Annotated in this window: 117 protein-coding genes, 10 tRNA genes and 1 other RNA gene (2 of these 128 running past the window's edge); 35 read left to right on the forward strand and 93 right to left on the reverse strand. The window is 70.3% G+C overall.

Annotation, left to right across the window (positions count from 1 at the left end; genetic code table 11):
• Both AB0I54_RS31205 and AB0I54_RS31210 read left to right on the forward strand, forming a co-directional pair.
• Positions 1-1,801, forward strand: the 3' portion of a protein-coding gene (locus tag AB0I54_RS31205; RefSeq protein ID WP_363299554.1) for a glycosyltransferase family 39 protein. The gene continues 449 nt to the left of window position 1, outside the view; only the last 1,801 of its 2,250 coding nucleotides appear in the window; the start codon falls outside the window, past its left edge; the stop codon is at positions 1,799-1,801.
• A gap of 186 nt (positions 1,802-1,987) precedes the next feature.
• Positions 1,988-2,746, forward strand: coding sequence for a TetR/AcrR family transcriptional regulator (locus AB0I54_RS31210; RefSeq protein ID WP_363299555.1), 759 nt, complete (start codon positions 1,988-1,990; stop codon positions 2,744-2,746).
• A gap of 793 nt (positions 2,747-3,539) precedes the next feature.
• On the opposite strand, the gene AB0I54_RS31215 is transcribed toward AB0I54_RS31210, so the two are convergent.
• The 4 genes from AB0I54_RS31215 to AB0I54_RS31230 form a co-directional block, all read right to left on the reverse strand.
• The gene (locus AB0I54_RS31215; RefSeq protein ID WP_363299557.1) at positions 3,540-4,010 is read right to left on the reverse strand and encodes a PPOX class F420-dependent oxidoreductase; all 471 of its coding nucleotides are present in this window, start codon (positions 4,008-4,010) and stop codon (positions 3,540-3,542) included.
• 49 nt (positions 4,011-4,059) lie between these two features.
• Positions 4,060-4,881 (reverse strand): YceI family protein, encoded by an 822-nt coding sequence (locus tag AB0I54_RS31220; RefSeq protein WP_363299558.1) that lies wholly within the window; start codon positions 4,879-4,881, stop codon positions 4,060-4,062.
• Between the two features lie 100 nt (positions 4,882-4,981).
• Positions 4,982-7,537, reverse strand: coding sequence for a DHA2 family efflux MFS transporter permease subunit (locus tag AB0I54_RS31225; RefSeq protein ID WP_363299559.1), 2,556 nt, complete (start codon positions 7,535-7,537; stop codon positions 4,982-4,984).
• A gap of 21 nt (positions 7,538-7,558) precedes the next feature.
• Entirely contained in the window at positions 7,559-8,053 is a 495-nt protein-coding gene (locus tag AB0I54_RS31230; RefSeq protein WP_363299560.1) for a MarR family transcriptional regulator, read from the reverse strand.
• A 206-nt stretch (positions 8,054-8,259) separates the two neighbouring features.
• On the opposite strand from AB0I54_RS31230, the gene AB0I54_RS31235 reads away from it, so the two are divergent.
• Complete coding sequence (locus AB0I54_RS31235) at positions 8,260-8,457, forward strand: hypothetical protein (RefSeq protein ID WP_363299561.1); 198 nt, start codon at positions 8,260-8,262, stop codon at positions 8,455-8,457.
• Between the two features lie 3 nt (positions 8,458-8,460).
• Here AB0I54_RS31235 and AB0I54_RS31240 read toward each other — a convergent pair whose 3' ends face one another.
• From AB0I54_RS31240 to AB0I54_RS31280, 9 genes are all read right to left on the reverse strand, one after another.
• The gene (locus tag AB0I54_RS31240) at positions 8,461-9,201 is read right to left on the reverse strand and encodes a hypothetical protein (RefSeq protein WP_363299562.1); all 741 of its coding nucleotides are present in this window, start codon (positions 9,199-9,201) and stop codon (positions 8,461-8,463) included.
• A gap of 60 nt (positions 9,202-9,261) precedes the next feature.
• On the reverse strand, positions 9,262-10,200 hold the full coding sequence (locus AB0I54_RS31245) for an RNA polymerase sigma factor SigF (protein ID WP_363299563.1): 939 nt from the start codon (positions 10,198-10,200) through the stop codon (positions 9,262-9,264).
• A gap of 266 nt (positions 10,201-10,466) precedes the next feature.
• Positions 10,467-11,411 carry an RNA polymerase sigma factor SigF gene (locus tag AB0I54_RS31250; RefSeq protein WP_363299564.1) on the reverse strand — a complete coding sequence of 315 codons (945 nt, stop codon included), beginning with the start codon at positions 11,409-11,411 and terminating at the stop codon, positions 10,467-10,469.
• A 170-nt stretch (positions 11,412-11,581) separates the two neighbouring features.
• A complete protein-coding gene (locus AB0I54_RS31255; protein ID WP_363299565.1) occupies positions 11,582-11,875 on the reverse strand; it encodes a Dabb family protein in 294 nt (97 codons plus the stop codon).
• A 37-nt stretch (positions 11,876-11,912) separates the two neighbouring features.
• Complete coding sequence (locus AB0I54_RS31260) at positions 11,913-12,092, reverse strand: hypothetical protein (protein ID WP_363299696.1); 180 nt, start codon at positions 12,090-12,092, stop codon at positions 11,913-11,915.
• A 128-nt stretch (positions 12,093-12,220) separates the two neighbouring features.
• Positions 12,221-12,305: transfer RNA gene (locus tag AB0I54_RS31265), tRNA-Ser, on the reverse strand.
• Between the two features lie 67 nt (positions 12,306-12,372).
• Positions 12,373-12,804: a tRNA adenosine(34) deaminase TadA gene (gene tadA / locus AB0I54_RS31270; protein ID WP_363299566.1), complete on the reverse strand. Its 432-nt coding sequence runs from the start codon at positions 12,802-12,804 to the stop codon at positions 12,373-12,375.
• 56 nt (positions 12,805-12,860) lie between these two features.
• Positions 12,861-13,391, reverse strand: coding sequence for a hypothetical protein (locus AB0I54_RS31275; RefSeq protein WP_363299697.1), 531 nt, complete (start codon positions 13,389-13,391; stop codon positions 12,861-12,863).
• A 313-nt stretch (positions 13,392-13,704) separates the two neighbouring features.
• Entirely contained in the window at positions 13,705-13,917 is a 213-nt protein-coding gene (locus AB0I54_RS31280) for a hypothetical protein (protein WP_363299567.1), read from the reverse strand.
• Between the two features lie 95 nt (positions 13,918-14,012).
• On the opposite strand from AB0I54_RS31280, the gene upp reads away from it, so the two are divergent.
• The gene (gene upp, locus AB0I54_RS31285; RefSeq protein WP_363299568.1) at positions 14,013-14,648 is read left to right on the forward strand and encodes a uracil phosphoribosyltransferase; all 636 of its coding nucleotides are present in this window, start codon (positions 14,013-14,015) and stop codon (positions 14,646-14,648) included.
• 216 nt (positions 14,649-14,864) lie between these two features.
• Here upp and AB0I54_RS31290 read toward each other — a convergent pair whose 3' ends face one another.
• Together AB0I54_RS31290 and AB0I54_RS31295 are read right to left on the reverse strand one after the other, a co-directional pair.
• Positions 14,865-15,506 carry a LytR C-terminal domain-containing protein gene (locus tag AB0I54_RS31290; protein WP_363299569.1) on the reverse strand — a complete coding sequence of 214 codons (642 nt, stop codon included), beginning with the start codon at positions 15,504-15,506 and terminating at the stop codon, positions 14,865-14,867.
• A gap of 147 nt (positions 15,507-15,653) precedes the next feature.
• Positions 15,654-15,950: a type II toxin-antitoxin system VapB family antitoxin gene (locus AB0I54_RS31295; protein WP_003999914.1), complete on the reverse strand. Its 297-nt coding sequence runs from the start codon at positions 15,948-15,950 to the stop codon at positions 15,654-15,656.
• A 105-nt stretch (positions 15,951-16,055) separates the two neighbouring features.
• On the opposite strand from AB0I54_RS31295, the gene AB0I54_RS31300 reads away from it, so the two are divergent.
• Entirely contained in the window at positions 16,056-17,726 is a 1,671-nt protein-coding gene (locus AB0I54_RS31300) for a helicase HerA-like domain-containing protein (protein WP_363299570.1), read from the forward strand.
• Positions 17,727-17,745: 19 nt separating this feature from the next.
• Here AB0I54_RS31300 and AB0I54_RS31305 read toward each other — a convergent pair whose 3' ends face one another.
• The 4 genes from AB0I54_RS31305 to AB0I54_RS31320 form a co-directional block, all read right to left on the reverse strand.
• Entirely contained in the window at positions 17,746-17,868 is a 123-nt protein-coding gene (locus AB0I54_RS31305) for a hypothetical protein (RefSeq protein ID WP_263210422.1), read from the reverse strand.
• Positions 17,869-17,919: 51 nt separating this feature from the next.
• Positions 17,920-18,234 carry a hypothetical protein gene (locus AB0I54_RS31310; protein ID WP_363299571.1) on the reverse strand — a complete coding sequence of 105 codons (315 nt, stop codon included), beginning with the start codon at positions 18,232-18,234 and terminating at the stop codon, positions 17,920-17,922.
• Positions 18,235-18,312: 78 nt separating this feature from the next.
• On the reverse strand, positions 18,313-18,993 hold the full coding sequence (locus AB0I54_RS31315) for an HdeD family acid-resistance protein (protein WP_363299572.1): 681 nt from the start codon (positions 18,991-18,993) through the stop codon (positions 18,313-18,315).
• A 76-nt stretch (positions 18,994-19,069) separates the two neighbouring features.
• Positions 19,070-19,723 (reverse strand): HhH-GPD-type base excision DNA repair protein, encoded by a 654-nt coding sequence (locus AB0I54_RS31320; protein ID WP_363299573.1) that lies wholly within the window; start codon positions 19,721-19,723, stop codon positions 19,070-19,072.
• Between the two features lie 96 nt (positions 19,724-19,819).
• Here AB0I54_RS31320 and AB0I54_RS31325 point away from each other — a divergent pair, with 96 nt between their 5' ends.
• The 4 genes from AB0I54_RS31325 (at position 19,820) to AB0I54_RS31340 (ending at position 25,580) form a co-directional block, all read left to right on the forward strand.
• On the forward strand, positions 19,820-22,003 hold the full coding sequence (locus tag AB0I54_RS31325; protein WP_363299574.1) for a penicillin acylase family protein: 2,184 nt from the start codon (positions 19,820-19,822) through the stop codon (positions 22,001-22,003).
• Positions 21,996-22,616 carry a GNAT family N-acetyltransferase gene (locus tag AB0I54_RS31330; RefSeq protein ID WP_363299575.1) on the forward strand — a complete coding sequence of 207 codons (621 nt, stop codon included), beginning with the start codon at positions 21,996-21,998 and terminating at the stop codon, positions 22,614-22,616. The genes AB0I54_RS31325 and AB0I54_RS31330 overlap by 8 nt, the downstream gene beginning before the upstream one ends.
• 180 nt (positions 22,617-22,796) lie before the next feature.
• Entirely contained in the window at positions 22,797-24,578 is a 1,782-nt protein-coding gene (locus AB0I54_RS31335) for a copper resistance protein CopC (RefSeq protein WP_363299698.1), read from the forward strand.
• Positions 24,579-25,247: 669 nt separating this feature from the next.
• On the forward strand, positions 25,248-25,580 hold the full coding sequence (locus AB0I54_RS31340; RefSeq protein WP_363299576.1) for a hypothetical protein: 333 nt from the start codon (positions 25,248-25,250) through the stop codon (positions 25,578-25,580).
• 93 nt (positions 25,581-25,673) lie between these two features.
• Here AB0I54_RS31340 and AB0I54_RS31345 read toward each other — a convergent pair whose 3' ends face one another.
• From AB0I54_RS31345 to AB0I54_RS31360, 4 genes are all read right to left on the reverse strand, one after another.
• Positions 25,674-26,804, reverse strand: coding sequence for a hypothetical protein (locus AB0I54_RS31345; RefSeq protein ID WP_363299577.1), 1,131 nt, complete (start codon positions 26,802-26,804; stop codon positions 25,674-25,676).
• Positions 26,805-26,957: 153 nt separating this feature from the next.
• Positions 26,958-27,221 (reverse strand): hypothetical protein, encoded by a 264-nt coding sequence (locus AB0I54_RS31350; protein WP_363299578.1) that lies wholly within the window; start codon positions 27,219-27,221, stop codon positions 26,958-26,960.
• A gap of 199 nt (positions 27,222-27,420) precedes the next feature.
• The gene (locus AB0I54_RS31355; protein WP_363299579.1) at positions 27,421-28,017 is read right to left on the reverse strand and encodes a TlpA disulfide reductase family protein; all 597 of its coding nucleotides are present in this window, start codon (positions 28,015-28,017) and stop codon (positions 27,421-27,423) included.
• 30 nt (positions 28,018-28,047) lie between these two features.
• Positions 28,048-28,467, reverse strand: a complete 420-nt coding sequence (locus AB0I54_RS31360) for a DUF3515 domain-containing protein (RefSeq protein WP_363299580.1) — start codon at positions 28,465-28,467, stop codon at positions 28,048-28,050.
• A gap of 251 nt (positions 28,468-28,718) precedes the next feature.
• Between AB0I54_RS31360 and AB0I54_RS31365 the strand changes: the two genes are divergently transcribed.
• From AB0I54_RS31365 to AB0I54_RS31385, 5 genes are all read left to right on the forward strand, one after another.
• Positions 28,719-29,237 (forward strand): RICIN domain-containing protein, encoded by a 519-nt coding sequence (locus AB0I54_RS31365; protein WP_363299581.1) that lies wholly within the window; start codon positions 28,719-28,721, stop codon positions 29,235-29,237.
• A gap of 138 nt (positions 29,238-29,375) precedes the next feature.
• A complete protein-coding gene (locus tag AB0I54_RS31370) occupies positions 29,376-29,660 on the forward strand; it encodes a LuxR C-terminal-related transcriptional regulator (RefSeq protein ID WP_363299582.1) in 285 nt (94 codons plus the stop codon).
• Positions 29,661-30,015: 355 nt separating this feature from the next.
• Positions 30,016-30,498: a hypothetical protein gene (locus AB0I54_RS31375; protein WP_363299583.1), complete on the forward strand. Its 483-nt coding sequence runs from the start codon at positions 30,016-30,018 to the stop codon at positions 30,496-30,498.
• Positions 30,499-30,631: 133 nt separating this feature from the next.
• A complete protein-coding gene (locus tag AB0I54_RS31380; RefSeq protein WP_363299584.1) occupies positions 30,632-31,051 on the forward strand; it encodes a hypothetical protein in 420 nt (139 codons plus the stop codon).
• Between the two features lie 452 nt (positions 31,052-31,503).
• Entirely contained in the window at positions 31,504-31,851 is a 348-nt protein-coding gene (locus tag AB0I54_RS31385) for a hypothetical protein (RefSeq protein WP_363299585.1), read from the forward strand.
• 29 nt (positions 31,852-31,880) lie between these two features.
• On the opposite strand, the gene AB0I54_RS31390 is transcribed toward AB0I54_RS31385, so the two are convergent.
• Both AB0I54_RS31390 and AB0I54_RS31395 read right to left on the reverse strand, forming a co-directional pair.
• Entirely contained in the window at positions 31,881-32,141 is a 261-nt protein-coding gene (locus AB0I54_RS31390) for a hypothetical protein (protein ID WP_363299586.1), read from the reverse strand.
• A gap of 364 nt (positions 32,142-32,505) precedes the next feature.
• Positions 32,506-36,039 (reverse strand): trypsin-like peptidase domain-containing protein, encoded by a 3,534-nt coding sequence (locus AB0I54_RS31395; protein WP_363299587.1) that lies wholly within the window; start codon positions 36,037-36,039, stop codon positions 32,506-32,508.
• A gap of 685 nt (positions 36,040-36,724) precedes the next feature.
• On the opposite strand from AB0I54_RS31395, the gene AB0I54_RS31400 reads away from it, so the two are divergent.
• Positions 36,725-36,880, forward strand: a complete 156-nt coding sequence (locus AB0I54_RS31400) for a hypothetical protein (RefSeq protein ID WP_363299588.1) — start codon at positions 36,725-36,727, stop codon at positions 36,878-36,880.
• A 295-nt stretch (positions 36,881-37,175) separates the two neighbouring features.
• Here the strand turns inward: AB0I54_RS31400 and AB0I54_RS31405 are convergent.
• A tRNA-Ser gene (locus AB0I54_RS31405) sits at positions 37,176-37,260 on the reverse strand.
• A 73-nt stretch (positions 37,261-37,333) separates the two neighbouring features.
• Between AB0I54_RS31405 and ffs the strand changes: the two genes are divergently transcribed.
• The 6 genes from ffs (at position 37,334) to AB0I54_RS31435 (ending at position 46,094) form a co-directional block, all read left to right on the forward strand.
• Positions 37,334-37,428, forward strand: an RNA gene (gene ffs / locus AB0I54_RS31410) — signal recognition particle sRNA small type.
• A 48-nt stretch (positions 37,429-37,476) separates the two neighbouring features.
• Entirely contained in the window at positions 37,477-39,768 is a 2,292-nt protein-coding gene (locus AB0I54_RS31415; RefSeq protein WP_363299589.1) for a DNA polymerase III subunit gamma and tau, read from the forward strand.
• 153 nt (positions 39,769-39,921) lie between these two features.
• Complete coding sequence (gene purD / locus AB0I54_RS31420; protein ID WP_363299590.1) at positions 39,922-41,175, forward strand: phosphoribosylamine--glycine ligase; 1,254 nt, start codon at positions 39,922-39,924, stop codon at positions 41,173-41,175.
• A gap of 348 nt (positions 41,176-41,523) precedes the next feature.
• Entirely contained in the window at positions 41,524-43,416 is a 1,893-nt protein-coding gene (locus AB0I54_RS31425) for a hypothetical protein (RefSeq protein WP_363299699.1), read from the forward strand.
• 183 nt (positions 43,417-43,599) lie between these two features.
• Complete coding sequence (locus AB0I54_RS31430; protein WP_363299591.1) at positions 43,600-45,102, forward strand: N,N-dimethylformamidase beta subunit family domain-containing protein; 1,503 nt, start codon at positions 43,600-43,602, stop codon at positions 45,100-45,102.
• Between the two features lie 92 nt (positions 45,103-45,194).
• A complete protein-coding gene (locus AB0I54_RS31435; protein WP_363299592.1) occupies positions 45,195-46,094 on the forward strand; it encodes a phosphoribosylaminoimidazolesuccinocarboxamide synthase in 900 nt (299 codons plus the stop codon).
• Between the two features lie 47 nt (positions 46,095-46,141).
• On the opposite strand, the gene AB0I54_RS31440 is transcribed toward AB0I54_RS31435, so the two are convergent.
• The 8 genes from AB0I54_RS31440 to AB0I54_RS31475 form a co-directional block, all read right to left on the reverse strand.
• Positions 46,142-46,217, reverse strand: a tRNA-Gly gene (locus AB0I54_RS31440).
• Between the two features lie 23 nt (positions 46,218-46,240).
• Complete coding sequence (locus tag AB0I54_RS31445; RefSeq protein ID WP_363299593.1) at positions 46,241-46,855, reverse strand: response regulator transcription factor; 615 nt, start codon at positions 46,853-46,855, stop codon at positions 46,241-46,243.
• Positions 46,852-48,078 carry a histidine kinase gene (locus AB0I54_RS31450; RefSeq protein WP_363299594.1) on the reverse strand — a complete coding sequence of 409 codons (1,227 nt, stop codon included), beginning with the start codon at positions 48,076-48,078 and terminating at the stop codon, positions 46,852-46,854. Before AB0I54_RS31450 ends, AB0I54_RS31445 begins: the two co-directional genes overlap by 4 nt.
• Before the next feature lie 38 nt (positions 48,079-48,116).
• On the reverse strand, positions 48,117-48,896 hold the full coding sequence (locus tag AB0I54_RS31455; RefSeq protein WP_363299595.1) for an ABC transporter permease: 780 nt from the start codon (positions 48,894-48,896) through the stop codon (positions 48,117-48,119).
• Positions 48,893-49,843: an ABC transporter ATP-binding protein gene (locus tag AB0I54_RS31460; protein ID WP_363299596.1), complete on the reverse strand. Its 951-nt coding sequence runs from the start codon at positions 49,841-49,843 to the stop codon at positions 48,893-48,895. Before AB0I54_RS31460 ends, AB0I54_RS31455 begins: the two co-directional genes overlap by 4 nt.
• 118 nt (positions 49,844-49,961) lie before the next feature.
• Positions 49,962-50,037 (reverse strand) — tRNA-Gly (locus AB0I54_RS31465).
• Between the two features lie 84 nt (positions 50,038-50,121).
• A tRNA-Gly gene (locus tag AB0I54_RS31470) sits at positions 50,122-50,193 on the reverse strand.
• A gap of 159 nt (positions 50,194-50,352) precedes the next feature.
• Positions 50,353-50,670: an Lsr2 family protein gene (locus AB0I54_RS31475; RefSeq protein ID WP_263210394.1), complete on the reverse strand. Its 318-nt coding sequence runs from the start codon at positions 50,668-50,670 to the stop codon at positions 50,353-50,355.
• 342 nt (positions 50,671-51,012) lie between these two features.
• Here AB0I54_RS31475 and purS point away from each other — a divergent pair, with 342 nt between their 5' ends.
• From purS to purL, 3 genes are read left to right on the forward strand one after another with little or no spacing between them, the layout of a single operon-like run.
• The gene (purS, locus tag AB0I54_RS31480) at positions 51,013-51,276 is read left to right on the forward strand and encodes a phosphoribosylformylglycinamidine synthase subunit PurS (RefSeq protein WP_363299597.1); all 264 of its coding nucleotides are present in this window, start codon (positions 51,013-51,015) and stop codon (positions 51,274-51,276) included.
• Positions 51,273-51,953 (forward strand): phosphoribosylformylglycinamidine synthase subunit PurQ, encoded by a 681-nt coding sequence (gene purQ / locus AB0I54_RS31485; protein ID WP_363299598.1) that lies wholly within the window; start codon positions 51,273-51,275, stop codon positions 51,951-51,953. Before purS ends, purQ begins: the two co-directional genes overlap by 4 nt.
• Entirely contained in the window at positions 51,950-54,208 is a 2,259-nt protein-coding gene (purL, locus tag AB0I54_RS31490) for a phosphoribosylformylglycinamidine synthase subunit PurL (protein WP_363299599.1), read from the forward strand. The genes purQ and purL overlap by 4 nt, the downstream gene beginning before the upstream one ends.
• A gap of 72 nt (positions 54,209-54,280) precedes the next feature.
• On the opposite strand, the gene AB0I54_RS31495 is transcribed toward purL, so the two are convergent.
• Positions 54,281-54,856: a Uma2 family endonuclease gene (locus AB0I54_RS31495; RefSeq protein ID WP_363299600.1), complete on the reverse strand. Its 576-nt coding sequence runs from the start codon at positions 54,854-54,856 to the stop codon at positions 54,281-54,283.
• Between the two features lie 112 nt (positions 54,857-54,968).
• Between AB0I54_RS31495 and AB0I54_RS31500 the strand changes: the two genes are divergently transcribed.
• The 4 genes from AB0I54_RS31500 to purM all read left to right on the forward strand — a co-directional run bounded on the left by AB0I54_RS31500 (position 54,969) and on the right by purM (position 59,333).
• Entirely contained in the window at positions 54,969-55,766 is a 798-nt protein-coding gene (locus tag AB0I54_RS31500; RefSeq protein WP_363299601.1) for a sterol carrier family protein, read from the forward strand.
• Positions 55,767-55,826: 60 nt separating this feature from the next.
• On the forward strand, positions 55,827-56,633 hold the full coding sequence (locus AB0I54_RS31505) for an META domain-containing protein (protein ID WP_363299602.1): 807 nt from the start codon (positions 55,827-55,829) through the stop codon (positions 56,631-56,633).
• A gap of 73 nt (positions 56,634-56,706) precedes the next feature.
• The gene (gene purF / locus AB0I54_RS31510; RefSeq protein ID WP_363299603.1) at positions 56,707-58,236 is read left to right on the forward strand and encodes an amidophosphoribosyltransferase; all 1,530 of its coding nucleotides are present in this window, start codon (positions 56,707-56,709) and stop codon (positions 58,234-58,236) included.
• 32 nt (positions 58,237-58,268) lie between these two features.
• The gene (gene purM / locus AB0I54_RS31515) at positions 58,269-59,333 is read left to right on the forward strand and encodes a phosphoribosylformylglycinamidine cyclo-ligase (RefSeq protein ID WP_363299604.1); all 1,065 of its coding nucleotides are present in this window, start codon (positions 58,269-58,271) and stop codon (positions 59,331-59,333) included.
• Positions 59,334-59,513: 180 nt separating this feature from the next.
• Here the strand turns inward: purM and AB0I54_RS31520 are convergent, their stop codons facing one another.
• Together AB0I54_RS31520 and AB0I54_RS31525 are read right to left on the reverse strand one after the other, a co-directional pair.
• The gene (locus tag AB0I54_RS31520) at positions 59,514-59,768 is read right to left on the reverse strand and encodes a DUF3073 domain-containing protein (protein WP_363299606.1); all 255 of its coding nucleotides are present in this window, start codon (positions 59,766-59,768) and stop codon (positions 59,514-59,516) included.
• A gap of 296 nt (positions 59,769-60,064) precedes the next feature.
• Positions 60,065-61,159: a Glu/Leu/Phe/Val dehydrogenase dimerization domain-containing protein gene (locus tag AB0I54_RS31525; RefSeq protein WP_363299607.1), complete on the reverse strand. Its 1,095-nt coding sequence runs from the start codon at positions 61,157-61,159 to the stop codon at positions 60,065-60,067.
• A 255-nt stretch (positions 61,160-61,414) separates the two neighbouring features.
• Between AB0I54_RS31525 and AB0I54_RS31530 the strand changes: the two genes are divergently transcribed.
• Entirely contained in the window at positions 61,415-62,257 is an 843-nt protein-coding gene (locus AB0I54_RS31530; RefSeq protein ID WP_363299608.1) for a hypothetical protein, read from the forward strand.
• A gap of 520 nt (positions 62,258-62,777) precedes the next feature.
• Positions 62,778-62,984 carry a developmental transcriptional regulator BldC gene (gene bldC, locus AB0I54_RS31535; protein ID WP_003949541.1) on the forward strand — a complete coding sequence of 69 codons (207 nt, stop codon included), beginning with the start codon at positions 62,778-62,780 and terminating at the stop codon, positions 62,982-62,984.
• A gap of 461 nt (positions 62,985-63,445) precedes the next feature.
• Here the strand turns inward: bldC and AB0I54_RS31540 are convergent, their stop codons facing one another.
• The 9 genes from AB0I54_RS31540 to AB0I54_RS31580 form a co-directional block, all read right to left on the reverse strand.
• Positions 63,446-63,637 carry a DUF6274 family protein gene (locus tag AB0I54_RS31540; RefSeq protein ID WP_363299609.1) on the reverse strand — a complete coding sequence of 64 codons (192 nt, stop codon included), beginning with the start codon at positions 63,635-63,637 and terminating at the stop codon, positions 63,446-63,448.
• A 425-nt stretch (positions 63,638-64,062) separates the two neighbouring features.
• Positions 64,063-64,137, reverse strand: a tRNA-Asp gene (locus AB0I54_RS31545).
• Positions 64,138-64,230: 93 nt separating this feature from the next.
• Entirely contained in the window at positions 64,231-68,184 is a 3,954-nt protein-coding gene (hrpA, locus tag AB0I54_RS31550) for an ATP-dependent RNA helicase HrpA (RefSeq protein ID WP_363299610.1), read from the reverse strand.
• A 70-nt stretch (positions 68,185-68,254) separates the two neighbouring features.
• Positions 68,255-68,572, reverse strand: coding sequence for a hypothetical protein (locus AB0I54_RS31555; RefSeq protein ID WP_363299611.1), 318 nt, complete (start codon positions 68,570-68,572; stop codon positions 68,255-68,257).
• Between the two features lie 72 nt (positions 68,573-68,644).
• Complete coding sequence (locus AB0I54_RS31560; protein WP_363299612.1) at positions 68,645-70,270, reverse strand: hypothetical protein; 1,626 nt, start codon at positions 70,268-70,270, stop codon at positions 68,645-68,647.
• An 81-nt stretch (positions 70,271-70,351) separates the two neighbouring features.
• A tRNA-Phe gene (locus tag AB0I54_RS31565) sits at positions 70,352-70,428 on the reverse strand.
• A gap of 24 nt (positions 70,429-70,452) precedes the next feature.
• Positions 70,453-70,527 (reverse strand) — tRNA-Asp (locus AB0I54_RS31570).
• A gap of 36 nt (positions 70,528-70,563) precedes the next feature.
• A tRNA-Glu gene (locus AB0I54_RS31575) sits at positions 70,564-70,636 on the reverse strand.
• 80 nt (positions 70,637-70,716) lie between these two features.
• The gene (locus tag AB0I54_RS31580) at positions 70,717-72,273 is read right to left on the reverse strand and encodes a metallophosphoesterase (RefSeq protein ID WP_363299613.1); all 1,557 of its coding nucleotides are present in this window, start codon (positions 72,271-72,273) and stop codon (positions 70,717-70,719) included.
• 106 nt (positions 72,274-72,379) lie between these two features.
• Here AB0I54_RS31580 and AB0I54_RS31585 point away from each other — a divergent pair, with 106 nt between their 5' ends.
• The 4 genes from AB0I54_RS31585 to AB0I54_RS31600 all read left to right on the forward strand — a co-directional run bounded on the left by AB0I54_RS31585 (position 72,380) and on the right by AB0I54_RS31600 (position 76,003).
• Positions 72,380-72,730 (forward strand): metallopeptidase family protein, encoded by a 351-nt coding sequence (locus AB0I54_RS31585; protein WP_030989320.1) that lies wholly within the window; start codon positions 72,380-72,382, stop codon positions 72,728-72,730.
• Between the two features lie 78 nt (positions 72,731-72,808).
• On the forward strand, positions 72,809-73,318 hold the full coding sequence (locus AB0I54_RS31590; protein WP_363299614.1) for a hypothetical protein: 510 nt from the start codon (positions 72,809-72,811) through the stop codon (positions 73,316-73,318).
• Positions 73,319-73,564: 246 nt separating this feature from the next.
• Positions 73,565-75,742, forward strand: coding sequence for a DEAD/DEAH box helicase (locus tag AB0I54_RS31595; RefSeq protein ID WP_363299615.1), 2,178 nt, complete (start codon positions 73,565-73,567; stop codon positions 75,740-75,742).
• 188 nt (positions 75,743-75,930) lie between these two features.
• Positions 75,931-76,003: transfer RNA gene (locus AB0I54_RS31600), tRNA-Lys, on the forward strand.
• A 196-nt stretch (positions 76,004-76,199) separates the two neighbouring features.
• Here the strand turns inward: AB0I54_RS31600 and AB0I54_RS31605 are convergent.
• Genes AB0I54_RS31605 through AB0I54_RS31615 form a run of 3 tightly spaced genes read right to left on the reverse strand, consistent with a single transcriptional unit; the run spans position 76,200 to position 76,860 of the window.
• Positions 76,200-76,403, reverse strand: coding sequence for a hypothetical protein (locus tag AB0I54_RS31605; protein WP_363299616.1), 204 nt, complete (start codon positions 76,401-76,403; stop codon positions 76,200-76,202).
• Entirely contained in the window at positions 76,403-76,627 is a 225-nt protein-coding gene (locus tag AB0I54_RS31610) for a hypothetical protein (protein WP_363299617.1), read from the reverse strand. Before AB0I54_RS31610 ends, AB0I54_RS31605 begins: the two co-directional genes overlap by 1 nt.
• Positions 76,624-76,860, reverse strand: a complete 237-nt coding sequence (locus AB0I54_RS31615; protein WP_363299618.1) for a hypothetical protein — start codon at positions 76,858-76,860, stop codon at positions 76,624-76,626. Before AB0I54_RS31615 ends, AB0I54_RS31610 begins: the two co-directional genes overlap by 4 nt.
• A gap of 99 nt (positions 76,861-76,959) precedes the next feature.
• On the opposite strand from AB0I54_RS31615, the gene AB0I54_RS31620 reads away from it, so the two are divergent.
• Entirely contained in the window at positions 76,960-77,715 is a 756-nt protein-coding gene (locus AB0I54_RS31620; RefSeq protein WP_363299620.1) for a GntR family transcriptional regulator, read from the forward strand.
• 57 nt (positions 77,716-77,772) lie between these two features.
• On the opposite strand, the gene AB0I54_RS31625 is transcribed toward AB0I54_RS31620, so the two are convergent.
• The 44 genes from AB0I54_RS31625 to AB0I54_RS31840 form a co-directional block, all read right to left on the reverse strand.
• A complete protein-coding gene (locus AB0I54_RS31625; protein WP_363299621.1) occupies positions 77,773-78,426 on the reverse strand; it encodes a collagen-like protein in 654 nt (217 codons plus the stop codon).
• Positions 78,423-78,689 (reverse strand): hypothetical protein, encoded by a 267-nt coding sequence (locus AB0I54_RS31630; RefSeq protein ID WP_363299622.1) that lies wholly within the window; start codon positions 78,687-78,689, stop codon positions 78,423-78,425. The genes AB0I54_RS31625 and AB0I54_RS31630 overlap by 4 nt, the downstream gene beginning before the upstream one ends.
• 31 nt (positions 78,690-78,720) lie before the next feature.
• Positions 78,721-78,942, reverse strand: a complete 222-nt coding sequence (locus AB0I54_RS31635; protein ID WP_363299623.1) for a holin — start codon at positions 78,940-78,942, stop codon at positions 78,721-78,723.
• 2 nt (positions 78,943-78,944) lie between these two features.
• Positions 78,945-79,700 (reverse strand): N-acetylmuramoyl-L-alanine amidase, encoded by a 756-nt coding sequence (locus tag AB0I54_RS31640; RefSeq protein ID WP_363299624.1) that lies wholly within the window; start codon positions 79,698-79,700, stop codon positions 78,945-78,947.
• 63 nt (positions 79,701-79,763) lie between these two features.
• On the reverse strand, positions 79,764-80,270 hold the full coding sequence (locus tag AB0I54_RS31645) for a hypothetical protein (RefSeq protein WP_363299625.1): 507 nt from the start codon (positions 80,268-80,270) through the stop codon (positions 79,764-79,766).
• 4 nt (positions 80,271-80,274) lie between these two features.
• Positions 80,275-80,712: a hypothetical protein gene (locus tag AB0I54_RS31650; RefSeq protein WP_363299626.1), complete on the reverse strand. Its 438-nt coding sequence runs from the start codon at positions 80,710-80,712 to the stop codon at positions 80,275-80,277.
• Positions 80,713-80,721: 9 nt separating this feature from the next.
• On the reverse strand, positions 80,722-83,187 hold the full coding sequence (locus tag AB0I54_RS31655) for a LamG-like jellyroll fold domain-containing protein (protein WP_363299628.1): 2,466 nt from the start codon (positions 83,185-83,187) through the stop codon (positions 80,722-80,724).
• Between the two features lie 2 nt (positions 83,188-83,189).
• Positions 83,190-86,288 carry a hypothetical protein gene (locus AB0I54_RS31660; protein WP_363299629.1) on the reverse strand — a complete coding sequence of 1,033 codons (3,099 nt, stop codon included), beginning with the start codon at positions 86,286-86,288 and terminating at the stop codon, positions 83,190-83,192.
• A 132-nt stretch (positions 86,289-86,420) separates the two neighbouring features.
• Entirely contained in the window at positions 86,421-86,873 is a 453-nt protein-coding gene (locus AB0I54_RS31665) for a hypothetical protein (protein WP_363299630.1), read from the reverse strand.
• A 30-nt stretch (positions 86,874-86,903) separates the two neighbouring features.
• Positions 86,904-87,413: a hypothetical protein gene (locus AB0I54_RS31670; protein ID WP_363299631.1), complete on the reverse strand. Its 510-nt coding sequence runs from the start codon at positions 87,411-87,413 to the stop codon at positions 86,904-86,906.
• Positions 87,414-87,421: 8 nt separating this feature from the next.
• A complete protein-coding gene (locus tag AB0I54_RS31675; protein ID WP_363299632.1) occupies positions 87,422-88,408 on the reverse strand; it encodes a phage tail tube protein in 987 nt (328 codons plus the stop codon).
• A 3-nt stretch (positions 88,409-88,411) separates the two neighbouring features.
• Positions 88,412-88,618 carry a hypothetical protein gene (locus AB0I54_RS31680; protein WP_363299633.1) on the reverse strand — a complete coding sequence of 69 codons (207 nt, stop codon included), beginning with the start codon at positions 88,616-88,618 and terminating at the stop codon, positions 88,412-88,414.
• Between the two features lie 23 nt (positions 88,619-88,641).
• A complete protein-coding gene (locus tag AB0I54_RS31685; RefSeq protein WP_363299634.1) occupies positions 88,642-89,106 on the reverse strand; it encodes a hypothetical protein in 465 nt (154 codons plus the stop codon).
• Positions 89,103-89,927 carry a hypothetical protein gene (locus AB0I54_RS31690; protein ID WP_363299636.1) on the reverse strand — a complete coding sequence of 275 codons (825 nt, stop codon included), beginning with the start codon at positions 89,925-89,927 and terminating at the stop codon, positions 89,103-89,105. Before AB0I54_RS31690 ends, AB0I54_RS31685 begins: the two co-directional genes overlap by 4 nt.
• A 94-nt stretch (positions 89,928-90,021) precedes the next feature.
• The gene (locus AB0I54_RS31695) at positions 90,022-90,333 is read right to left on the reverse strand and encodes a hypothetical protein (protein ID WP_363299637.1); all 312 of its coding nucleotides are present in this window, start codon (positions 90,331-90,333) and stop codon (positions 90,022-90,024) included.
• A 64-nt stretch (positions 90,334-90,397) separates the two neighbouring features.
• Positions 90,398-91,879, reverse strand: a complete 1,482-nt coding sequence (locus AB0I54_RS31700; RefSeq protein ID WP_363299638.1) for a phage major capsid protein — start codon at positions 91,877-91,879, stop codon at positions 90,398-90,400.
• Positions 91,880-92,011: 132 nt separating this feature from the next.
• Positions 92,012-92,698 carry an HK97 family phage prohead protease gene (locus AB0I54_RS31705; protein WP_363299639.1) on the reverse strand — a complete coding sequence of 229 codons (687 nt, stop codon included), beginning with the start codon at positions 92,696-92,698 and terminating at the stop codon, positions 92,012-92,014.
• Positions 92,698-93,867 carry a phage portal protein gene (locus AB0I54_RS31710; RefSeq protein WP_363299640.1) on the reverse strand — a complete coding sequence of 390 codons (1,170 nt, stop codon included), beginning with the start codon at positions 93,865-93,867 and terminating at the stop codon, positions 92,698-92,700. The genes AB0I54_RS31705 and AB0I54_RS31710 overlap by 1 nt, the downstream gene beginning before the upstream one ends.
• A complete protein-coding gene (locus AB0I54_RS31715) occupies positions 93,864-94,076 on the reverse strand; it encodes a hypothetical protein (protein ID WP_363299641.1) in 213 nt (70 codons plus the stop codon). The genes AB0I54_RS31710 and AB0I54_RS31715 overlap by 4 nt, the downstream gene beginning before the upstream one ends.
• Positions 94,077-94,088: 12 nt before the next feature.
• Positions 94,089-95,570, reverse strand: coding sequence for a terminase (locus AB0I54_RS31720; protein ID WP_363299642.1), 1,482 nt, complete (start codon positions 95,568-95,570; stop codon positions 94,089-94,091).
• Positions 95,554-95,820 carry a hypothetical protein gene (locus AB0I54_RS31725; RefSeq protein WP_363299644.1) on the reverse strand — a complete coding sequence of 89 codons (267 nt, stop codon included), beginning with the start codon at positions 95,818-95,820 and terminating at the stop codon, positions 95,554-95,556. Before AB0I54_RS31725 ends, AB0I54_RS31720 begins: the two co-directional genes overlap by 17 nt.
• 180 nt (positions 95,821-96,000) lie before the next feature.
• Positions 96,001-96,438 carry an AAA family ATPase gene (locus AB0I54_RS31730; RefSeq protein WP_363299645.1) on the reverse strand — a complete coding sequence of 146 codons (438 nt, stop codon included), beginning with the start codon at positions 96,436-96,438 and terminating at the stop codon, positions 96,001-96,003.
• Between the two features lie 6 nt (positions 96,439-96,444).
• Positions 96,445-96,723 carry an HNH endonuclease gene (locus AB0I54_RS31735; protein WP_363299646.1) on the reverse strand — a complete coding sequence of 93 codons (279 nt, stop codon included), beginning with the start codon at positions 96,721-96,723 and terminating at the stop codon, positions 96,445-96,447.
• 14 nt (positions 96,724-96,737) lie between these two features.
• Positions 96,738-97,100 carry a hypothetical protein gene (locus AB0I54_RS31740; RefSeq protein WP_363299647.1) on the reverse strand — a complete coding sequence of 121 codons (363 nt, stop codon included), beginning with the start codon at positions 97,098-97,100 and terminating at the stop codon, positions 96,738-96,740.
• 210 nt (positions 97,101-97,310) lie between these two features.
• On the reverse strand, positions 97,311-97,511 hold the full coding sequence (locus AB0I54_RS31745; RefSeq protein ID WP_363299648.1) for a hypothetical protein: 201 nt from the start codon (positions 97,509-97,511) through the stop codon (positions 97,311-97,313).
• Between the two features lie 177 nt (positions 97,512-97,688).
• Positions 97,689-99,782, reverse strand: a complete 2,094-nt coding sequence (locus AB0I54_RS31750) for an ATP-binding protein (RefSeq protein ID WP_363299649.1) — start codon at positions 99,780-99,782, stop codon at positions 97,689-97,691.
• 83 nt (positions 99,783-99,865) lie between these two features.
• Complete coding sequence (locus AB0I54_RS31755) at positions 99,866-100,045, reverse strand: hypothetical protein (protein WP_363299650.1); 180 nt, start codon at positions 100,043-100,045, stop codon at positions 99,866-99,868.
• Positions 100,045-100,236: a hypothetical protein gene (locus tag AB0I54_RS31760; protein WP_363299651.1), complete on the reverse strand. Its 192-nt coding sequence runs from the start codon at positions 100,234-100,236 to the stop codon at positions 100,045-100,047. The genes AB0I54_RS31755 and AB0I54_RS31760 overlap by 1 nt, the downstream gene beginning before the upstream one ends.
• Positions 100,237-100,238: 2 nt before the next feature.
• Positions 100,239-100,553 carry a hypothetical protein gene (locus tag AB0I54_RS31765; protein ID WP_363299652.1) on the reverse strand — a complete coding sequence of 105 codons (315 nt, stop codon included), beginning with the start codon at positions 100,551-100,553 and terminating at the stop codon, positions 100,239-100,241.
• Positions 100,550-100,726 (reverse strand): hypothetical protein, encoded by a 177-nt coding sequence (locus AB0I54_RS31770; protein WP_363299701.1) that lies wholly within the window; start codon positions 100,724-100,726, stop codon positions 100,550-100,552. Before AB0I54_RS31770 ends, AB0I54_RS31765 begins: the two co-directional genes overlap by 4 nt.
• The gene (locus AB0I54_RS31775; protein ID WP_363299653.1) at positions 100,723-101,841 is read right to left on the reverse strand and encodes a conjugal transfer protein; all 1,119 of its coding nucleotides are present in this window, start codon (positions 101,839-101,841) and stop codon (positions 100,723-100,725) included. The genes AB0I54_RS31770 and AB0I54_RS31775 overlap by 4 nt, the downstream gene beginning before the upstream one ends.
• On the reverse strand, positions 101,838-102,092 hold the full coding sequence (locus tag AB0I54_RS31780; protein WP_363299654.1) for a hypothetical protein: 255 nt from the start codon (positions 102,090-102,092) through the stop codon (positions 101,838-101,840). Before AB0I54_RS31780 ends, AB0I54_RS31775 begins: the two co-directional genes overlap by 4 nt.
• The gene (locus AB0I54_RS31785) at positions 102,089-102,469 is read right to left on the reverse strand and encodes a hypothetical protein (RefSeq protein WP_363299655.1); all 381 of its coding nucleotides are present in this window, start codon (positions 102,467-102,469) and stop codon (positions 102,089-102,091) included. The genes AB0I54_RS31780 and AB0I54_RS31785 overlap by 4 nt, the downstream gene beginning before the upstream one ends.
• Positions 102,466-102,912 (reverse strand): hypothetical protein, encoded by a 447-nt coding sequence (locus AB0I54_RS31790; protein ID WP_363299656.1) that lies wholly within the window; start codon positions 102,910-102,912, stop codon positions 102,466-102,468. The genes AB0I54_RS31785 and AB0I54_RS31790 overlap by 4 nt, the downstream gene beginning before the upstream one ends.
• Positions 102,909-103,448, reverse strand: coding sequence for a hypothetical protein (locus AB0I54_RS31795; protein WP_363299657.1), 540 nt, complete (start codon positions 103,446-103,448; stop codon positions 102,909-102,911). The genes AB0I54_RS31790 and AB0I54_RS31795 overlap by 4 nt, the downstream gene beginning before the upstream one ends.
• A gap of 372 nt (positions 103,449-103,820) precedes the next feature.
• A complete protein-coding gene (locus AB0I54_RS31800) occupies positions 103,821-103,994 on the reverse strand; it encodes a hypothetical protein (RefSeq protein WP_363299658.1) in 174 nt (57 codons plus the stop codon).
• Complete coding sequence (locus AB0I54_RS31805; protein ID WP_363299659.1) at positions 103,987-104,622, reverse strand: hypothetical protein; 636 nt, start codon at positions 104,620-104,622, stop codon at positions 103,987-103,989. The genes AB0I54_RS31800 and AB0I54_RS31805 overlap by 8 nt, the downstream gene beginning before the upstream one ends.
• The gene (locus AB0I54_RS31810) at positions 104,619-104,786 is read right to left on the reverse strand and encodes a hypothetical protein (protein ID WP_363299660.1); all 168 of its coding nucleotides are present in this window, start codon (positions 104,784-104,786) and stop codon (positions 104,619-104,621) included. Before AB0I54_RS31810 ends, AB0I54_RS31805 begins: the two co-directional genes overlap by 4 nt.
• Positions 104,787-104,801: 15 nt before the next feature.
• Positions 104,802-105,326 (reverse strand): single-stranded DNA-binding protein, encoded by a 525-nt coding sequence (locus tag AB0I54_RS31815; RefSeq protein ID WP_363299661.1) that lies wholly within the window; start codon positions 105,324-105,326, stop codon positions 104,802-104,804.
• Positions 105,327-105,431: 105 nt separating this feature from the next.
• Positions 105,432-106,196 (reverse strand): hypothetical protein, encoded by a 765-nt coding sequence (locus tag AB0I54_RS31820; RefSeq protein ID WP_363299662.1) that lies wholly within the window; start codon positions 106,194-106,196, stop codon positions 105,432-105,434.
• A complete protein-coding gene (locus AB0I54_RS31825) occupies positions 106,193-106,408 on the reverse strand; it encodes a hypothetical protein (protein WP_363299663.1) in 216 nt (71 codons plus the stop codon). Before AB0I54_RS31825 ends, AB0I54_RS31820 begins: the two co-directional genes overlap by 4 nt.
• The gene (locus AB0I54_RS31830; RefSeq protein WP_363299664.1) at positions 106,405-106,746 is read right to left on the reverse strand and encodes a hypothetical protein; all 342 of its coding nucleotides are present in this window, start codon (positions 106,744-106,746) and stop codon (positions 106,405-106,407) included. The genes AB0I54_RS31825 and AB0I54_RS31830 overlap by 4 nt, the downstream gene beginning before the upstream one ends.
• Before the next feature lie 233 nt (positions 106,747-106,979).
• Positions 106,980-108,053 (reverse strand): helicase RepA family protein, encoded by a 1,074-nt coding sequence (locus tag AB0I54_RS31835; RefSeq protein WP_363299665.1) that lies wholly within the window; start codon positions 108,051-108,053, stop codon positions 106,980-106,982.
• Positions 108,050-108,793, reverse strand: partial view of a bifunctional DNA primase/polymerase gene (locus AB0I54_RS31840; RefSeq protein ID WP_363299666.1) — the 3' portion only. It continues 207 nt past the right edge of the window; the window shows 744 of its 951 coding nt (coding positions 208-951); its start codon lies beyond the right edge, outside the window — the gene reads right to left on this strand; the stop codon is at positions 108,050-108,052. Before AB0I54_RS31840 ends, AB0I54_RS31835 begins: the two co-directional genes overlap by 4 nt.

Below are 108,793 nucleotides of genomic sequence, written 5' to 3' on the forward strand. Positions count from 1 at the left end.
CCTGGTCCCCGAGGTCATCATGGGCGTCCTCACGGTCGCCGTGGTGTACGCGGCCGTACGACGCCGGTTCAGCCCCGCGTCCGGCCTGATCGCGGGCGCCGTGCTCGCACTCACCCCCGTCGCGGCGCTGATGTTCCGGTTCAACAACCCGGACGCGATGCTGGCGCTGCTGATGGCCGTCGCCTGCTACATGGTGATCCGCGCCCTTGCGGACGGCCGTACGAAGTGGCTGGTCTGGGCGGGTGTCGCGATCGGCTTCGCCTTCCTCGCCAAGACCCTTCAGGCCTTCCTGATCCTGCCGCCGCTGGCCGTCGTGTACGCGGTGTGCGCGCCGGTGCCGCTGAAGAAGCGCTTCGGACAGCTGGCCCTGGCCACGCTCGCGCTGGTCGTCTCCGGCGGCTGGTGGGTCGCGATCGTCGAACTGTGGCCGGCGTCCTCCCGCCCCTACATCGGCGGCTCGCAGAACAACTCCTTCCTGGAGCTGACCTTCGGCTACAACGGCCTCGGCCGTCTCAACGGCGACGAGACCGGCAGCGTGGGCGGCGGCGGCGGTGGCGGCAACGGCACGAGCATGTGGGGCGAGACCGGCTGGGACCGGATGTTCAACTCCGAGATCGGCGGCCAGATCTCCTGGCTGCTGCCGGCCGCGCTGATCCTGCTGGTCGCGGGCCTGGTGGCGACGCGCAGGCTGCGGCGGACCTCCGTCACCCGCGGTGCGTTCCTGGTCTGGGGCGGTTCGCTGCTGATGACCATGGTCGTCTTCAGCTACATGGCCGGCATCTTCCACCAGTACTACACGGTGGCCCTCGCCCCCTACCTGGCGGCCGTCATCGGCATGGGCGCCGGGCTGCTGTGGGACAAGCGCGCCGAGCTGTGGGCGTCGATCACCCTCGCCGCGTCGGTCGTCGCGGCCGCGGCCTGGGGCTACGTCCTGCTCAACCGCACCTCCGACTATCTGCCCTGGCTGAAGTGGCTGGTCCTGATCGGCGGCCTGACCGCCGCCCTGGGCCTCGTCTTCGCGGGCCGCGTGTCGCGTCCGGTGGCGCTCGGTGCGGCCGCGCTCGGTCTCGTCGCCGCGCTGGCCGGTCCTACGGCGTACACCCTCAGCACGCTGCAGGAGGGCCACAGCGGCTCCATCGTCACGGCCGGCCCGGCCGGCGCGAGCACGATGGGCGGCGGCCGTGGCGGTCCCGGCGGCGGGACGGGCGGTGGGAACGGCGGCTTCGGCGGCGGCATGCCGGGGCAGGGCCAGCAGGGTCGGCAGAACGGGAACGGCTTCCCCGGTGGCGGAATGCCCGGGCAGAACCAGCAAGGTCAGCAGGGCCAGCAGGGCCAGCAAGGTCAGCAAGGCCAGCAGGGCCAGGGCTTCCCCGGTGGCGGTCAGCCGGGTGAAGGCGGCGGCATGGGCGGCGGCGGTGGCGTCGGCGGCCTGCTCAACGGCGCGAGCGTCTCCTCCGAGGCCAAGAAGCTGCTGGAGACGGACGCCGGGAAGTACACCTGGGTCGCCGCGTCCATCGGCTCCCAGAACGCCGCGAGCTACCAGCTGGCCACCGGCGAGCCGGTGATGGCGATCGGCGGCTTCAACGGCACCGACCCGTCCCCGACGCTGGCCCAGTTCAAGAAGTACGTGGCGGACGGCAAGATCCACTACTTCATCTCCGGCGGTGGCATGGGCGGCGGCATGGGCGGCAGCTCCAGCGGTACGTCCTCCCAGATCACCTCGTGGGTGCAGAGCAACTTCAAGAAGGTGACGGTCGGTTCGGCCACGTTCTACGACTTCACGCAGAAGGCCGGCAGCTGACGCTCGCCGGGCAGGGCCGGGTAGGGCCGGCAGGAGAAGGGCGGGTGGCTGCGGCCGCCCGCCCTTCGGGTTCCGCTCGGGTCCGCATGGCGGAGCAATATATCGGCGCGGTCCCGCGCCCCTTATGGGGGTGTTGCGGTTCTAGCATTTCGATGAATGGCCGGAGTTCATGAGGAAGGTGCGCCGATGGTCAAGGCAGCCGAGCGGTCGGTGCGGTCGAGCGTCTGGTTGGAGGCCAAGGCCCGCCGGGGCGGGCGCGCGGGGCAGCCCTCCGGTCTCGATCGTGAGCGGATCACCGAGGTGACCGTGCGGCTGCTGGACGCCGAGGGTCTGGCCAAGTTCTCGATGCGGAGGCTCGCGGCCGGGCTGCACGTCACCGCGATGTCCGTGTACTGGTACGTCGACACCAAGGACGACCTGCTGGAACTCGCCCTGGACGCGGCCTACGGCGAGCTGCGGCTGCCCGATCCGGAGGCCGGGGACGAGGACTGGCGCGACCAGCTGCGCACGCTGGCCACGGAATACCGTGCGCTTCTCGTCCGGCACCCCTGGCTGTCGCCGCTCGCCGGGCGGTATCTCAACATCGGCCCGAACTCGCTCGCGTTCTCCCAGGCGGTGCAGCAGGTCGTCCGCCGGACCGGGCTGCCCGCGCACGGCGTCACGGGCGCCATCTCCGCCGTCTTCCAGTTCGTCTACGGCTTCGGCACGGTCGAGGGCCACTTCGCCGCGCGGGTCGAGGCCGCGGGCCTGACCCCCGACGAGTACTTCCGCACCGCCATGAGCGCGGTGTCCGAGGCCCCGCAGACCGCCGGCGTGATCAAGGAGTCCAAGGACATCATGGCGGCCCGCGGCGGCGACACGGTCGAGGAGATGCTGGACCGCGACTTCACTTTCGCCCTGGACCTACTGGTGTCAGGAATCGAGGCGATGGTCACCCGCGGCTGACCGGGACGCCCCCGGCCCTCGCCCACGAGCCGTGCCGGAGGCGCCGGTGGCCCCTGCCCCCACCAAAGCGGGTGACCCGGTGATCGACTTGCCCTGCTCGGCCATCGCCTCGCGGACTCTTTCGCCTCCGCTCCTCGCACTGCTCCGCAGGCTCCGGAGCGCCGCGCCGGACTCCACCCGCCGAGTGGTGGTGGGCCGTAGTGGTCAGCCTTCGACCACCAGCCGTACGGGGAGCTGCCGGTGGCCACCGGGCCCCGAGCGCTCCGGGGTGACCCGGGCAATCCACTTGCCGGGCCCTTGGTGGTCAGTCCTCGGACACGAGCCGGGCCGGCAAGCTGCCGGTGGTCACGGGGCCCCACCGCTCGGGGGTGTCCCGGGCAGCGGACTTGCCGCGCCTTGTGGTCAGTCGTGGGCCACGAGCCGTGCGGGGAGCCGCCGCTGGCCACCGGGCCCCGGCGTTCCGGGGTGTCCCGGGCAGCGGACTTGCCGCGCCTTGTGGTCAGTCGTGGGCCACGAGCCGGGCCGGGAAGCTGTCGGTGGTCACGGGGCCCCACCGCTCGGGGGTGTCCCGGGCAGCGAACTTGCCGCGCCTTGGTGGTCAGTCCTCGGACACGAGCCGTGCGGGGAGCCGCCGCTGGCCACCGGGCCCCGGCGTTCCGGGGTGTCCCGGGCAGCGGACTTGCCGCGCCTTGGTGGTCAGTCCTCGGACACGAGCCGGGCCGGGAGGCCGCCCGTGGCCACCGGTCCCACCGCTCCAGGGCGACCCGGGCAGCCGACCTTCCGCGTCTCGGGGTCAGTCCCCGGTCACCAGTCTCGCCGGGAAGCCGCCCGTGGCCACCGGGCCCCAGCGGTTCGGAGTTACGCGGATGATCGACTTGCCCTGCTTGAGCATCGCCTCGCGGTACTCGGCCCAGTCCGGGTGTTCGCCGGCGATGTTGCGGTAGTACTCCACGAGCGGTTCCACGGAGTCGGGGGAGTCGATGACCTCTGCCGTTCCGTCGATCTGGACCCACGGGCCGTTCCAGTCGTCGCTCAGTACGATCAGACTGACCCGTGGGTCCCGCTTGGCGTTGCGGGTCTTGGCGCGCTCCGGGTAGGTGGAGACCACGATCCGCCCGGAGTCGTCGACCCCGCAGGTCAGCGGCGAGCCCTGGGGTCCGCCGTCGGCCCGCCTGGTCAGCAGGATGGCGCGGTGACGGGGCCGTACGAAGTCCAGCAACTCGTCCAGGGAGACGGACGTGTTGGTCGCGATGTTCGGTGCCATGGGGGCAGCCTAGAGGCAGCGGACCCGGATCCGGCTGACCCTGCCGTGCCTACGCCTGTGGCAGCGACCCGCCCTGCACCGCCTGGATGTCCAGCTCCACCTTCAGCGTCGTACCGATCGCGGCGATGCCGGCCTGTACGACCTGGTTGTAGTTCATCGCGAAGTCCTCGCGGTGCAGCTCCGTGGTCGCCCGGAAGGCCGCACGCGTGCCGCCCCAGGGGTCGGAGCCGGTGCCGAGGTAGGCGAGGTCCAGGTCGACGGGTCGTACGACACCGCGCATCGACAGTTCGCCGTGGACCGTCCAGCGGTCGGCGCCGGCCGCGGTGAGGCCCGTCGAGCGGTAGGTGATCTCGGGGTGGCGCTCGACGTCCAGGAAGTCCGCGGAGCGCAGATGCGTGTCGCGCGTGTCGTTGCCGGTGTCGATGGAGGCCGCCCGGATGACGGCCCGGACCCGGGACTCCGTGAGGTCGTCGGGCGCGATCTCGACCGTGGCCGCGAACTCCGTGAACCGGCCGCGCACGCTGGAGATCCCGAGGTGCTGGGCGACGGCGCCCACGCTGGAGTGGGCCGGGTCGACGGTCCACGGGCCGGGCGGGGGCAGCTCGGTGCCGCCCTGCCGGGCCAGTGTCACCGTGCCCACCTCGGCCCGCCCGCTCGCGGTGACGATCGCGCCGGCGGCGGCGGGCGCGTACCCGACGGCTGTGACGATCACCGTGTACGCCCCCGGGGCCAGCTCGGTCGTGTCGCGTACGGCCCCCTCCGGGTCGGCCTCGGCTCGCAGCACCTGCCTGCCCGCCCCGTCGGCCAGCGTGACGACCGCGTGCGACACGGCCCATCCGTCCCGGGTACGGATCCTCGCGGTCAGTGCCATCCCGTTTTCTCCCCAAAACATAAGAAATTGGTCATTACGCGACCGGCCCGTGCCGGACGCGCCTCCGCTCGGAGCGCGCCCGGCCCGGGCCGGGGCCGAACTACTCGCCGGGGTGGGCGAGTTCGATGTCGTGGCCGTCGACTCCGGTGCCGTTCACCGTGAGGGCCGTGGCCACCGGCGGGTAGCCCGTCGCGATGACGGTGTACTCGCCGCTGTTCAGGTCGGCGAAGGCATACGCCCCGTCCGTCCCGGTCGTGGCCGAGCCGACCACGTTGCCCGCCGCGTCCACGAGGGTCACCCGGGCGTCGGCCAGCGGGCCGTGCGGGGCCCGAACGACGCCCTGCAGCTGGGCGCCGGCGTCCAGGTCGACCGCGATCCGGGTGACACCGGTGCCGCCGATCTCGACCGGCAGCGCGCGGGGCCGGAACCCGGCCGCGTTCACCGCGACGGTCACCGCACCCGGCACCAGCTCGGTGAAGCCGAACTCGCCCTGCTCACCGGTGATCCCGGTGGCCAGCAGGTCCCCGCGCACATCGGTGACGATCACCATCGCGTCCTTGACCGGCAGCGCGCTCCCGGCGGCCCGGACGGTGCCGCTCAGGCCGCTGGTGCCGCTGAGCAGGATGTCGTACGCCACCGGGTCGTCACCCACGACGATCGTGGACGCCTGCGGCTGGTAGCCGTCCGCGGAGGCGATCAGGACGTACGAGCCCGCGCCCGGCGCTTCCACCCCGTAGGAACCGTCGGCCTGGGCGACCGCGCGGCCCAGCTGGCGGCCGGCGAGGGAGATCAGGGTGACCGCGGCCTGCGCGACCGGGGTGCTCTCGGCCCCGCGGACGAAGCCGTGGACCGGGACACCGCCGTGCTCGGGCTGCCGGGGGACGGGCACGGTGGCGACGGCGGTGAGCTGCCGGGTGCCGGCCGCCTCGGCGTCGGCCTCCGGGTCCACGACCGGGGCGGCCCAGCTGGGCACCTTCGCCTCGGCGGGAGCCTCCTCGACGGGGGCCTCGGCGGCGACGGCGACGGCGGCCGGGGTCTCGGCCTCGGCCTTGGCCTCGGCGGCCTGGGCCAGGGCGCCCGCGGTCCGCAGCGGGACCTCCTTGATGAACAGGGTGACCAGGAACGCGAGGAGGGCGACCGGCGTGACGTACAGGAAGATGTCGGCGATGCCGTGCCCGTACGCGCTCTCCAGCCAGGTGCGGATGTGCGGGGGCAGCAGGTCCATGTCCGGCAGCTGACCGGTGCCGGTGGCCTTGGCGGCCGCCAGCTGCTCCTTGGGCTTCAGCTCGCCGATCGTGTCCTTGGCGTAGTGGGTGATGCGGGTGGCCATCACGGAGCCGAGCGCCGAGACGCCCATCGCACCGCCGAGGGACCGGAAGAAGGTGACGACCGAGCTGGCGGCGCCGAGTTCGTGCGGGGCGACCTGGTTCTGGGTGGACAGGACCAGGTTCTGCATCATCATGCCGACGCCGAGGCCTATGACCGCCATGTAGATCGCGATCTTCCAGTAGTCGGTGTCGTAGCGCATGCTGCCCAGCAGGCCCAGGCCGGCCGTCAGCAGCACACCGCCCGTGACCAGCCACGCCTTCCACTTGCCGGTCTTGGTGATGATCTGGCCGGAGACGGTGGAGGAGACGAACAGACCGGCGATCATCGGGATCGTCATGACGCCCGACATCGTCGGGGACTTGTCGCGCGCCAGCTGGAAGTACTGGCTGAAGAAGACGGTGCCGGCGAACATCGCGATGCCGACGAACAGGGAGGCGAGCGAGGCCAGCGTGATCGTGCGGTTCCGGAACAGGCGCAGCGGGATGATCGGCTCGCTGGCCTTCGTCTCGATGACGAGGAAGATCAGCGCCAGGACGAGCGCGGCGCCGACCATCGTGTAGGTCTGCCAGGACAGCCAGTCGTACTTGTCGTCGGCGAACGTGACCCAGATCAGCAGCAGGCTGACGGCGGCGGTGATGAAGAAGGCACCGGCCCAGTCGACCTTGACCTCACGCTTGTGCTCGGGCAGGTGCAGCGTCTTCTGCAGTACGACCAGCGCGATCAGCGCGAAGGGCACTCCGACGTAGAGGCACCAGCGCCAGCCGAGCCAGTCGGTGTCGGTGATGACGCCGCCGACGAGCGGGCCGCCGACGGTGGCGACGGCGAACGTGGCACCCAGGTAACCGCTGTAGCGGCCCCGCTCCCGCGGCGAGATCATCGCGGCCATGATGATCTGGGCCAGCGCGGTCAGACCGCCGGCGCCCAGACCCTGGATGACACGGGCTCCGATGAGCATGCCCGGGTTCTGCGCGAGACCGGCGACGACCGAGCCCGCGATATAGATGACCAGGGCTATCTGGACGAGCGCCTTCTTGCTGACCAGGTCGGCGAGCTTGCCCCAGAGCGGGGTGGAGGCGGTCATCGCCAGCAGCGCGGCCGTGACGACCCAGGTGTAGGCGCTCTGGCCGCCGCCGAGGTCCTTGATGATCTCGGGCAGGGCGTTGGAGACGATCGTGGACGACAGGATCGCGGCGAACATGCCGAGCAGCAGCCCGGAGAGCGCCTCCATGATCTGCCGGTGCGACATGGGGGCGTGGCCTGGGCCGTGGCCGTGGCCTCCCCCGTGCTTGGCGTGGGCCCGCACACCGGCCGGTGTGGTCGTTGCCATGGGTTTCCTTCTCTTACGCGGTTACGCGGGTGTACGGGTGGTCGTGTCGAGTACGGGTGCGAGGGCGGTCGGGCGGGGGTGGGCGGACCGGCAGTCGCCGAAGCTCGCCCGCAGCCGGGTCATCAGCCGGATCAGCTGGGCGACCTCCTCGTCGGTCCAGTCGCTCAGGCGCTCTGCCAGCAGTTCGGCAGTGCGCCGGGACAGTTCGACGAGGGTGGCCCTGCCCGCGGGGGTGAGGCGCAGGATGCGTGAGCGCTTGTCGGCGGGGTCGGGGGACCGCTCGATCCAGCCCCGCTCGGCGACATGCGCGACATGCCGGCTGGTCACGGACATGTCCACGGCCAGCAGCTCGGCGAGCCTGCTGATGCGCATGTCCCCGTGACCGCCGAGCAGCGTCAGCACGGCTGCGGATCCGGCCGGGCAGTCGTGCGGAAGGATCCGTCCCAGGTCCCGTTTGACCGCTCCGACGGCGCTGAGCTGACGCGCCAGCTCCTCGAACTGCGCCTGCTCCGCCATCACACCTCCAAGATTCGTTGCTTGAGGCAACTGTAAGGGATGTTTGGTTGCTGCAGGCAAACAAATTGGGGGTGCCGGAGACAAAAACTTGGCAAAGGCAAGTATTGTGGACGTAAATGCGCTGGTGGGGGTGGGTACGGATGGTCCGTATATGCGGGTGGCCCCCCACTTGGGCCGCATCCCCGGATTCGCTAGTGTCTCGGGCCATGGCTAACACCCAGGGCCCCCAGGGCAACTACGACCCCGCAGGCAGCACTCAGATGTTCCGCGCGTTCGTCGACGAGTCCCCTCAGGGGGGCAGGCAGCAGGCTTCCGCCCCGGCGGGCCCGCGCATCGGACTGATCATCGGCGTCATCGTCGCGGTGGCGGTCGTGGCGGCGGTTGCCTGGCTGGCGCTGAAGTAGCGGTTACTTCCAGGCGACGGCCACGTCCCGCGTCTCGATGTGCATCCCCAGCGGTACGCGCCAGGCGTCGACGCACACCGTCCACGTGTGCTCCTTCTGTGCGGCCGCCTCGATCGGGGCCGGAAGGTCCTGAGTCGACTCGATCGTGGCCCAGTCGATGCCAAGGGCGCCGATGATGTGGGTGCCGAAGGTCACCTCGCCCGAACGGACCGCGGTTCCGCCCGAGTTGTGAAAGGTGACCGTCACCTTCTCGCACCAGCGCCGGTCCGTGGCCTCGCGGGACGGCGGGTCCCAGGTGAGGGCCGCCGGGGACGGGGGTGCCTTGGTCGGGCCAGGAGCCGGAGCGGGCGTCGACGGGGGAGGCGATGTCTGCCGACCCGTCCCGCGGCCGGGTTGCGTCCCGGCTGTGCCCGGGGAGCCGGGGATGTCACCCTCGGAGCCGTCGCCGAGGGCGGGTGCCGGGGACTGGACCGCTGACGGGGCTGCTTCGGAAGTCCCGGGCGTGGACGGCGCGTTGTGTCCGCCGTCCGTCACTCCGTCGAGCGGCGTCAGTGTCACCCTTCCGGTAGGACTCACCGCCGTCCGGGGTGACGTGCCTGCCGGGCCCACCGCCGTGTAGCCGCCGGCGCCGCTGCCGCCCGCGCAGGACGCGAGCAGTCCGCCCAGACAGACGACGGCCGCCGACGCTGCCGTAACGGCGCCTCGGCGGCCACTCGTCCATGGGGCCCATGTCGTCCGGAGCATCGCGCCATGGTGGCTGACACTCCGTCAAATAGGAAGCTCCGTGCGGGGCTTCCGTGCGGATCAGTCCGAGATGAGGCCCTCGCGCAGCTGGGCCAGGGTGCGGGTCAGAAGACGCGAGACGTGCATCTGGGAGATGCCGACCTCCTCGCCGATCTGGGACTGGGTCATGTTGGCGAAGAAGCGGAGCATGATGATCCGCCGTTCGCGGGGCGGGAGTTTGGCCAGCAGCGGCTTCAGCGACTCGCGGTACTCCACGCCCTCCAGGGCGGTGTCCTCGTAGCCGAGGCGGTCCGCGAGCGAGCCCTCGCCACCGTCGTCCTCGGGGGCCGGGGAGTCCAGTGAGGAGGCCGTGTAGGCGTTGCCGACCGCCAGGCCGTCGACCACGTCCTCCTCGGACACGCCCAGTACGGCGGCCAGTTCGGCGACCGTGGGGGAGCGGTCCAGCTTCTGGGAGAGCTCGTCGCTGGCCTTGGTGAGGGCCAGCCGCAGCTCCTGGAGCCGGCGCGGGACGCGGACCGACCAGGACGTGTCGCGGAAGAAGCGCTTGATCTCGCCCACGACCGTCGGCATCGCGAACGTCGGGAACTCCACGCCGCGTTCGCAGTCGAAGCGGTCGATCGCCTTGATGAGGCCGATGGTGCCGACCTGGACGATGTCCTCCATCGGCTCGTTGCGGCTGCGGAAGCGGGCCGCCGCGTAGCGCACGAGCGGGAGGTTGAGCTCGATCAGCGTGTCCCGGACGTAGACACGCTCGGGGCTGTGTTCGTCGAGTGCGGCGAGCCGCAGGAACAGGGAGCGGGACAGGGTGCGGGTGTCGATGTCCGCCGAGGCCGGCAGGGCCTGGGCGTCTGCGACATCTGAGGCGGCCGGGAGCTCCTGGGCCTCAGGGGCCTGGAGGGCCGTGACGTCGTCGAGCACGTCGATAGCGTCGAGCTCCTTGGGCGCTGCCTCGCTGTTCGTGGGCATGAGCACCTTCGAGCTGCCCTGGTCTGCGGACATGCCACCCCCTTTGGGTCGCGGGACGGTCGCGGCGGCGATCCTTTCGAGGAACGCAGCCTTCACCTGAATACCGGAGCCGGAGCCACGGCAAACGCGCTTCCCGCAGAATGTCACATGTCGGCAACACGCTGTAGTGACATGTCGACATGTGAGTTACGAATCAGCCCTGGAAAAAGGGGGTCTGACGGTTTTTCGACGCACAACTGTCGGGATCGGCCCTGGTGAGCGAATCGCTCACGCCGGTGATGGCTCGATCGTGTTTGCGGTTACGCGTCGATCCGGTTCGCCGACCGCAGCCGCTGGAAGCTACGCGCGAGTAGCCGTGAGACGTGCATCTGCGACACGCCGAGTTCCGCGCTGATCTGGGACTGGGTGAGATTGCTGTAGTAGCGCAGGAGAAGGATTCTCTGCTCGCGTTCGGGGAGTTGGACCAGGAGGTGGCGGACCAGATCGCGGTGCTCCACGCCGTCCAGGGCCGGGTCCTCGTAGCCGATGCGGTCCAGCAGGCCCGGCAGCCCGTCGCCCTCCTGGGCGGCCTCCAGGGACGTCGCGTGGTACGAGCGTCCGGCCTCGATGCAGGACAGCACCTCGTCCTCGCTGATGCGCAGCCGCTCGGCGATCTCGGCGGTCGTGGGGGAGCGTCCGAAGGCGGTCGTCAGGTCTTCCGTCGCGCTGTTGACCTGGACCCACAGCTCGTGCAGCCGACGCGGTACGTGGACCGTGCGGACGTTGTCCCGGAAGTACCGCTTGATCTCGCCCACCACCGTCGGCATGGCGAAGGTCGGGAACTGCACGCCCCGGTCCGGGTCGAAGCGGTCGATGGCGTTGATGAGGCCGATCGTGCCGACCTGGACCACGTCCTCCATGGGCTCGTTGCGGGAGCGGAACCGGGCGGCCGCATAGCGCACGAGCGGCAGATTGGCCTCGATGAGCGCCCCCCGCACCCGGTTGTGCTCCGGCGTGCCCGGCTGGAGGTCCTTGAGCTGCGCGAAGAGCACCTGGGTGAGGGCGCGGGTGTCGGCGCCGCGACGCTTCTCGGGGGCGGGTGCGGGCGCGGGGGCGGGTGTGGTGGCCGAGGTGGACGTGGTGGACGTGGTGGATGTGCTGGAAGGGGACGTGGGCGTGGAGGCGGACGTGGAGGCGGGCGTGGATGCGGGGGCGGGGGCGGGGAAGGGCGCCTCTTCCTGGGGCGGCGCAGTACTGGCCGACACGGTCAACGCCACCTCTTCATCGGTCAATCATCCGTCAAAAGCGGTCATAGCATCACAAGACATGTGCACTGTGTGCAAGCACCGCATAACGCCGTGTTGAGGGCAAGTTGGGACTTAAGACGCATAAAGGCCCCCCGCCGTTCCGGCGGAGGGCCACTGGGGTGTACGGCTCAGAATTCGTAGTCGGCGATCACCCACGTGGCGAACTCCCGCCACAGCGCGACGCCCGCCTGGTGGGCCGGGTGCTCCAGGTAGCGCTTGAGGGCGTCCCGGTCCTCGACCGCCGAGTTGATCGCGAAGTCGTACGCGATGGGCCGGTCGCTGATGTTCCAGGCGCACTCCCAGAAGCGCAGCTCCTCGATCTGCCCGCCGAGCGCCCGGAAGGCCTCGACGCCCGCCACGGCCCTCGGGTCGTCGCGCTCGACGCCCTCGTTGAGCTTGAACAGCACCAGGTGCCGGATCATGCGCTCTTCCCTCAGCTCTTTCAGCTCATGCAGCTCTTCAGCTCTTCGCTCCGTCGGCGATCCATGTGAAGAAGTCGCCGATGGCCTTGGCAGCGTCCGAAATGCCCTCGAAGCCTATCTGGACGTAGTCCGCGGCCTTGGCCGGGTCCGTGATGATCACGTAGAGCACGAAGACCACGAGCACGTACACGGCGATCTTCTTGCCGTTCACCGCCACCGCGGCCTCCCCTGTCTCTGCTGCGCCCGGGGCCATCGGGCCCCTTGTTGCCGGCGGCGAGTGTAACGTTCTTTGTTTTTCTGCCGAATGCACGATGGGCCCCGTCTTCCGACGGGGCCCATCTTCAGCGGTAGCGGAGGGATTTGAACCCTCGGTGACTTGCGCCACACTCGCTTTCGAGGCGAGCTCCTTCGGCCGCTCGGACACGCTACCGAGGGAGACCTTACAGCACCGTGGGCCATGGTCCGAAATCCGTTTCCCGGCTCCTCGGGGGCGGGCTTCACCGATCCCGGAAGAACTCCGTGAGCAGCCGGGCCGAGTCCGCCGCGAGGACGCCCTCGATCACCTCGGGACGGTGGTTGAGCCGGCGGTCCCGTACGACGTCCCACAGGGAGCCGGCCGCGCCCGCCTTCTCGTCGCGGGCGCCGTAGACGACGCGGTCCACCCGGGACTGGACCAGCGCTCCCGCGCACATCGTGCAGGGCTCCAGGGTGACCACGAGGGTGCACCCGGTCAGCCGCCACTCTCCCAGCCGTGCGGCGGCCCGCCGGATCGCGAGGATCTCCGCGTGGGCCGTGGGGTCACCGGTGGCCTCGCGCTCGTTGTGGCCGGTCGCGAGCACCGTCGTACCGTCCGGGGACAGCACGACGGCGCCGACGGGGACGTCCCCGCCCCGGACGGCCTGCGCGGCCTCGTCCAGGGCGAGCCGCATCGCGGCCCGCCAGCGGTCGCGTACCGGGTCCGGGACCCCGCCCGGCTCCGGGGCGGTCAGCGGACGGTCTCCAGCACCTCCGAGGCGCCCAGGGCCTCGGCGATCGCTCCCAGCGCGTCCTCCGCGTCCAGGGCGCGCAGCTCCTTCTCGCTCACGCCCAGGTCGTCGAGGATCTCGCTGTCGCCCACCGGGCTGTGCGGCACCGCGTCGGCGGAGGTGCCGTCCTCGTCGTCCCCGTCCTCGGACTCACCGTCCTCGGTGCCGTCGAGGTCCAGGGCGTCCAGGTCGGGGCCGTCGGAGCCGGGCTCGCGGCCCAGCAGTTCGTCCGTGAGCAGCAGCTCGCCGTACGCGCTGCGGGCAGCGGCGGCGGCGTCCGAGACGTAGATGCGAGGGTCGTCCTCGCCGTCCACGCGGACGACACCGAACCAGGCGTCCTCCTGCTCGATCAGGACGAGCACCGTGTCCTCATCGGGATTGGCTTCCCGGGCCAGGTCGGCCAGATCCGACAGGGTTTCCACATCGTCGAGCTCTGTGTCGCTCGCTTCCCACCCGTCTTCGGTGCGCGCGAGCAGTGCGGCGAAGTACACCGTGACTCTCCCACTGGTCATAGGCGTGCCGGTTGGGGGTCCCCCCGGCGGAGGTTCTTGGGCGGGGAGAGCTGTGCTCCGAGCCCCACCCACTCGGAATCGTGGCAGAAACAAGGCGTTCAGGGGACGTCTTCGGCTCCCTGTGTCCGGCAGTTTTGATCGCACGACGCAAAAGGACCAACCCGTGCGTCCGTGCAGGTGTCACCGGCGCGCTTGTTGCCGCCACCTGCGGATCGTACGCGGCTTTGGGTGTCGCTCACGCACGGCCTTACCGGGAACGTCTCACCAACACCCGATCTTCCCTACCGGATTCCTACCAGCGGAACGTCCGCATGCGCATCGCGTGCCGGAGCCGGGCGGCCTTGGCGCGGCGTGGCTGGACGCGGTCACGGAGCTGCCGGGCTTCGGCGAGCTCGTGCAGGAACCGCGCCCGGCGCCGTCGGCGTTCGGCGTCCGTCTCCGGCGGTGACACACCCGCACCGGTCTCGCCGGAGGCCTCGGAGTCGCGGTCAGGCAGGTCAGGCATCGGCTCACCACCCCAGTCGGTCCCTCCCACTTTCCCCCGGTCGGGCGGTTTGATGCCAGAGCCAGGTGTGGTGCGGCGCGGTTACTGTTATGGGCATGCGTCTCCATGTCGTCGACCACCCCCTGGTCGCCCACAAGCTCACCACCCTGCGCGACCAGCGCACCGACTCCGCGACCTTCCGGCGGCTCGCCGACGAACTGGTCACCCTGCTCGCCTACGAGGCCACGCGGGACGTACGTACCGAGGCCGTCGACATCCGCACCCCGGTCTCCCCCACCACCGGCGTCAAGCTCTCCTACCCGCGCCCGCTGGTGGTGCCGATCCTGCGCGCCGGGCTCGGCATGCTGGACGGCATGGTCCGGCTGCTGCCGACCGCCGAGGTGGGCTTCCTGGGCATGATCCGCAACGAGGAGACGCTGCAGGCCTCCACGTACGCCTCGCGCATGCCCGAGGACCTCTCCGGCCGCCAGGTGTACGTCCTGGACCCCATGCTGGCCACCGGCGGCACGCTGGTCGTGGCGATCCAGGAGCTGATCAAGCGTGGCGCCGACGACGTGACCGCGGTCGTGCTGCTCGCCGCCCCCGAGGGCGTCGAACTCATGGAGCGCGAACTCGCGGGCACGCCGGTCACGGTCGTGACGGCGGCCGTCGACGACCACCTCAACGACCACGGCTACATCGTCCCCGGCCTGGGAGACGCGGGCGACCGGCTGTACGGGTCGGCCGAGTAGACAGACCGCTTGTACGACGCTGCTGACCAGGCCGCACGACCCGGCTCGGCTGCGCTTGCGGCGACCTTCCGGGGGTCTCCTGGGGGTCGGGCGTCTGCCTGTCGCGCGGGGCCCCCTGAAGCCCGTGCCGATGACAAGGCCGAGGCCCGGGGCGGTCGAGCTGACCGTGCGGCCCGCTCGGTGGCGGTTTCGGGCGGTGGCCTTTCGGTGGTTTCTCTAGCAGTTCTTCTTCGATGCGGCGGACGTCGTGCGGGGCGTGGTCAGTTTGGTCAGGGCCTTGTCGGCGTCCGTCTGCTTCGTGAGGCTCTTGAAGTCCGTGCCGATGACCAGGTCGAGGTCCGTGCCCTTGCGGCCGGCGTCCGTGCGTCGCTCCCCCGAGGCGAGCTGGGTGGCGAGCACGGGCAGTGAGCTGTTCACGGCGGACGCGGGGCCGATCAGCAGCCCGGTGCCCTTGATCTTTCCGTCGAGCTCCTTCGAGGCGTTGCCCACCTCGCCGATGCGGAAGCCGCGCTTCTTGAGCTCGTCGGCGGTCGCCTTGGCGAGCCCGGAGCGCTTCGTCGCGTTGTAGACGTTGACGGTGATCCCGCCCGGCTCGGGCAGGGCGACCGCGGGCGTGGCCGAGGGGCTCGCCTTGGTCGCGCAGTCCGCCTTGGAACCGGCCGCCGCGGCCTTCTTGCCGCCGCCCGTGAACACGTCGATGAGCTGCAGGGTTCCCCAGCCGACCAGGCCGAGCACAGCGACGGAGGACACCAGCCCGAAGACAAGCCTGCCGCGCCGCCGGGGAGGGCGCATCCGCGGGTACTTGTCCCCCGTGATCCGGTACTGGCCACCCATGCCGGGGGGAGTCAGCATGCTCATGGGCGCAGCGTAGTGCGGACCGGCGACGATTCCTACTAGATGATCATTCGACGCCGTACCGGAGAACCCGAAAGGGCCAACCTGTTACCGGGGCGTGTCCGTACGGGTGTCCTGAGGGGACCGTCCGGGGGACCTCCCCGAGGGGTGTCAGTCCAGTTCGAGCACGCGCGCGTGCAGCACCTGGCGCTGCTGCAGGGCCGCGCGGACCGCGCGGTGGAGGCCGTCCTCCAGATACAGGTCGCCCTGCCACTTCACGACATGCGCGAAGAGGTCGCCGTAGAACGTGGAGTCCTCGGCGAGGAGGGTCTCCAGGTCGAGCTGCCCCTTGGTCGTCACGAGCTGATCGAGGCGGACCGGGCGCGGTGCGACGTCCGCCCACTGCCGGGTGCTCTCCCGGCCGTGGTCGGGGTACGGCCGGCCGTTTCCGATGCGCTTGAAGATCACACGGAAAGCCTACCGGTCAAGACCTTCCGGGCGCAGCCATGGCGAGCGAGTGCGACGCTGGAAAAGACGCAATGAAGCAGGGCAAACCGGGAACAGGGGTCCGAGATGAGTGACAGCGAGACCGTGCCTCCCGCCACCGCTCCCCAGGCACCGGGCAGCGCTCCCGCCCTCCCGCAGGAGGCCCTGAAGATCGCGTCCGGCTATGCCTTCACCGGTCCCGCGCTGGATCTGGGCGCCCTGGTCTGGGACGGCGTGTGCCTGCCCGACGCACAGATCCGCATCCCTCTCGCCATGCTGAACCGCCACGGCCTGGTCGCGGGCGCCACCGGCACCGGCAAGACCAAGACGCTTCAGCTGATCGCCGAGCAGCTCTCGGCGCAGGGCGTGCCGGTCTTCCTCGCGGACATGAAGGGCGACCTGTCCGGGATCTCGGCACCCGGGCAGCCGAACGAGCGGGTGCGGGGCCGTGCGGCGGACGTCCACCAGGAGTGGGCTCCGGCCGGTTTCCCCGCCGAGTTCTTCGCCCTGGGCGGCATCGGCCGGGGCACCCCGCTGCGGGCCACGATCACCAGCTTCGGCCCGCTGCTGCTGTCCAAGGTGCTCCGGCTCAACCAGACCCAGGAGCAGTCCCTCGGGCTGATCTTCCACTACGCGGACACCAAGGGCCTGGAGCTGATCGACCTCAAGGACCTCAGGGCCGTCGTCGCCTTCCTCACCTCCGACGAGGGCCGGGCCGAGCTGAAGAACATCGGCGGCTTGTCCGGCGCCACCGCCGGGGTGATCCTGCGCTCCCTGACCGCCTTCGAGGCGCAGGGCATGGCGGACTTCTTCGGGGAGCCGGAGTTCGACACGGGCGAGTTCCTGCGTACGGCACCGGACGGGCGCGGCATCGTCTCCGTCCTCGAACTCCCCGCCGTACAGGACAGACCGCAGCTGTTCTCGACCTTCCTGATGTGGCTGCTGGCCGACCTCTTCCACGACCTCCCGGAGGTCGGCGACGCCGACAAGCCGAAGCTGGTCTTCTTCTTCGACGAGGCGCATCTGCTGTTCGACGGCGCCTCCAGGGAATTCCTCGACTCGATCGCCCAGACCGTGCGCCTCATTCGCTCGAAAGGGGTCGGCGTCTTCTTCGTCACTCAGACGCCGAAGGACGTGCCGTCGGACGTCCTCGCCCAGCTCGGCAACCGCGTCCAGCACGCCCTGCGCGCCTTCACCCCCGATGACCAGAAGGCCCTGCGGGCCACGGTGAAGACCTTCCCCAACTCGGCGTACGACCTGGAGGAACTGCTCACCGGGCTCGGCACCGGCGAGGCGGTCGTGACGGTCCTGAGCGAGAAGGGCGCCCCCACCCCGGTCGCCGCGACCCGGCTGCGCGCACCGGAGTCCCTGATGGGCCCGGTCGACGCGACCGTCCTGGACGCGGCGGTACGGCAGTCCCCGCTCCATGAGCGTTATGCACAGGCTGTGGACCGCGAGTCGGCGTACGAGAAGCTGACGGAGGCCGGGCGCGGCGCCAAGGGGCCGGACGAGCTGACACGGGCCGGGCGTGGCGCCAAGGGCCCCGACGAGATGACGGCCGGAGCGAGGACCGGGAAGCGGGCCGGGACCGGAGCCGGGGCCGGAACGGGCGCCGGGGCCGGTGGCGAGGAGAAGCCGTCGGTCGTCGAACAGGTCATCGGGAGCGGGATGTTCCAGTCCCTGGCGCGGTCGATCGGCACCCAGATCGGCCGCGAGGTCACCCGCTCGCTCTTCGGTACGGCCCGGCGGAGGCGGTAGGCCCGCCTCCGCCGCCCGGTCAGCGGTCCCCGTCCTTCCGGGGCTGCTGCGCCTGCGTCTTCTTCGCCTCCGGTTTGGGCGTGCTGCGCACGGCCTCCGCGCGCAGCAGGGCACGCAGGACCGCATACGGATCTGAGGGCATGGCTGTGCTCCTTGCGTCGTACTGACTGACCTTGCTGGGGGAAGGGGTCTGTCAGCAGCGCAGGACCACGGAGCACAGGGCGGGCAGGGTGGCCGGCGGCCACGGCGTGGCGAGCGGCGAGCCGCCCTCCGGGACGCCGGGCGCCGCGTCGGGCGCGGGCGCGGTACGCGCCGGTTCGACGGGACGGGGAGCGGTGCGGGACGGTGGCCGCAGGGCCGTGTCCAGCACGTCGTGGTCCGCGAAGTCGACGGCCACGACCGGCGTCGTGTGCATCTCGGCGCGGGCGCCCGGCACCAGCAGGGCGAGCAGCAGCACGAGCGCCCGCGGCCAGGCACGGCCGCGCGGGAGGCTTCGCGTGGTGCTCATGGAGGTCATCTCCCCGCAGGATGTACGGCGTTCATCGCGGCGGCGCCGAGTTCCGCCCGCACGGCGTACGGAGCCGGGTCACAGCGCGAGCGGAACCTGCTCGGCGTGGCTGCGGATCCGGATCGACGTGATGATCTCGACGATGCCGACCGCGATCAGCCAGATGCCGCCGATCAGGGTGAGCACGGCGATGGACTGGAACGGCGAGACGATCAACACGATTCCGGCGACGAAGGTCACGATCCCGAGGAAGATCTGCCAGCCCCGGGCCGGGACGCCGCTGTCGGAGGCCGCGGCCAGCGTCTGTGTGATGCCGCGGATCAGCCAGCCGATGCCGATCCACAGGGCGAGCAGCAGGATCGACTGCATGGCGCCGCGGAAGCAGAACAGGCCCAGCAGGATCGACAGCGCGCCGCTGATGAACGCCAGGACCCGCAGCGAGGTCGTCTTGTGCGTGCCGAAGGCGGAGACCAGCTGGAACACGCCGCTGACGAGGAGGTAGACGCCGAAGAGGATGCCGGCCGCGAGCAGGGAGGGCCCCGGCCAGATCAGCACCAGGACGCCCAGGACGAGGGATGCGACGCCGGTGAGCAGGACGATCTGCCAGGCGGCCTGGGACAGGGCGTGCAGCGGCCCTTCGAAGGGCGGCTCGGGCTCGCGGTGGCCGCGCGGGGTGTGCTGGGCGTGCTGCGTGGAGTGGACCTTGCGGTCGTCGTACTCCCGGCCCTCGGGGGAGCCGCTGCTCGGTGGCTCGGTCATGCTCCATGCTGTGAACGGGCCCGGAGCCCGCGCCACTTTGGACAGTCCACCCGGCTTACGCGCCGCGCCGGCGAGGTCACCGGCCCGCGGACTTGCCGGCGGACCTGGCCGTCTTGCCCGCGGACTTCGCCGTCTTCGCGGTCTTCGCCGTCTTGTCCGCCTTGGCCGCCGCCTTCATCTCCTGCTTGTGCGCCCGCACCTTGGCCAGCGACTCGGGTCCCGTGATGTCGGCGACGGACCGGAAGGACTCCGGCTCGCCGTACGCCCCCGCGGCCTCCCGCCACCCCTCGGGCCGGACTCCCAGCTGCTTGCCGAGCAGCGCCAGGAAGATCTGTGCCTTCTGCTTGCCGAAGCCCGGCAGGTCCTGAAGCCGCTTCAGCAGTTCCTGACCGCTGTCGACGCCCCGCCAGAGGGCCTCGGTGTCCCCGTCGTAGTGCTCGACGAGGTACTGGCAGAGCTGCTGGATGCGCTGGGCCATCGACCCCGGGTAGCGGTGCACGGCGGGCTTCTGCGAGAGCAGCGCGGCGAACGCCTCCGGGTCCTGCGCCGCGATCTCGTGCGCGTCCAGGTCGTCGGCGCCGAGCCGCCCCGCGATGGTCGCCGGTCCCTTGAACGCCCATTCCATCGGGACCTGCTGGTCCAGCAGCATGCCGGTCAGCGCGGCGAGCGGACTGCGGCCGAGGAGCCGGTCGGCCTCGGGGTCCTGGGCGAGGTGCAGGGTGACGTCCATGGGTCGATGATCCCCCGTGCGGGCCCGGGTCGCGCGTCAGTGTCGCCGACCGGTAGGTTAGGCAAGGCTAACCTAAAGTAAAGGGGTGTCACAGGGGTGACGACCGAGATCTACCGCGACGCCTGGGGCATCCCGCACGTGCGCGCCGGCAGTGCCCGCGAACTCGCCCGCGCCCAGGGCCGGGTCACCGCCCTCGACCGCGCCTGGCAGCTGGAGGTCGAGCGGCACCGGTCCCAGGGCACCTCGGCGTCCTTCCTCGGCACCTCGGCCCTGCCCTGGGACGTGTTCGCCCGCCGCGCCCGCCTGGACGACACCGCCCGGCGCTGCTTCGCGGCCCTGGAGCGACGGGACCCGGAGACGGCGGACTGGGTACGGGCGTACGTCGACGGCGTCAACGACGGCCTGGCCGAAGGCGCCCGCCGCAGCCCCGAGTTCGCCGGGACCGGCCTCGCCCCCGGCCGCTGGCACCCCTGGACCCCGCTCGGCGTCTGGCTCGGCACCCACATCCTGTTCGCGGGCTTCCCGGCCAAGCTGTGGCGGGAGCAGGTCGCACGGCACCTCGGACCGGACGCGGTCGCCCTGTTCGCCGCCGACGGTCCCGGCAGCTCCGGCAGCAACGGCTGGCTGGTCAGCGGCGAGCGCACGGTCACCGGGCAGGCCGTCATCGCGGGCGACCCGCACCGCTTCATCGAGGACCCCGGTGTCTACCAGCAGATCCGCCTCGCCTGCCCCGAGTTCGACGTCGTCGGCCTCGCCGTCCCCGGCGTCCCCGGCATCGCCCACTTCGGCCACACCGGCACGGTCGCCTGGGCCATCACCAACGCCATGGCCGACTACCAGGACCTCTACCGGGAACGCCTGCGCCGCACCGGCGCCGGGATCGAGGCCCTCGGCCCCGACGGCACCTGGGGGCGCGCCGTACGGCACACGGAGACCGTGGAGGTCGCCGGGGAGACACCGGTCGAGATCGAGGTGATCGAGACGGAGCGGGGCCCGGTGATCGCAGGGGGACCGGAGGGCCTGGACGGTGCCGACCCGTACTGGGGTGACCCGGCCGACTCGTACGGCGGTGACCCTGCCGATACGTACAGCGCGGTCCCCGCCATCCCCGCCATCCCCACCGCCCTCGCCCTCCGCTATCCGCCCCGGGTCACCGAGGACCTCGGCTTCAGTGCCCTCCTCCCCCTCCTGCGTGCCCGTGTCGTCGCCGACGTCGACCGGGCCCTCGACGGCTGGGCCGAGCCGGTCAACGTCGTGCAGGCCGCCGACACCGAGGGCGGTCTGCTGCACCGTGTCGCCGGGCGGGTGCCGGTGCGGGCGGTGGCCAACCGGACGCGGCTGGTGCCCGCCTGGGTGCCCGGCCACGAGTGGACCGGCTGGCACGAGACGCCCCGTGCCGGGCTGACCGACGGCATCGCGGTGATGGCGAACCAGCGCGGCCCGGCCACCCCCCTCGGCACCGAGTTCGCCCCGCCGCACCGCGCCGACCGCATCCGCGCCCTCCTCGACGAGCGCCGCACCTGGTCCGCCGCCGACATGCCGGCGATCCACACGGACACCCATCTCGGCTCCGCCGCGCCCCTGCTGGACCACCTGGCCGCGCTCGACGACCTCACCCCCGAGGCCGCACGGCTCAGGGACCGCCTCCTGGCCTGGAACCGCCGGATGGACGCGGACAGCGCCGACGCGGCGGTGTTCGCGACGGTGCGCGGCGCTGTCGTACGCCGTCTCGCCGCACACCCGGCGTTCGCCGCGCTGACCGAGGCACCCGCGTACCCGGAGGTCCTGCTGCCCTGGCTGGCTCTCGTCCCCCGCGTCGGCTTCGCTCTCGAACACCTGCTGAGCGCCGAGGAGCTGTACGGCATCGACCGCCCCGCCACCGTCCGCGCCGCCCTTGAGGAGGTCGCCGCCGCCCGGCCGACGGGAACCTGGGCCGACACCCACCGTCTGGCCCCCTGGCGGGCGTTGCCCGAGGAGCCGTACGCCGCCCCTGCCTCCCCGTACTCCCCGTCCCGCGAACCCGGTCTGTCCGGCGACCACGACTGTGTGCTGTGCACCTCCGCCGTGCCCGGACTCACCGACCTCGCCGCCCGCGGCCCGGCCGCCCGCTACGTCTGGGACCTGGCCCGCCGCGAGGACAGCCGCTGGGTGGTGCCCTTCGGCGCCTGCGGCGTCCCCGGCTCACCGCACCACCGTGACCAACTCCCCCTGTGGCTCGGGGGAGAACTCGCCCCGGTCGTCACCGACTGGGACCGCCTCGAAAGGGACACCGATGTCTGACCCGTACGCCGCCCCCGCCCGCGAGGCCGTGCACGAGCGGCTGATCGACGGCTTCGGGACCGTCCGCATCCTGCCCCTCGACCCGCAGGCCGACGCCGACGTCCTGCACGCCTGGGTCAGCGAGGAGCGGGCCGCCTTCTGGGGCATGAACGGCCTGAGCCGTGCGCGGATCCGGGAGATCTACGCCCACCTGGACACGCTCCCCACCCACCACGCCTTCCTGGCGGTCGTGGACGGCACACCGGCCGCGCTGCTGCAGACCTACGACCCGGAGGCCGATCGGGTCGGCGAGTGCTACGAGGTCCGGCCCGGCGACATCGGCCTGCATCTGCTCGTCGCACCCGCCGGGCAGGACGGCCCGCGGCCCGGCTGGACCTCGGCGCTGCTGACCGCCTTCGCCGCGTACTGCCTGCTCGGCCTGGACCGGCGCCGGATCGTGGTCGACCCGGACGTGCGCAACGAGAAGGCCATCGCCCGTCTCGTGCGGCAGGGCTTCGAGAAGGGCCCGGCGGTCGTCCTGCCGGAAATCGACATCCCGGACGTGTACCTGCCGGAAAAGCACGCCCAACTGGCCTTCCTCACCCGGGAGGTAGCCTTCCCCGGTGACGCCTGACGACCTGGTGGTGGGCTGCGGGGCGTCCGCGCGGCCCACCTGCTGAGCGCGGCGGGTGGTTCGTCCGTACGTATCCGGGAGCACGAGTCCGAAGACGGAGCGGTGGACGTGGGCGAAGGGCGTAGCGGTGCCTTCTGGCGTAGCGGTGTCTTCAGCGGAAACCGGCGACTTCAAGGGCTGGTGCTGCTGGGCACCCTGCTGGTCCTGCTCCTGCTCGGCGGAGCCGGCACCGCCTCGGCACACGCCGCCCTCCGGTCCACCGACCCCGCGGACGGAAGCGTCCTCAAGTCCGCACCCGAGTACGTCACCCTGACCTTCACCGAGTCCGTCACTCTGCTCGACGACTCCTTCCGGGTGTACGACCCCGCCAACCACCGGGTCCGTACGGGCGAGGCACGGCACGCTCCCGGCAGCTCCGACACCGCCCGGGTCAGCCTGCCCGGCAAGCTCGGCACCGGCACGTTCACCGTGGCCTGGCGGGTCGTCTCGGCGGACAGTCACCCGGTCTCCGGCGCGTTCACCTTCTCCGTGGGCAAGCCTTCCCCGACCACGGCGACCGTGACCGATGGCGCCACCGAGGACCCCACGACCGTCGGCCTCTACAACATCGTGCGCTACGTCGCGTACGGCGCCGTCGCCCTGCTCATCGGCACGCTCGCGTTCCTGGCCCTGTGCCGTCCGCCGGACCCCGGCCCGCTGCGCAGGCCGGTCGTGACGGGCTGGTGGACCCTGTTCGGGGCGACCGTGCTCCTGCTGGTGCTCCGCGCCCCGTACGAGGAGGGCACGGGCCCGGCGACGGCCTTCGACCTCACCGCCCTCGCCCGTACGGCGACCGGCCGCCCGGGACTGGCCCTGCTGGCCCGCCTGGCGCTGCTGCTCGTCGCGGCCGCCCTGCTGCTGCGTGTGCGGCGCCGGTCCCGTCCGGCCCTCAGCGCGGCGGGCGTCCTCTCCGTCGGCCTGGCCCTGACCTGGGCGGCCGCCGAGCACGCATCGGCGGGCATCCAGGTGCCGGTGGCGATGACGTCGTCCGTTCTGCACCTGCTGGCGATGGCGGTCTGGCTGGGCGGCCTCACGGCCCTGCTCACGACGCTGCACCGCGCCGCCGAACCGGTGCCGCCCGCCGTGGTCACCCGCTTCTCCCGCCTCGCCTTCACCTCCGTGACCGTCCTGGTCGTCACCGGCGTCTACCAGTCCTGGCGCGGCCTGGGCTCCTGGAACGCCCTCACGGACACGTCGTACGGCCGCCTCCTGATCGCCAAGCTGGGCGCGGTGACGCTGCTGCTGGCGGCGGCGGGTCGGTCGCGACGGTGGACGGCGCGGCTGGTGGGCACGCGGGTGACAGGGGCCGTACGGGAACGCGTACCGGAGCCGGTCGGAGGCCCGCCCGGACAACCGGATCGACCCGACGCAACGTCCTCCGGGGGCCCGGACCCTGACGATCCGAACCTCGACGATCCGAACCTCGACGATCCGAACCCCGACCGCCGGGGTCTGCGCCGCTCCGTGCTCGCGGAGGTGACGGTCGGCGTCGCGGTGCTGGTGATCACGACCTTCCTGACGGGCACCCTGCCGGGCCGGGCGGCGGCCGAGGCGGTGGACACGGGCGCGGCGGCGACCGGCATTCCGACCGCCTCGGTCACGATGGTGCCGTTCCGGGTCGGCAACCACGGCGGCAAGGTGCAGATCACCCTGGGCCCCGGCCGGGTGGGCCGGAACTCCGTGGAGGCCGTGGTCTTCGGTCCCGACGGCGGCCTGGCCACCGTCCCCGAACTCCGCCTCTCCTTCACCCTGGCCACCCAGAAGATCGGCCCGCTCGACGCCAAGGTCACCGACAAGGGCGGCTACTGGGCCACCGACTCCCTCAACCTTCCGATCCCCGGCACCTGGACGATGAAGGTCACCGTGCGGGCGTCGGACCTGGACCAGGTGACGGTGTCGAAGCCGGTACGGATCGTGCGGTAGCGCTCCGCTAGACCGATCGTTTGATCGTTCGGCGCGTCTGCCGCCAGGCCGCCCGGCGCGGCGAACAGGTGCCGGAGGGTGCTCGAAGGCGGGACTTCCCCGTCCATTTGCGCGCTTGTCTGAGGAGTGGTCGAGGATGAGTGCTGAGAAACCGCCCCGGGTCCGGCATGGGGCCGCTGCCCAGTCAGGGCATGTGGCGCGCCGGCGGTGCCGCGGCGTCGCTGGCCATCGTGATGCTCGGTTTCGCCGAACCCGCGCTTGCGGCCCCGTTGAGCACACAGTCGGCGCCAACGGCTTCGCTCCATGCCACCGGCGGCGACGAGTGCCGCGGAAAGCACGACAAGTGCAAGGTCGGACCTCCCGGTCCGCGCGGTCCTCGGGGTCAGCGGGGTCAGCGGGGACCGCAAGGCCCACAGGGCGCCATCGGCCCGCAGGGAGCGCAGGGTTCGCAGGGTTCGCAGGGCGACATCGGCCCGCAGGGACCCCAGGGGCCCCAGGGCTCGCAGGGCGACCCTGGGCAGACGGGTGCGCAGGGCGCGCAGGGCGCTCAAGGTGCGCAGGGCGCCACGGGGCAGACGGGTGTGCAGGGTGCGATTGGGCCGCAGGGTGTGATCGGGCCGCAGGGCCCGATTGGCCCACAGGGAGCTCAGGGCGCTCAGGGCGCTCGGGGTGCGCAGGGCGACCCAGGGGCCGGCAGTACCCGAACCGATCTTCGGGCAGTTCCTCTCGACCCAGATCGTGCGCGGCGCGACGCTTACTTGTGCGAGCACCAGCACGACCACGACAACGGCATCGTGCAACGGGCCGAAGATCAACGGTCTCGACATCCGCCTCTCGGGTATCGAAGCACAGGCCATCTGCAATTTCGTCACCGGCCAGGGCTTCAACACGGCGAGCGGGATGGGCGCCGCCGCGACTCCCTACGTCATCTGGACCGGCACGACATGGGCGCTGAGCTCGGCCGGTGCCACGCCGATGCAGAACATCAACTGCGATCGCTGAGCGGCGAGACCGGCGGGCGGCAGACCGCCCGCCGGTGTCCTGCGCCCGGTACGAACCGAAACGCACTCGCCTTTCTGCCTCGGGTCGGCGGCGTCAGAACGAACCGTAGCGGCCCGTCAGGTCGGCCTCGGGGCAGGCGACGGACCCGACCAGGCAGGCGACGCTGGCGTAGGAGCGCTTGTAGACGTCCGTCACCTTCCCACCGTCGTAGATATAGATGTAGTTGTTCGGGAACAGGCGGTGCTTGCCGGAGCGGATGGTGTAGTTGCCGCTCTTGGTGAGATTCATGGTGAAGGCACCGTCTGCCGCGCCCTTGACGCCGCCGAGCCCCTTGCAGAACGGGTTGGTGGCGTGGACGACCATGCGCACGTCCACGTAGTTGCTGCCGGACCCGAGCTTCTTGGCGTACGTGTCCTTCGCGCTGGCGGTCTTGTGGTCGACGAGCTTGCCGTCGGACTTCCTGTAGACCTTGGTCGGGTGGATGTCCTTGTTCGGGGTGACCTTCTTCGAGCTCCAGGTGACCGTCGCGTGCAGGGCGAAGCGGTATTTGTCGGACTTCCAGTTGAAGTCGCTGTGCCCGTCGCCACCGAACTGGAAGTGCTTGCCGTAGTCGCAGCCCGCGAGCGGGGCGTCGACCTTCTTCTTCGGTATGAAGCCGACCCAGGTCACGGTGGAGGTGGAGGCGGTGCCGGCCGCGTGCGCCCGGTCCACGGCGGTCTGCCGGAGGGCCGAGGCCGAGCCGGAGGCCGGGACGGACACCTTCATGCCGTACGTCCGGGCGCCCTCGCCGCCGCTCTCGGGCAGCAGAGGTACGACCTGGTAGGTGTAGTCGGTGCCCGGGCGGACGTTCGTGTCGCGGTACGACGTCACACCGGCGGCGAGCGTGGCCACCTCGGTGCCGTCCCGGGTGATCGCGTAGCGGGCGTCCTCGGTGTAGCCGCGCCAGGACAGTTCGGCGAAGCCCTTGCCCGCCGCCGAGGTGATGCCTTCCCGGGCCATGGAGGTGTCGACGACCGCCTTCTCACCCGAGAGGGCCTTCACGACTCCGAAGCCCTGTGCCGTGAGCGCCCTGCCGGTGGCGCTGTCCGCACCCACGCCGGACACGTCGGCCAGCTTGTGCGCGGAGAGTGCCGACACCGAGAACGCCGGGGTGGTGGGCGCCGGTTGCTGGTCGGCGGATGCGGTCGCGTGGAAGGCGGTCGCCACCAGTGTGAGCGGAACCACCGCCAGGCCGGCCACCTTTGTCGAACGCGAGAGCAGCAAGAGAGTTCCCCCTTCGGTCTTTGCCGTTCCGTGGAAAAGACATTACGAAGGGGGCAGTGGCGGCGTAAGTGACTCTTGGTGCAGTGCACTTGGGGGCACTGCACCAAAGGGAGGTCAGGCAAGCAGCGCGACCACGAACACCGGGTAGAGCACGCCCAGCGACCCCGTGGCCACGCCGACCGCGCTGATTCCCCGGTTCAGCCTGCGGGCGAGGCCGAGCAGACCGAAGGTGACGGCGAGGGCGCCGGCCAGCAGCGGGATCGCGATACCGATGTAGCCGGACAGCGCGGCGGTGACGGCAGCGACCACACCGAACACGAGGGAGACCGGACCGTAGAGGGTCGCGGGGCTGTCGGTGGGTGCGGTTCCGCCGGCCATGTCGGTTTCCTCACTGCGAGTCGATGTGAACGATCAGGCAAAGGAAGTAAACCCCATTCCTCGGGCAGTTCGCCCACCCGGCTCCCCAACTTGGTGGAGAGCACGATCATGGTCCGCGTCCGCGTCCGCGTCCGGCTCCGGATCCGGAGCCGGGAGACGCCCTTGGGTCCGCTGAGCGGCCCGATCCGCCTCCAGGTGGCTAGGAAGAGCCGGCGTCGGTCCGGGCGGCGGCGACCAGTGCGGCCAAGCGCTGCTCGTCGATGCCTCCGGAGGTCGCCGCGGCGATCCGGCCGCGCGGGTCGACGACGAACGTGACCGGGAGGCCCTGCGTGGTCGTCAGGCCCTTGGCCAGGGCACGGAACCGCTTTCCGCCGGGGTCCAGGACGCTGGGATAGGACATGTGGAACTCGCGAGCGAAGTCGCGGGCCGGGCCGGCGGAGTCGTCCTCGTTCAGACCCAGGACGACGACGCCCTGCCCCTTCTTCTTCTCGTGATAGCGCGTCAGCGCGGGGGCTTCCTCGCGACAGGGCCCGCACCATGAAGCCCATACGTTGACCACGACCGTCTTGCCCTTGTAGTCGGCGAGGCTCGCCGGGCGGCCGTCGGTTCCGGTGCCGGCGAGGTCCGGTGCTGAGGGACGGTGTGCGGCGTCGATGGTGAGCGCTCCGTCCGCGCTGCGATGGCGACCCGGGGAGCCGTGCGGGCCGTCCCCGAGGACGGTCGTGCCGACGAGCGCCCCGGCGCCGACGAGGGCGGCCAGGACGGGGACGTAGACACGGGCGGGCGGGCGTTTCATACGGGTTCCTTCGCGGGGCCGGGCGCGGGGTCAGCTGCCGGTGGAGTCGACGCAGTGGTTGCTCTGGCGGATCGGCCGGACGATGCGGCTCAGCTCGACCAAAGCACTGTCGACGGCGGTGTCCTGGGCATCGAAGGTGACCTCGACGGCGGGGTCGCGCCCGTAGGTGATGATCACTTTGCGGCCGTCACGGGACCCGGCCTGCCGGTAGACCCAGTCCACACTGTTGACGGTCACGCACAGGTCGGTGGTCGGAGCGGGCGGCTCCAGCCCACAGCGCAGGACCACGGTCTTGTCTCCCCATACGGCGATGCCCGGCGTGCCGGTGTCCGCGATCCCGTGTCCGTCCAGCGTTGTCGGGTAACCCTTGGCGATGCGCGCGCAGGCGGGAGCGTCGGCGTGGGGTGGCTTCTCGACGCCGTGGGCCGGAGAGTTCAGTTCGCGTGCCACGAGGACGACAGTGAGCCCGACGGCGGCGGCCGTGAGACCCAGGCCGAAACAGAGTCTGCGGGATGGGCGGGCCATGCCGGACGTACCCCCGATTTCGCGCTGCACAACATTTCCTGCTGGTCGCACAGAACAGTACGCCGCTGCTCAACTGTCCTTGTGGACACCTCCCTTATGGACGCTGTGCACGCGAAGCGCCCCGCCTACGATGTCGTGACCAACGCACTCCCATGGCCCGTAGGGGGAATTTCGCCATGCTCAAAACCGCCAAGGTGCTCATGCTGGCCTGCGCCGCCACGACGATGACCGCGGTCTCGGCCCTGCCGGCGAGCGCCGCGTCCGCGGGGAACGTGACGGCGAGCGCGTACGACAACGTACGGCTGGAAAAGGTGTGGGGGCCGACGGGGATCTGCCTCTCCATGAACGGCAAGACCGCGAACAACGCTCCGGTCGTGCAGAAGAAGTGCACCTCGGGGTCCGACCAGAAGTGGACGCTCAAGGGGACGTCCGCCGGTATCTACACGATCAAGAACAAGAAGTCGGCGAAGTGCCTGGGCATATCCAGCACGAGGAGCGGCACCGTCATCACCCAGCGGCCGTGCAACGCCTCGTCCAAGACCCAGCAGTGGTACCTGGCCGACAGCAAGATCCACAGTAAGTGGGCCGGGAAGTGTCTGACCGAGGCGGGCTCGACGCTCGGCCAGAAGGCCACGATCACCGCGTGTGGCGAGAGCACCGCGAAGCGGAAGGCCCAGGAGTGGGGCACTTCCTGACGCTCTGAACGGGACTGCAAGTGGCCGGTGAACAAATCGAGTTCACTGTCAGTACCGACAAGTAGGGTGATCAGTGATCACCGCCGTACTCGGGGCACGGGGCTCTGCTGGGAAACGCGGGATCGGGAAGGATCTTCCATGACGACGCTGACGTGTGCCTACCGGCGCCTGGGTGCCGAGCCAGTACACGGATCCGTCAGGGTGGACCAGCTCACGGACCGGGAGAAGGAAGTGTTCCTTCTGCTGGGTACGGGCCTGGGCAATCGTCGGCTCGCGAACGAACTGCGCATCTCCGAGCGGACGGTGAAGGCACACATAGCGCGGATCATCGAGAAGCTGGGGCACCAGACCCGGCTGCAGACGGCACTGCTGGCCGTCCTCGTCCACGACACGCTGTGCGTCGACACGGGCTGCATCCGCTGAAACCCCCGGTCCGAGGCGGCGATGGCACGGCCGGCACATGCTCATCGCGGTACCTCCATGTGCCGGACGCCATGCTCAAGGACGTGGCCCGGAAGATCGCGAAGGGCCCCGCTGAAGATCAGCGGGGCCCTTCGATCTGCCTGTGCTTTCCAACTGTGTTGGTGGGCGCTCGGGCCGTGTGCGGGCGCGTTCACCTGGGTTCATGGGCGGCTGGCTCCCTATGTCAGATCCGTTCTGGGTCTGGCCTGAACGGCCGTGAACGTAGCTGAATGAGACGGAAACTGAGACGGCCCCCACGAGGCGGGCGGACGTTTCTGGGTGCTCATGGGGGACGGCAACTATGGAGAGCGCAACCATGTCGGCCGTGATCGCGGCTGCCGCAGCGGTGGTCGGGGGCCTTCTGACTGCGTTCGCCACACGGTCCGTGGAGCGGCTACGGCTCCGGGCCGGTCTGCTGGAGAAGGCTCAGGAGCGGCGTCTTGCCGGCATTGAGGGCTTCATGCTGGCGACAAGCCTGTGGATGGACTGGCTCACCTACATCCAGGAGACAGGCTGGGAGGACAAGCAGGAGGAGCTGAACCGCCGAGTCCGGGCACGCGACGAAGCGTATCGGCGGTTGTTGCTCTTGGCTTCGGATGAGCTGTACGGCTGGTTGAAGGGCACTTACCTGCCTGCGGAGCACCTGGTCCGGCAGACCTACGTACGTCAACTGCGGAGCGGTACCGAGGTCGACGAGCAAGCGCTGGCCGCCCGACGGGCCTTCAACGCCATGCTGAGGGATGACCTCATGGACAAGGTGCGCCCGGAGATCCACAAGCTGCGCAACCCCCTTGCGTGAGTGCTGGGTCGAGGGACTTGGGCCCTGAGGTTGGGAAGCAAAGGTGCTTTAGGGATGGTTCCCCGCACGATCTGGCACGCGTCCTGTATCCGACCACATGGTGATGTCAGTGCGGGCGGACACAATGGGCGCCATGAGTGATCACTACGAAGTTGTCTTCTCCTGCTTCCTCCGCGACGACACGCCGGCCCCGGTTCTGGCGGCCCTGCGCTGGCACATGGGCATTGACGACGAAGGTCCGGACGACCTGGACCCAGACGATCATCCGTACCCATTGCTTCTCTCGGGCCAGGGCCGGCTTCCCGGCGGCGACATCGTGTCCCTGCGCCGCACGGTGCAGGAGTTCACGTCATCGGGGAAGCGGTACGAGTGGGAGCTGTTCGTGCGCATCTACTGGGTCGATGACCTCACGCTCCACCTCGACGCACTGCTAGAGCTGATCGCTCCTCACGTCGCGCGCCGGGGTTACGACGGCTACATACGCGACGAGTACGACATCGAGGTAAAGACCTTCAAGTTCCATGACGGCACTTACGATCCGGTCGAGATCTAAGAAGGAGCACGTGTGTCGCTGCACCCACACCGGCCTCAACCAAGATTGGTGCGCTTGTGGTGCGCGCGGCCTCTGCTGCTGGATCAGGCTGCCGTCATCAGGTCGGTTGGCTCGGCGCTGTTGTGGGGAGCTCTTCCGTGAGCGGATCGCCCCGCGTAGCGCAGAGGGGTTCGAGCACTGGCAGCTGAAGGTGAGGGAACTCGTCGATCGGTGCCGGTTGATCACAGAGCGGTTGAGGGACCGTGAGGCGCGACCCAGTGAGTGTTGAGCTCGGTCTCAGCAGCATCGTGGAGGTCCTGGGCGCCTACCGCCGCGGTGACCACAGGAGTTTGGTTCGTGGTTACAAATACAAGGCTCGGCGATGGGACGCGAATCGGAGGCGCGAAGCGCGGCGACAGACGCAATTTTCTGCCGTGCAAGCTGGATGGATCGCATCGCTTACTCTCTGGATCATGGATGACTCCGAGGCGTTTCGCGCAGCGGTCAGAGTGCAAGCGGCGGCCATGCTGAACGGCGATGCTTCACCGTACGACCGGGCGTTGGAAATTTGGCGTCTCGCAATGGGTGAGTGGCCTGGGCGTGACGGTGACGAAGCATGTATTTCGCTCCATCTCATCTGGGGCGCGCTGACCGATTGGGTGGAGCTCCGGCCTGCGGAAACGGATCAAGCTGAGACACACATGATCACTGCTGCCCGTGAGTGGCTGACTGTCGAGGGTGACCAACAGGCCGAGGCCCGGTACTTCGATCGATGGATCTACGACATCCTCGGGTACGAGCGCCCATCAGTTACCGGGTGATCGGGCACGGCAGAGGTACGGCCATTCGGCTACTCGTAGACGACGGCCGCGCTGAGGGCCCGCGCGAAGAAGGTCCAGTCGCCGTCCGGCGGCATCTCTTCACCGAGGTACCGGTACGAGCCGGGCGAGTCCGTGATCCACGCGGCGAGCGCACCGAGGTAGTCCTCCACAGTGCGGTTCTCCCACTCCTCGCCCCGTCGGCGAAAGTCGTCGCAAAGGTCGTGGATCACGGCGGCCAGGGACTCTCGCGTCATGACTTCCTTGAAGGGATCGGGCGCATCGTTTGACATGGCGGGACCCTAGCGTGGTCGGCGTAGTGCCGTCCGTCGACTGGTGACGGCTCCGCGCCCGCTTTGCAGTCTGGCCTCGTCGTCGGCCTCGATCTCCCGGCGTACTCCTCTGCTTCGCCCGCTCCACCTAAGCCACAAACCAACCTCAGCTCCCTCTGCGGTTTGGGTAAACCGGCCCCCCGGGAGACGATCACCCGCTAACGATCACACCACCGATTGGCACGAGCGACCTGCACCCAACCCGCACCAGTCCCGTGACCAACAGATTCGAGATGAAGCGGCTTCGCTGACGACGGAGGCTGCGGTGGGTCGGTGATGCGGAGCGGCCGTGGCGGGCCCGGCCGAGAGCTGGGGCCGTTGTGGATCACTGTGGAGTGACGGGGCCCGCAGGCAGGGCTCGTTGTGGGGTCGCCGGAGGTGCGATTGCCCGGGAGCCGGTCTCGCCGGACTCGAGCGCACCGGATTCCGCGTTCTGGGACTCCACCTCGTCCAGGACATGCTGCACAGTCGAACGCTGCCAGTCGAATACCAGCTGATCGCTTGCGAGTACCGCTTCGAGTTCCGCGATCGCCCGCCGCCGGTTGATGCGGGCGAGGAGACGGGCGGCCTCCCAGCGCTTGTCCGCGTTGAAGCTGTCCCGGACCATCGCGAGGAGCGCCTTCTCCCCGGCTCTGCGATCGACCTGGGCCAGCGTGTACGCGTAGTGCGCTGGTGTATGCATGCTGTGACCGCTGAGTTTGCGGCGGAGCACCTTTGCGGCCGACCGCGGATTCAATCGCGCCAGCGCGTCGACCACGTCCGGGCCTGCTGCGAACGGTTCTTCGCGGATCCGCTTTTGAAGGGCACGCGCGGCGCGGCCGCGGTCCAGCTCCGCCAGCATCCCGGCGACCTCAACCGTGTCGGGGTCGTGGTTCAGCTCGCGCTCACTGACCAGCTTTTCCAGGACGGCTCGGGCCCGCCTCGCATCGTGCAGCACCAGGGCCTGCGCGGCGGTCACCCGTTCCTCCCCGGAGCGGGTCCGGTCCAGCGCCCACTCGGTCAGCAGCCGGGCCGGATCTCGCCCCTTCTCGGCTGTGGCGGCCTCGAGGAGGATTTCGGGGCCGTGCAACCCGGCCACGTCCCGTCCCGCGATCAAGGGCGGGGCTGGGAGGGTCCGCAGTTCCGGCAGCAGTTCCGACAGGTACACAGCCGCCCTGAGGCGGTCGCCCAGCGACAGGGATTCGTCTGACACCAGGGAGGTGAATGCCTCCACGCCCAAGGCGTGTTCCAGCAGTCCGAGAGTCCAGGCCGCGTCGAGGCGGGAGGTGACGACGGCCTGTGACCCCGGCGGCACGGGATAGGTGTATGTAGTGGTGCCACGCACCTCGCGCCACTGTGTGGTGTTTCCGGCGAAGCGCATGCCGGCCGCTACAGCTTCCCGGAGTAGCACGACCGCCCGGTCCCGGTCCCACGCGGCCAGCTCCCAGACCGCAGCCAGTCGCTCGTGGGCCGCGAGATGCAGCGCTGTCACCATCTCTTCCAGCAGCGCCAGGCCGTTGGCTCGGTCGGCGTAGACGAGGGCACCGGCGGCCCACGCGCAGCCGTGGTCCAGTGCAGCGGCGCGGAGCCGGGTGAGAATCTCCGGCAGAACGCGGGCGGGAAGCGAGCCCTTGTCGTGTAGTAGGCGGGCCACGAGTCCGGTTGCCCGACCCGGCTGACGCGGCTGCTCAGTCTCGTCTCTCGGCCAGGGTTCGTGCAGCGGCATCGCGTTCGCGTGATGGAGTGCCGTCGCCCGCGTAGCGCGTCTTGCGGCCTCCGTCGCGCGCCTCGCGGCGCTCGGCCCGAACAGGCTCAGGACCAGGTCACCGGCGTCCTTGCCATGTTTCGCCCAGAGTCCGAACACGAACTCCACATAGGCGTTCTCTTCGGGAAAGTCGTGAACCGGCCAGTCTTCGCTCACCCTCGAAACCACGGCCTGGCCGGCGCTCGTCGTTGGCTCGGTGATGCGTGCTGTGAGCCGGGCAGCAAGGAATTCCTGCACGGTCTGGTGCAGGAATCCGAGGTCGTCGCCCTGGCCGATCATTAGGCCGGTGCGCCGCAGCAGCTCGAGCAGGACCTCGCGCCACTCATCCTCGGGCAGGTGGCTGGGCCGTAGCTCGGCGGTCTCCCGTATGGCCAGTTCCAGCACCGACACATCCTGCCCGCCGAGCGTCTGACGACACAGCGCCAGCTGCTCCAGCAGTCCGCGTACCCGCTTGACCAGCTCGCTCACGGCTTCCGGGCCGTCTGGATATCCCTGGACACGGGCTCGCAGCGCTTCCAGGGCCAGGGTGGGCCGCCGGTGCATCTTCTGCAGGAGACGGTCGATGAACCGCTCGTACAGCTCGATCCGTCCGTGTGGCAGCGGGCTGTCCGGGCTCTCGGCGAAGATCACCACGAGCATGGTCGCCAGCAGCGGGATGCCAGCCAGATGCAGCATGTGGCTGCGTTCCGTTGCCTGGAGGAAGCGGTCGGCGAGCGTCTCCGCCTCGGGCAGCCGCAGGCTGTGGAACCACTGGTTCGCAAACTCGCGCAGCACGTTCAGTCCGAAGGGCTGGATACGGAAGACGGGCGCGTCCACCCTCAGTAGGGGCTCGAGTTCCTCACGGGGCAAGGGACGTGTGGTCACCAGGACGTGGAAGTCCGGTGTCTGGCAGAGCGACGCGGCGGTGTCGAGCACTGCCTTGCGCTGGTCTGGGTCGAGTACCTCGTCCACCCCATCGACCAGGACCAGCCAGGGAACTCCCGGCAGCGGCGGTCCCGCGAACACGTCGTTGGACAGCGGTGTTCTCAGGCGTACGGCCGGGTCCTGTTCCACGGCGGTGCGCAGCAGGCCGGAGAGGGATCCGGGCTGCACGAGGGCGTCGGCCCGCACCCGCACCGGCACTGCGCCTGGCTGCCCGCCGGCCAGCCAGGCGTCGGCGAGCCGCGCGGTAAGTCGCCGAGCGAGGCTGGACTTGCCCGCGCCGGGGCCGCCGATCACCACCACATGCGGGTGCTCCGTGATCAGGGACTCCGCTGGCAGTAGAGGCGCATCGCCGAGGTCGGTGTGGGGTTCCACCGAACCCTGGGGCGAGACGTGCTGGCTGACGTAGACCTCGGCGAGCGGTGGAGTCTCGACGCCGGGCACCCGGACCGCGTACGGATGGTCGTTGGCCGCCGCTCGCGCGGCCCGCAGATATCCGCGCAGCGTTGGACCGGTGTACCTCCAGCCGCCCGCGTGTAGCTGGGCATCGTCCAGGAGATCCAGCCAGGCACGGCGGGAGCGGGTTACGGCGCCGGGCTCATCGAGGACGTTGTATGTGTCGAGCAGTGTGCGTACGGGGATTAGTCGCGCGCCGGGCACGCCCCGCTCCAGCGAGTGTGCGAAGCGGAGTACCCCGCAGACGGCGCCGGTACGCCAGTTGAGCACTGGTGCGCCACTGAAACCGGGGGCGGCCCGACCGTGCGTCGCGTGATACAGGTCCACCGAACCGCCCTGGTGCGCCCGCCGGGACGGCCCCTGGGCGATGAAGGAGACCGCGTCACCGTCCCGATAGGGCCCATGAGGGTGGCCGTAGGACCACAGATCGTCTCCCGGTTCAATCGCCTCGGCCAGGCAGACCAGCGGATGTTCGAGCTCCTCGGGCACGCGAAGCAACGCCAGGTCGGGGCCCGTGCCGCCTGGGCCCGCTGGGTGAAACCACTCAGGCACTGCCGTGAGGGACAGTTCTTGGCCACGCCAGCGGGCAGTGATCGGAGCGTCGGCGGAGCCCACCACATGGGCGCAGGTGAGCACCAGTCCGGGCCCCACGAAGAAACCGGATCCCTCGGCGCCGCCCGCGCCCGTGAGCACGAGCACGGCGTCGGATAGCGCGTCGACGAGAGCGGACCTTGTCACGTGCCGATTGTGACCGTACTCACTCTCGCACGCACCTAATATGCCTGCATACATCAATAGTTGGGAGTAATCCGTAGTGGACTAGATGATTCCGGTATCTCTGCCAGACGGGAGCAGACTGCTGGTTCGGGCCGAGCGAACCGCGCCAACCGGGAGCGGGGGCGACGACGAGCGTGAGATTGCCGCGCGCGGGTGCCTGGCATCGACCAGGTCACCGAGGCGGTCGGCAGCTTCGCCGAGCGCCTCGGCGCCGTCCTCAGGCGCTCAGCGCCGACGCGGTTCACCGTCGAGTTCGAGTGCGAGATCGACTTCGACGCCGGGGTTCTGGTCGCAGTCATCGGCAAGAGCAGTGCCGCTACACCGTTCCGCCACGGCGATGGAATGCAACCTTCGCTGTACCGGCCACATTCTTTCTGCGTGGCTGGATCCAGGTCCTGCACCCGTCCGAAGTGGCCACCTGGCTCTTCTTCCGGTGGATGAGCCAGACCATGCGGGACAAGCATGCCGAGTCGGGCATCTACCTATACCTGAGCACGCGAAGGCGCTACTTCCACCTTGGTCGGGACTCGTATGAGGACGCCTGCAACCGGCTTCGCGCCTTCGGGCTGATCCGGGACGCGGAACCAACCCTCCTCGCTCCCTCAGGGGTGAACCTGCAGCGGATGGCGAGTCGGACCTCGCCGAGGTGCAGCAGGTCTTCCTCAGTCAGCCGGCTCGTACGGCCGCGGATCGTTACGAGGCGTATCGATACCAGGTGACCAACGGGGGCCTGATCGAGAACGCGGTGGATAAGTGTCTGAAGGAGACGATCATCCGGAAGAAGCAGCTGAAGAAGGCCTGACTTGCTCTGCGATGCACCCAACAGAGTCATGTCTTACGAGTCGCTTCGCAGGCGCTGCGGGCACAGCTCGGGGCTCGTCACGACCCGGCGCACGAACGGCTCTGGTCGGGTTCTGGTCCTTGCTTCTGTGCTGGCCTGGGCAGCTTGGTGTGAGTGGTAGCGGTCACCGCAACTGTCCAGGGGGCGCTGTTCACCGAGGTCTGTCTGGGTTCGATCACGCCAACTGGGACCACGACACAATGAGGGCCCCGACCGGATTCCGGTCGGGGCCCTCATTTGCCCAGCTGGGCGGCTGCGGAGGATACGAGATTCGAACTCGTGAGGGGTTGCCCCCAACACGCTTTCCAAGCGTGCGCCCTAGGCCTCTAGGCGAATCCTCCGCCGGAAACATTACATGACCGAGGGGAGTGCTCGCGAACTCGTTCCTGCTGGCCGGGATCGGGTACTCTTTGCGCAGCCCCTCACGCGGCGCTATCTGACTGAACTCCCCCAGGGCCGGAAGGCAGCAAGGGTAGGTCGGCTCTGGCGGGTGCGTGGGGGGCGTCTGTGTTTGCGGGCGGGGCTGGTTGTCAGTGGGCGCCTATAACCTCGTATGTGTGTCGTCTCTCGCGCTGTACCGCCGCTATCGCCCGGAGTCCTTCGCCGAGGTCATCGGGCAGGAGCATGTCACCGCCCCGCTGCAGCAGGCGCTGCGGAACAACCGGGTCAATCACGCGTACCTGTTCAGCGGGCCGCGCGGGTGTGGCAAGACGACCAGCGCGCGGATCCTCGCCAGGTGCCTGAACTGCGAGCAGGGGCCCACTCCGACCCCGTGCGGTGAGTGCCAGTCCTGCCAGGACCTGGCCAGGAACGGGCCGGGATCGATCGACGTGATCGAGATCGACGCCGCTTCGCACGGTGGCGTGGACGATGCCCGTGAGCTGCGCGAAAAGGCCTTCTTCGGCCCCGCGGGCAGCCGGTACAAGATCTACATCATCGACGAGGCCCACATGGTCACGTCGGCCGGCTTCAACGCGCTGCTCAAGGTCGTCGAGGAGCCGCCCGAGCATCTCAAGTTCATCTTCGCGACCACCGAGCCCGAGAAGGTCATCGGGACCATCCGCTCGCGCACCCATCACTATCCGTTCCGGCTCGTCCCGCCGGGCACCCTGCGGGACTACCTCGGCGAGGTGTGCCAGAAGGAGAACATCCCCGTCGAGGACGGTGTGCTCCCGTTGGTGGTGCGTGCGGGCGCGGGTTCCGTGCGCGACTCCATGTCCGTCATGGACCAGCTGCTCGCCGGTGCGGGCGCGGACGGTGTGACGTATGCCATGGCGACCTCCCTCCTCGGGTATACGGACGGGTCGCTGCTGGACTCCGTCGTCGAGGCGTTCGCCACCGGGGACGGGGCCGCGGCGTTCGAGGTCGTGGACCGTGTCATCGAGGGCGGCAACGATCCCCGACGGTTCGTCGCCGACCTGCTGGAGCGCCTGAGGGACCTGGTGATCCTCGCCGCCGTTCCGGACGCCGCGGAGAAGGGGCTCATGGACGCCCCGGCCGATGTCATCGAGCGCATGCAGGCCCAGGCCGGCATCTTCGGTGCCGCCGAGCTCAGCCGCGCCGCCGACCTCGTCAACGAGGGCCTCACCGAGATGCGCGGCGCCACCTCGCCCCGCCTCCAGCTCGAACTCATCTGCGCGCGCGTGCTGCTGCCCGCCGCCTACGGCGATGAGCGCTCGGTGATGGCCCGACTCGACCGCATCGAGCGGGGCGTCAACTTCTCCGGCGGCGGTGGCGCGCCCGCGGTCGGGTACGTGCCCGGTCCCGAGGCGCACATGGGTGCGGGACCGGCCGCCGGTGCGATGCCCGTTGCGCCGGGCGGTGGCATGGCGGCGGCAAGGGCGGCCGTGCGGGCCACCGGCGGCGGTTCGGACCCCGGTCCCGGTGGTGAACAGGGCGTCCAGCACCCGGCTCCGGCGCAGGCTCCCCCGGCGGCAGCCGCCTCGCAGCCATCCGCCTCGCAGCCATCCGCCTCGCAGCCATCCGCTCCGCAACCGTCCGCTCCGCAGCCATCCGCTCCGCAGCCACCCGCCCCCGCCCCCGCCGCCCAGGCCCCGGCCGTCGGTGCCTGGCCCACCGCCGCACCCACCGGCGCCGGCCGACGTCCCGGCGGCTGGCCCACGGCTGCCCCGGCGGGCAGCGGCCGGCCGTCGTCCCAGACTCCGGCCGCCCCCGGCCCCGCGGCCTCCGCGCCCCCGGCGGCGCCCGCCGCTCCCGCGGCACCCGTCACCCCCGTGACCCCCGCCCCCGGCGGCCTCGACCCCCGCACGCTCTGGCCGAACATCCTGGAGGCGGTCAAGAACCGTCGACGCTTCACCTGGATCCTGCTCAGCCAGAACGCCCAGGTGGCCGGGTTCGACGGCACCACCCTCCAGCTCGGCTTCGTCAACGCCGGCGCCCGTGACAACTTCGCGAGCAGCGGCAGCGAGGACGTGCTGCGACAGGCGCTGGCCGAGCAGTTCAACGTGCAGTGGAAGGTCGAGGCGATCGTCGACCCGTCGGGCGGTTCGGCACCCCCGCCGTCCGGCGGCTCCCCGGGTTACGGCGGAGGCGGTGGCTACGGCAATCAGAGCGCCGGTGGCTACGGCAACCAGGGCGCCCCCGCGCAACGCCCCGCCGCCCCCCAGTCGTCCCCCGCGGCCCCCCAGGCCCAGCCCCCGGCCCAGGCTGCCCCCGCCCCGGCCCCGGCACCCCGGCCGACAGCCGCCCCGGAGCCGCCCCCGGTGGCCCCCGAGGACGACATCCCGGAGGACGACGACCCGGACCTCGACGAATCCGCCCTCTCCGGCCATGACCTCATCGTGCGGGAGCTGGGAGCGACGGTGGTCGAGGAGTTCTCGAACGAGTAGGAGGCGTTCTCGAACGAGTAGAACGAATGGGAGGAGCCGGGGGCGGGCCCGGCCGTGCGGCGCCCGTCGTTCGGAGGAACCTACAGCGGTCTCCGCTCCCGGCCTTCGGAAGCCCGTACAAACACCCCGGCCCGCGCCGGATAGGCTGACCCCGTGAAGGTCCTCGTCATCGGCAGCGGCGCCCGCGAACACGCCCTGTGCCGCTCCCTGTCCCTCGACCCCGACGTCATCGCGCTGCACTGCGCCCCCGGCAACGCAGGCATCGCCGAGGTCGCCGAGCTGCACCAGGTGGACGCCCTGGACGGCAAGGCCGTGTCCGCGCTGGCCACAGAGGTCGAGGCCGACCTCGTGGTCGTCGGCCCGGAGGCCCCCCTGGTCGCCGGGGTCGCCGACGCCGTGCGCGAGGCGGGCATCCCGGTGTTCGGCCCCTCCAAGGAGGCCGCGCAGATCGAGGGGTCCAAGGCCTTCGCCAAGGACGTGATGGCGGCCGCCGGCGTACCCACCGCCCGGTCCTACGTCTGTACGACGGCGGAGGAGGTGGCCGTGGCCCTCGACGCCTTCGGCGCCCCCTATGTCGTCAAGGACGACGGGCTGGCCGCGGGCAAGGGCGTGGTCGTCACCGACGACATCGAGGCCGCCAAGACGCACGCGGCGGAATGCGAGCGCGTCGTCATCGAGGAGTTCCTCGACGGCCCCGAGGTCTCCCTCTTCGCGATCACCGACGGCGAGAGTGTCGTCCCGCTCCAGCCGGCGCAGGACTTCAAGCGGGCCCTCGACAACGACGAGGGCCCGAACACCGGCGGCATGGGCGCGTACTCCCCGCTTCCCTGGGCCGAGCCCAAGCTGGTGGAAGAGGTCCTGCAGACCGTTCTGCAGCCCACGGTCGACGAGATGCGCAGGCGCGGCACCCCGTTCTCCGGGCTGCTCTACGCCGGTCTCGCGATCACCTCGCGGGGTGTGCGGGTCATCGAGTTCAACGCCCGCTTCGGCGACCCGGAGACCCAGGTGGTCCTGGCCCGTCTGAAGACCCCGCTGGCCGGCGTCCTGCTCGCCGCCGCGAACGGCGCCCTCGACGACCTGGCCCCGCTGCGCTGGAGCGAGGACGCGGCGGTCACCGTCGTCGTCGCCTCGCACAACTACCCCGGCACCCCGCGCACCGGCGACCCGATCACCGGTCTCGACCGGGTGGCCGCCGAGGACGCCCCGCACGCGTACGTGCTGCACGCCGGCACCCGGCGCGAGGGCGACGCGGTCGTCAGCGCCGGTGGCCGGGTCCTGTCCGTCACGGCGACCGGCAAGGACCTCACCAAGGCCCGCGAGCGGGCGTACGCGGCCGTGGAGCGCATCGGCCTCGACGGTTCGCAGCACCGTACGGACATCGCCGCGAAGGCGGCGGCGGGCGCGTAACGCCGTACAAACGCCGAACATCGACAGACAAACGCCGCACAAACCGGCGTACAAACGCCGGACGGCCACCGTCCTCGTGCCAAGCCTCGGGCCCCGGAGAAATCCGGGGCCTGATCATTGCTGTCTGTCGTGCACCTCTGACCAAAGCCATTCCATCGAGTGAGCAATGCCCCATCCGGCTGACGGGGGCCGAGGCCCCAACTAGGGTGCGGCGCAAGCGTTCCGGCACTTGGCCCACCGGCATTGCGATGTCTCCGGCGGGTGCCACAGTGGGGGAGTGAGCAACGCCAGGACAGCACCAGGGCATCAGCGGCATCAACGAGGGGGTGACCTCCGGTCGTGACCGGAATGGGTGTGGAGGCGGGCGCGCAGGCGGCGCGGTCCCGGGCCCTCGCCGTGCTGCGGATCCGCGGCCGGGCGCTGGCCGTGGCCCTGCTGCCCGCTGCCGTCGCCGTGATCCTGCTGGCCGGCGGTTCCACGGGCCATCTGCCCGGCCGCGGCTGGGACCTCGCCCGCTGGACCATGAGCGGGGTCGCCCTGCTGGTGCTGCTGGCCGCCGCGGGCATCGCGCTGATCGTGGCCCGTTCCCGCCCGGCCGTGAGCCCGACGGTCGCGATCCCGGAGGAGTCCGCCCCCGACCTGTACCGGATGGTGCGTGACCTCGCCGACCGGCTCGACGTGCCCGCGCCCTCCGCCATAGCGCTCACCCCGGACTGCGACAGCTGGCTGGAGGACCGCACCCACCCCGCGCACGGCCCGCCCCCGCCCGAGCACCACGACGAGCTGGCGGACCCGGGCCGGCGCGCCCAGCGCCGTACGGCGGCCGCGCCCGTCCTCGTCATCGGCTCCCCGTTCCTGTGGTGGATGCGGGTCGGCGAGCTGCGCGCGGTGCTCGCTCCGGTCGTCGCCGGTACGGGCCCCTCGGCGCACCCGGACATAGCGGCCGCCCGCCGTTTCGTCCGGGGGCTGGACGCGGCGGTCGCCGTGACCTCCGCACCCGGGCGCGGCCCGCTCGCCCGCTCCGTGCTCGCGGGCGTCGGCTGGGTGGCGCGACTGATGCTGCGCGGCTGCCGGGAGCACGCGGCCGAGATGGAGAGGGGCGTGGCCGCCGCGGCCGCCGAGCGTGCACAGGCTGTGGATTACGGCCTGCGGATCGTCGCCCAGGAACAGGTGGGGCTGGCGTACGCGGGCTGGGACCGGCTGCTGACCCGGGTCGCGCTGCCGGCCTGGCGGATGGGCCGCTGGCCCTCCCGGCTGGACGCGGGCGTGGTGGCGGCGCTCACCGAGCTGTCCCGGCGGGATCGCCTGGCCGAGGGCTTCGCCTCCCGGCTCGGTGAGCGTCCCGCCTGTGACCTGCTGGAAGAGCCCGGCCTTGTGGACGAGGCCGCCTCCCTGCTCGCCGCCCGCCTCTTCCACGGCGGCCCCGCCGAGCAGGGCCCGGACTGGTCCCCGGTGGACTGGCAGGAGTATCCGGATGAGGTCGTGGACCGGAAGTGGCGCACCGACGCGGCCCGTCTCCACCGTGTCCTGGACGCCCTCGGTGTCCGCGCCACCCCCGACCCCGCCGCCCCGGCCCCCGGCGGCCCCACCCTGTCCCGCGTCCTCGACCACCTGTCGGATCCAGCGGACGAGGCCGACGGCGACCCCTCTCCGGCCGGTGCGCGCGGCGAGGGAGACGCGATTGCCGCGGAGAACGCGGAGAACGCGGACGACGAGGACAAGGCACCCGAGGGCGTAGGCGCCGAAGACGCCGGTGAAGACGCCGGGTACGACCCGTCCTTCCCCGACACCGCCGCATACGACGACGAGCCCGACGGCGACTCCGAGAACCAGCGCGGTGCCGCCCTCGCCGCGCGGCTCAGCGCGGAGCTGGCGCGCGAGGAGGCCTCCGTCTGCGCCTCCGCACCGCCGACCGGCCCGGCCCGCCCCGGCCAGGGCCCCGACACCGGCCTGTGGGACGACGGCGCCCTGCCCCTGTTCCCCCTCCAGCCCCCGCGCACCGCCCGCGAGCTCCTCGCCGACCACGTCACGGCCATGGTGTGCTGCGCCGCGATGGACACGGCGGGCGCGGTCCCGGGCCTGGACTGGCTCGACGGCCCGTCCCTCCTCATCAACGGCGAGCGGGCCGCGGATCTGACCTCCCGGGTGCTCAGCCTGACCGAGGAAGGTGATCCGGACCCGCTTCGAGCCTGGCTGATCGAGTCGGGGATACGTCCGGAGAAGCCGGTACGGCTCGTCTGACCTCGGACGATGGTCCGTCGTAGCGGAGTGTCTTCTTCCAGTTCAGGTCAATTCGCAACGAATAGTGACCGCGCGCGTGCGTTATGTGATGTGCTGGGACCGATCGCGCACATGGCAAGGGCTTACGACATACGACAGCCGCATCGCACGCACAGCACGGGGGCCCGAGGGAGGGGAGCGATCATGGGATCCGAGCAGATCCGCCGCTGGGAGTCGGGAGCACTCGCACACGCCGTCACGGACCCCTTCGGCCTGGGACCGGTTCCCTGGCTGCGCGGCAGCGAGACCTACTTCGACGACACCGGCCATGTCGTCCCCTGGTACGTGGACGCGACCCAGCAGCACGCGCCCCCGGCGGGCACCGGCAGGCCGCGAGTACCGGCTCCGCGCCCCTCCGGCGGCCCCCGCTCGGCGGACGACGTCCACCGCCAGATCAAGGGCTTCACCTCCACCGGCGCGGTCGCGCCCGGCGAGGCGGTCGACTTCCACATCACCGTCGACCCGCCCCAGCAGTTCGGCGTGGACATCTACCGCATCGGCCACTACGGCGGTGACGGCGCCGCCAAGATCACCACCAGCCCCCGGCTCTCCGGCATCGTCCAGCCCCCGCCGCTGACCGCCGACCGCACGGTCTCCTGCCACCACTGGTGGCTGTCCTGGCGGCTGCAGGTCCCGTCGTACTGGAGCAACGGCGCCTACGTGGCCGTCCTCACCACCGCCGACGGCTACCGCTCCCACGTGCCGTTCACGGTCCGCGACAGCCACCCCGCGGATCTGCTCCTGCTGCTCCCCGACATCACCTGGCAGGCCTACAACCTCTACCCCGAGGACGGCCACACCGGCGCCAGCCTCTACCACGCCTGGGACGAGAAGGGCCGGCTGCTCGGCGAGGCCGACGCCGCGACCACGGTCTCCTTCGACCGCCCGTACGCGGGCGCGGGCCTGCCCCTGCACGTCGGCCACGCCTACGACTTCATCCGCTGGGCGGAACGGTACGGCTACGACCTCGCCTACGCCGACGCCCGCGATCTGCACGCCGGACGCGTCGACCCCACCCGCTACCGGGGCCTGGTCTTCCCCGGTCACGACGAGTACTGGTCGACCCAGATGCGCCGCACGGTGGAGATCGCCCGCGAGAGCGGCACCTCGCTCGTCTTCCTCTCCGCCAACACCATGTACTGGCAGGTGGAGCTGGGCCCCGCCCCCTCCGGCGTGCCGGACCGCCTGCTCACCTGCCGCAAGCGCAAGGGGCCGGGCAGGCCGGTGCTCTGGCGTGAGATCGACCGCCCCGAACAGCAGCTGGTCGGCATCCAGTACGCGGGCCGGGTCCCCGAGCCCCATCCGCTGGTCGTCCGCAACGCCGGGCACTGGCTGTGGGAGGCGACCGGCGCGGGCGAGGGCGACGAGCTGGCGGGCCTGGTGGCCGGCGAGGCCGACCGCTACTTCCCGCGCACCCCGCTCCCCGACCACGAGGAGCGCATCCTCCTCGCCCACTCCCCCTACACCGACAACGACGGCGTCCAGCGCCACCAGGAGACCTCCCTGTACCGCGCGCCCTCCGGCGCCCTGGTCTTCGCGTCGGGGACCTTCGCCTGGTCACCGGCCCTGGACCGGCCGGGACACGTGGACCCCCGTATCCAGCGGGCCACCGCCAACCTGCTGGACCGAATCTGCAAGCGCGACTGACCCGATCCGCAAGCGCGACCGACCCGCTGTCCATGACCGGCCACCCCATACGGGACAATCGAGCCACTTGGACAGAACCACGGGGAGGAACCGTGTCCGGATTCGTCGAAAAGCCCGAGCCGATCCAGGTTCCGGGTCTGGTGCATCTGCACACCGGCAAGGTGCGCGAGCTGTACCAGAACGAGGCGGGCGACCTCGTGATGGTCGCCAGCGACCGCATGTCCGCCTACGACTGGGTGCTGCCGACCGAGATCCCCGACAAGGGCCGTGTCCTCACCCAGCTGTCCCTGTGGTGGTTCGACCAGCTCGCCGACCTGGTCCCCAACCACGTCCTGAGCACTGAGCTGCCCGCGGGCGCGCCCGCCGACTGGGCGGGCCGCACCCTGGTCTGCAAGTCCCTGCGGATGATCCCGGTCGAGGCCGTGGCCCGCGGCTATCTCACCGGCTCGGGCCTCATCGAGTACCAGGAGTCCCGTACGGTCTGCGGCCTCGCCCTGCCCGAGGGTCTCGTCGACGGCTCCGAACTGCCCGCCCCGATCTTCACCCCGGCCACCAAGGCCGAGGTCGGCGAGCACGACGAGAACGTGTCGTACGAGGAGGTCGCCCGGCAGGTCGGCGTGGAGACCGCCGCCCAGCTGCGCCAGACCACCCTCGCCGTCTACAACCGGGCCCGGGACATCGCCCGTGACCGCGGGATCATCCTCGCGGACACCAAGTTCGAGTTCGGCTTCGAGGCGGACACCCTCGTCCTCGCCGACGAGGTCCTCACCCCGGACTCCTCCCGCTTCTGGCCGGCCGACCAGTGGCAGCCGGGCCGCGCGCAGCCGTCGTACGACAAGCAGTTCGTGCGCGACTGGCTGACCTCCGCCGAGTCCGGCTGGGACCGCAAGAGCGAGCAGCCCCCGCCGCCGCTGCCCCAGCAGGTCGTGGACGCCACCCGGGCGAAGTACGTCGAGGCGTACGAGCGCCTGACGGGCCTGAGCTGGGCGTGACGCAACGGGCGTAACGCAAAAGGCCCCCGGGAAACCGGGGGCCCTGCTGGAGCGGACGACGAGGCTCGAACTCGCGACCTCAACCTTGGCAAGGTTGCGCTCTACCAACTGAGCTACGTCCGCATTGCGCTGCTGCGCGAGAGCAACTATACCCAACCTCGCTCCCGTGCGAGACGGACCGCCGCATGACGGTTCTCGGCCCCGAGTTTCGTCACGGCCGAGGAGAGGTAGTTCCGCACGGTCCCCGGCGACAGCGCGGCCCGCTCGGCGATCTCCGCGACCGGTGCCCCGTCGGCGGCCAGCTCCAGGACCTCGGCCTCGCGCGCGGTCAGCGGCGAGTCCCCGGCGGAGATCGCGTCGGCGGCCAACTCCGGGTCGACGTAGCGGTTTCCGGCGTGCACGGTACGGATGATCTCCGCGAGCCGCTGGGCGCTGACGGTCTTCGGGACGAACCCGCGCACACCTGCCGCAAGGGCCCGTTTCAGATGGCCGGGCCGCCCGTGACCCGTGACGATCAGCACCTGGCAGCCGGGCAGTTCGGCCCGCAGGGATGTGGCGACCCTCACACCGTCGGCGCCCGGCATCTGAAGATCCAGGACCGCGACGTCCGGTTCGTGGGCCCGCGCCATGGCGAGTGCCTCGGGCCCGGTCGCCGCCTCGGCGACCACGACGAGGTCGTCCTCCAGGGAGAGCAGCGCGGCCAGCGCCCCGCGGATCAGATGCTCGTCGTCGGCGAGCAACAGCCGTACCGGGGACCTCATGACGCAACTCCGCTCACACTCGCCACGGGCACCTCGGCCACCAGCCTGAACCCGTCCTCCCCGACGGCGCCCGCCGTCAGGGTCCCGTCCACCACGGCCAGCCGCTCCCGCAGCCCCGCGAGCCCGGAACCCCCTCCCCCGTCGAGGGCCGCGGACGCTCCGTCGTTCTCCACCGTCAGCACCACACGCCCCTCCAGCACCCGCAGACCCACGGCACAGCGCCGGGCGTCCCCGTGCCGCAGCACATTGGTGGTGGCCTCCCGCACGACCCAGCCGAGCGCGGACTGCACTTCGTCCGGCAGTACGGCGGCCCCGGCCTCGCCGGTCGTCTCGCAGTCGATCCCGGCGGCCTTCAACACTCCCTGCGCACCGGCGAGTTCCACCCCGAGGTCGGCCTCCCGGTACCCCCGTACGACATCCCGTACCTCCCGCTGCGACTCCTGCGCCACACGCTGCACCTCGATCATCTGCTCCACGGCCTCCGGCCGCCCGCGCCGGGCGAGCTGCACGGCCAGCTCGCTCTTCAGTGCGATCACCGCCAGGTTGCGGCCCAGTACGTCGTGCAGATCACGCCCGAAGCGCAGCCGCTCCTCGGCGACGGCCAGCCGGGCGCGGGTCTCGCGGGCCTCGTCCAGTTCGTAGACGGCGTCGAGCAGCCACACGGAGAACACGGCGGTGAAGGCGAAGAACCCGGCGCCCACCAGGACCGTGATCGAGGCGGTCAGCGCGGCCGCCGCGGGGACGCCCAGTGGCAGGGACACCGCGCCCGCCCCGGCGGCGAAGCCCGCCACCAGTGCGAACACCCGCCGCCGGCTGCGGACTCCGAGCGCGATGGTGCCCGCGCCGAAGATCAGCACCACCCCGAAGACCATGCCCGCCGCCGTGTCGACCGCGTCGCCCTTCGGGCCGTACTCCGAGAGGACGAGAGCGGTCACGGCGATCGCACCGGTGACCGCGCCGAGCGTCCACAGTGACCGCCGCGGCCGGTCGCGCCGGCCGCGGGTCCAGTCGAGCGTCCGTGAGGCGGTCGCCGCGCACAGCGCCGCGTGCCCGGCCACCAGGGCCGACAGCCAGCCGGCGAGGCCCGAACCCACCTGCCCGAACAGCGGCAGCCCGAACGTGGCGACCTCGATCACCGCGAAGAAGTGGAACGACCAGCGGGTGTAGGTCTCGACCTTGGCGGGCGTGCTCTTGCGCCGCCACCAGCCAGGCGTACCGCTCATTCCGTCGCCCCCCGTTCAGCCATTGCGCTGCCCCCCGTTCAGCGCCGCGGCTCCCACCGGAACCACCGCCGTACAGCAAACACCGCCAGAACGGTCCAGGCCAGCGTGGTCAGTACGGCGCCCAGCACCTCGTACGCGCCCAGATGGCCGGTCCAGCCGGCGCGGACCAGCCGGACGGCGGGGGAGAGCGGGAGGAGGTCGCAGACGGAGGCGAGGCGGTCGGGCAGCACCTCGGTGGGGATCGCGATGCCCGAGCCGATCATCGACACGACTACCAGCGGCAGCGCGGTGACCTGGGCGCTCTCGGTGGTCCTGGTGAAGGCCGAGGTGAGGGCGGCGAGCGCGGCGCTCAGCACCAGGCCCGACAGGACGCCGAGGACGGCCAGCTGCGGTGCCCTGGGCGCCCCCGCGTCGAGGAGCACCGCGCACCCCACGGACAGCACCAGCGCCTGGGCGAGTCCGACGCAGACCGCGGGAAGGGCCGTGCCGACGAGGATCTCCAGGTCGCCGAGTTCGCCGGTGCGCAGCCGCTTGAGGACGAGTTCCTCGCGGCGGGTGACGAAGGAGCTCACCAGCGCGGTGTACACGCAGAAGAGGAAGGAGAAGCCGATCCCGGCCGTCACCATCACCGCGCCGACGGTCAGCCCCTCGGCCTTGAGGTCCAGTTGCTCGACCGCGGGCCGCACGGTGAACGGCAGCGAGAGCGGTACGAGCAGCGCCGTGAGGACGGCACTGCGGTTGCGGCCGAGCAGGGTCAGTTCGGCCCGGGCCAGGGCCCGCAGCCGCCGGGCCACCGGTGCGTGTGCGAGGGTGCTCATGCCGCCGCTCCTGCCGTGGGCTCCTGCTCCCGGGCGATCCCGAGGAATGCCTCCTCCAGCGACGCCGACCGCATGTCGAGGCCGCGCAGTTCGACCCCGGCCCGCTCGGCCCACACCAGCAGCCCGGTGGCCGTCCGCTGGAGTTCCCGGGTCCGCAGCCGTACGGTCCTGCCCGCCACCTCGTGCCCGCACACCGCCAGCTCGGCGAGCGGCGGCAGGTCGCCGAGGAAGTACCCCTGGGGCAGTTCGAAGGAGACGCGGGAGGGCCGGCCCGCGGTCACCTCGGCGGGTGTGCCGGAGGCGGCGATGCGGCCCTCGTGCAGGATCGCGAGCCGGTCGGCGAGGCCCTCCGCCTCTTCCAGGTAGTGCGTGGTGAGCAGCACGGTGGTGCCGGTGTCGCGCAGCGCCCGTACCAACTCCCAGGTGTCCCGGCGTCCTTCCGCGTCGAGCCCGGTCGTCGGCTCGTCGAGGAACAGCACCTCGGGTTCGCCGAGCAGCGCGAGCGCCAGATCCAGGCGCCGCCGCTCACCTCCCGACAGCTGCTTCACCCGCACGCCGGCCTTCCGCGCCAGTCCGACCAGCTCCAGTGCCTCGCTCTCCGGCCGGGCCCCGCTGGTGCAGCCGGCCCACATCCGCGCGGTCTCGGCGACGGTCAGCTCGGACGGGAAGCCGCCCTCCTGGAGCATCACACCGGTGCGCGGCCGTACCGCGGCCCGCTCCAGGTAGGGGTCGTGTCCGAGGACCCGCACCTGTCCGCCCGCCGGTGCCGTGAGGCCCTCCAGCAGCTCGACCGTCGATGTCTTGCCCGCGCCGTTGGTGCCCAGCAGCGCGAAGATCTCGCCGCGGTTCACGGAGAATTCGATTCCGCGCACCGCCTCGAACCCGCCCCCGTAGACACGCCGGAGGTCGGTGACCTCGATCACGTGCTCGTGCTCGTTGATGTCCATGACATCAGCGTCCCGGCGGGCGGGGCCGGACGGCAGTGCGCGGTGTCATCACTCGGCATGACAAATGTCAGACGGACGGCGCATTAAAAAACCCCGGTCATGAAGACCGGGGCTTCTCTGGAGCGGACGACGAGGCTCGAACTCGCGACCTCAACCTTGGCAAGGTTGCGCTCTACCAACTGAGCTACGTCCGCACTGCTCCCGATCGGCTCCCACCGATCGGTGCGAGCACCAGCCTACCCGATGCACAAGCGTGCTTGTGACGGTGACGGTGCCAGAGCGGGTGACAGGGATCGCACACTGCGCCTTCCCCCTGGAAGGGGGATGTTCTACTACTGAACTACACCCGCATGTAGTCCGTGGGATTCGGCCTTTCGGCCTCGCCCCTCGGCGTGCTCCAGACATTAGCTGATCAGCAGGGGGGTAGCGCAAGTCGGCTGCTGACGGCGGCCAAGTCGGCTGTCCTCAGGGCCCGGTGACGGACCCTGAGGACTCACCCCTCGCGGGCGTCACTGCGCGGCGCTGAACGCCTCGTAGACCTTCTTGGGGATCCGGCCGCGCGCGGGCACGTCCATCTTGTTCGCCTGGGCCCAGGCGCGGACGGCCGCGGGATCGGGAGCGACCTCGGTCTGCCGGTAGGTCTTGCCCGACTTCGCCCTCTTGCGGCCGGCCGCCACGTACGGCTCAAGAGCCTTACGCAGTTTCTTGGCATTGGCTTGATTGAGGTCGATCTCGTACGACTTGCCGTCGAGTCCGAAGGCGATCGTTTCCGCCGCTTCCGAGCCGTCGATGTCGTCAAAGAGAGTGACCACGACCTTCTGCGCCACGAATATCGGTCCCTTCGTGCGACACCCCCTCTGCGGTGACGTGCCAAGACGCCCGGGAGATGTCGACTGTCCGCCTGTTAACGGGGAAAGTATCGGCTATTGCCAATTCATTTGTACAGTGCTCGGCAATGCAAAGTGAAGCCCGACTAAATCCGCCCGCGTGTCCGAGCGCAATAGCTGCCACGGGTGGACCGCCGAACTTTCCCAGATTTTTTGGTGAGGGCACCCGTTCGACACCTGATCGTGATGCCCGTCACGTAGTTTCCTACAACTCTACTCGCGTAGAAATTTTGTGCGGGTAGTCTGAAGGAACCTGCTCAGCACCACACACCGGGAGTGCCAGTGGCACGCGTCGTAGTCGACGTCATGCTCAAGCCGGAGATCCTCGACCCCCAGGGCCAGGCGGTGCAGCGCGCACTGCCGCGACTGGGTTTCGAAGGCATCTCCGACGTACGTCAGGGAAAGCGATTCGAACTTCAAGTTGACGGCCCGGTCGACGAGGCCGCGCTCGCCCGCATCCACGATCTTGCGGAATCCTTCCTCGCCAACACCGTGATCGAGGACTTCACCGTCAAGGTGGAGGAAGTCGCGGAGGCCGCGAAGTGACCGCTCGTATTGGCGTCGTCACTTTCCCGGGAAGTCTCGATGACCGCGACACCCGGCGCGCGATCCGCCACGCGGGTGCCGAACCGGTCGCCCTCTGGCACAAGGACAAGGACCTCAAGCAGGTCGATGCCGTGGTGCTGCCCGGCGGTTTCTCCTACGGCGACTATCTGCGGGCCGGAGCCATCTCCCGCTTCTCGCCGGTGATGGAGTCCGTCATCGAGCAGGCGAAGGCCGGACTTCCCGTTCTCGGTATCTGCAACGGCTTCCAGATCCTCACGGAAGCCCACCTTCTCCCGGGCGGGATGCTCGGCAACAACCACCTCCACTTCATCTGCCGCGACCAGAAGCTGCGGGTGGAGAACGCGGAGACCGCCTGGACGAGCGACTACAGCGCCGGCCAGGAGATCCATATCCCGCTGAAGAACATGGACGGCCGGTACGTCGCCGACGAGTACACGCTCGACAAGCTGGAGGCCGAGGGCCGGGTCGTCTTCCGCTACCTGGACTTCAACCCCAACGGCTCGCTGCGGGACATCGCCGGCATCACCAACGAGGCCGGCAACGTCGTCGGCCTGATGCCGCACCCCGAGCACGCCGTCGAGCCGCTGATCGGTACGGGCCGTACCGACGGCCTCCCGTTCTTCACCTCGATCCTCAAGAAGCTGGTGGGCGCATGAGCCGGACGCCTCTGGACACGGTCGAGCACGCGGCCGCGACCCCCGACGTCGAGCTGCCCTGGGCCGAACTCGGTCTGAAGAAGGACGAGTACGAGCGGGTCGTCGAGATCCTGGGCCGCCGCCCGACCGGCGCCGAGCTCGCCATGTACTCGGTCATGTGGTCCGAGCACTGCTCGTACAAGTCCTCCAAGGTCCATCTGCGCCAGTTCGGCGAGAAGGCCCCGCAGAGCGACGCGATGCTGGTGGGCATCGGTGAGAACGCGGGCGTCGTCGACGTCGGCCAGGGTTACGCGGTCACCTTCAAGGTCGAGTCGCACAACCACCCGTCGTACGTCGAGCCCTACCAGGGCGCGGCCACCGGTGTCGGCGGCATCGTCCGCGACATCATCGCCATGGGCGCCCGCCCGGTCGCGGTGGTCGACCCACTGCGCTTCGGCGCCGCCGACCACCCCGACACCAAGCGCGTCCTGCCGGGCGTGGTCGCCGGCATCGGCGGCTACGGCAACTGCCTGGGCCTGCCCAACATCGGCGGCGAGGTCGTCTTCGACGCCTGCTACCAGGGCAACCCGCTGGTCAACGCCGGTGCCATCGGCGTCATGCGGCACGAGGACATCCACCTCGCGAAGGCGTCCGGCGCGGGCAACAAGGTCGTCCTTTACGGCGCCCGCACCGGCGGCGACGGCATCGGCGGCGCCTCGATCCTCGCGTCCGAGACCTTCGACGACGCCAAGCCCTCCAAGCGTCCCGCCGTCCAGGTCGGCGACCCCTTCCAGGAGAAGCTCCTCATCGAGTGCACCCTGGAGGCCTTCCAGGAGAAGCTGGTCGTCGGCATCCAGGACCTCGGCGCGGCGGGTCTGTCCTGCGCCACGTCCGAGCTGGCCTCCAACGGCTCCGGCGGAATGCGCGTCACGCTGGACGACGTGCCGCTGCGCGACTCCACGCTCTCGCCCGAGGAGATCCTCATGAGCGAGTCGCAGGAGCGCATGTGCGCGGTCGTGGAGCCGGAGAAGGTCGACCGGTTCCTGGAGATCTGCGACAAGTGGGACGTCATCGCCACCGTGATCGGTGAGGTGACCGACGGCGACCGCCTGGAGATCTACTGGCACGGCGGCAAGATCGTCGACGTCGACCCGCGGACCGTGGCCCACGAGGGCCCGGTGTACGAGCGCCCGTACGCCCGCCCGTCCTGGCAGGACGAGCTCCAGGCGGACGACGCGAACAAGCTGCCGCGCCCGGCGACCTCCGAGGAGCTGAAGGACCAGGTCCTGAAGCTGGTGGGCTCGCCCAACCAGGCCTCCAAGAAGTGGATCACCTCGCAGTACGACCACTTCGTGCAGGGCAACACCGTCCTCGCCCAGCCCGAGGACTCGGGCATGATCCGCGTCGACGAGGAGACCGGCCTCGGCGTCGCGATCGCCACGGACGGCAACGGCCGGTACGCCAAGCTCGACCCGTACACGGGCGCGCAGCTGGCCCTCGCCGAGGCCTACCGCAACGTGGCGACGACGGGCGCCAAGCCGCTCGCCGTCTCCGACTGCCTGAACTTCGGCTCGCCCGAGGACCCGGCGGTCATGTGGCAGTTCGCGGAGGCCGTGCGCGGCCTGGCGGACGCCTGCCTGCAGCTCGGCACCCCGGTGACCGGCGGCAACGTCTCCCTCTACAACCAGACGGGCGAGGCGGCCATCCACCCGACCCCGGTCGTCGCGGTCCTCGGCGTCATCGACGACGTGGCGCGCCGCACGCCGGTCGCCTTCCAGGAGGAGGGCCAGCTGCTCTACCTCCTCGGCGACACGCGTGAGGAGTTCGGCGGCTCGGCCTGGTCCCAGGTCGTCCACGACCACCTCGGCGGTCTGCCCCCGAAGGTCGACCTGGAGCGGGAGCGTCTGCTCGGCGAGATCCTGATCTCCGCCTCCCGCGACGGCATGATCGACTCCGCGCACGACCTGTCCGACGGCGGTCTGATCCAGGCGGTCGTGGAGTCGGCGCTGCTCAGCGGCAAGGGCGCGCGTCTGGTCGTACCGGACGGGCTCGACGCGTTCACCTTCCTGCTCTCCGAGTCGGCGGGCCGCGCGATCGTCGCCGTGCCGCGCTCGGAAGAGGTCCGCTTCAACGACATGTGCGGCGCGCGCGGCCTCCCGGCCACCCGCATCGGCGTCGTCGACGGCGACGCGGTGGAGGTCCAGGGCGAGTTCGCGCTCAGCCTGGCGGAGCTGCGCGAGGCGCACGAGGGGACGATCGAAGCGCTGCTGGCGTAGTCGGTCGTACGACGGTGAAGGCCCCGCCCGGATTCACGTTTCCGGGTGGGGCCTTCGCGGTTCGTCGGACGTTCAGCGGACGTAGTTCTTGAGGATCTCCGTGTCGAGCTCGATGTTCATCGGGCCGGGGATGCACACCTTCTCGCCGAACTTCGCGGTGTGGACGTCGCGGTAGCCGCCGACCTGCCGGTCCGGGTTGCTGTGCACGGTGACGGTGCAGGAGTCCCGGTCGATCAACAGGTACAGCGGGATTCCGGACTGGCCGTACACGGTCGGCTTCTCGTGCCGGTCCCGCCGGTCGGTGTCCGAGTCGTACGAGGTGACCTCGACGACCATGAGCGCCCCGTCCGGGTCGGCCCACTCGCCGTGTCCCGCGAAGTGGGCTTCGGGCGCGAGCACGGCATCCGGCTTCGCCCTGCCTTCCCGGTACGCATCGACCCGGAGCCCTCGGTCGCAAAACAGATCCAGGTCGGGCCTGGTTTGCATACAGCGCCGGGCCAGCCAGGTCACGATGGTGCTGCGGTCCCCGTCTGCCGGCTTCTTGACTCCGATCCGTCCGTCGATGAACTCCAACGTGACGGTTTCGGGAGCGGCGGAGGCGATCGTTTCGAACTCCTCCACCGACATCTGAGACGTGCGCTCGGCCATGACCGTCTGTTGCACCCCCTTCCAGGCGAAGGCCAGTGTTGTCCGCGCCCGGCAGTGCGGAGGCGGGTTTCGCCGTTGATCACTCGCACGGGTGGAGTCCTAGGCTCACCCCATGCCTCCTGCCAAGAAGCGCACCCGGACCTACGACCCCGCCAAGACCCGTACCGCCGTACTGGCCCAGCTCGGCGCCGTGCGGGACGCCGTCCGTACGCTCACCCCCGCGCAGCTCGCCCTTCCCACCCGGCTGGGTGAGTGGACCGTGCGGGAGCTCGTCGCGCACATCGGGATGGCGGTCACCGCCGTCCACCGGGCCCTCGACGAGCCCGCGCCGGCCTGGCAGGACGTCGCCGTCGTGGAGTGGCCCTTCGCCACCGCCGTCAATGCCTCCGCCATCGCCGACTTCACCCGGCACCTGGTCGAGCAGCACCCCGACCTCGACGCCTATCTCGCCGACGTCGACCGGAGCCTGCGCGAGCTCCTCGACGAGCATCCCGGCAGCCGGCTGCTGGCGACCAGCGCGGGGGCCCTGCCCCTGGACGACTACCTCGTCACCCGCGCCGTGGAACTCGTCGTCCACACCGACGACCTGAACGCGGCCGTACCGGGCCTCGACGTGCCCCACGACCGCCAGGCCCTCGCCGCGACCACCCGCCTGCTCGCCGACGCGCTCGCCGTGAAGGCCCCCGGCGGCTCCACCGAGGTCCGCATCCCGCCGTACGCCGTCGTGCAGTGCGTCGAGGGGCCCCGGCACACCCGTGGCACCCCGCCCAACGTCGTCGAGACCGATCCGCTCACCTGGATCCGGCTCGCCACCGGGCGGCTGCCGTGGAAGGACGCCATCGAGGCGGCGGAGGTGAGCGCGAGCGGGGAGCGGGCGGATCTCGCGGCCCTGCTGCCGCTGATGTCCTAGCCATGGCCAGGAGGCGCGCGCACAGGGAACCGACCTCCCCCGTCCCTCCGTCGAACCGACATGCACAGGCAGAGGCACAAAGAGCGTCTGACCCTCGCGGCCGCCGCCGTCGTGCTCGTTCCGCTCGCGGCGGCCTGCGGCAGCGAGCACGCGGGCAGTGGATCCGCCGGAGCCCAGGAGCCGGTGACCGGCGTCCACTGGATCGTCGACAGCGTCACCGTGGACGGCACGACACGCAGTGCCCCGGAGGGCGCCCACATGGCGATCGACGACAGCGGCAGGACCGAGGGCAACTACGGCTGCAACCACTTCACCGCGCGCGCCGCCTTCGAGGGCGACCGCGTCCGGCTCAGCGACGCCACGGCGACCGAGATGGCGTGCGAGGCGCGGCCCATGGCCTTCGAGCAAACCCTCGCCCGCACCCTCGCCGCCGGCCCCCTCACCACCCGGGTGAACGGCGACCGGCTGACCCTCACCACCACCGGGGGCGACACCGTCCGGCTGACCAAGGAGGAGGACGCCCCGCTCTACGGCACCAAGTGGACGATCACGGCACTCGGTGCCGGCGACACCGTCAGCTCCCTGCCGAAGGGTGCCGACGCCCATCTCACCTTCGACCGCAGGAGCGGAAAGGTCAGCGGCCGCCTGGGCTGCAATCACGTCACCGCGCGCGCCACGGTCAGCGACGCCCGTATCACCCTGGGTTCTCCCGCGACCACCCGAATGATGTGCGACGCCTCACTCATGAATACGGAAAAGAGTCTGCTGCGGCTCTTCGACGGCACCGTCAGCTACCGACTGGATCATCGAAACCTCACGCTGACCAGCGAAAACGGAGAGACCGTGACCGCCGTGGCCGACGAGTGACCGGTTAAGAACGCATAACTTCGGTGCATTGGCCAATTCGGACCAGTGGTCGATCTCGCCTACACTCGGTGCCGTGCCACGTGGTGACGGTCGACTCAATCACGATCTGCTCCCCGGTGAGAAAGGCCCCCAGGACGCGTGTGGCGTCTTCGGTGTCTGGGCTCCGGGTGAAGAGGTCGCAAAGCTCACGTACTTCGGGCTCTACGCCCTCCAGCACCGGGGTCAGGAATCCGCGGGAATCGCGGTCAGCAACGGCTCCCAGATCCTCGTCTTCAAGGACATGGGCCTGGTCTCCCAGGTCTTCGACGAGACCTCTCTCGGTTCGCTCCAGGGTCATATCGCGGTCGGTCACGCCCGCTACTCGACCACCGGCGCGTCCGTGTGGGAGAACGCCCAGCCGACGTTCCGTGCCACCGCGCACGGCTCCATCGCGCTCGGCCACAACGGCAACCTGGTCAACACGGCGCAGCTCGCCGAGATGGTCGCGGGCCTGCCCAAGGACAACAACGGCCGGTCCACCCGGGTCGCGGCCACCAACGACACCGACCTGCTGACCGCGCTCCTCGCGGCCCAGGTCGACGAGGACGGCAAGCCGCTGACCATCGAGGAGGCCGCGCACGCGATCCTCCCGCAGGTCAAGGGCGCCTTCTCGCTCGTGTTCATGGACGAGCACACCCTCTACGCGGCCCGCGACCCGCAGGGCATCCGCCCGCTGGTCCTCGGCCGTCTGGAGCGCGGCTGGGTCGTCGCCTCCGAGAGCGCCGCCCTCGACATCTGCGGCGCCAGCTTCGTCCGCGAGATAGAGCCGGGCGAGTTCGTCGCGATCGACGAGAACGGTCTGCGCACATCCCGATTCGCGGAAGCGAAGCCCAAGGGCTGTGTCTTCGAGTATGTGTACCTCGCCCGCCCCGACACCGACATCGCCGGGCGGAACGTCTATCTCTCGCGCGTCGAGATGGGCCGCCGCCTCGCCAAGGAGGCCCCCGTCGAGGCCGACCTGGTGATAGCGACCCCGGAGTCCGGCACCCCGGCCGCCATCGGCTACGCGGAGGCCTCCGGCATCCCGTTCGGTGCCGGTCTGGTGAAGAACGCCTACGTCGGCCGGACCTTCATCCAGCCCTCGCAGACCATCCGCCAGCTCGGCATCCGGCTGAAGCTGAACCCGCTGAAGGAAGTCATCAGGGGCAAGCGCCTGGTCGTCGTCGACGACTCGATCGTGCGCGGCAACACACAGCGCGCCCTGGTGCGCATGCTCCGCGAGGCCGGCGCCGCCGAGGTCCACATCCGGATCTCCTCGCCGCCCGTGAAGTGGCCCTGCTTCTTCGGCATCGACTTCGCCACCCGCGCAGAACTCATCGCCAACGGCATGACGATCGAGGAGATCGGCACCTCGCTCGGCGCCGACTCCCTGGCCTACATCTCCATCGACGGCATGATCGAGGCGACCACGATCGCCAAGCCGAACCTGTGCCGCGCCTGCTTCGACGGCGAGTACCCGATGGAACTCCCGGACCCCGAACTGCTCGGCAAGCAGCTCCTGGAGACCGAGCTGGCGGCCGGTCCCGCCGCCACGGCCGCGGCCGACGCGATCCGTCGCCCGTAACACCGCAGTACGACACGAAAGCTCTCACAGCCATGTCTGAGACAACTGGTGCCAGCTACGCAGCGGCGGGCGTCGACATCGAGGCGGGCGACCGCGCCGTCGAGCTGATGAAGGAGTGGGTGAAGAAGACCCAGCGCCCCGAGGTCCTCGGCGGCCTCGGCGGCTTCGCCGGTCTCTTCGACGCCTCCGCCCTCAAGCGCTACGAGCGTCCGCTGCTCGCCTCCGCCACGGACGGCGTCGGCACCAAGGTCGACATCGCGCGCCGGCTGGGCGTCTACGACACCATCGGGCACGACCTGGTCGCCATGGTCATGGACGACATCGTGGTGTGCGGTGCCGAGCCCCTGTTCATGACGGACTACATCTGCGTCGGCAAGGTCCACCCCGAGCGCGTCGCCGCCATCGTGAAGGGCATCGCGGAGGGCTGTGTGCTGGCCGGCTGCGCCCTGGTGGGCGGTGAGACGGCCGAACACCCGGGTCTGCTGGGTGCGGACGACTTCGACGTCGCCGGCGCCGGTACGGGCGTCGTGGAGGCCGACCGGCTGCTCGGCGCGGATCGTATCCGTAAGGGTGACGCGGTGATCGCCATGGCGTCCTCCGGGCTTCACTCGAACGGGTACTCCCTGGTCCGTCACGTCCTGCTGAACCAGGCGGGCCTGGCGCTCGACGCGCACATCGAGGAACTCGGCCGCACGCTCGGCGAGGAGCTCCTGGAGCCCACCAAGATCTACTCGCTGGACTGCCTGGCCCTCATCCGCACCACCGAGGTCCACGCCTTCAGCCATGTCACCGGCGGCGGCCTCGCGGCCAACCTGGCCCGGGTGATCCCGGACCGGCTGCACGCCGTCGTGGACCGCTCCACCTGGACCCCGGGCGCGATCTTCGACCTCGTCGGCAGGACCGGCGACGTCGAGCGCCTGGAGCTGGAGAAGACCCTCAACATGGGCGTCGGCATGATCGCGATCGTGCCCGAGGCCTCGGTGGACGTGGCCCTGGCGACGCTGGCCGACCGTGGGGTCGACGCCTGGGTCGCCGGTGAGATCACGGACCGGGGCGAGCACGACTCGGGTGCGGCCCTGATCGGTGACTACGCCTGACGGTCCCGCTGACTGCGCCTGACTGACGCTCGCGGGGCCGCACGGCCCCGCGAGACCGGGGCCCGGCCGTTCCGGTCTCTGGGCCCCGAGAGGCAGCACGAAACCCGGTCCGGCGCTGAGGCCCCGGACCGGGTGAAGTGCAGTCGCTGCTGAGACGCTGAGACCGCGAAGCGCGCTACGTCAAGCGCCGCGACGATGCGACGTGGGACCGGACTCGTCGTCCTCGTCCTCGTCGTCGTCGTTGTAGAGATCCGCGTACTGGGCGTACGGGTCGTCTTCTTCCTCGTCGTCCTCGAACGGCTCGCCGTTCGGCGGCTGGCTCGAAGTCGAAGCGCCCAGCTCGCTGGCCAGACGCGACAGGTCAGTCCCGCCGCTGTTGTACTTCAGCTGGCGGGCGACCTTCGTCTGCTTGGCCTTGGCCCGGCCGCGCCCCATGGCTCGACCCCCTCGGTGACGGGGCTCGACGGCCCCAGAGTCTTGACACGCGTTCATGATCTGGAACGGGCTCTCCGTGGAGAGACCGGTCCGTAGGGCTTCCACGGTACCTGAGCCCGCGCCCATACGGTACGTCGCCCGCAGCACGTGCCTCGGCCCAGGACCCGCGAGGCGCCCCGTCCTCGCTGGTCAACCGCGATTTTAACCACTTCTCGGCGGCCGACCCGCCGACGAACGTGAGAGTTCTCTCTAACTGTCCGCCGACGGGTACCGGCAAACCTCGCGGAACCGCGGGGTCAGCGTGCCGCGGCGGCCTCGTGCATCCGCTGCTCGGCGATCCGGTCGGCCGCGGCGGCCGGCGGAATCCCGTCTTCCTTCGCACGTGCGAAGATGGCCAGCGTGGTGTCGAAGATCTTCGCCGCCTTGGCCTTGCACCGGTCGAAGTCGAACCCGTGCAGCTCGTCGGCGACCTGGATCACACCGCCGGCGTTCACCACGTAGTCCGGCGCGTAGAGGATCCCGCGGTCGGCGAGGTCCTTCTCCACACCCGGGTGGGCGAGCTGGTTGTTGGCCGCGCCGCACACCACCTTGGCCGTGAGCACCGCCACGGAGTCGTCGTTCAGCGCGCCGCCGAGCGCGCAGGGGGCGTAGATGTCCAGGCCCTCGACGCGGATCAGCGCTTCGGTGTCGGCGACCGCCGTGACGCCCGGGTGCTGGTCGAGGATCCGCCGTACGGCGTCCTCGCGCACGTCCGTGATCACGACCTCGGCGCCCTCGTCCAGCAGATGGCGGACCAGGTGGTGGCCGACCTTGCCGACACCGGCGATGCCGACCCGGCGGCCGCGCAGCGAGGGGTCGCCCCACAGGTGCTGGGCGGAGGCGCGCATGCCCTGGTAGACGCCGTAGGCGGTGAGGACCGAGGAGTCGCCCGCGCCGCCGTTCTCCGGCGAGCGCCCGGTGGTCCAGCGGCACTCGCGGGCCACGACGTCCATGTCGGCGACATACGTACCGACGTCGCACGCGGTGACGTAGCGACCGCCGAGCGAGGCCACGAACCGCCCGTAGGCGAGCAGCAGCTCTTCGGTCTTGATGCGCTCCGGATCGCCGATGATCACGGCCTTGCCGCCGCCGTGGTCGAGCCCGGCCATGGCGTTCTTGTACGACATCCCGCGCGCGAGGTTGAGGGCGTCGGCGATGGCCTCCGCCTCGTTCGCGTACGGATAGAAGCGCGTACCGCCCAGCGCGGGGCCGAGGGCGGTGGAGTGGATGGCGATCACGGCCTTGAGTCCGGTCGCGCGGTCCTGACAGAGCACTACTTGCTCATGACCGCCCTGGTCCGAGTGGAACAGGGTGTGCAGTACATCAGCAGGTGCGCCGGTTACGTCGGTCACTGTGGTGACTCCCGGGTAAGTTGCGGCGGTCGAAAGACCAGCTCCCGTACGGGTGGCGGGTGCTGTGGCATGAGCGTAGAGCCTGTGCACACCCGCCATCCGCGCAGTGTTCAGGATCACTCTCTCGCGCCGTGCGCGCACGCGTGCGCGTGGCACGATTTGCAGTGGTTTCCCGCCCGTTTCGGGATGCCTCGTACGGATCCCGTACAGGTCCCGTACGGGTTTCGAGCCCTATCCGGTGGGGAGGGAGCAGGCGTGCCCAAGGTGTCCTCGGTGATCGTCCCCTACGCGGCGTATCTGCGCGTGTACGAGCCGTTGGCCGCCTTCCCGGAGCCGGAGCGCGCTCACTGGGCGCGCTACGCCCGCCGTCCCGAGCGCCCCTCCTACCAGGACGAGCTGCGCCGCTCCCTGGCCGATCTGCTGCCCACCCCGCCGGTCCCGGTGCCGGTGCACGAGAGCGGCGACGCCTTCGTGCTGGACGTCGACGGGGTGGTCTGTGTCTGCCCCTGGCGCACCCGGCTGCGCGGCTGGCAGGCCCTGGGCGAGCTGCCCGAGGAGTTCCCGCCGTCCGTCCTGGACGCGGCGCTGCCGCCGGTGGTGCGCCGGCAGGCCGCCCAGGACTACGAGCGCTGGCTCACCCGCAACCCCGACGCCCGCCCCTGGATCCGCACCGCCACCTGGCAGGTGCCCCTGAACTGGTTCGTGCTGGTCTCCGACGAGGAGCGGGAGTACGCCAAGGGGAGTGCCGAGGAGGCTCCCCTGCTGCGTTACCGCACGCCCATGGTGCAGGCCAGACGGCGCGTGGCCCGGGGGCTGCGGACGCTCAAGGACGCCATCGAGGAAGGGCCGCTGATCGACGGCCTGGTGGACGTGGGGCGATGGCTGGAGGAGTTCCACCCGCGCTCGCTGGTGGAGCTGGACTACGGCGGCCTGGCGCATGTGGTGCCGGCCGGCGAGCTGGAGGGGGACCACTCGGCGGCGGACGTGGCCGAGGGCATCGACGCGCTGCGCAGGGGCGACGGGGCCGCGGCGGGGGAGGCGTACGGGCGGCTCGTGGAGCGGTGGCGGACGGTACGGGACCGGCGTTCCGCGAACTGAGTGACGTACGTCACGGCCCGAACCGCCCCGGACGACGTACGGTCTACGCCACTTAGGTCACCTGACGGGGCGTTGGTTCCGATCCGGGCTTTCGTGTCAAGGGTGACGGACCGCACTTACGCGGCCCTTGCGCCTCTTGCCGCTCCTCATGCCAAAATAGGACAAGGAGTCCGGGGAAGGCTCCGTCCGCCCAACTAAGCTCCGTTCTGGGCGGAATCTCAGCATTGCAATGCTTTGGGGGGTCTGGTGCCTCCTGATCGCCCTGTGACTGATCGTCACAGTGGCGTGACTGTCCGCTATGGCATGGTCCATCGGCTTCCGCGGCTGATGACTACCTGGGAGGGCAATTCCATCGGTTTGGCCGACGCGGCTGGACAGATGGTGTAGTTGTAGTGCCGAGGACAAGCCGTTCGTCCTATAACCGACTCGACTCGCGTCCACCATTTCGGGCAACGCGGGTCAAGGTGCAGAATTTAGAGGAAAGAACCGAGAAGGTTCGGTTCTCCCGAGGAGGCCGCTCATGACCGCTCGCACCCCTGATGCCGAGCCGCTGCTGACCCCGGCTGAGGTCGCCACGATGTTCCGCGTCGACCCCAAGACGGTCACGCGGTGGGCGAAGGCCGGCAAGCTCACTTCCATCCGTACGCTCGGCGGACACCGCCGCTACCGCGAGGCCGAGGTCCGCGCTCTTCTCGCGGGCATCCCGCAGCAGCGCAGCGAGGCCTGAACAACTGCATAACCGGGCAAAACGGCAGTTCCCCCAACTCGCCGAGGCGCCCGGACCCTAGCTCCAAGCGACGCGGGACCTGCCCCAACAGGGCCCTCGCCCAGGCCAACGGGAACTTCTCAGGCAAGTGACACAGGGTGCGTCGTAGATCGCGCTGGACTCCGCCGGGTCCAGCGCGATCTTTTTTGTGCGCCGAAAGCCCTGGTGCGGAGGGTCTGTGAGCGGGCTTGTCGGAGTCTGGGGAGGGGTGTCGGATCCACTGTGGATGTTCCCTGGGGCCGGTGCAATTGCACATATTAAATTGACCCGTTGTAGGACGGGTGTAAGTACCGGGGTTTCAGAAAGTCATGCGGTGACACCCGTCACATGCCGGGTGGCTTGTTGCCGGTGGTCCATGTGCGCTAGAGGAGGCACATGCTCCAGCGTCCCACTGTGGCACGGTTGTTGGGAGTGCGCGACCGCTACGCCGTCGGCGCGGCCTCGTCCCCTACGGCGCCCCCAGGGGCCTGGGCGCCCGGCGGGGCGGAGTCCATCGCCAGCCGCAGCAGGCGGTGGCAGATCGGACAGTGGCGGGTGAGGTGCCGATAGGAGGAGGCGGCCGACAGGTGCGCGCGGAGCAGGGCTCGCGTCTCGTGCCTGACAGATGCCGCCATACGCCACCTCCGGGGCCGCACGAGAGCGGGGCCTGCTTTCTGGGTACCGACGGAATGTGACGCCGTCAAGAGCGGGGGGCTCCGCCGGTTCGGCCGCTGTTTCTTGTTGCCGGCGCCTGGTCTTGCCGCCGGTGTTGGTGTGGCCGCTCACTGGGGGCTGCCGCCCCCAGACCCCCGCTTCGGCCTGAACGGCCTCGTCCTCAAACGCCGGACGGGCTGATGGGTGCCGGCCGGTGCTGAGAAGTGGGGGTACGGCGAAGGCCCGCACGGGAAACGGTGCGGGCCTTCATTGCTGCGGTCCTGACGGGATTTGCCCTGTCCGATTGCGGCTCCGCCGCGGGCGCGGCCTCCACCTTGACAGGGTGGCGAGTGGGTGGGGATACGGCGAAGGCCCGCACGGGAAACGGTGCAGGCCTTCATTGCTGCGGTCCTGACGGGATTTGAACCCGCGGCCTCCACCTTGACAGGGTGGCGAGCACTCCAAACTGCTCCACAGGACCAGGTTTCGCGGCGCTTTCTTGCGTTGCGCTGCGAGAAGAGACTGTACAGGAGGGTGAGCCCACCGGTCGAACTCACCCTGCGTGCACGGGCGATTACGAGACCGCGGCGTCGATCGCCTTCACGATCCGCTTGTCGGAGACCGGGTACGCCGTGCCGAGCGCATGCGCGAAGTAGCTGACCCGGAGCTCCTCGATCATCCAGCGGATGTCCAGCACGGACGACGGGACGGGACGGCCCTGCGGAAGCTGCTCCAGGAGCCAGGCGTACTCGTCCTGCATCTCGTGGACCTTCTCCATGCGGGTGGTGTCCCGCTGGACGCCCGTCGGCATCTGCTGGAGACGACGGTCCACGGCCACCAGATAGCGCATCAGGTCCGGCAGCCGCCGTATGCCCGCCCACGTCACGAAGCCGGGCTTCACGAGGGCGTCCAGCTGGGCGCGTACGTCCGTGAGGTTCGGCAGCAGGGAAGGGCTGCGTACGGCCTTCAGACGGCGCTCACAGGCCTGCCACGCGGCGAGGACCTGCTGCACCTGCGTGACCGCACGCACGGTCGTGTCGACGATCTCCGCGCGCACCTTGTCGTACAGCTTCCGGTACGACTCCTCGTCCCACACCGGCCCGCCGAAGTCGGCGATCAGCCTGTCCGCCGCCGCCATCGCGCAGTCGTCGAACAGGGCCTGTATCGACCCGTGCGGATTCGCGGACAGCGCCAGCTTCTGCGCGTTCGTCAGGCGATCGCTCGCGAATTTCGCGGGGTTGACCGGGATGTTGCGCAGGATCAGGCGCCGGGTGCCCTTCCACATCGCCTCGGCCTGCTCCGCCTCCGTGTCGAAGAGCCGGACCGACACCGTGTCCCCGTCGTCGACCAGCGCCGGGTACGCCTTCACCGGCTGGCCGGCCCGGCGGGTCTCGAAGACGCGGGTGAGCGAGCCGATCGTCCAGTCCGTGAGGCCCTTGCGCTCCAGGGACTCCCCGCCCCGGCGCTCGGCCGTGGCCGCCGCGGCCTGGGACAGGGCCTGGCGCGCCTTCGGCTTCAGCCGCAGCTTCAACGCCTCCAGGTCCTTGTCCTCGGCGAGCTTGCGGCGCCGCTCGTCGACGATGCGGAAGGTGATCCGCAGATGGTCCGGGAGCCGCGCCCAGTCGAAGTCGTCGGCCTCGAAGGGCACACCGACCATGCGCTTCAGCTCGCGGGCCATGGTGACCGTCAGCGGCTCCTGCAAGGGCACCGCCCTCTCCAGGAACGCCTTCGCATAGTTCGGAGCGGGCACGTAGTGGCGGCGGATCGGCTTCGGCAGGGAGCGGATCAGCTCCGTCACCACCTCCTCCCGCAGCCCCGGGATCTGCCAGTCGAAGCCCTCGTCCGTGACCTGGTTGAGGACCTGGAGCGGGATGTGGACGGTGACGCCGTCGGCGTCCGCGCCCGGCTCGAACTGGTAGGTCACCCGGAACTTCAGCTGTCCCTGCCGCCACGAGTCGGGATAGTCGGCCTTGGTGACCGCCTCCGCCGACTCCCGGATGAGCATCTCCCGCTCGAAGTCCAGGAAGTCGGGCTGCTCGTGCCGCTTGCGCTTCCACCAGGAGTCGAAGTGCGCGCCGGAGACGACATGGTCGGGGACCCGCTGGTCGTAGAAGTCGAAGAGCGTCTCGTCGTCGACGACGATGTCCCGGCGACGGGCGCGGTGCTCCAGCTCCTCGACCTCGCTGAGGAGTTTGCGGTTGTCGGCGAAGAACTTGTGGTGCGTGCGCCAGTCGCCCTCGACCAGGGCGTTGCGGATGAAAAGCTCGCGCGAGGCTTCCGGGTCGATACGGCCGTAGTTGACCTTCCGCTGGGCGACGATCGGTACGCCGTACAGCGTGACCTTCTCGAACGCCATCACCGCCGCCTGGTCCTTCTCCCAGTGCGGCTCGCTGTACGTCCGCTTGAGGAGGTGCCCGGCGAGCGGCTCCACCCACTCCGGCTCGATCTTCGCGTTGACCCGGGCCCACAGCCGGCTCGTCTCCACCAGCTCCGCCGACATCACGAAGCGCGGGGTCTTCTTGAACAGGGCCGAGCCCGGGAAGATCGCGAACTTGGCGTTCCGGGCGCCCAGGTACTCGTTCTTCGCGCCGTCCTTCACGTCCTTCATGCCGATGTGCGAGAGCAATCCGGCAAGGAGGGAGACGTGTACGCGGTCGTCGGGGGCGTCCTGCTCGCTGAGGTGGATGCCCATCTGCTTGGCGACCGTGCGCAGCTGGGTGTAGATGTCCTGCCATTCGCGGATGCGCAGGAAGTTGAGGTACTCCTGCTTGCACATGCGCCGGAACGCGGACGAGCCCCGCTCTTTCTGCTGCTCGCGGAGGTAGCGCCAGAGGTTGAGATAGGCGAGGAAGTCGCTCGTCTCGTCCCTGAAGCGGGCGTGCTGCTGATCGGCCTGGGTCTGCTTGTCGGCCGGACGTTCGCGCGGGTCCTGGATGGACAGCGCGGCGGCGATGACCATGACCTCGCGGACACAGTCGTTCTTGTCGGCCTCCAGGACCATACGGGCCAGCCGCGGGTCGACGGGCAGCTGGGCGAGCTTGCGGCCGGTGTCCGTGAGCCGCTTGCGCACGTCCTTCTGCGCCGGGTCGAGTGCGCCCAGCTCCTGCAGCAACTGCACGCCGTCACGGATGTTGCGGTGGTCCGGCGGGTCGATGAAGGGGAACTTCTCGATGTCGCCGAGGCCGGCGGCGGTCATCTGCAGAATGACGGAGGCGAGGTTCGTACGGAGGATCTCGGCGTCGGTGAACTCCGGCCGCCCGTTGAAGTCGTCCTCGCTGTAGAGCCGGATGCATACACCGTCGGACGTACGGCCGCAGCGGCCCTTGCGCTGGTTGGCGCTGGCCTGCGAGATCGCCTCGATGGGGAGGCGCTGCACCTTGGTGCGGTGGCTGTAGCGCGAGATACGGGCGAAGCCGGGGTCGATGACGTACTTGATGCCCGGGACGGTGAGGGACGTCTCGGCGACGTTCGTCGCCAGAACGATCCTGCGGCCGCCGTGGGGCTGGAAGACGCGGTGCTGCTCGGCGTGCGAGAGCCGCGCGTAGAGAGGCAGCACCTCGGTGAAGCGGTACTTCTTCTTCTCCAGAGCGTCCGCGGTGTCCCGGATCTCCCGCTCACCGGAGAGGAACACGAGGATGTCGCCCCGGCCCTCCCCCATCAACTCCTCGACGGCGTCGGTGATCGCGGTGATCTGATCCCGGTCCGCGTCCTCGGAGTCCTCCTCCAGGAGCGGCCGGTACCGCACCTCCACCGGATACGTGCGGCCACTGACCTCGACGATCGGGGCGTCCCCGAAGTGCCGGGAGAAGCGCTCCGGGTCGATGGTGGCCGAGGTGATGACGACCTTGAGATCCGGCCGCTTCGGCAGCAGCTGGGCCAGATAACCCAGCAGGAAGTCGATGTTGAGGGACCGCTCGTGGGCCTCGTCGATGATGATCGTGTCGTAGGCGCGCAGCTCGCGGTCCGTCTGGATCTCGGCGAGCAGGATGCCGTCCGTCATCAGCTTGATGAACGTGGCGTCCGGGTTCACCTGGTCGGTGAACCGCACCTTCCAGCCGACGGACTCGCCGAGGGGGGTGTCCAGCTCCTCCGCGACGCGCTCGGCGACGGTACGGGCGGCGATACGGCGGGGCTGGGTGTGCCCGATCATGCCGCGGACGCCACGCCCGAGCTCCATACAGATCTTCGGAATCTGCGTGGTCTTACCGGAACCGGTCTCACCGGCGACGATGACGACCTGGTGGTCGCGGATGGCCTCCGCGATGACGTCCTTCTTCTGGCTGACCGGCAGCTGCTCGGGATACGTCACGGCGGGCACGCGCGCACGCCGCTTACCGATCCGTTCCTCGGCCCTGGCGACCTCCGCCTCGATCTCGGCGAGAACGGCGGCCTGGGCCTCCGGCTTACGGATCTTGCGCGCGCCTTCGAGCCTGCGCCCGAGCCGGTGCGCGTCGCGCAGGGACAGCTCGGTCAGGCGGGGGGCGAGGGTGCCGAGGGCCGGGGTGGCGGGGGCAGGGTGCGTAGACATACGCGACCCAGGATCTCATCCCCCGGAAATCCGTGGCGAACGATTTGTGCCCGGTGCTTGTGCCGGAGCCTCAGGGGGTCCGCTGGGCCGGGGGTGCGGTGGGCGCCGCGGGCTGGTGCCGCGCGGCGCCTTCGCCCAGCGCGATGGACTTGGCGGTGTTGGAGACGGCCTTGATCCCCAGGTAGGCGGTGGTCATGCTGCTCACCGCCGTGAACGCGGCCGTCAGCACGCCGACGATCACCGCCTTGTCCCCGCTGAGCTGCCACACCCCGAAGATCGCGACCCCGGAGATCGACACATTGCTGAGCACGACCGCCAGCAGCCCGTACCGAGCCCGGCGTTCTTCGAGCTCGACCTCCCGAATGGCCTTTGCCTCGTCCCGGCTCATCGTCCCCCGCTCCCCTGCCCCCTACGTCGGCCAGCCAGAACGTAGCGCCACGCGAGCGCGGTGCCAAGCGGGTCACCGCACGTCGACGAAGTCCTCTCTGCCGCTGCCCACGAAGTGCTTGCTGTCGGGGTACAGATAGACGGGCACCCAGGTGCCGTCCTGCTGGGCCTTGAAGCCCTTGCTGAAGGAGCCGTTCGACTGCGTGGTGACGGTGGCCATCAGGTACCAGGTGGTCTTGCCCTTGGGCCGGAAGAGGATCTGCACCTTCTTGTCGCCGTAGGCGTTCCAGCTGGTGGCGCCCACCTTGTGCTCCTGGAGCACGCCCTTCACGGTGATCGTCCTGCCCTTGTACACGGGCTCGGGGGACGCGTTGGCGTCCTTGACCCGGGTGAGGGCGCGATTGCGCCGCAGGCTGTTGCTGATGCTGCCCTTGATGTCCTCGGTGGTGGAGCCGGCGTAGTGCAGCCGCCAGTAGCCGTCGGTGTAGCCCGGCAGCCGCGCCGAGAAGTCATTGCCGAAGATGACCTTGAGGGTCTTCTGGGTGGTCCAGCCCGTCTTGCCGTTGACCGAGTACTGGACGTCGACGTTGGCCGAGTTGCGGCCCTCGCGGCCGGTCACGTCGAGGGTGCCGTTGATCGTCACCTCGGCGTACTTGTCCAGTGACGCCGTGAACGAGCTGAACTTCGTCGTCGCGGTGACCGCGACGGTGACGTCGGCGGTCGTGTGCACGATGTAGGGGTTGAACGGGCTCGTCAGGATGGCGATCTCGTAGACGTTCTTGGCGGCGCCGAACGGGGTCCTCTCGAAGGAGAAGCGGCCGTTCGCGTCGGTCGTCGTGTCGACGGGGCTGCAGGTGCTGCAGTCCTTGTAGTCCATCTCCAGCGGGGTGCCGGTCAGCGGCTTCCACTCGCCGTCGTACTGGTACTGGAGCGTGCCTGCGACAGTGATCTTGTCACCGATGGTGACGTGGAAGTCGCTCTGGTCGAGGACGAACCGGGTCGGCGCCGCCTGCGGCCAGACGTCGACCACGTCGGTGGTGAAGAAGCCGAGGTCGCCGTCGTACTCGGCGCGGGCCCAGCCGCCCGTCGTCTCCCGGGACGCGGAGAAGTGGCCGGCGTCATCGGTGACGGTGGGCGTGTCCTTACTGCCGTTGTCGAACGCGACGTCCACGGTGGCACCGGGCAGTGGCACCGTGTCACGGGTGCTGGGGTCACGGACGACCATGTCGCCGGTGGCCGTGACCGTCTTGTGCTCGATGTCCGGCTCGGTCGGTGTGACGGCGAAGCCGGTGATGACGGGCTGCTTCTGGTAGTGCAGGGTGCCCGCGTTCTGCTGGACGGTGGTCTCGCCCGAGGAGTCCGTGGCCTCGACGTCGACCGTGTAGTCGCCCAGTGTGTCCAGATGGATGGGCTGGGAGGCCCAGGTGCCGTCCCACGAGCTGTAGTCGTACTTGTGCGTGAAGTCGGTGATCGTGGCCACGGGTGCGTCCGACTCACTGCTGCCGACCGGACGGAGCCTGGCGGTGATCTTGTCGATCGAGCCGCTGTAGTTGAGGCGTACGTCGAGCACCGACCAGTCGCGGCCGTCGCTGTACGCGTCCTTGACCGTCGGCCCCGCGGCATGGGCCGTGCCGGGTATGGCGAGCGTGCCGACCAGGACGGCGCCGGCCGTCACCAGCCCTCTGGCGATCTGTCTCAAGAACCCCCCTCAGGTTCCCCGCGCTCTCTGTGAGCGACGACGAAGCCCCCCTCCGGATGTTTCGGGAGGGGGGCTTCGTTCTGGTGGCTGGGGCCGGGGTCGAACCGGCGACCTTCCGCTTTTCAGGCGGACGCTCGTACCAACTGAGCTACCCAGCCACGAGGCTTCCGAGGAAGCCTCAGCGGTCCTGACGGGATTTGAACCCGCGGCCTCCACCTTGACAGGGTGGCGAGCACTCCAAACTGCTCCACAGGACCAAGCTTGCGTGCAACAGTGTCGCACACGATCTTGCGTGCCCCCAACGGGATTCGAACCCGTGCTACCGCCTTGAAAGGGCGGCGTCCTAGGCCGCTAGACGATGAGGGCTATCGGCCCGCCTGGGCGCTTCTCAGCGCGTCGGGGACGTGAGAAGCATATGGGATGGCGGGGAGTATCGCCAAAACGGTTTACGGCCCCGTGGGCGAGGCCGTCCCCGATGGGGTGGTGGGGGCGCTCGGCGTGGGATTCGCGCCAGGCTGGTTCTCCTCCGGGAGATGACGGCTGACCTCGGCCGTCGTCAGGCCCAGGCCGCCCAGCCTGATCTCGTCCCAGGCCTGGAGCCGCCGGGTGTCCCGGTCGAAGTAGAGGATCGACGCCTCGACCGGATCGGGGTACTTGCCCTCCACCGCACGCAGCCCGCTGCCGCCCGTCGAGCCCTCCACCCGCAACCGGGTCCCCCGCTTCATGACCTCCGTCCGCTCGTGGTGGAGGTGGCCCGCCAGCACCAGGGGCACCTCGCCGTCCGTGCGCCGGGCGGCGGAGGGCTCGTGGGCCACGGCCACGTCCACCGGCGTGCCCGCCGCCCGCTGGTCGCGCAGGGCCGTGGCCAGCCGGTCCCCGGCCAGTTCCTCCGCCGCGTTGCCGCCCGGCCGGCCCGCGCGGTCGGGGGTGAACTGGGGGTCGCCGATGCCGGCGAACCGCAGCCCCGCGATCGTTTCCGCCCGTCCGCCGTCCAGGACGCGCACGTTCTTCATCCGCTCCAGATAGCTCTGGGTGAGGAGTGAGTCGTGGTTGCCCCGGACCCATACATACGGCGCGCCCAGGTCCGCGATGGGGTCGAGGAAGCCGTTCTCCGCCGCCGTGCCGTGGTCCATCGTGTCGCCGGAGTCGACGATCACGTTCACCTTGTACTCGGTCACGAGCGACGCGATGATCTTCCAGCTCGCCGGGTTCAGATGGATGTCGGAGACGTGCAGGACCCGGATCGTGCTCGGGTCGGGCCGGTAGGCCGGGAGCGTGGAGGTGACGTCGTAGAGCTTCGTCACGTTCGTCACCAGGCGTGCCAACTCCTTCTGGTAGACGTCGAATTCGGTGACGATGCTGCGCGCGTTGCCGACCAGGGAGGGCGCGGAGGAGAGCAGGCCGGAGAACTTCGGCTCCAGGACCGACTTGGGGTTCCAGGTGGCGTACGCCGTCGCTCCCGAGGCGGCGAGCAGGGTGAGGGCGAGTCCGCCGGCCGCGAGGGCGCGGCGGGGGCGGCGGTAGACGGCCAGGCCGAGTGCGGTCGCGCCGGAGACGACGGCGACGCAGGACCGTAGGGCCAGGTCGAGCGTGCCGTGTTCGACGTCCCGGGCGACCTCGTCCTGGAGGCCGGCGAGGCGCTCGGGGTGGTCGACGAGGGCCTGTGAGCGGACGGGGTCGAGCTGGTCGACGTTCACGTCCAGGCGGACGGGTGCGACATGGCTGTCGAGTGTCAGCGCGCCCAGCGGCGAGACGTTGATCTTCGTGCCACCGCTGAGGGACGGGCGCAGGGCCATCGTCGTGTTCATCGGGCCGACCTGGGTCCTGACGTTGCCGACGATCAGCAGGCCGAGCCAGGCGCCGACCAGGACGACGACCGTCATGCCGAGGGCGCGCTTCCAGGGGTGCGGCAGGGCGGCGAGTTCCGGGGCGTGGCGGTTCGGGCGACGCCGGGTGAGCGTGCGGGTGATCCGGTTGCGGGCTGCGACGGGGACGCGTGCCATTGGTCGCGTATGCCCAAGCCCGGCAGTGGATATGCGGGGGGCGGGGGCCGACGTGTCCGTCGGTTCGCGGCGCTCCTGTGGCCGTCCGGTACCGGACAATGAGCGTGTGCTGGAGATGACGCGCGAGGAGTTCGAGGAACTGGTCGCCGAGGCGCTCGACCGGATTCCGCCGGAGCTGACGCGGCTGATGGACAACGTCGCGGTGTTCGTGGAGGACGAGCCGCCGGCGGACGATCCCGAGCTGCTCGGGCTCTACGAGGGGACGCCGCTCACCGATCGCGGCGAGTGGTACGCGGGGGTGCTGCCGGACCGGATCACGGTCTACCGGGGGCCGACGCTGCGGATGTGCGACACGCGTGAGGACGTCGTAGCGGAGACCGAGGTCACCGTGGTGCACGAAATCGCCCACCATTTCGGGATCGACGACGAGCGGTTGCATGCGCTCGGGTACGGGTGAGGGCCGGGCGCGTGTCTTCTTGAGTCCGGCGGGAGTTGGGCACGGCGACTCCTTCATCCTCCCCCGGAGGTGGCCGCCGTGCGCCCCAAGTACGTACCCGTCCGTCTGGCCGCCGCGGTGCTGGCCGTGACGGCTGCCGCCGGCTGTGTGAACGTGGGCGAGGACGGCGGCCGGGCGACCCCCTCGCACTCGTCGGGGCGCCGGGGCGGCGATACGGCCGACGGGGGGTCGGTGGTGTCGGGGGGCGGTGCAGGGTACGAAGGGGCCGAGGGCGACGCCGAGCGCAGGCGCGGGCGGAAGGCGAAGCACGGGAAGCATGAGCCGGCGTCGTCGGCGCCGTCGCGGGCGGGCAGTTCCTCCGTGTCGCCGGCCGGGCCGGGCGGCAGTCAGAAGCCGGGGGTTCCGGCGCCGACCCAGGCGCCGCCGACCCCCACGCCGACGCCTCCCGATCCGGAGCCTCCGGCGTCGACCCCGCCGCCGCCCGTGTCGACCCCGCCGACGGCCGAGCCGTCGTCGTCGGCGCACGAGGAGGCGGGGCCGCAGCTGGGGGATCGGGAGCCGGCGCCCCAGGCGGGGACTCCGGCGTAGGTCCGCGGGCCGGGCGGTCACCGGCATGGGTACGTGACCAGCGTCTCGTGGGTTGAGTTTGCCTTGGGGGGCGGTGGGTGCGTATGGTGGTAGATCGTTTGATCCCATTTGCCCGGCGCCAACGCAGAGCGCGCCGTGTGGCGCGTACTCTCCTTTGCCGTGGCGGACCGCATTGAGGCGGTCGTATTGCGAATCACGGAGTTGACGGGCGCGTGCCGAAGAGACTCCGGAAGGTTTCGCATTCGCATGTCCGTGTCCAGCACAGATCACATCGTCGTGTCCGAGAACGAGTTCGAGAACGACGAGTCGACCGAGGTCACCGAGACCGCTGACACCCCTCAGATCACTTTCGCCGACCTCGGTCTCCCCGAGGGCGTGGTGCGCAAGCTCGCGCAGAACGGCGTGACCGTCCCGTTCCCGATCCAGGCCGCGACCATCCCGGACGCCCTGGTCGGCAAGGACATCCTCGGCCGTGGCCGCACCGGCTCCGGCAAGACCCTCTCCTTCGGTCTGCCGACGCTGGCCACGCTGGCCGGTGGCCGCACGGAGAGGAAGCGCCCCCGCGCCGTCATCCTCACGCCGACGCGTGAGCTGGCCATGCAGGTGGCGGACGCCCTCCAGCCGTACGGCGACGTCCTCGGCCTGAAGATGAAGGTCGTCTGCGGCGGAACGTCGATGGGCAACCAGATCTACGCCCTGGAGCGGGGCGTCGACATCCTCGTCGCCACCCCGGGTCGCCTCCGCGACATCATCAACCGCGGTGCCTGCTCCCTGGAGGACGTGCAGATCGCCGTTCTCGACGAGGCCGACCAGATGTCCGACCTGGGCTTCCTGCCCGAGGTCACCGAGCTGCTCGACCAGGTTCCGGCGGGCGGCCAGCGGATGCTGTTCTCCGCGACGATGGAGAACGAGATCCAGACCCTCGTCGACCGCTACCTGCAGTCCCCCGTCTCGCACGAGGTGGACGCGGCCCAGGGCGCGGTCACGACGATGTCGCACCACATCCTGATCGTGAAGCCCAAGGACAAGGCGCCGGTCACTGCCGCGATCGCCTCCCGCAAGGGCCGCACCATCATCTTCGTCCGCACCCAGCTGGGCGCCGACCGCGTCGCCGAGCAGCTGCGTGACGCGGGCGTGAAGTCGGACGCGCTGCACGGCGGCATGACCCAGGGCGCGCGCACCCGCACGCTGGCGGACTTCAAGGACGGTTACGTCAACGTCCTGGTCGCCACCGACGTCGCGGCCCGCGGTATCCACGTCGACGGCATCGACCTGGTCCTGAACGTGGACCCGGCCGGCGACCACAAGGACTACCTGCACCGCGCCGGCCGCACGGCCCGCGCCGGCCGCACCGGCACGGTCGTCTCCCTGTCCCTGCCGCACCAGCGCCGCCAGATCTTCCGCCTCATGGAGGACGCCGGCGTCGACGCCGCGCGCCACATCATCCAGGGTGGTGCCGCCTTCGACCCGGAGGTCGCCGAGATCACCGGCGCCCGCTCCATGACCGAGGTCCAGGCCGAGTCCGCGGGCAACGCCGCCCAGCAGGCCGAGCGCGAGGTCGCCCAGCTCACCAAGCAGCTGGAGCGGGCCACGCGGCGCGCCGTCGAGCTGCGCGACGAGGCCGACCGGCTGGTCGCCCGGGTCGCCCGCGAGCGGGGCGAGGACCCCGAGGCCGCGGTGGCCGAGGCCCAGGCGTCGGCGGCCGAGGCGGTGGCCGTGATCGAGGCGTCCGTCCCGGAGCAGCCGGTCGCGCAGGACGTCGACCGCACCGAGCGCCCGGCGGCCTCCGCGCCGTACGAGCGCCGGGAGCGGCGTGACGACCGGGGCGAGCGCGGCTTCGACCGTGGTGACCGTGGTGACCGCGGTGGCCGTTCCTTCGAGCGTCGTGACGACCGTGGCGGCTTCCGCCGTGACGAGCGCCGCCCCTTCGACCGGGACCGCGACCGTGACCGTGGTTTCGAGCGTCGTGACGACCGCGGTGGCTTCCGCCGTGACGAGCGTCGTCCGGACCGTGGCGGCGAGCGTGGCGGCTTCGAGCGTCGTGACGACCGTGGTGGCGAGCGTGGCGGCTTCGAGCGTCGTGACGACCGTGGTGGCCGTTCCTTCGAGCGCCGTGACGACCGTGGCGGCTTCCGCCGTGACGAGCGTCGTCCGGACCGTGGCGGCGAGCGCGGTGGCTTCGAGCGTCGTGACGACCGTGGTGGCCGTTCCTTCGAGCGCCGTGACGACCGCGGTGGCTTCCGCCGTGACGAGCGCGGTGGGCACCGCAGCAGCGACCGCCCGTTCAACCGGGACCGCCGTGACGACCGCCCCGGCTTCCGCTCCGCCGGCCACGACCGCCCGTACGGCCGTCGTGACGACCACCGCGGCACCGGTTCCTTCGGCCGCCGCGACGACAAGCCGCGCTGGAAGCGCAACGGCTGACGCCGAGTGACCTGCGAGGGCCCGTACGACTCCGGTCGTACGGGCCCTTCGTCGTCCACCGCGGCATCCTGATCGTCGTCCGGTCCCTGCCCTTTCCGGCCTGTTCTCCCGTCCGACGCGGCCGGGTCCCCGATACCCGATCGGAGACTCGGCCCCGTCCGGCTATGCTCAGGGGGACAACATCGCCTGGGCCCTTAGCTCAATTGGCAGAGCAGTGGACTTTTAATCCATTGGTTGTGGGTTCGAGTCCCACAGGGCCTACCGAATCACCCCCAGTTCAGAGCAGGTTCGAGCTGGGGGTGAGTCCGTTTTGGGCGGGTCGGTTGATCGTTAGCTCGGCCCAGGCTCGGACGAAGTGCAGACGATCAAGACATGGAGCGGCCCCGGCCAGCAACGGGGGGTGCCGACCGGGGCCTGGTCCCGGGCCCGGCACACCGTCGCGCCGGGTCCGGGAGTCTTACTCCCACCACTCGACGCCGCTCGCGTCCGTGGGGGACTTCCTGCCGTTGTAGTAGTCCACGTGCCGCCGGTCGGCGTGCGGCGACCTGGTGCAGTGCGCGCCGCCGTCGGGGTGCTCCAGCCAGCAGTAGCCAGCCGCGCGGCCGCCGGACTGCGCAGCGCGGGCGGCACGCTCGGAGGTCGGGATGAAGGTGTCGGCCATCAGTTCGTTCCCGTCTGCTCGTTCTCGGCCCGCAGCTCTGCGCACCCGCCGGCCGCGCACTCGTACACGTCGACGTCCATGACGACCGCCCCGATGGAGCCGACGGCCCTGCCTGCCGGGCGGGCCTTGACGTCCATGAGGGAGGTACCGCACCAGACGCAGGCCCAGCCGGTGTACTGGCGGTGGGTCAGGTTGCGCGGGTGGGGGAGCGTGCCGCGGGTCATGACTCGTCTCGCACTTCGGCCCAGACCTCGGGCCGGCCGCTCGCGTCGGTGCTGCCCCACTTGTCGGCGCTCCCCAGTACGTCGAGCAGGAGCCGCCAGGTTTCCCGCCGGTACGCGTCCGGTGCGACCGCGTACAGGCGCGTGGCACCGGGCCTGCTGATGAGACGCACGGGCTCGTCGAGCATGCGTTCCAGGGCGGTGCGTAACGCGGCCGCGCGCAGACTGATGGGCACAGTGATTCCCCTGCTCTCATGCGAGAGAATGACTCTCGCACGAGAGTAGCCGTGGGCTGGCTAGTCTGTCACGCAAGTCACATCAAGGGAGGGCGGAGAGTGAGCACCGAGCCGCCGCTGTACCTGCGCGTCGCCGACGAACTACGCGCACGCATCGAGTCCGGCGAACTCCCACCCGGCGCCCGCCTGCCATCCATCGCCGAGCTCATCAAGGAGTACGGAGGCAGCAACTCCGTGGCGTCCGGCGCCTACAAGGTCCTCGTCGACGACGGCCTGGTCGTCTCCCGCCACGGCGCAGGCCACTACGTCCGCAGCACGGAGACACCCGAGCTGCTCGTGCGCCGGCACAAGCGCCGCAGCGAGGACAGCCCGTTCGCCGAGGGCGCGGCCAGGCAGGGTGCGGTCGGCACGTGGCGGCACGACTCGACCACCGACAGGGCAAGCGACACGGTGGCCGGCCGCCTCGGCATCGAGCCGGGCGCCGCAGTCATGCACACCAGCTACGTCTACCTCGCTGACGAGCAGCCGGTGCAACTGGCGGAATCGTGGGAGCCGCTGGAGGTCACTGGGCAGTCGCTGATCGCCCTGCCCGAGGTCGGCCCCTACGCGGGCGTCGGCGTGGCCGCCAGGATGCGGGTCATCTCGATCGAGGTCGGCGACCCGGTGGAGAAGGTGCGGGCCAGGACCGCGACCCGGCAGGAGGCGCAGGCCCTCGGCATGACGCCGCCTGGGCCGGTGCTCGCCATCGAGCGCACCTACTACGACCAGGCCACCGGGCGTGCGGTGGAGACGGCGGACATTGTGATGCGCGGCGACCGGTGGGTGGCGGTGTACGGGCAGCAGCCCACCGCCTGAATCCGGGCATGACGAAACGCCCCCTGCACGACCGCGATGGCCGTGCAGGGGGCGTCGTCATACGTACTGTCGGCGTGATGGATCGAGGGCCATGGACAGCAGCCCACCGCCGCCGTTCCCGTTTCCGTTGCCCGGGTCGGGCGCGCCGTCTCGCCGGCAGACGAGCGCGTCCGGGTCCCAGCTGGGCGCCTGCAGGCTGTAGCCGTCCGGGCAGTCCGGGCCGACCGGACCCTGCTCGCCCTTCTCGCCGCGCTCCCCCTGGACGCCGGCGGCCCCGGACGGTCCGGGCGGACCGGACGGCCCAGGCACTGTCGAGTCGACGCCGTCCCGGCCTGGAGCGCCGGACGGGCCGGGCGACGGAGTGATGGTCGGCGCGTCCCTGCCCGGATCACCCTTGGGCCCTGGCGGGCCGGGGATAGGCACGGGCACCGCGGCCCGGTCGGGCAGGTCCTTGACGGCCTTGGTCGGGTCCGGCGCGGCTGGGGTTCCGCCCTTGGCCTTGATCTGGGCGCGCAGTACCCGCACGTCGGAGGCGAGGGTGGTGACGGCCGCGCCGCGCAGGTCGGCCTCGGCGGCGAGCTGGTCGGCGCGCGCCGCTTCGGCCTGGACGCGGACGTACACGAGCAGTACGGCGCCGGTGAGGGCGAGCAGGAATGCGAGGAGGGCGATGGGCCTCCACCGTCTGGCGAGCACACTCTGGGTGCGCGTCATGGTGTCCCTCCCAGCGACTGCACGACGAGTCGTAGCCGTGCTGACTCGGCGCGCTCGGCGGCGAGTTCGGCCTTGAGGGTGGCCACCTCGGTGCGCAGCTCCTTGCGTTCCTCCTGGAGCTGGTCCGTGAGCGAGTTGAAGCCGGTCACCGCGTTGCCCTCCCGTTGGGCTCGCCCCGCGACCTTGGAGCCGTACATGGCGACTGCCCCCGTCACGGCGGCGCTGCCGATCACGCCGAGAGCCGCGACGAGGGCGCCGTCCATGCCACCTCCAGGCCGCGTCCATGGGGCAGGGTCAGGACCCCGACGGGGTGCGCGGCGAATGGGCGGCCGACCAGCCGGACAGGAACGTCACGGCGGTCGGCACGAGCGCGATCACGATCGGCTGCAGCCAGGCGGGCAGCGGCTGCAGCAGGCTGTCGTCGGCGACGACGCCGTTGAGGACGGCGATGAGCAGGGAGACGAGGAAGGTCGCGGACGTCGCGGCCTTCACCTTGTTCTCGACGGGTGCGGCCATGGTCAGCCCTTCTTCTCCAGCGCGGTGACGCGCTTCTCCAGGTCGGACACCCGCTGCTCGACGGTGCGCGGGATGGGGGGTGGCGGCGGAGCGGGCAGGGTCGTGGGGGGCGACCAGCTGGCCGCGTGCTTCAGCCGCTCGGCGACGTCCGCGCGCAGCTGGCCCATCGAGAACGTGAACTTGCCGCGGGTGCCGTAGCCCTCGACCGGGCCGCGCGGGTCGATCTTGCCCTCGACGCTGGTCTCCAGGTGGCCGGCGACCGACCCGGCACCCCAGCCGTGGTGGCGGCAGATCGCGGCGTTCCAGCGGACCCAGGTGTCGTACTGGGCCCGCGTGTAGGTGTCTGCGCCGTTGCCGAGGTTCTCGGTCTCGATGCCGTACAGCTGGTCGTTGCCGTCGACCGTGCTGGACTTGTCCTGCTTCGGCAGGGGCGTCTCGGCGACGATCGCGGCCATGACGTTCGCGGCCGCCAGGCCCGCGTGGTTGGCGCGGTGGCCGGACACCATCACGGCGGTCCCGCTCTTGGGCAGGAAGGTGTGGGCCAGGGGGGCGGGCAGGTTGGGCGCTCCGCCCACGGCGACGGCGTGCAGGCTGTCGCTGCCGGCGGTGTGGTGGTTGAGAACGCCGTGGACCGGGCCGAAGATCTTGCCGGTGGCCGCGTCTCTACCTCTCGTGGTCCAACCGTCGTACTCGGTGAAGCGGACACCCTCGGCCTTCAGCGCGGCACGCCATTGGGCAGGGGTCATCGGATCGGACATGAGCGCTCCAGAAATGACGAGAGCCCCGGCCGTCGGCGCGGGGCGTGCGGGGAACCGGGCAGGTCAGGAGGCGGCTTCGTACATGAAGGTGAGGCGGACCTGGTCACCGGCGGCGTGGGTCTCGGGCAGGACCTGGGTGAGGAATGACGCCCGGGTGTCGGCCACGCCTGACGGATAGGTCGGGAAGAACGCGGAGCAGGTGGTGGCATTGGCGGAGATGACGATCTGTCCGAGCCAGCGGTTGGTGCCGAGTAGCTGCGCGTTCCCGATCACGTTGACACCTGCGTTGGCCGCTTGAAACGGCAGGGTCCACGAGTAGTTGCCGCTGCCGTAGGTCGTGGTGCTGCCCGTGGTCAGGTTGATCTCGCAGAGCACGGTGCGGCCGAACTTCATATACCGGCCGACCATGTTTCCGTTGCCCAGCACCGGGTTGGTCGTGCTCCCCGTCCAGGTTGGGGTGTAGGGCGTCCACGCGGCGAACATGGAGTTGAACTGGTCGCGGATCTCCTGGTTCATCAGAGCCGCGGACACGACCTCACCGACGACCCAGGTCCTCGGAGCGAACGTCACGCCGTCACACCTCCTTCAGCGGGCCCGGGTCGGGCGCCGGGTCGGCTGGCGGCCGGTCCGGATTGTTGGGGTCCGCTTCGTTCCACCAGTTCCGCAATGCTGGCTTGGGCTCCATCAAGCTGGCCTCGATGGCGGCCACATCGGCGGGGAACAGCAGCGTGCACCAGCCCCATCCGCACTCGACGCACGCGTACCGCGGGTCGGCCGGGGAAACGATCTGCGCGGATCCGCAGCTGCTGCAGTCGGCGATCCATCGGTTCTGGTTGATGCGCGCGAAGTACGTGTCGGTGACCGTCTCGGCGGGCGGGGTGACGCGGCGGCCCATCCGGTACTCGTACCAGCGCCAGACCAGTTCAGCGGCGGGCACGCCTGCCCATAGGTCCGCGGGCTGGCCGGGCGGTGGCGTGTAGAACGCTTCGGCCCGGACCACGGCGATCGGCATGCAGGGCTCCTAGTAGGCGAGGCGAGTGGTGGAATCGAGGACGCTGTACGTCGCGTCGTCCAGCACCCACACGTTGTCGGTGGTCGTGGCCGAGGTGTGGAACCGGATCTCGTGACTGTTGTGCTTGATCGTCTCCGTGTAGCCCTCGACCGTGACCCGGATCGACGAGGCCGGTGACTGTGAAGGCATGCTGGTCACGGAGAAGTACGAGGAGATGTCGGCGTCGAGGATGTTGAGGTAGCCGGTCATCGTGAACGCCTCGACGGGAACCTCGCGCAGTTCGGTGCCTGGGTCGGCGTACCTGCTGACCAGCCAATACGCGGCGTCCAACACGCTGTTGTCGCTGGTCTTGAGGATGTTCAGCTGCTGCTCGTACAGGCCGAACGCCAGGATCGACGAGGGCGCGGTGACCCGCTGGGTGGCTCCACCCGGCCTGCTGGCCTCGACGGAGTTGACCATCTTCTGGTCGTCGTCGGCCAGCTCCACAGACCGCGGCTCCAGGTCGGCGTAGGCAATCGTGAACACCTCGCCCGCCGGGGCCGGGTTGTACCGCAGGTCACGAGACTGGAAGGCGATCCCGTACCAATCCCGCTCGGCGAACAGCCGGGCGGACTCAGTCGCTTCGACCTCCCGCATGCGCGTGACGACGCTGGATCCGCCCGGCCCCTGGGAGGAGACCGGGTCGAAGGTGGTGCCCCAGATCGTCACCTCCGACAGGCCCGCGTACCGGGCCAGCCGCTGGATACGGACATCCGCATCCTCGCCTGAGAACCCGGTCGTGCCGGCCGTGTAGTGACTGGCCGCCACCTGGTCACCGACTTGCGCGCTGGAGAACGTCACCGCAAGGTGAGCGAGCTGCCCGGAGAACATCCGCGCACCGCGGTAGCCGCCAACGTGCAGGGTCTGCACCGAGGTGATGTTCGGCATAAGGGCCTGCACCGGACCAGCCGCGCCGTCGATCCACAGCCGCTTGGTGGGGGTGTGGTCGTGGACGATGTGGTGCCAGGCGCCGTCATTGATCACGCGCAGGCTGCCGTAGACGGTGAGGGTGCCGCCGCCGTCGGTGTACTCGATGTTGAGCTCACCCGAGGCGCTCAGGGTGTAGACGACCTGGTGGTCGAGGTTCGGCTCGAACATGCCGAGGATCGCACGGCTGGTCGCCGTGGTCTTGATCCAGAACTCGACGACCATGTTCCAGCTGGTCGTGTACGTCTGGAACGTCGTCCCCAGATCACCCACCAGGTATTTGCCCGCGCTTGAGCTGGCGGGCGTGAACGTGAGCGCGGTCTCGCCGGTCTCGGTCAGCCCGTCCGTACCGAAGTCGAGCGATCCGCCCGTGCTGACCTGGGTGAGGGCGAGCGCCCCGCCGCCGCCACCGGAGATGTCGCCAGCCGCCGTGGATCCGGACGGCTCGGTGAGCGGGTAGTACACGCCGAGGAAATCGGTGGCGCCGGTGAGGTCCTCGCTGAGGATCTCCTCGGCCAGCATGCTCCGCATCGGCGGCAGCTTGTTGAGGCGCTTGAACAGGTCGGTGCACGAAATCCTGACCTTGCTGGACAGGCCCTCGAATTCGACGGGGAACTCGTTGACCACGCCCCAGAATCTGGGGCGTACCTCGGCGCCGACCAGGTCCCACTCGATGTACCCGGACGTGCCGCCCGTCCTGGTGGTAGGGAAGTCCACGGCGTGGGTCTGCGACGTGACCCAGCTGGGCGTGGCCAGGGTGCGGCGCACGGTCCAGCCGTAGCCGTTGCTCGATGTCTCCCAGTAGACGGTGCCGCCCGACTCCCGTACCCGCAGCCACGCGTGGTCGATCGCGCTGTAGGTGAGGTTCGTCGGGGTGCCGTCGGAGAAACCGGCCTGAGACATGGCGGCCAGGACACCGGTGAGGGCGTCGTAGCGCCAGCCGATGCGGGTGCCGGACGTCGTGCTGAGCACCCACATCGAGGCGGCGCAGTTCGAGGATCCGTTCGCGGCGGGCACCGTGGTCAGCTTCGCGGTCAGCTTGCTGCCCGCCAGGTTCCACTGCCGGGCTGAGGTGAAGTTCGTGTCCACGCCCGGGGCGACGGTGATGCGCAGGCGCCCGTCCCCGGTCTCGGCGCCGGCGCCCCCGGTGTTCGTCGGCCATAGCGAGGTGTTGACCCGGCCGTCATCGAAGTCGTCGCCGAGCATGGCGAGCGGGTACGGCGCCGATCCCGACAGGGTGGGAATGACCGCGACCGCGATCCGGATCGGCGCGAGCCGCCGCACGTAGGGCCAGTACGGCGACCCGGAGTTGCCGGGGGTGAAGCGCCCGTCGCTGTTGTCGAGCACGAGCGTGGCCGTTCCCGGCTGCGTCTCGCTGAGCTCGTCGCTCGCGCCGCGGGTGATGGCCACGCCCTGCACCACGTCGACGGCCGACGTGATGTCCGTCCACGTGATCGTGTTGGGCAGTTGCACGAGGCCGCCCCAACCCGCTTCCACCAGCAGCGGCATGGTCACCCCACCTTCAGGGACACGGTCGCGCCCTGAGCGCGGCCGAACTGGAGAAGGACCCTTTGCACCTCGCGGCCGACAGCGACCGGATCCATGGCTTCGTGCACGTCGACCTGCACGTTGTAGATCGTGCCCCCGCCCCCGCCCGCCACGGCGGCCCGGCCGAGGACGGGCTGCGTGGCGGCCACCCGCCCGGACACGACATCCAGGGCGCGGTCAAGGTGCGGCATCGCATCGACGAGACCGCGCGCGAGGCCTTGTGTGGAGTAGGAGCCGAGCTGCGCCATCACCGTGCTGGGGCTCTTGATCCCGAGGGCCTTCTTGATCGCCTTCTGCATGGACCGGGCGATCTTGAGCATCAGGTTCTCGATGTTCTTCTGCTGGCCCTCCAGACCCTTGAGGAACCCACGCCCGGCGTTCTTGCCCGAGTCGTACAGGATGTCGGCGCCCGACCGCCCGAGGGAGGTGGTTGCCTTGTCGATAGCTGACTGGGTCTTGTTCACCGACGCCAGCGTCGCCTTGTCGGCGCCCGCCAGCGCGGACGCGTAGGCGTAGCCGGCCTCCGGCCCCATGTCGAGGATCTGCCTGATGAGACCCTTGTTCAGGCCCCGCTTGGCCAGCATGGAGACGTAGCGGGCGAACTGCTGGATCCGGGCGAGCTTGGATTGCAGCCCGCCCTTGATGCCGCCCGCGGTGACCTCGTCGGCGTCCATGCCGAGGTTGGACAGGGCCGCCGAGTCACGTGCGGTCTTCGTGGTGTCGGCTGCGTACTTCTTCGCCTCGGCGATCTTCGCGGCGATCTTGTCCCGCTGGGCGGCGTAGTCCAGCAGCTTCTTGGTCTGCTTGTCGACCATGCGCAGCAGCGAGGATTCCCGGCGCCCGGAGAACGCGGTCTTGATGTCGTTCGCCAGGTCACGCGCCGTGGACTTGATCTTGTCGCGGGAACCGGTGAGCCCCTCGATGAAGCCCTTCGCCACGTCCGTCGCCAGCGCGCGCGTCTTCTTGCTGGGACTGGCGATCTGCAGCTCACCCTTGACCCCGAGGGTGACCGCCGCGGCCATCTGCGCGGCGGCCGACTGCACGACGCCGAGAGAGCCGAGCAGGCCCGCGGCGAGCCCTCGCCCGGCGTCCGCGCCGGCCCCGTTGTAGCGGCCGGAGTTGATGGAGTCGAGCAGGCCCGTGCCGTACTTCGACACGGCGGACGCCCGCACGACGTACTCGCCGTTCGACAGCATGGCCGGGATGCTGTCCGACGTCGCCGACCCAGCACCACGTATCAGGCCGGGCATGCCACCGCCCGCCAGCCGGACCGGGCCACCCCGCCACTGGTGGAAGCGAGGCGACGCGTGCGACTCGGAGCGCACGGTGTTGACGTAGGTCGTCGCGACTTGCCCGTTGAGCTGGCTCAGCAGCCGCTGCACGAAGCTGAGCTTCCCGCTCGCCTGGTCCTGCGCCCGGACCGTGGCTGCCTTCTTCTGCTTCAGACCGTCGAGCCGCGCCTGAGCCGTCGCGACCGCGATCTCCAGCTGCGCCTTGTCCGCGCCGACCGCTGTCTTCCGCTTTTGTTTCAGGGAGTCGACACGCGCCTGAGCGGTCTTGATCTTCGAGTCGAGGTCGCTGATCTCGCCCTTGAACTTGATGTCGGTGGGCATCCGCTTGGCGGCCTCCGAGTAGCCATCGATCTTGTCGATGGCGTCCTGGAACGACTTGTTCGTGCCGGTCCGGAGGTCTTCGGCCGCCTTGGCCGCGTCGCGGAAGTAGTGGCCGACGCCCGGCAGCTTGCCGAACATGCCGTTCGCGCCCTCGACCAGGGCGACCATCGCCGAGAGTGCGCCCTGGGTGAGGCCCTGGAAGCCGAGCAGGATCAGCTTCGCCTGCGTGAGCACCACCTGGGCGACGCCGGACATCACCTGGGATGCGATCTCCCGGAAGCGCTGGGACTTCTCCCACGCGGTCACGAACGCCGCCGACAGGCCGATGACCGCCAGCGCTGCGAGCGTCACCGGGTTGGCGTTCAGCAGCGCCAGGGCGGCGCCGATACCCATCGCCGCGACCTTGACCGCGAGCAGGCCACCGGCGATCGTGGCGAGCGCATCCGGAGGCAGCCAGCGGATGAACTTCGCCGCGCCCTCGGCGATGTCGACCCACGCGCCGGTGATCGGCCGCAGCGCGTCATACAGGTTCAGCGCGGCACTGGCCAGGTTCGCCAAGGACCCGCCGCCCGTGGCAGCGATGTCCATGAACCTCTTGAAGCCATCGCTGTCCCCGAGGCCCTTGCCCCACTTGGCGAACGCCTCACTGCCCGCCTCCAGGCCGCCAGTGAATTTGTCGCTGGTGGGCAGGAACGCGTCGATGATCCCGCCCAGTCCGATGAACACGTTCTTGCCCGTGTTCAGCAGGTCGGGCAGGGTCTTCTTCGCGGCCTGGTTGATGCGGTCGAGGAAGCCCTTGAGGCCCTTGCCGTCGAGGCCGTCCATGAAGTCGGACAGCGCGTGCGACGCAGTCTTCACCAGCGGCGTCAGGTACGGCAAAGCCTTGCGTGCCCCGTCCAAGCCCTTGGTGAAGATGGGCATCGTGTCCTTGGCCAGGGACGCCGACCACTTCTCGTGCGCTGTCTTCAGCTTCGCCAGCGCCAGGGAGGCGTCCGCGGTCGCCTTCGGCATCCCCTTGGTCTGCCGTTCATACGCCTTCTCGGCGTCGGCGGCCGCCAGCCTTGACGAGGTGTAGGCCGACTGCGCCTTCTTCGCAAGGTCGGAGCCCTTGGCCGCCAGCTGGTCCGCGAGCTGCTTCTTGCGGGCCATGTTCTCTTGCGCGTCCGCCAACTTCTTCGCGGCGGCCGCATTGTTCGTCATCAGCTTGATCTGCGGTTGGATCGCAACGCCGAACGCGGCCGCGGCCCCGCCGGCGGAAGCGAACCCGGCGACGGCCGCACCCGCCATGGCGGTGATCGCGGCAGCCATCGGGCCGGCGCCGGCCGTACCCGCGAGCGCCGCCATGCGGAGCCGCTTCTCCAGCGTCCCCGCGGACCGGCCCGCCCGGTCGAGTGCCTGGGAGAGGTTGTCGCGGCCTTCCAGGGTGAAACGAAGGCGCCGGTCAGCCATCCCTGTTCGCCTCCTCCTGCTGTCGCTGGTAGTCGTCGATCCACGCGATGGCCCGCTCGAACTGGTCGAGGGTCAGGCGCTCGATCTCCCACGGGCGGATGTGCAGGAGGTTGGCGAGCAGCGGCTCGTAGGTCAGGCGGCGGTGGGCGATGCTTCGTCGCCCGAGGCTTTTGGGACCTGCTCAGGGTCGTCGGCCGTGTGTTCCGCGGTCTCGGCGGCGTCCAGGGCGGCGTCGGCCTCGTCGAGCTCGGCGAGGATCCCCGCCCGCTCCTCCTCGGTCAGGTCCTCGTCTGTCTCGATGTTCGCGCGGATCACGGCACGCTCGTCTGCGTCGTACTCGAAGCCGAGCTCCCCGGCGGCCGGATCGAACTGCGTGTAGCGCAGGGCGGGCTGGGAGCGCTTGAGCAGCACCCAGGCGATCGCGCGCAGCGCCAGCATGCTGCCCTTGACGACCTTGCTGCGGGCCGTGGCCCAGTCCAGGTCCGTGACCCGCTCGACGGCCTCCGCCTCGGTGGCCAGGATCCGCGCGGTCTTCAGGTCCCAGCGGTGCGTCTGGCCGTCTTCCGGCGCGTAGACGATGATCATGCGTTGCTCCGTTGCTCCATGAATTGCGTGTCAGTCCAGGCGGCGGATCACGTCATCGATGACCCGCTCCACTTCGCGCGCCATGCGCTCCTGGTGGTCCCTGATCGGGCGGTCCCACCACAGCGGCGTCGCGTTCTGCTGGGCCCACCTGCGTTTGTTTCCGAACACGGGGTGCCTGAGCCTGCCTTCGTTCAGCCGGTCCAGGACGCCCATCGGGATGTCCGGGGGCAGCAGCCCTTTGTCGACCCAGATCCGGGCGCCCGGGTTGCCGGTGTTGCGCACCGAGATGCGGATGGCCTCGGCGATCGATGCCCGCAGCGGGCGGGTGGTCGGACTCGGGCCGCCGCGCTTGCCGGCGCCGCGGCCCTGCGAGCTGATGTCCAGATGGCGGATCGAGTCCTGCAGGTCGTCGCGCAGCGGCTCCGCAGCCCGGCGGATACGCCGCTGCATCGACTGCCGGATGTTCTCGTGCCCGGCCCGACGCAGCCGTTTCTGCAGCTCCAGCAGCTGGCCGGTGCCGGTGATCCGTACATCGCGCACGACTCACCTCACAGGGTGACGTCCGTCGACAGGTATTCGATCTTCGGCAGGTTGGTGCCGTCATAGAGCGCGGTGTAGGTGAAAGTGGGCTTGATGACCCCGAAGCCGTCCACGACGGGCGGGCCCTCGTCGAGCTTCACCGCGGGCAGCGTGATCCGGAACGTCTCGAAGTACGTCGACGCGATCAGCGGGCCAACGAACTCCCACACGAGGCTGGTTGCCCCGTCGGAGGTGTGCAGGTCGTCCAGCGTGGTGGCGACGTAGTCCGTCTCCAGCGAACCCGTGATTTTGACCTGGTCGTTCTCGATCGGTTCTTTCTTCAGGGCCGCCTGGTTCGCGTAGAACCGCTCGACGTCCTGGGGCCTCTCGATCTTGCAGGAGACCTTGCGGATGCCGTCCAGCGCAGTCTCTGCGCCGAAGGTGCCCGTCTTCAGCGCCATCTGCCCGAAGTGGAACGGCGACATGTTCGAGTAGCTGGCGACTGCCAGCGTCTGGCCCTCGTCGCTGTCCCGGCCGTCGATCTCGAAGCTGCCGGTGAGCATCTCGCCCATGCCGCACGCGAATTCACCCGAGGTGAGCTTGCAGCCCAGAAAGGTCTTGTCGGTCACCGTGCCGCTGGTCAACGGCACGCCCTTCTGGATCGTGAGGCTCTTGCCGGCCACGCTCGCCAGCGTGTGAGTCTGCAGGTACGCGGCCGTCGCCGCCTGCTGCACGGGAGTGACCGTCGTCCCCATCAGGGTCTGAAGGATCAGCCCCATCCCCTTGTTGGAGATCTCCATGTCGAACGACCCGGAGACCTCCTTGCGGGTGACGACGCGCCGGGAGGAAAGGGGCATCAGACGGCCGGCCGCGATGCCCGCGCTCTGGGCGGTGGTCTTCTTGAGACCGAGGCTCTCCTTGGTGAACTCGATGAACTTCGTGGGCGCCACGAACGTGCCGTAGCTGCTCTCGGCTGCGATGCCGAGCTGGGCGCCGAGTCCGGATCCGATCGCCATGGATCAGCCCTCCTTCTGCGGCGCCTTGGCCGCGGTCTTCTTCGCCGCGGCCTTGCCGGGCTCCTCGACGGACTCCCACGTGCCGGGCTGGCACACGTAGCCCTCGAACCGTTCGTCCGGGACCTCGACGACCTCGTCGGGCTCGACGACCCGGCTTCCGAGCTCGGGCACGGTGACTGGCTCCGGCCCGATGAAGCGCACACGCGCCATGGCTGTTCTCCCTTGCTGATTGGTCAGATACGGGCCTGGCAGGTCACCGTGAAGGCCAGCCCGGCGAGGCTGCCTTCGGCCTGCACTTGGGTCAGGTCGCCTGCGGTCAGGTGCGCCCACAGCACCGCGCCGCCAAGGGTCGGCGCCTCGGGCGCGACGTTCGTGGCGCGGAGCGCCGTCTCCACCTCGCCGACGAGCGCGAACACCTCGTCGCGTCGGGACTTCATGTCCTTGTCCCCAGCGCGGGCCTCGGCGTAGCAGGAGACCGAGAACATCTCGTCGCGCGTCCTGGCGCCGGCACTGTTGAAGGCCTGCTCAAGCGACACGGCACTATCGGCGCCCGGCTGCCATCCGACATACACACGCCTCAGTTGCGTGTAGTTCATGGCGGACGGGCCGTCGATGATGGCCACCTCGGCGAGGGCGGGTGCGGCCCGCAGGATCGCCAGCAGCGCATCCACGGCCGCGGGCACGCGGGACGTCATCATGCGAAACCTCCCGGCTGCCGGTCGGGCTGCAGCAGCTGCAGCGCACGGTTGGGGATCGCGTAGCCGAAACCGGGCACCTGCTCGGTGACGGAGAAGTCGTCAGCGGCCGACGGGCCGCGGGCGGCGCCGTACTGGGTGCGCCACAGGTGCTGCAGGATCAGCTTCCCGGCGAGGCTCACGTTCGGCCGGACCGCGGTCCGGCCCGCCGTGTACGTCACCCGGTAGGTGCCGGAGTAGAACCACAGGCCGTCCGTGCGGCGCACGATGCCCGTCTCGGCATCGACGTCCAGGACCTGCACCGGGACGTCCAGCTGCCAGGCCTGCACGGCCGCGACAGAGCTGATCGCCAATACCGGCGTGGTGTGCAGCACCCAGGCCGCGCAGTCCCCGGACAGGACTTGCTGCACCGTGCGCTGCACGACCGGGCCGACGAAGTACTCCACCGCCGCTGTGGTGGCGGCGATGTAGTCGAGGATCTCCTCGTCGTCGCCGGTCGAGGCAGCCGGGATGTCCAGCTGCCCCTTGGCGTCCGCGAGGGAGAACAGCATCGGCGGCGCGGCCGGGCGGACGTCGAGCACGTCCGTCGAGGCGCCGGCGTTGGCGCCCGTGGCCAGCCACCGCACCTGGTGCAGTCCGGCCTGCACCGTCTGGTAGGCGTGGGTATAACTGCCCGTCGAGGCCGGCGCCACCGGGTCCACGACCGTCGTGGTGCCATCGGGCAGCGTGACGGTCAGCCGCATGTTCCCGGCGTTGGCCGGCGCCCCGTTGGCGTCCTTCACGCTCGTGCTCAGCGGGACGACCGCGCCCAGGTCGTAGCTCATCGGGCCCCCTCACCAAGGACGTTGTGCGGGCAGAGCCCGGCCCGGCGGCCACGCTGGAGCGGGCACGGCCCCCGGGCCGGAGATGGACAGCGCCCTACTTGGACGGGGGCTTGGCGGTACGCCGCGGCTTGGACTCGACGGCTCGCTCCTGGCCAGCGCCCAGGGCGCCCCGGATGCGGCGAGCCTCTTCGGTCGCCTCACCGGCCAGGGCGTCCTGGCCCTGCTCGGTGTGCTGCTTCGCCTGCTCGTCCAGGCCGGCCGCCTGCTCCTCGAGCTCGCCCCGCACCCGGGAGATCTCGGCCCGGACCTCGTCCGCGGCCTCCGCCCGTGTGCCGCGGCGCGGCCCGTTCTCGCAGTTCGCGAGCTCGTTCTCGAGCCCGCGCAGTTCGGCAATGCGATCGTGCATCGCGCTCTCCGTTCCAAACGGCGCAGGCCCGCCCGGATGGACGGGCCTGCGAGAGGGGGTGGGATCAGTAGCCGGACGGCGCGATCAGGCCGGTGCCGGAGATGACGGAGATGGTCTCCGGCCGCCGGTCGGGCATGAACGCCGCGTAGTTGTAGACCTGCAGCCGCACCTGCAGCGTGTTGGACAGGACCTCCTGCAGCACGCGGGTGCGCATTGCGCCCTCCCACAGGTACAGGTCCGAGGTGCGCATCGCTGCGATGCGGTCCTCGTTGGTGCCCGCGCCGAGGTTCGCCGGGATGTTGCCGTCGGCCAGCAGCGGGAAGTTGAGGATCCGCCCGACCGGGCCCTCGACGTCGCCGCCGGTCTGCAGGGCCAGCGGGTTGAAGGGGGCGTTGGTCTCCGGGAGGATGAACGGCCGGTTCTGCGAGTCGAGCTGAGAGGCCATCCAGAACCAGCGCGACGGGGTCAGGAAGACCGCGGTCGGCATCATCTTGCGGTTCTTCGCCGACAGCGACAGCGCCTGCATCGCCGGTGCGTACAGCTCGGGCAGCGTCGGCGTCGCGTCGGTGTACGTGACCGCGTTGATGCCGGAGACGTTCAGAACGCCCTTGAGCTGGCCGGAGCTACCGGAGCCGTTCCAGCACTGGGTGTCCAGGCGCTGGTTGTAGTCGGCGATCAGGTCGGCGAACACGATCTCGTCGAACGCCACGGGGCTCTGGTCGAGCAGCTGGATCGCGATGTCCTGCTGACCGGCGATCGTGCGCACCGGCGCGGTCACGAACGTGTCCGTCATGTCCGTGGAGGTGACGGCCGCGGCGTCCGCGGTCTGCACGCCGGTCGCCGTACCGGTGGCCACCTTCGGCACGTTCACCGAGTCAGTGCCGGCCGGGAGCGGCAGGTTCTGCACGGTGTTGGCGAAAGTGCGGCCGAAGCGCGGCAGGTCGATGTACTGGTCGACCAGCCACAGCGGCGGCACGAAGTAACCGCCCTGCCCGTCGGTGCGGTTGGGGTTGACTCGCTTCTCGAACACGCTGCCCCGGTCGACGGCGCGCAGCTCCTTCTCCGCCAGCTCGGAGCGCCGCTTCTCCCGCTTGGGCATCTCGACGTCGAGCTCCTGCGAGTGGCGACGCAGGCGGTCCTGCGCGGCTGTGACGCCGCCGTCGCCGTCGCCGCGGCCGAGCTGGGCGCGGACGACGTCGAGGAAGTACGAGTGCTTGGTGCCGCGCTCGTAGGTGCGCGGCTCGGAGATGACCTGGACGGACGGGCTGGGCTCGGGGGTGTTCTGCCCGTACTGGGCGCGCAGCTGGGCCGCCTTCTTGCCGCGCTCCTCGACCTCCTCGAGCTCGGCGACACGAGCCTCGACGGTCTCGATCTCGCCGTCCTTGGCCTTGATGGCGTCGCGCTTCTCGGCGAACGCCTTGTCTTCGGCCTCGGTCAGGTTGCGCTTCTCCGCGGTCGGCGCCTTGAGGACCTCGTCGAGTTCGGTCTTCAGCGCGGCCCGCTGCTCGAGCAGCTCCTGCAGCTGCTTGCGCAGGAATGCGAGCATGGCTCACTCCTTCATTCGGTGATGGGGATGGGGTCGCGCCCGCGAACCGTCCGGGTGGTGCCCCAGGTGGTGGCGCGCCGAGGCGCGCTCCGGCGTGGGGTCCGGCGCGTCAGGTGATGCAGGCGAGTGTGGCTACAGGGCGAGGGCCTCGGCCTGAGCCAGGTACAGCGACAGCGGATGCCCGGCCGGCGGCTCGGGCTCCACGGGCGGCGCAAGACGGCGCTGCAGGCGCTCCAGGAGCGTGCGGGCGTCGTCCTCGCCGAGCTTGTCGAAGTCGGCCGCCCGCAGCGCGGGGGCGACAGAAGTGGCGGGGTTGGCCCCAAAGTTGACGACGCTGACATCGCCGCGGTGCAGGTCGACCTCGAGGATGTCCCGCTGGTCGTAGTCGGGGGACCACATCTGCCGGGTCACCCGGAACGCGAACGACATCTCGTCGACGCTGCCGTCCTCGAGGGCCAGCAGCATGTCCTGCACGTCGGAGCGGGCGGCCGTGACGTCCGCCTCCATGTGTAGGCCGGTCTCGTCCTCCGCCAGGCGCAGGCTGCCAGCCTTGGTGTACGCCATCGCCAGGCCGCCATGGTTCAGCAGCAGCTGCACCTGCGGGTTCTCGCCCAGCGTCTTGGCGAACGCCCCGGCACGCACGACCTCGAAGTACGAGCCGAGCCAGTCCCACATCTCGTAGGGCTCCTCGACCACCGACGCGTACCCGCTGATCGTGGACACCCCGGACGCGCCGGCCTTCGCGCGCACCTCGAGCTGCACCGGGTAGGCGCGGTGCAGCACTCCGGTGGCCTTGGCACGCTCACTCTTGTCTGCCATCAGTCGCCTCCCATCGGGCTGATCTGAACCTTCGACGGCGAAGGCGGCGGCGCGGTGGGCTTGTCGCCCCACTCCACGGGACCCTGGTCTTCCTGGTCGCGGACTTCGTTGACCGTCTCCCACTGGTTCTGCAGGGCCAGCGTGTGCGCCTTGAACCGGGTCAGCAGGTCCGTGCGGACCAGAGCCTTGCGGTCGAACTTCAACTCGCCGACCGGCAGCAGCTTGGACAGGGCGCGCTCGATGCGCACCAGCCACGGGTCAACGGCGTAGGTGAGCAGGTCCAGGGAGCGCTGCTCGATGTTGCTGTAGGTCAGCGAGCCGCCTGTCTCGTAGCCGAAGATCTCGGCGAAGCCGGGGCCGAAGATGCGGCAGCACTCGGCGGCCGTGTAGTTGTTCGTCTCCAGGAACTGCGACTCGTTCGGGGCGATCTGGATCTGCTGGTACTTCCAGCCGCCGCCGAGCACGGCGGGCTCTCGACGGCCGTGCACGGCCGCCATGAACCGCTGCTTCGCGGTGTTGGCCTGCTTCTGGTCGAGCTCCCGCTCCGACGTCAGGATGCCCGAGGGGTGGCCGCCCTCCCGGAACCACTGGTAGCCGAACTGCAGCGCGGCGATGCCGGTGCTGATCGTCGTGGCCTGCAGGCCGATCGGCGAGAGACCCATGAGCCGGCCGGGCGCGGGGTGCACACGCCGGTGCCACACCTGGTCGGTGTCGACCTTCTTGCCGTTGATCGTCCACTGCGGCATGCCGTCCTGATCGGGCACCACGTGCACCAGGTCCGGATGCTGCAGCACGATCTGCCGGGGCGTGCCGCGCAGCGGATCCCGCGCTCCGATGAGGCCGGTCGTGTTGCCGCGCAGCATCGCCGAATACACGTACTGGTACAGCCAGTCGGGCAGTCCATGGCCGTCGCCGCCCAGGTCCGCCATCCACTCCGGCAGCGGCTGGGGATCCCGCGGCCGCGGCAGGTAGAAGGTGGGCAGCACCTCCGCCATCGTGGCGACCAGGTTCACACACGACCACACGGCGACCTTCTGCAGACTCGCCTCGGTCTGCGACAGGTTGACCTGCGCGTAGCTTGAGGTGCCGCCGCCCGCCTGCGAGTTCGGCGGGATCGGCGGACTGGGGAACATCGCGCGCCGCTCACGGCGCCCCAGGAGGTAACTCATTCAGGCCCCCTCCGGGTGGCGCGATCGGCGACCTGGTCGGCCAGCAGCAGCGCCCCGGCCGTCAGGAACCCGGCAGGCGGCCACGCCAGCCACGCCCCGAACGACACCAGCACCCACCCCAGCAGCACCGGCCACGCGCGCCACACGGCGCCTACAGCTGCGCCGACAGGCGCCGCGAGGCGGACCGTCAGCGACTCCCTGCCGGGCATGAGCGCCCCCCTTCACCAGATGTTGTTCATCGGGTCCGACACCTCTTCGACCACAGCCCCCAGGCCCCACTTGGCCAGCGTGGCGGCGACCAGCGGGCTGATGTCCACGCCCACCGTCCGCCGCGCCCACGCCCACGCATCTCCCAGCGGACGCTTCTGCGCGCCCGCCAGCGCGGACGCCATGGGCGCCTGGTCCAGGTGGGACAGGCTCTGCTCCGTGACCGCGTCGTAGAACTGACCGCAGGCTGCGGCGACTTCCCGCGACTTGGGCGAGACGATCTCCACACCGAGCCGCTCCGCCAGGTCGGCGATGAGCGACCCGGCCGGGCCGCCGGCATCCACGACCCAGCACCGCGGCTTCCACTTCTCGTGCAGCTCGGCCGCGCGGTCGAGGATCCAGCCCGTGCCCGGCCGGTGGTCGACGACCTCGACGTGCGTGCCGCCGCGCCACTCTCCGGCCACGCAGATCGCCGCATGGCTGCGCTCGGGGGTCATGTCGATGGCGAAGGACACCGGATCGCTGGGGGAGCTGTCAGCGGCCGCCAGGGCCCGCCATGCTTCCTCGCCGATGACCTGCCAGGTGTCGGCCTCGTCGGACGGGTAGTCGCCCACGCCGAGTCGCTCCCGTTCGAAGATGCCGCTGGAGCCGAGGGACGCCCGTTCGTTGCGGACGAACTCCGGCGTGATCAGGTGGCCCAGGGACGGGTTCGCCTTGGCCCACGACGCGAGGTCGTCCGGGTCGTCGTGCGCGGTGCAGCCCGGCGGGCACTCGTCCACGTGCGGGTCCACCGACCACTCGAAGTAGGCCAGCGACGGGTCCGGGGTGCCGGACTCCAGCGCGGCCAGCGCGCGGCGCCGCAGCCGGGCCAGCTGCACGGACGGCGAGCCGATACCGGCGCTGCCCATGTACCAGAGCTGCGGGTTCTCGACGGCGGACATCGTCGGCATCAGCGCGCCCATCGCGTCGTCGCCCAGGATCATGTCCTCGTCCAAGATGTTGCAGTCGCCGGTCCAGCCGCGGCCGGAGCCGCCCGAGCGGGCGATGAACTGCAACGACTCCCCGGTGACCAGCGTGATCGACGTCTCCGTCGTGTTGCACAACATCCGCTTGACGCGTTTCCGCAGGTCAGGGCACCCGAGGATCAGGGACTGGATCCGCTGGAACGCGACCCGGCTCGTCTTGAACTCGTGAGCCGAGTGGATGATCAGCCGCTCCCGCAGCAGGAACAGCCCGGCCAGCTCGCGGGCCTCGATGATCCCGCCCTTGCCGTTCTGCCTCGGGACGTTGACCGCGACCTCGAACGCCGACCACTTGCGGTCCGACCGCTCGCGCATCCCGACGTCCAGGACGTGCTGCTGCCACGGGAACAGGTCCAGCCCGGCGAGCCTCGCCAGCTCGACGGCCTCCTGCCCGGCCGACGACAGGAACGCCGGCGGCGCCGTGAACAGCCGCGGCGTCTGCAGGCCCGTGGCCACCTCAGAGGCGGCGAGCACGGACACGGCGTTCCTCCCCCTGCTTGGCGAGCTTGTCGACCCCGTCGTCCTGCTGGTCGACCGGGGCCAGCTTCCGGAGGGTCTCCATCACGGCCCGTAGCTCGCGCCCCGCGTTCGCCTTCGCGGTGGGGCCGCCCTTCTCATCGAGCGACTCGGCCAGGGTGAGGGCGAGTTGCGCGAGGCCGGGCGCGATGCCGCCGACGCGCAGCTGATCAATTTCGGCGGAGGTCGCTTCGACGTTCTTACTCATGATCACCCCCGAGTCGTCACAGAGCGTCACGTCACGCAGGGTGACCGCCCGCTAAATCGCTGGAGTTCGCTCCGGCGGATTAGCGAGTACAGGCCCCGTGTAAAAAATCGGGCGACAAGGGCGTTTGGGTCGCCCGGGAAGGCCACCAAAAACTGGGTCGGCCACCCGCGTCGATCATGCTCACCATGCCCGTGACGACTGCGGCATGGCCCCGGGTGCGGCGGCCGGCCGTTGCCGGTACCAGCGGGTGACCACTCTCTGCATGTCGGGGTCGCGCATGGCTGCTACGCGTTGCATGATCACGTCGCGCCCTGGGTCGACGGTGACGATGCGTGCGTCGAGCCGCTTGTACTTGGCCATGGCCTTGCGGCTGGGCATGGTGTGGATCAGGTAGACGTCGACCTTGTCACGCAGTGCGAACGCCTCGTCCATGGCTGCGTACCTGGCGCGGTGGGCGACGCGCAGCTGCAGCGGGTCCTGGTTCCAGCTCGGGGCGCCGGGGCCGGAGAGCGCGCGGGTGATCAGGTCCAGGTCGATGACGATGTCACGGGCCGTAGCGTGCGCCTGGATCCACGAGCTCTTGCCTGCGGCCGGTGGTCCGGTGACGACGATGAGCACGGCGCGTCACCACCTGCGCGAGGCTCGCACGGGCTGAGCTGTGGGCGTCCGGTCGCCCTTGCGGCTGTTGCATCGCCGGTGTGCGGGGCGGGCGTTGGCGGGGTCGAGCAGGAGGTCGGGGCGCTTGGACACGGGCACTTCGTGGTCGAGGGTGAAGCTGAGTGGGTGGCGGGCGTCCAGCTCGTAGCCGATCTCGTGGCCGCAGAGCCAGCATGGGAGGCGTTGGGCTCGGAGCCAGGCGCACAGCCTGCGGTAGGGGCGCCCGTTGCGGGGGTTGCCGGCCACGGGCGCCACCTCCCTTACGGCTGGGCGGTCTCCAGGTCCTTGACGGCGTCGTCGAGGCCCTCGCGCAGCTTCTTGTCCATGATCTCGCCGGTGATCTTCTCCAGCGTCTTCTTGTCGAGGCCGATGCATGCGGGGGGCGGGTCCTGCATCCCTGGGTCGCGGCCGGCGGCTCGCTCGGCGTCGTAGCGGTCCCAGCCTCGTTCGAGGGCGGTCTTGCAGGCCGCCGCGCTGGGTTGGTTGTCGCGGGTGGTGGTGGCGATGGCTCCACCGATGCCGAAGGCTGCGGCGGCCGCGGCGGTGGTCCAGATGGCCCACTTGGTCCAGTTGAACTGTCTGGGCGGCTGCGGCGGTGGCTGGTGCGGGTACGGCTGGCTCATGGTCCCCCCAAGGCCGTTGAGGCGCTGAGGGGTCATCATGCGGCTTGTGGGGGTGGCGTGGAGGGCGTGTGGCCGTCCTGTGACCCGACGGGCTGTGGGCACGACGAAGCCCCGGCCGGGGGGACCGCGCCGGGGCTCCGTCGTGTGTCTGTGGTGCCGTGTGAGGGCACAGTTGTACACCGAGATCGTTACACGCTGTCTGACCTGCGGTCAAGCAGCTGAGCGCTCGGTGCGCTTGGCGAGGAGGGCGGCGACGTCCTCGGCCGCGTACAGGGGGTGGCGTTCGGTGCCGGCCGTCCGGCGGAGCTGGCCGCGGTGGACGATCAGGCGGACGCTGGCGGGCTTGATGCCGAGGGCTCTGGCGACGTCGCGGGTGCCGTAGTAGCCGGGCGGGGTGTCCTCGGTGTGCATGAGCCCATGATGCGGCAGTGAGTGAGGCTGCGGCGGACGCCGGAGAGGCCGCCTGCGGGGGTCAGGCTGACCCTCACAAGCGGCCCCACTGCCTCACTTGATCGCCGTTTGCGCTGATCAACGCCAGTGAGGCGGGGCAGTGATCCCCTGAGTGGAAAGTCACTGCCCACTGCCGGGTCACTGAGCCTCGGCGAGCTCCTCCGCGCGCTGTTCGAGGGCCCGCTGGACGCTCTCCAGGCGCACGACGGGGTAGCCGTCGAGGACGCCGGTGTCCTCGCCGTACTCGGCGAGCAGGGCCTTGAGGCGGGCGCCGGTCCAGTGCTCGTACACGGCGTGGTTGCGGGCCTTGAGCCGGTGCAGGACCTCGGTGGTGCGCACGCGCTTCTCGGCGCCGACGACGGCCGCCAGGTCGGCGAGGTGGTCGACGTCCTGGGCGACCTCCAGCTGATGGACGGTGGCCACGCCGCCCTCGCGCAGCTGGCGGGCGCGGTCGGCGATCTCCCCCGCGGTGTCGGTGTCGATGAAGTGGGTGCGGACAGTGATGGACGGCTCGCCGGCGGGGACGTCGATGCCGTCGCCGGCGACGACGAGCGTGCCCTTGTCGAGGCCCTGGCGCAGGAGGTGCGGGGCGGCGCCGGCGTTCACGGCCTTGTCGCCGAGCGCCATCTTGGCCTGGGACTCGGTGCCGACGACGAGGGAGGCGCGGATGTGGGCGCCCTCGCGGACGAGCTTGGGCAGGTTCTCGTCGGTGGGGTCCTGGGTGCCCTGCCAGAGGGTGACGGAGACGGCGCGGCCCTGGTTGTGGAGGCGGCGGCAGGCCATGAAGTAGCGGCTGGTGGCCTTCTTGCCGCCGTAGGGCCGTCCGTCGTCGCCCTTGAGGGGGTTCATGAACGCGACCTGGGCTTCGTCGACGATGACGACGAGTGGGTCGTGGACGGTGCCGGGCGGGTCCTGGAGGCGGCGCTCCATCTCGGTGACGGCGGCCTCGACCATCTCGGTGACGGAGCAGGCGTGTTCGTCGGTGGGGCCTTGGATGAGGAGCTTGGCGATGCCTTCGAACATGGCCCAGTCGCCGACGCCCTTGAGGTCGCCGATCCAGAACTCGACGGCGGGGTCGAAGGCGAGCCAGAGGGCGATGGCGCGCAGGGAGGCGGTCTTGCCCTGGTTGGACAGGCCGGTCATGAGCAGGTGCCGCTGGTAGACGGTGAGGCTGGCGGCGTCGCCGCGCAGGGACTGGCCCCAGGGTGCGCGGCCGGTCTTGTAGTTGGCGGTGGTGTCGGGGTCGGTGACGAGCGGGGATGGGCCGATGGGCTCGTCGAGGGCGCCGCTGTCGGCGATCCACAGGCGGACGGTGCGGGCCGCTTGCGGGATGGTGATGAACACCTCGTGTTCGTGCCGGTTGAGGTTCTCGGCGAGCTTGCGCCGCTTGGCCTGGATCTCCTCGGTGGAGACGCCGGAGGGCAGGGTGACGTCGAGCTCGACGCCGCATCCGGCGATCTTGATGGGGGACAGCATGGCGGCGCCGACGTCGCCCATCGCCTCGATGGACTTCCGGAGCGGGGAGATGCCGAGGTCGCGGAAGGCGGTGACGACGATGGACGGGGTGATGGGGCCGCCGAGGTCGCGGGCCTGGGCGGGCAGCGCCCACTGGGGTGCGGTGTGGCGGTGGCGTCCGACGGCCCAGACGGCGGCGAGGCCGATCCAGGGGGCGGCGAACAGGAACGGGTCCCAGACGATGCCCGCGATGAACGCGACCCAGCGGACCAGGTCGACGACGGTCTCGGTGGGAGTGAGGACGTCGTGGACGTCGTGGTTGGCCCAGGCGAGGAGGATGCCGAGCATGAGGAGGATCCCGCCGGTGCCGACTGTGGCGGAGGCGACGGCCTTGGGCGCGTTGAGGGCCAGCTGCAGGAGGTCCATACGCCTCTTGTGGCGGGCGGCACGGAAGGCATTGCCGCGGGCCTCCCACTCCTTGACCTCGTCGAGGAGTCCAGCGGCCTCGGCGGCGCGGATCATCCGCTCGTACCGGGACGCGGTGCGACCGTCCCAGGCACGTCGGGCGGTGACGCGGGTGCCGCCGGCGATGTAACTGGTGTGGCGGACGGCGAGGCGCCATCCGATCTGTACGCGTTCGTCGGCGAGCGCGGCCTTGGCGATCCGCTGGTAGCGGGCGCGGCGCCGCTCAGGACGCGTCGAGGACGCCTCGGCGGTGGGCGCGTCCTGGGCGTCCTGGCGCGCGTCCTCTGGCGGTTTGATCAGGGTGACGGTCATGCTGGGCTCTCCGGTCGTTCGTTGGGCGGTCCGGGGCCCGGGGACGGCGCCTGCTTGGTCGTGGTGCCGCCGTCCCCGGGGTGTTACTTCTTGCGTCCGCGGGCGTCCTCGCGGGCCTGGGCCTGCTCGCGGATGCGCTCGACCTGGCGCTCAAGGGCCTTGGTGGGCTTGCCGTAGGCGCGGCGGCGTTCGATACGCAGTCCGAGGGCGATCACGGCGGCCATCTCGCGGGCGTTGTGCGGGTCGTGGGGCGTGAGCGCCATCAGTCCTCCAGCAGCGCGGCGAGGTCGGTGTAGGTGCGGGAGACGTCCGCCCACGCCGAGCCGGCCGCGGCGTACCGCTCCGTCTTGTGGTGGCGGTCGAGGCTGTTCACGGCGCGCTCGGCCTCCTCGGCCAGCTTCTTGGCCTTGGCGGCGGCCTCGCGGGCCTCGGTGAGGGCCTGGTCGCGGGTCATGGTCACTTCCCCTTCTGGGCGTCGCGCCAGATCTGGCGCAGGATCACGAAGCAGCCGGTCGCGCAGCACGCGGCGATGGCCACGGCGAGGAAGCCGAGGGCCAGGCCGATGCCGCCGACGCAGACGGCGCAGCCGATGGCCAGCCACTCGCCGGCGCTGCGGCCGGGCTTGTGCTGGTGCTGACAGACCTGCTGCTGGGAGGGCTGTTGCTGTACGGCCTGCTGCGCGGCGAGGACCGCGGCGACGATCCGGGCGACGTCGGTGTTCTCGGCGGCCTCCCGCGCGGCGGCCTCGGCCTTCTCCAGTGCGTCGCTCATCGCGCCCAACTCCGGATCCGGGGCAGGTACGGGCGGGCGGCGAGGCCGGCGGCGAACGCGACGACGAGCGGCTTGGACAGGAGCGCGGCCGCCACCGTGATGACGACGGCGAGGAGGGGCGGGTACAGGAGGAGGAGCCCGAGCAGGGCGCCGAGGAGGAGCCAGCGCATCACGCGTATCCGCCTTCCATGGGCTTGGCCGGGGTCTCGGGCTGGGGCTTCTTGGCGGCCCGTGAGAGGGCGGTGCGGATGTAGGGCTCGGTGACGACGAGGCGCCGGTGCCGGGCGATGTGCTCGGCGATGTCGCGGGCGGATGCGTCCGGTCCGAGGATGGATGCGGCTTCGGCGACGGCGCCCGCTACGTCGACCGGTTCCAGCTCGTTGACCTGCGGTGCATCAGCCGCATCAGGTCGATGCACCTCGTACTCGGGTGGGCGGGTGCCGAGGACCAGGGCGACGGCGACGGGGTCCACGTGGACGTCGTAGGTGCCGAGGATCGCGGCGAGTTCGGCCGGGGGTGCATCAGGTCGCGCATCAGCGGCGAACCGGATGGCATCCGCCGGGTCCATGTCGGCGAAGCGGGCCCGCAAGACGTCCGTCGCGGAGCCGGACCGGGGCTGCTCGGCGGGACTTACTTCCTTCGAGGAAGTCTGTCCGCCGTACATGGATGCGAGGGCCGCATCAGCTCCGTCGCGGACGCGGACGCGCTGGACGTCGACGAGGCCGGCGCCGAGCTCGGTGTCGCCCACGCCGACGTAGCGGGCGAGGCGCCAGTAGCGGCGGACGGCCCACTTGGCCTTGCGCTCGCTCGGGTGGCCCTCGGCGACGGCGCGGTGGAAAGCCAGCTGCCGCGCCACGTCGGCGTTGCGGCGTACCACCTCGGCGTCCGTGCCGGTGCGGTAGACGACGATGCGGCGGGCGATCAGGCCGAGGCCTTCGGCGGCTCCGCTCATGGCGAGCGGGGTGACCGCGTACACGACGGCGTCCGTGCGGTTGGTGGCCACGGACAGGCCGGTGAAGCAGGCGCTGAGGGGGGCCAGCCACAGCCCGGCGCGGATCACGGCGGGCGCGGACTGGCCGAGCATCGTCAGCCCGAGCATGGTGAGGGCGAGGATCAGGGTGAGGCCCTCGCCAGCGGCCACGACGCCGGCGGCGGTCGCCTGCCGGTGGAAGGCGGCCATCACGTTGCTGTAGGTGCCCCAGGCGCCGAAACCTCCGACGGCGGCCATGACGACGGCGGCCGTGCCGAGGACGGAGGCCTGCCCCTTGGTGAGGTTGCGGGAGGTCATCGCTTCCCGTCCTCTCGGAACGTGGCGTACTCGCCGGGCGGATAGACGTAGACGGACAGGGCGCCCTCGGCGGCCACCGCGGCAGCGCCGAGGGCGGCGACCGTGGCGGCCGTACCGGTGTGGCCGTGGTTCGATGCGGCCTGTGCGAGCACGGAGGCGGCCGTCGTGGCGCGGCGGGGTGCCGCCGGTTCGCCGTCGCTGGTGGTCGCCGCGCTGTAGACGGCGTCTCGGATGCGGTCTCGGATGCTCACTGGGCACCTCCGCGGACGCGCTCCAGTTCGGTGGCGAGTTGGTCGAGGACGTCGCAGTGGGCGCGGACGAGGTTGGTGAAGGAGCGGACGCCGTCGGGGTCGCAGCTGAGGGTGTCGGCGCCGACGTTGATGGCGAGGATGGGCTGGGGCTCGGGGGCGAGTTCGCCGTAGGGGGCGTGGGAGATCCAGGCGGTGAGGAACTTGGCGGGCCCGCGGCGGAGGTCGATGCGGGCGGAGACCTCGGGGCCGTTGTGGGTGAGGTCGGGCCGGAACTGGGCGTGGTCGTCGCGGTGACCGACGCACCAGTCGGGCTCCTCGATCTCCAGCGGCTTGGTGACGAGGAGGTTGACGGTCACGGTGCGGGGCTCGGTGCTCACGGGCGCTCGCCCCGCTTGACCCATGCGTAGGGGAGCGTGGTGGCGGCGGCCTTGAAGGTGCGGATGGCTGCGCCTTCGGAGGCGTGCGGCAGGGCGTAGACGCGGCCGCCGTCGAGGGAGGCGAGGAGCCGCGCGCCGTGGTGCTCGCACCCGCTGGCGCCCGCGTTCTCGCGGTCGAGGATGGTGACGGCGACCGGGCCGACGCACGGGGTGGGGTCTTCGGGGTGCGCGGCCGGGCACCGGAGTGCGGGCGGCTGCGTGCCGGTCACCTGCTGCTGGGACTCGGCGCCGAGTGCCCGGAGGAGGAGCCTCAAGGCTTCCCGGAGCGAGGGGATCTGGTCGCTGTCGAGCAGCTGCTGGGCCACGCTGATGGCGACCTCAAGGTCGCTCGGCTCGGCGGGCCAGGTGGTGTTGTCCGCGCATGCGGACATGGAGTTGGTCATCGCGCACCACCGGAGTTGCTCACCGTGCGGATGCGAGCCTTCCCGCACGCCCGGCAGTACCGCCCCTTGCTGTTGGTGCCGGTGTTCTCGGGCGTGTACTCGTGGCCCTGCGGGCAGTGCGTCTTCCGGGCGTTCCTTCCGGCCACGGTTCGGCGCGAGCGCAGCAGATTCTCCTGCGCGGTGACAGGCTCCAGGTGGAGAGGGTTCACGCACCGCCTGTGCAGGCAGGAGATGCCGCCCGGGCAGCCGTCGTCCGCCGTGTGACAGGTGTGATCGAGATGGGCGCCCGGCGGGATCGGCGCGACCAGCAGCTCGTAGGCCGCCCGGTGGGCCGAGGTCCGCTTCTTGGCTGAGATCGTGAAGCAGCCGTAGCCGGTGTTCTTGTGGATGTTGCCGGTGTAGATCCAGCAGCCGCCGTGCCCGGGCGTCACCTTCGTCAGGAGGCGAGCCAGCGCGGGGCGTGGACGGCGGGCCGGTTCGGCGAAGGCCGCGTTGATCAGAGCGCGCGTGCGCGCGCTAATGTGCTGGTTGTCCATGAGGAGCTCTGATCTCTCTCGTGGGAAGTGGTGGTCCCCGGCGGGCGGTAGGGTCGCCTAGCCGGGGGCGGCCCGCTGTACGGGCCTATTCGGTTGTGGTCGGGCGATCGGGCGGGAGTAGGGTTCCCGTTCCGTAGTCGCGGATGGATCTTCTGACTGCGCTGACGTCGATCCCGACTTCTCGGGCGACAGCCGACTTGCTGCCGAGTTCTCGGACGCCCTCTTCGAACGCTGCCGCTCGTCTTCGGGCGCTGGCCGCGATCTCTGCCTGCAGGTCCTGCTGCCGCCGGTTCTCGGCAGCAACGCGCTCGCGCCAATTGGGAGTTGGCACGCAGACCAGCGTACTAGGACCCAGTGTCCTAGGCAACGCATTCACGCGGTCTTCCTGGACTGGCGGCCGCGCTCCCGGGCGTCCTCGACGAGGCGTATCGCCTCGCCCAAGTGCCGGACACAGATCTTGAGTTCCGCGTTCGGGTCGACCGCTTCGGCCGTGCACTGAACGCCGCGCCCGGACAGGACCCGGCAGGTGACGATGCGGTCAGGCATCAGACGTCTCCCTCGGCTGGTAGTGCAGGAGCAGCAGCAGGTCCTGCTCGCTGCTGTAGACGCAGTGGCACCAGTCGCACACGAGCCTGGTCTGGCCCTGCCGGTGGCGGATCACGGCGCCGCAGATCACGCCGGAGGAGTCGACCGCCACGCACTGCCCGATCCGACGGCCCCGCTCCGGCAGCGCGCCGACGATCGAGAGCGCGGCGCGCTCCATCTCCCTTATCTCCCGAGCGAGATCACCGGCCGCCGGGTACGCGGCGGCGATCCATTCCAGGTTGGAGTGGAGGGAGCGGGCGGCCCGCTTGACGCGGTCCTCGATGCTGCCGGTGATGGCCGGTTCGCCCCAGCCGCGGGCCTCCTGGACGGCGGACAGCCATCCCTCGACGACCAGCGCGATACCGCTGTACCGCAAGTCCAAGACGGCCTCGTTGACGGGCAGGGTGGCGGCCGCGTGGCCGCTGGAGACGCGTTCGCCGCCCGCGTGGCCCGCCGGGGCGAGGAACGCCCCGAGGGCCTTGTACGCGACGGGCAGACGCTCCAGGCGGTCGCCGAGTGCGCGGGCGTCCCCGGGGCACAGGTAGCCGTGCTCCAGCTGGCGCTCGCACAGCCCGCAGGATGCGGTCACGTCGCCGCCCTTTCCTCTGCGGCCTTCAGCTTGGCCTCGGCCGCACGGACGGCCCTGCGGTCGCGGCGGTCGTCGAGCAGGCCGAAGACCATCTGCAGCAAAAGCATGAAGTCCATGCCCGCGGTGAGACCGAGGGCGAACATTTGGATGTCGTGGTTGCTCACGTCGATCTCCCGGGCCTAGAAGGGGGGCTCGTCGGAGTAGCCGGCGCCCTGCGCGGCGGGCTGCTGCTGGGCGGGCGGGTTGCCCCAGCCGCCGCCCTGCTGCTGGCCGTTGGCGGGCTTGGCCCCGGCCCAAGGGTCCGGACTAGCTCCGCCCCCTTGCCGCTGGCCGCCGCCCGCCGGGTTCTTCTCGACCTTGGCCGTGGCCCGGGTGAGGCTCGGCCCGACCTCGTCGACGTCGAGCTCGTAGACCGTGCGCTTGATGCCCTGCCCGTCCTCGTAGGAGCGCTGCTTGAGGCGGCCCTGGACGATGACACGCAGGCCGCGGGCGAGGGACTCGGCGACGTTCTCGGCGGCCTGCCGCCACACCGAGCAGGTCAAAAACAGGGTCTCGCCGTCCTCCCACTGGTTGGTGGTCTTGTTGAACTGCCGCGGGGTCGACGCGATGCGGAACTTGGCGACGGCCACGCCAGCCGGAGTGAAGCGGAGTTCGGGATCGTCGACCAGATTGCCGACGACGGTGATCACGGTCTCGCCTGCCATGGCGGACTCCTTCGACATGAGACAGGGGGTCAGTACGACCCGCTGTGCGGGATGCTGGGCGGGTGGCCGGGCCCGATATCCGCGGGCCCGGCCGGTTGCGTGCGGTCAGGCGCGGGTGGCGAGGTGGCGGTGCTCGGCGGGCAGGTCGGCTTCGCAGTAGAAGCCGATGCTCAGGACCAGGCCGCGGGACTCCACGACCTTCCAGACGGCCATGTCCGTGCACGGCGGCCGGCCGTCCTGCTGGCGGTGATAGTTGGTGGTGCACGCCTCGGGGGTCGGCGAGTCGCCCATCGTCCAGCCGTCCGCGCGGTGGAAGACACGCACACCGGGGCCCTCGTCCTCGCCCGTGCCGTTCGCGCCGCCCAGGTCCTCGACGACCTCGAGGTCGAGGGTGGCGGCGATGTCGCCGAGCGCCACGTAGGTGTCCTCGTCGAGCTTGCCGGCGAGGGTCTCCGCGACCTGGTGGATGGCGGCCGCGGCGTAGGCGCGGCCGATCTCGTCGAGTACGGCAGAGAGGCCGACCTCGTGTGCGGTGTTCTCTTCAAGGTTCAGGTGGTTCAGGGCGCTGTGGTGCGCGCGGCTGTACGCCTCAAGCGCCCTGGCGTGGACGCGGTTGTAGGCGAGCTTGCTGCAGGGGCCGCTGTGCTCGTTGAGGACGTACTGGGTGATGGCCGCGCCGCAGTCGGTGTGAGCGTGGATCGGGTCGCCGGCCTTGAGGCCGCAGGCGCAGCACTGGAGGAAGTTGCCGCTCTCGCGGGTCTCGGGGTTGAACCAGCTGCCGAAGTGGACGCTCTCGGTGGTGCCGCAGTCCTGACAGTTGGTCGGCCCGGTGTGGCCGTGGGCGCGGGCGATCTCGGTGGTGGTGGTCACGGGGTCTCCTCGGTCGTGGTGGACCCGTCATCCGTGGTGACGGGTGTTCCGTCCGTCGTGCGGACGGAAGCCTGGTTGCGGAGCCGCTGGGCGTGCCGGAAGGCGAGGCCGCGCTGCCGGGCGGCGGCGAGGGCTGCGCGGCGGCGCTTCGCCGCCTCGGCTCGGGCGCGGGCGGCGGCGATCTTCTCGGCCACGACGTCGTCGACGTTCATGAGTCCTCCCGCGGACGCTGCTCACGGAGGCGGCGCACGGCGTCGCTAATGCGGCCTGCGGTCAGGGCCCGCCGCTGGGCGGCATTTGCGGATCGAACAGAGCCGATGACGCTGCTGTACGGGACAGGGCGAACCTCGATGCGGTAGCCGGTCGCGTGGTACCCGCTGTCGGGGGCGTAGCAGTGGGCGACGCGGTGCGCGGTGGTGCCGACGGGGTGTGGGCCGTGGATGTGCCAGTGGCAGCACCATCGGCACCAGACGCGGAGGTCGGCGTGTTGGCCGCGCTGGTCGATGTAGCCGGGCAGGACGGGCGTGTCGTCTGTCGGTGGGACGGGCATGGCCGGGTCTCTTTCTCTAACCTCCACCGACCCGCCGCTCCCACTTTTCCCACTTCCCACCCCCCTAAGAGAGGGGGGGTGGGTGGGAATTTGGGCGGGCCGTTGGGAAGAACTTGGGAAGTTGGGAAGTGCGCAGGTCAGTGGTTGTGCCGCAGTTGGGAAGTAGCCGGGGAGGGTGGGAAGTTGGGGTTCTCAGGCAGGGGAAATTCCCACGGCGAAAATGGGAAGTTTTCTCACGCAGCGTCACCGTCCTGTGTACTGGCGGTAGCGGTGGACAGGCGCCAGCAGGGCCGCGACTCACTGCCCGTCTTCACCAGGTAGCCGAGCCGTTCGAGCTTGGCGACGGACCGGTACACGGTGCTGGACGCCATCTCGGAGATGTCGACCAGCCGGGCCCGCGAGACGGCCTCGTTCGGGAAGACGTCGTGCATCACGTCGAGGAGGCGCTGCTCGGTCTTCGACAGCTGGCTCTCCTCGACCGGACTGGCGACCCGGTTGATCAGTACGCAGGATTCGAGGACGGGCTGCATCTTGAGGAACACGGCGTCGAAGTCCTCGACGTCCTTCTGCTTGTCGCACTGGACCTCGACGTACTCCTCGCTCTTGGTGACCTTGATGATCGAGGTGGCCGCGCCGTCGAACGCCGAAGCGCCGCGCATGTTCTCGCCGTTGCGACCGGAGTGATGGATCAGCAGGACACACGCCCCGGATGCTTCGCGCAGCTGGTCCGCCGCCGCGACGACCTGCCCCATCTCGCCGTTGTCGTTCTCGTTCGCACCGACCGTGCAGCGGGCCTGCGTGTCGATGACGATGAGCGCCGGCCGCATCTCCTGTACGAGCAGCCCGAGGGCGCCCCGGTCAGTGCCGTGCAGCAACTGCACGGCGATCGGCAGGAACGTCACGTCCCGCATGGGGATACCGGTGTGGCGCTCCCAGGCTCGGACCCGCTTGCGAATGCCGGAGGTGCCCTCAGCCACCAGGTAGAGGACGGAGCCCTTACTGACCTCGTGGACACCAGCCCAGGGCAGACCGTTGGCGACGCACCCGGCCCAGTCGATGCCGACGAACGACTTGCCGGAGCCGGGCTTGCCGTAGATCCAGGCGAGGGAGTCCCGGAAGAGAACGCCCTCGATGAGCGGGACGGGGTCGGGCAGGTTGTCGAGCCCGTCGGTGTCGACGAGGGCGCCACGGAGCACGGCGAGCCGGGCCTGGGTCGGGTTCTCCCCGCCGCCCTGGTCCGCAGGCTCCTCGGGTGGCGGCTCCTCACCGAAGAGCCGCTCGAAGTCCTCGTCGAAAGCGGTGCTCACGCCGCATACCCCTTGTCGCTGGGCCGGTTGGCGGCGCTGTCGAAGGATGCGCGGGCCTCGGCATCGGTGAGGCCGACGAGGTCAGCTGCATGGAGCAGGGCTGCCTCGGCCTCCGCGAGGTCGATGAGACCCTGCGCGTCCAGTTCGTGAGCACGGCACGCCGCGAAGTACAGGGAGTTGTTGCGGCCTCGGTTCCGGTCGCCGGCCACGGAGTCCATAACGTGCTGCACGAGCTGGTCGACGGTCCACAACTTCCCGCCGCCGGGCCGCCGGGCCGTCCGGTTCCAGAACGGATGGTTCAGGTCGCCCGGGCGCGGCGCCGAACGCGGGGTGGGGACGGGCTTGCGCTCCTTGCGGGGGAGGAGCGATGCGGGCCAGGCGATCTCCGGCTTGTAGAAGACGCTCCGGGTGCCGGGCCACAGGTAGCGGACGCCGGACTTGTGGACGGACGGGGCGAGCAGGATGTAGCCGTTGTGCTTGAAGTCGATGCCCTCGAAGGGTTCGCCGGGCAGGTCGAAGTCGGGGGACAGGTAGATCATGTGAAGGCCGTCGCCGCCCGTGATCTGCACGGTGGTGCCGGGCAGGACGCCGACGCGTTCTTCGAGTCGACGCAGGGACTGGTGGCCGCCGTTGCGGGGGTCGACGTCGACGACCGCCCAGCCGTTCAGCTTGCACGGCGCGCCGATGTTGGCGGTCGGTTCCTCGCGCCACCACTTGCGGACGAGGTCGACGTCGGTGGT

The sequence above is a fragment of the Streptomyces sp. NPDC050625 genome, from assembly GCF_040654755.1.
Classification (GTDB): Bacteria; Actinomycetota; Actinomycetes; order Streptomycetales; family Streptomycetaceae; genus Streptomyces.

What these genes read in the sequence shown, in the direction of transcription:
- AB0I54_RS31255 (WP_363299565.1), bottom strand. Translation starts at nt 11,875, where the DNA reads ATGATCCGGCACCTGGTGCTGTTCAAGCTCAACGAGGGCGTCGAGCGC.
- AB0I54_RS31825 (WP_363299663.1), bottom strand. Translation starts at nt 106,408, where the DNA reads ATGAACGTCGACGACGTCGTGGCCGAGAAGATCGCCGCCGCCCGCGCC.
- AB0I54_RS31230 (WP_363299560.1), bottom strand. Translation starts at nt 8,053, where the DNA reads ATGGCGGAGCAGGCGCAGTTCGAGGAGCTGGCGCGTCAGCTCAGCGCC.
- AB0I54_RS31370 (WP_363299582.1), top strand. Translation starts at nt 29,376, where the DNA reads ATGACGACGCTGACGTGTGCCTACCGGCGCCTGGGTGCCGAGCCAGTA.
- AB0I54_RS31715 (WP_363299641.1), bottom strand. Translation starts at nt 94,076, where the DNA reads ATGCCCGGCAGGGAGTCGCTGACGGTCCGCCTCGCGGCGCCTGTCGGC.
- upp (WP_363299568.1), top strand. Translation starts at nt 14,013, where the DNA reads ATGCGTCTCCATGTCGTCGACCACCCCCTGGTCGCCCACAAGCTCACC.
- AB0I54_RS31320 (WP_363299573.1), bottom strand. Translation starts at nt 19,723, where the DNA reads ATGGACGTCACCCTGCACCTCGCCCAGGACCCCGAGGCCGACCGGCTC.
- AB0I54_RS31210 (WP_363299555.1), top strand. Translation starts at nt 1,988, where the DNA reads ATGGTCAAGGCAGCCGAGCGGTCGGTGCGGTCGAGCGTCTGGTTGGAG.
- AB0I54_RS31455 (WP_363299595.1), bottom strand. Translation starts at nt 48,896, where the DNA reads ATGAGCACCCTCGCACACGCACCGGTGGCCCGGCGGCTGCGGGCCCTG.
- AB0I54_RS31330 (WP_363299575.1), top strand. Translation starts at nt 21,996, where the DNA reads ATGTCTGACCCGTACGCCGCCCCCGCCCGCGAGGCCGTGCACGAGCGG.
- AB0I54_RS31700 (WP_363299638.1), bottom strand. Translation starts at nt 91,879, where the DNA reads ATGCTCGCATTCCTGCGCAAGCAGCTGCAGGAGCTGCTCGAGCAGCGG.
- AB0I54_RS31750 (WP_363299649.1), bottom strand. Translation starts at nt 99,782, where the DNA reads ATGACCGTCACCCTGATCAAACCGCCAGAGGACGCGCGCCAGGACGCC.
- AB0I54_RS31640 (WP_363299624.1), bottom strand. Translation starts at nt 79,700, where the DNA reads ATGTCCGATCCGATGACCCCTGCCCAATGGCGTGCCGCGCTGAAGGCC.
- AB0I54_RS31830 (WP_363299664.1), bottom strand. Translation starts at nt 106,746, where the DNA reads ATGCCCGTCCCACCGACAGACGACACGCCCGTCCTGCCCGGCTACATC.
- AB0I54_RS31375 (WP_363299583.1), top strand. Translation starts at nt 30,016, where the DNA reads ATGTCGGCCGTGATCGCGGCTGCCGCAGCGGTGGTCGGGGGCCTTCTG.
- AB0I54_RS31690 (WP_363299636.1), bottom strand. Translation starts at nt 89,927, where the DNA reads ATGAGCTACGACCTGGGCGCGGTCGTCCCGCTGAGCACGAGCGTGAAG.
- AB0I54_RS31635 (WP_363299623.1), bottom strand. Translation starts at nt 78,942, where the DNA reads ATGGCCGCACCCGTCGAGAACAAGGTGAAGGCCGCGACGTCCGCGACC.
- AB0I54_RS31755 (WP_363299650.1), bottom strand. Translation starts at nt 100,045, where the DNA reads ATGGCGCTCACGCCCCACGACCCGCACAACGCCCGCGAGATGGCCGCC.
- AB0I54_RS31680 (WP_363299633.1), bottom strand. Translation starts at nt 88,618, where the DNA reads ATGGCGCGTGTGCGCTTCATCGGGCCGGAGCCAGTCACCGTGCCCGAG.
- AB0I54_RS31355 (WP_363299579.1), bottom strand. Translation starts at nt 28,017, where the DNA reads ATGAAACGCCCGCCCGCCCGTGTCTACGTCCCCGTCCTGGCCGCCCTC.
- AB0I54_RS31430 (WP_363299591.1), top strand. Translation starts at nt 43,600, where the DNA reads ATGGGATCCGAGCAGATCCGCCGCTGGGAGTCGGGAGCACTCGCACAC.
- AB0I54_RS31695 (WP_363299637.1), bottom strand. Translation starts at nt 90,333, where the DNA reads ATGCACGATCGCATTGCCGAACTGCGCGGGCTCGAGAACGAGCTCGCG.
- AB0I54_RS31235 (WP_363299561.1), top strand. Translation starts at nt 8,260, where the DNA reads ATGGCTAACACCCAGGGCCCCCAGGGCAACTACGACCCCGCAGGCAGC.
- AB0I54_RS31630 (WP_363299622.1), bottom strand. Translation starts at nt 78,689, where the DNA reads ATGGACGGCGCCCTCGTCGCGGCTCTCGGCGTGATCGGCAGCGCCGCC.
- AB0I54_RS31790 (WP_363299656.1), bottom strand. Translation starts at nt 102,912, where the DNA reads ATGACCAACTCCATGTCCGCATGCGCGGACAACACCACCTGGCCCGCC.
- AB0I54_RS31450 (WP_363299594.1), bottom strand. Translation starts at nt 48,078, where the DNA reads ATGAGCGGTACGCCTGGCTGGTGGCGGCGCAAGAGCACGCCCGCCAAG.
- AB0I54_RS31315 (WP_363299572.1), bottom strand. Translation starts at nt 18,993, where the DNA reads ATGACCGAGCCACCGAGCAGCGGCTCCCCCGAGGGCCGGGAGTACGAC.
- hrpA (WP_363299610.1), bottom strand. Translation starts at nt 68,184, where the DNA reads ATGTCTACGCACCCTGCCCCCGCCACCCCGGCCCTCGGCACCCTCGCC.
- AB0I54_RS31595 (WP_363299615.1), top strand. Translation starts at nt 73,565, where the DNA reads ATGTCCGTGTCCAGCACAGATCACATCGTCGTGTCCGAGAACGAGTTC.
- bldC (WP_003949541.1), top strand. Translation starts at nt 62,778, where the DNA reads ATGACCGCTCGCACCCCTGATGCCGAGCCGCTGCTGACCCCGGCTGAG.
- AB0I54_RS31665 (WP_363299630.1), bottom strand. Translation starts at nt 86,873, where the DNA reads ATGATCATCGTCTACGCGCCGGAAGACGGCCAGACGCACCGCTGGGAC.
- AB0I54_RS31775 (WP_363299653.1), bottom strand. Translation starts at nt 101,841, where the DNA reads ATGACCTCCCGCAACCTCACCAAGGGGCAGGCCTCCGTCCTCGGCACG.
- AB0I54_RS31660 (WP_363299629.1), bottom strand. Translation starts at nt 86,288, where the DNA reads ATGGCTGACCGGCGCCTTCGTTTCACCCTGGAAGGCCGCGACAACCTC.
- AB0I54_RS31815 (WP_363299661.1), bottom strand. Translation starts at nt 105,326, where the DNA reads ATGGCAGGCGAGACCGTGATCACCGTCGTCGGCAATCTGGTCGACGAT.
- AB0I54_RS31245 (WP_363299563.1), bottom strand. Translation starts at nt 10,200, where the DNA reads ATGTCCGCAGACCAGGGCAGCTCGAAGGTGCTCATGCCCACGAACAGC.
- AB0I54_RS31290 (WP_363299569.1), bottom strand. Translation starts at nt 15,506, where the DNA reads ATGAGCATGCTGACTCCCCCCGGCATGGGTGGCCAGTACCGGATCACG.
- AB0I54_RS31520 (WP_363299606.1), bottom strand. Translation starts at nt 59,768, where the DNA reads ATGGGGCGCGGCCGGGCCAAGGCCAAGCAGACGAAGGTCGCCCGCCAG.
- purM (WP_363299604.1), top strand. Translation starts at nt 58,269, where the DNA reads ATGTCTGAGACAACTGGTGCCAGCTACGCAGCGGCGGGCGTCGACATC.
- AB0I54_RS31445 (WP_363299593.1), bottom strand. Translation starts at nt 46,855, where the DNA reads ATGAGGTCCCCGGTACGGCTGTTGCTCGCCGACGACGAGCATCTGATC.
- AB0I54_RS31220 (WP_363299558.1), bottom strand. Translation starts at nt 4,881, where the DNA reads ATGGCACTGACCGCGAGGATCCGTACCCGGGACGGATGGGCCGTGTCG.
- AB0I54_RS31650 (WP_363299626.1), bottom strand. Translation starts at nt 80,712, where the DNA reads ATGCCGATCGCCGTGGTCCGGGCCGAAGCGTTCTACACGCCACCGCCC.
- AB0I54_RS31240 (WP_363299562.1), bottom strand. Translation starts at nt 9,201, where the DNA reads ATGCTCCGGACGACATGGGCCCCATGGACGAGTGGCCGCCGAGGCGCC.
- AB0I54_RS31705 (WP_363299639.1), bottom strand. Translation starts at nt 92,698, where the DNA reads ATGGCAGACAAGAGTGAGCGTGCCAAGGCCACCGGAGTGCTGCACCGC.
- AB0I54_RS31580 (WP_363299613.1), bottom strand. Translation starts at nt 72,273, where the DNA reads ATGGCACGCGTCCCCGTCGCAGCCCGCAACCGGATCACCCGCACGCTC.
- AB0I54_RS31610 (WP_363299617.1), bottom strand. Translation starts at nt 76,627, where the DNA reads ATGACCCGCGGCACGCTCCCCCACCCGCGCAACCTGACCCACCGCCAG.
- AB0I54_RS31225 (WP_363299559.1), bottom strand. Translation starts at nt 7,537, where the DNA reads ATGGCAACGACCACACCGGCCGGTGTGCGGGCCCACGCCAAGCACGGG.
- tadA (WP_363299566.1), bottom strand. Translation starts at nt 12,804, where the DNA reads ATGCGGCTCGCCCTGGACGAGGCCGCGCAGGCCGTCCGGGGCGGGGAC.
- AB0I54_RS31740 (WP_363299647.1), bottom strand. Translation starts at nt 97,100, where the DNA reads ATGAGCCAGCCGTACCCGCACCAGCCACCGCCGCAGCCGCCCAGACAG.
- AB0I54_RS31725 (WP_363299644.1), bottom strand. Translation starts at nt 95,820, where the DNA reads ATGAGTAAGAACGTCGAAGCGACCTCCGCCGAAATTGATCAGCTGCGC.
- AB0I54_RS31745 (WP_363299648.1), bottom strand. Translation starts at nt 97,511, where the DNA reads ATGCACACCGAGGACACCCCGCCCGGCTACTACGGCACCCGCGACGTC.
- AB0I54_RS31795 (WP_363299657.1), bottom strand. Translation starts at nt 103,448, where the DNA reads ATGGACAACCAGCACATTAGCGCGCGCACGCGCGCTCTGATCAACGCG.
- AB0I54_RS31625 (WP_363299621.1), bottom strand. Translation starts at nt 78,426, where the DNA reads ATGACGCGCACCCAGAGTGTGCTCGCCAGACGGTGGAGGCCCATCGCC.
- AB0I54_RS31605 (WP_363299616.1), bottom strand. Translation starts at nt 76,403, where the DNA reads ATGGCCGACACCTTCATCCCGACCTCCGAGCGTGCCGCCCGCGCTGCG.
- AB0I54_RS31495 (WP_363299600.1), bottom strand. Translation starts at nt 54,856, where the DNA reads ATGGCCGAGCGCACGTCTCAGATGTCGGTGGAGGAGTTCGAAACGATC.
- AB0I54_RS31685 (WP_363299634.1), bottom strand. Translation starts at nt 89,106, where the DNA reads ATGATGACGTCCCGCGTGCCCGCGGCCGTGGATGCGCTGCTGGCGATC.
- AB0I54_RS31350 (WP_363299578.1), bottom strand. Translation starts at nt 27,221, where the DNA reads ATGGCCGGCGGAACCGCACCCACCGACAGCCCCGCGACCCTCTACGGT.
- AB0I54_RS31555 (WP_363299611.1), bottom strand. Translation starts at nt 68,572, where the DNA reads ATGAGCCGGGACGAGGCAAAGGCCATTCGGGAGGTCGAGCTCGAAGAA.
- purL (WP_363299599.1), top strand. Translation starts at nt 51,950, where the DNA reads ATGAGCCGGACGCCTCTGGACACGGTCGAGCACGCGGCCGCGACCCCC.
- AB0I54_RS31500 (WP_363299601.1), top strand. Translation starts at nt 54,969, where the DNA reads ATGCCTCCTGCCAAGAAGCGCACCCGGACCTACGACCCCGCCAAGACC.
- AB0I54_RS31540 (WP_363299609.1), bottom strand. Translation starts at nt 63,637, where the DNA reads ATGGCGGCATCTGTCAGGCACGAGACGCGAGCCCTGCTCCGCGCGCAC.
- AB0I54_RS31710 (WP_363299640.1), bottom strand. Translation starts at nt 93,867, where the DNA reads ATGAGTTACCTCCTGGGGCGCCGTGAGCGGCGCGCGATGTTCCCCAGT.
- AB0I54_RS31365 (WP_363299581.1), top strand. Translation starts at nt 28,719, where the DNA reads ATGCTCAAAACCGCCAAGGTGCTCATGCTGGCCTGCGCCGCCACGACG.
- AB0I54_RS31305 (WP_263210422.1), bottom strand. Translation starts at nt 17,868, where the DNA reads ATGCCCTCAGATCCGTATGCGGTCCTGCGTGCCCTGCTGCGCGCGGAG.
- AB0I54_RS31760 (WP_363299651.1), bottom strand. Translation starts at nt 100,236, where the DNA reads ATGACCCGCGACCAGGCCCTCACCGAGGCCCGCGAGGCCGCCGCCAAG.
- AB0I54_RS31300 (WP_363299570.1), top strand. Translation starts at nt 16,056, where the DNA reads ATGAGTGACAGCGAGACCGTGCCTCCCGCCACCGCTCCCCAGGCACCG.
- AB0I54_RS31425 (WP_363299699.1), top strand. Translation starts at nt 41,524, where the DNA reads ATGGGTGTGGAGGCGGGCGCGCAGGCGGCGCGGTCCCGGGCCCTCGCC.
- AB0I54_RS31215 (WP_363299557.1), bottom strand. Translation starts at nt 4,010, where the DNA reads ATGGCACCGAACATCGCGACCAACACGTCCGTCTCCCTGGACGAGTTG.
- AB0I54_RS31460 (WP_363299596.1), bottom strand. Translation starts at nt 49,843, where the DNA reads ATGGACATCAACGAGCACGAGCACGTGATCGAGGTCACCGACCTCCGG.
- AB0I54_RS31505 (WP_363299602.1), top strand. Translation starts at nt 55,827, where the DNA reads ATGCACAGGCAGAGGCACAAAGAGCGTCTGACCCTCGCGGCCGCCGCC.
- AB0I54_RS31280 (WP_363299567.1), bottom strand. Translation starts at nt 13,917, where the DNA reads ATGCCTGACCTGCCTGACCGCGACTCCGAGGCCTCCGGCGAGACCGGT.
- AB0I54_RS31380 (WP_363299584.1), top strand. Translation starts at nt 30,632, where the DNA reads ATGAGTGATCACTACGAAGTTGTCTTCTCCTGCTTCCTCCGCGACGAC.
- AB0I54_RS31385 (WP_363299585.1), top strand. Translation starts at nt 31,504, where the DNA reads ATGGATGACTCCGAGGCGTTTCGCGCAGCGGTCAGAGTGCAAGCGGCG.
- AB0I54_RS31310 (WP_363299571.1), bottom strand. Translation starts at nt 18,234, where the DNA reads ATGAGCACCACGCGAAGCCTCCCGCGCGGCCGTGCCTGGCCGCGGGCG.
- AB0I54_RS31765 (WP_363299652.1), bottom strand. Translation starts at nt 100,553, where the DNA reads ATGAGCGACGCACTGGAGAAGGCCGAGGCCGCCGCGCGGGAGGCCGCC.
- AB0I54_RS31655 (WP_363299628.1), bottom strand. Translation starts at nt 83,187, where the DNA reads ATGCCGCTGCTGGTGGAAGCGGGTTGGGGCGGCCTCGTGCAACTGCCC.
- AB0I54_RS31390 (WP_363299586.1), bottom strand. Translation starts at nt 32,141, where the DNA reads ATGTCAAACGATGCGCCCGATCCCTTCAAGGAAGTCATGACGCGAGAG.
- AB0I54_RS31800 (WP_363299658.1), bottom strand. Translation starts at nt 103,994, where the DNA reads ATGCCTGACCGCATCGTCACCTGCCGGGTCCTGTCCGGGCGCGGCGTT.
- AB0I54_RS31675 (WP_363299632.1), bottom strand. Translation starts at nt 88,408, where the DNA reads ATGGCGATCGGATCCGGACTCGGCGCCCAGCTCGGCATCGCAGCCGAG.